This is a genomic window from Mesorhizobium sp. M1312, assembly GCF_040318115.1.
In the GTDB taxonomy this organism is placed as follows: Bacteria; Pseudomonadota; Alphaproteobacteria; order Rhizobiales; family Rhizobiaceae; genus Mesorhizobium.
In genome coordinates, this window is sequence record NZ_JAMYLQ010000003.1 from 1 (window position 1) to 112467 (window position 112467).

The 112467-nt window shown below is 60.3% G+C and carries 114 protein-coding genes and 4 pseudogenes (1 of these 118 only partly in view); 58 read left to right on the top strand and 60 right to left on the bottom strand.

Features of this window, described 5'->3' with window-relative positions; all coding sequences use genetic code 11:
- Positions 1-318: 318 nt before the first annotated feature.
- From NKH36_RS05165 to NKH36_RS05200, 8 genes are all read right to left on the bottom strand, one after another.
- Complete coding sequence (locus tag NKH36_RS05165; RefSeq protein ID WP_352958026.1) at positions 319-1263, bottom strand: lipid kinase; 945 nt, start codon at positions 1261-1263, stop codon at positions 319-321.
- 208 nt (positions 1264-1471) lie between these two features.
- Entirely contained in the window at positions 1472-2455 is a 984-nt protein-coding gene (locus tag NKH36_RS05170) for a branched-chain amino acid ABC transporter permease (protein ID WP_502911969.1), read from the bottom strand.
- Positions 2455-3342: a branched-chain amino acid ABC transporter permease gene (locus NKH36_RS05175; protein ID WP_095490980.1), complete on the bottom strand. Its 888-nt coding sequence runs from the start codon at positions 3340-3342 to the stop codon at positions 2455-2457. Before NKH36_RS05175 ends, NKH36_RS05170 begins: the two co-directional genes overlap by 1 nt.
- Positions 3343-3411: 69 nt before the next feature.
- Positions 3412-4608, bottom strand: a complete 1197-nt coding sequence (locus NKH36_RS05180; RefSeq protein ID WP_352957862.1) for an ABC transporter substrate-binding protein — start codon at positions 4606-4608, stop codon at positions 3412-3414.
- Positions 4609-4653: 45 nt separating this feature from the next.
- Positions 4654-5400 (bottom strand): ABC transporter ATP-binding protein, encoded by a 747-nt coding sequence (locus NKH36_RS05185; protein ID WP_352957864.1) that lies wholly within the window; start codon positions 5398-5400, stop codon positions 4654-4656.
- Entirely contained in the window at positions 5393-6148 is a 756-nt protein-coding gene (locus NKH36_RS05190) for an ABC transporter ATP-binding protein (protein ID WP_352957866.1), read from the bottom strand. The genes NKH36_RS05185 and NKH36_RS05190 overlap by 8 nt, the downstream gene beginning before the upstream one ends.
- A gap of 296 nt (positions 6149-6444) precedes the next feature.
- Positions 6445-6645 (bottom strand): hypothetical protein, encoded by a 201-nt coding sequence (locus NKH36_RS05195; protein ID WP_352957868.1) that lies wholly within the window; start codon positions 6643-6645, stop codon positions 6445-6447.
- Positions 6646-6711: 66 nt separating this feature from the next.
- Positions 6712-6858, bottom strand: a complete 147-nt coding sequence (locus tag NKH36_RS05200) for a hypothetical protein (protein ID WP_352957870.1) — start codon at positions 6856-6858, stop codon at positions 6712-6714.
- Between the two features lie 177 nt (positions 6859-7035).
- On the opposite strand from NKH36_RS05200, the gene NKH36_RS05205 reads away from it, so the two are divergent.
- Positions 7036-8130 carry a glycosyltransferase family 4 protein gene (locus tag NKH36_RS05205; protein ID WP_352957872.1) on the top strand — a complete coding sequence of 365 codons (1095 nt, stop codon included), beginning with the start codon at positions 7036-7038 and terminating at the stop codon, positions 8128-8130.
- 99 nt (positions 8131-8229) lie between these two features.
- Positions 8230-10398 carry an amylo-alpha-1,6-glucosidase gene (locus NKH36_RS05210; protein ID WP_502911980.1) on the top strand — a complete coding sequence of 723 codons (2169 nt, stop codon included), beginning with the start codon at positions 8230-8232 and terminating at the stop codon, positions 10396-10398.
- Between the two features lie 168 nt (positions 10399-10566).
- Here NKH36_RS05210 and hutC read toward each other — a convergent pair whose 3' ends face one another.
- From hutC to NKH36_RS05250, 8 genes are all read right to left on the bottom strand, one after another.
- On the bottom strand, positions 10567-11301 hold the full coding sequence (gene hutC, locus NKH36_RS05215) for a histidine utilization transcriptional repressor HutC (protein WP_352957876.1): 735 nt from the start codon (positions 11299-11301) through the stop codon (positions 10567-10569).
- Positions 11298-12302 (bottom strand): zinc-dependent alcohol dehydrogenase, encoded by a 1005-nt coding sequence (locus NKH36_RS05220; protein ID WP_352960911.1) that lies wholly within the window; start codon positions 12300-12302, stop codon positions 11298-11300. Before NKH36_RS05220 ends, hutC begins: the two co-directional genes overlap by 4 nt.
- Positions 12303-12308: 6 nt before the next feature.
- Complete coding sequence (gene hisD / locus NKH36_RS05225) at positions 12309-13631, bottom strand: histidinol dehydrogenase (RefSeq protein WP_352957878.1); 1323 nt, start codon at positions 13629-13631, stop codon at positions 12309-12311.
- 36 nt (positions 13632-13667) lie between these two features.
- A complete protein-coding gene (locus tag NKH36_RS05230) occupies positions 13668-14468 on the bottom strand; it encodes an ABC transporter permease (RefSeq protein ID WP_352957879.1) in 801 nt (266 codons plus the stop codon).
- Complete coding sequence (locus NKH36_RS05235; RefSeq protein ID WP_352957881.1) at positions 14465-15409, bottom strand: ABC transporter permease; 945 nt, start codon at positions 15407-15409, stop codon at positions 14465-14467. The genes NKH36_RS05230 and NKH36_RS05235 overlap by 4 nt, the downstream gene beginning before the upstream one ends.
- A gap of 63 nt (positions 15410-15472) precedes the next feature.
- On the bottom strand, positions 15473-16579 hold the full coding sequence (locus NKH36_RS05240; RefSeq protein WP_352957883.1) for an ABC transporter substrate-binding protein: 1107 nt from the start codon (positions 16577-16579) through the stop codon (positions 15473-15475).
- 35 nt (positions 16580-16614) lie between these two features.
- Positions 16615-17760: an ABC transporter ATP-binding protein gene (locus tag NKH36_RS05245; protein ID WP_352957885.1), complete on the bottom strand. Its 1146-nt coding sequence runs from the start codon at positions 17758-17760 to the stop codon at positions 16615-16617.
- Positions 17761-17876: 116 nt separating this feature from the next.
- A complete protein-coding gene (locus NKH36_RS05250; protein ID WP_352957887.1) occupies positions 17877-18650 on the bottom strand; it encodes an SDR family NAD(P)-dependent oxidoreductase in 774 nt (257 codons plus the stop codon).
- 74 nt (positions 18651-18724) lie between these two features.
- Here NKH36_RS05250 and NKH36_RS05255 point away from each other — a divergent pair.
- A pseudogene (locus tag NKH36_RS05255) lies at positions 18725-19062 on the top strand (PIN domain-containing protein); the annotation flags it as partial.
- Positions 19063-19165: 103 nt separating this feature from the next.
- Here NKH36_RS05255 and NKH36_RS05260 read toward each other — a convergent pair.
- A complete protein-coding gene (locus NKH36_RS05260) occupies positions 19166-19405 on the bottom strand; it encodes a hypothetical protein (protein ID WP_352957889.1) in 240 nt (79 codons plus the stop codon).
- A 446-nt stretch (positions 19406-19851) separates the two neighbouring features.
- Here NKH36_RS05260 and NKH36_RS05265 point away from each other — a divergent pair, with 446 nt between their 5' ends.
- Both NKH36_RS05265 and NKH36_RS05270 read left to right on the top strand, forming a co-directional pair.
- A complete protein-coding gene (locus NKH36_RS05265) occupies positions 19852-20424 on the top strand; it encodes a transglutaminase-like cysteine peptidase (RefSeq protein WP_352960676.1) in 573 nt (190 codons plus the stop codon).
- 393 nt (positions 20425-20817) lie between these two features.
- A complete protein-coding gene (locus NKH36_RS05270) occupies positions 20818-21564 on the top strand; it encodes a TylF/MycF/NovP-related O-methyltransferase (protein WP_352957893.1) in 747 nt (248 codons plus the stop codon).
- Between the two features lie 6 nt (positions 21565-21570).
- Here NKH36_RS05270 and NKH36_RS05275 read toward each other — a convergent pair whose 3' ends face one another.
- The gene (locus NKH36_RS05275; RefSeq protein ID WP_352957894.1) at positions 21571-22506 is read right to left on the bottom strand and encodes a GSCFA domain-containing protein; all 936 of its coding nucleotides are present in this window, start codon (positions 22504-22506) and stop codon (positions 21571-21573) included.
- A gap of 300 nt (positions 22507-22806) precedes the next feature.
- Between NKH36_RS05275 and NKH36_RS05280 the strand changes: the two genes are divergently transcribed.
- The 8 genes from NKH36_RS05280 to NKH36_RS05315 all read left to right on the top strand — a co-directional run bounded on the left by NKH36_RS05280 (position 22807) and on the right by NKH36_RS05315 (position 31973).
- Positions 22807-24612, top strand: a complete 1806-nt coding sequence (locus NKH36_RS05280; RefSeq protein WP_352957896.1) for an ABC transporter ATP-binding protein — start codon at positions 22807-22809, stop codon at positions 24610-24612.
- Between the two features lie 6 nt (positions 24613-24618).
- Positions 24619-25797: a glycosyltransferase family 9 protein gene (locus tag NKH36_RS05285; RefSeq protein WP_352957898.1), complete on the top strand. Its 1179-nt coding sequence runs from the start codon at positions 24619-24621 to the stop codon at positions 25795-25797.
- Positions 25798-25805: 8 nt separating this feature from the next.
- Positions 25806-26993, top strand: a complete 1188-nt coding sequence (locus NKH36_RS05290; protein ID WP_352960680.1) for a hypothetical protein — start codon at positions 25806-25808, stop codon at positions 26991-26993.
- The gene (locus NKH36_RS05295; RefSeq protein ID WP_352957902.1) at positions 26983-28155 is read left to right on the top strand and encodes a glycosyltransferase family 9 protein; all 1173 of its coding nucleotides are present in this window, start codon (positions 26983-26985) and stop codon (positions 28153-28155) included. The genes NKH36_RS05290 and NKH36_RS05295 overlap by 11 nt, the downstream gene beginning before the upstream one ends.
- Before the next feature lie 189 nt (positions 28156-28344).
- A complete protein-coding gene (locus NKH36_RS05300; RefSeq protein WP_352957904.1) occupies positions 28345-29379 on the top strand; it encodes a hypothetical protein in 1035 nt (344 codons plus the stop codon).
- Positions 29380-29417: 38 nt separating this feature from the next.
- A complete protein-coding gene (locus NKH36_RS05305) occupies positions 29418-30182 on the top strand; it encodes a sulfotransferase domain-containing protein (RefSeq protein WP_352957906.1) in 765 nt (254 codons plus the stop codon).
- A 240-nt stretch (positions 30183-30422) separates the two neighbouring features.
- Complete coding sequence (locus NKH36_RS05310) at positions 30423-30950, top strand: class I SAM-dependent methyltransferase (RefSeq protein WP_352957908.1); 528 nt, start codon at positions 30423-30425, stop codon at positions 30948-30950.
- A gap of 333 nt (positions 30951-31283) precedes the next feature.
- The gene (locus tag NKH36_RS05315) at positions 31284-31973 is read left to right on the top strand and encodes a sulfotransferase family protein (RefSeq protein ID WP_352957910.1); all 690 of its coding nucleotides are present in this window, start codon (positions 31284-31286) and stop codon (positions 31971-31973) included.
- A gap of 18 nt (positions 31974-31991) precedes the next feature.
- Here NKH36_RS05315 and NKH36_RS05320 read toward each other — a convergent pair whose 3' ends face one another.
- Positions 31992-32909, bottom strand: coding sequence for a sulfotransferase family 2 domain-containing protein (locus tag NKH36_RS05320; protein WP_352957912.1), 918 nt, complete (start codon positions 32907-32909; stop codon positions 31992-31994).
- A 175-nt stretch (positions 32910-33084) separates the two neighbouring features.
- On the opposite strand from NKH36_RS05320, the gene NKH36_RS05325 reads away from it, so the two are divergent.
- The 4 genes from NKH36_RS05325 (at position 33085) to NKH36_RS05340 (ending at position 36881) form a co-directional block, all read left to right on the top strand.
- Complete coding sequence (locus tag NKH36_RS05325) at positions 33085-34254, top strand: glycosyltransferase family 4 protein (protein ID WP_352957914.1); 1170 nt, start codon at positions 33085-33087, stop codon at positions 34252-34254.
- 122 nt (positions 34255-34376) lie between these two features.
- Positions 34377-35177 carry a glycosyltransferase family 2 protein gene (locus NKH36_RS05330; RefSeq protein WP_352957916.1) on the top strand — a complete coding sequence of 267 codons (801 nt, stop codon included), beginning with the start codon at positions 34377-34379 and terminating at the stop codon, positions 35175-35177.
- Between the two features lie 43 nt (positions 35178-35220).
- Positions 35221-35991, top strand: a complete 771-nt coding sequence (locus NKH36_RS05335; RefSeq protein ID WP_502911970.1) for a glycosyltransferase — start codon at positions 35221-35223, stop codon at positions 35989-35991.
- Positions 35992-36425: 434 nt separating this feature from the next.
- The gene (locus tag NKH36_RS05340) at positions 36426-36881 is read left to right on the top strand and encodes an NUDIX hydrolase (protein WP_352957918.1); all 456 of its coding nucleotides are present in this window, start codon (positions 36426-36428) and stop codon (positions 36879-36881) included.
- A 65-nt stretch (positions 36882-36946) separates the two neighbouring features.
- On the opposite strand, the gene NKH36_RS05345 is transcribed toward NKH36_RS05340, so the two are convergent.
- Positions 36947-38056 carry a calcium:cation antiporter gene (locus NKH36_RS05345; protein WP_352957920.1) on the bottom strand — a complete coding sequence of 370 codons (1110 nt, stop codon included), beginning with the start codon at positions 38054-38056 and terminating at the stop codon, positions 36947-36949.
- A 395-nt stretch (positions 38057-38451) separates the two neighbouring features.
- Here NKH36_RS05345 and NKH36_RS05350 point away from each other — a divergent pair, with 395 nt between their 5' ends.
- Positions 38452-39108 carry a TerC family protein gene (locus tag NKH36_RS05350; protein ID WP_352957922.1) on the top strand — a complete coding sequence of 219 codons (657 nt, stop codon included), beginning with the start codon at positions 38452-38454 and terminating at the stop codon, positions 39106-39108.
- A 115-nt stretch (positions 39109-39223) separates the two neighbouring features.
- Here NKH36_RS05350 and NKH36_RS05355 read toward each other — a convergent pair whose 3' ends face one another.
- Both NKH36_RS05355 and NKH36_RS05360 read right to left on the bottom strand, forming a co-directional pair.
- The gene (locus tag NKH36_RS05355; protein WP_352957924.1) at positions 39224-40354 is read right to left on the bottom strand and encodes a site-2 protease family protein; all 1131 of its coding nucleotides are present in this window, start codon (positions 40352-40354) and stop codon (positions 39224-39226) included.
- A gap of 417 nt (positions 40355-40771) precedes the next feature.
- Positions 40772-41208 (bottom strand): annotated as a pseudogene (locus NKH36_RS05360) (CBS domain-containing protein).
- Positions 41209-41530: 322 nt separating this feature from the next.
- On the opposite strand from NKH36_RS05360, the gene NKH36_RS05365 reads away from it, so the two are divergent.
- On the top strand, positions 41531-41941 hold the full coding sequence (locus tag NKH36_RS05365; RefSeq protein ID WP_352957926.1) for a DUF427 domain-containing protein: 411 nt from the start codon (positions 41531-41533) through the stop codon (positions 41939-41941).
- A 55-nt stretch (positions 41942-41996) separates the two neighbouring features.
- On the opposite strand, the gene NKH36_RS05370 is transcribed toward NKH36_RS05365, so the two are convergent.
- On the bottom strand, positions 41997-42413 hold the full coding sequence (locus tag NKH36_RS05370; protein ID WP_352957928.1) for an HD domain-containing protein: 417 nt from the start codon (positions 42411-42413) through the stop codon (positions 41997-41999).
- 264 nt (positions 42414-42677) lie between these two features.
- Positions 42678-42911 carry a hypothetical protein gene (locus NKH36_RS05375; protein ID WP_352957930.1) on the bottom strand — a complete coding sequence of 78 codons (234 nt, stop codon included), beginning with the start codon at positions 42909-42911 and terminating at the stop codon, positions 42678-42680.
- Between the two features lie 249 nt (positions 42912-43160).
- On the opposite strand from NKH36_RS05375, the gene NKH36_RS05380 reads away from it, so the two are divergent.
- Positions 43161-43490, top strand: coding sequence for a hypothetical protein (locus tag NKH36_RS05380; protein WP_352957932.1), 330 nt, complete (start codon positions 43161-43163; stop codon positions 43488-43490).
- A gap of 67 nt (positions 43491-43557) precedes the next feature.
- On the opposite strand, the gene NKH36_RS05385 is transcribed toward NKH36_RS05380, so the two are convergent.
- From NKH36_RS05385 to NKH36_RS05400, 4 genes are all read right to left on the bottom strand, one after another.
- Positions 43558-44964: a PAS domain-containing HWE histidine kinase family protein gene (locus tag NKH36_RS05385; RefSeq protein ID WP_352957934.1), complete on the bottom strand. Its 1407-nt coding sequence runs from the start codon at positions 44962-44964 to the stop codon at positions 43558-43560.
- 154 nt (positions 44965-45118) lie between these two features.
- Complete coding sequence (locus NKH36_RS05390; protein WP_352957936.1) at positions 45119-45283, bottom strand: DUF3309 family protein; 165 nt, start codon at positions 45281-45283, stop codon at positions 45119-45121.
- 345 nt (positions 45284-45628) lie between these two features.
- Positions 45629-45832: a hypothetical protein gene (locus NKH36_RS05395; protein ID WP_352957937.1), complete on the bottom strand. Its 204-nt coding sequence runs from the start codon at positions 45830-45832 to the stop codon at positions 45629-45631.
- Positions 45833-45840: 8 nt separating this feature from the next.
- Positions 45841-46023, bottom strand: coding sequence for a hypothetical protein (locus NKH36_RS05400; protein ID WP_192356181.1), 183 nt, complete (start codon positions 46021-46023; stop codon positions 45841-45843).
- A 170-nt stretch (positions 46024-46193) separates the two neighbouring features.
- Between NKH36_RS05400 and NKH36_RS05405 the strand changes: the two genes are divergently transcribed.
- A complete protein-coding gene (locus NKH36_RS05405) occupies positions 46194-46625 on the top strand; it encodes a hypothetical protein (protein ID WP_095491718.1) in 432 nt (143 codons plus the stop codon).
- A 316-nt stretch (positions 46626-46941) separates the two neighbouring features.
- A complete protein-coding gene (locus tag NKH36_RS05410; RefSeq protein WP_352957938.1) occupies positions 46942-47475 on the top strand; it encodes a YbhB/YbcL family Raf kinase inhibitor-like protein in 534 nt (177 codons plus the stop codon).
- Between the two features lie 137 nt (positions 47476-47612).
- Here the strand turns inward: NKH36_RS05410 and NKH36_RS05415 are convergent, their stop codons facing one another.
- A complete protein-coding gene (locus tag NKH36_RS05415; RefSeq protein WP_352957939.1) occupies positions 47613-48539 on the bottom strand; it encodes an NADP-dependent oxidoreductase in 927 nt (308 codons plus the stop codon).
- Positions 48540-48916: 377 nt separating this feature from the next.
- Between NKH36_RS05415 and NKH36_RS05420 the strand changes: the two genes are divergently transcribed.
- From NKH36_RS05420 to NKH36_RS05435, 4 genes are all read left to right on the top strand, one after another.
- Positions 48917-49123, top strand: a complete 207-nt coding sequence (locus tag NKH36_RS05420; protein WP_352957940.1) for a sugar phosphorylase — start codon at positions 48917-48919, stop codon at positions 49121-49123.
- A 116-nt stretch (positions 49124-49239) separates the two neighbouring features.
- On the top strand, positions 49240-50592 hold the full coding sequence (locus NKH36_RS05425; protein WP_352957941.1) for a Do family serine endopeptidase: 1353 nt from the start codon (positions 49240-49242) through the stop codon (positions 50590-50592).
- A gap of 141 nt (positions 50593-50733) precedes the next feature.
- A complete protein-coding gene (locus NKH36_RS05430; RefSeq protein ID WP_352957942.1) occupies positions 50734-51171 on the top strand; it encodes a DUF2267 domain-containing protein in 438 nt (145 codons plus the stop codon).
- A gap of 53 nt (positions 51172-51224) precedes the next feature.
- Positions 51225-51689, top strand: coding sequence for a YbhB/YbcL family Raf kinase inhibitor-like protein (locus NKH36_RS05435; RefSeq protein WP_352957943.1), 465 nt, complete (start codon positions 51225-51227; stop codon positions 51687-51689).
- A 28-nt stretch (positions 51690-51717) separates the two neighbouring features.
- Here the strand turns inward: NKH36_RS05435 and NKH36_RS05440 are convergent, their stop codons facing one another.
- Both NKH36_RS05440 and NKH36_RS05445 read right to left on the bottom strand, forming a co-directional pair.
- The gene (locus NKH36_RS05440) at positions 51718-53193 is read right to left on the bottom strand and encodes an FAD-dependent oxidoreductase (protein ID WP_352957944.1); all 1476 of its coding nucleotides are present in this window, start codon (positions 53191-53193) and stop codon (positions 51718-51720) included.
- Positions 53194-53558: 365 nt separating this feature from the next.
- Positions 53559-53726 (bottom strand): Thivi_2564 family membrane protein, encoded by a 168-nt coding sequence (locus NKH36_RS05445; RefSeq protein ID WP_352957945.1) that lies wholly within the window; start codon positions 53724-53726, stop codon positions 53559-53561.
- A 444-nt stretch (positions 53727-54170) separates the two neighbouring features.
- On the opposite strand from NKH36_RS05445, the gene NKH36_RS05450 reads away from it, so the two are divergent.
- Both NKH36_RS05450 and NKH36_RS05455 read left to right on the top strand, forming a co-directional pair.
- The gene (locus NKH36_RS05450; protein ID WP_352957946.1) at positions 54171-55445 is read left to right on the top strand and encodes a cation:proton antiporter; all 1275 of its coding nucleotides are present in this window, start codon (positions 54171-54173) and stop codon (positions 55443-55445) included.
- A gap of 443 nt (positions 55446-55888) precedes the next feature.
- Positions 55889-56533, top strand: coding sequence for a hypothetical protein (locus NKH36_RS05455; RefSeq protein WP_352957947.1), 645 nt, complete (start codon positions 55889-55891; stop codon positions 56531-56533).
- 115 nt (positions 56534-56648) lie between these two features.
- Here the strand turns inward: NKH36_RS05455 and NKH36_RS05460 are convergent, their stop codons facing one another.
- Positions 56649-57707 carry a LacI family DNA-binding transcriptional regulator gene (locus tag NKH36_RS05460; RefSeq protein WP_352957948.1) on the bottom strand — a complete coding sequence of 353 codons (1059 nt, stop codon included), beginning with the start codon at positions 57705-57707 and terminating at the stop codon, positions 56649-56651.
- A gap of 209 nt (positions 57708-57916) precedes the next feature.
- Here NKH36_RS05460 and NKH36_RS05465 point away from each other — a divergent pair, with 209 nt between their 5' ends.
- From NKH36_RS05465 to NKH36_RS05495, 7 genes are all read left to right on the top strand, one after another.
- Positions 57917-58906, top strand: a complete 990-nt coding sequence (locus NKH36_RS05465) for an autoinducer 2 ABC transporter substrate-binding protein (RefSeq protein WP_352957949.1) — start codon at positions 57917-57919, stop codon at positions 58904-58906.
- An 87-nt stretch (positions 58907-58993) separates the two neighbouring features.
- Positions 58994-60508: a sugar ABC transporter ATP-binding protein gene (locus NKH36_RS05470; RefSeq protein WP_352957950.1), complete on the top strand. Its 1515-nt coding sequence runs from the start codon at positions 58994-58996 to the stop codon at positions 60506-60508.
- A complete protein-coding gene (locus NKH36_RS05475) occupies positions 60501-61502 on the top strand; it encodes an ABC transporter permease (RefSeq protein WP_352957951.1) in 1002 nt (333 codons plus the stop codon). Before NKH36_RS05470 ends, NKH36_RS05475 begins: the two co-directional genes overlap by 8 nt.
- Positions 61499-62494 carry an ABC transporter permease gene (locus NKH36_RS05480; RefSeq protein ID WP_352957952.1) on the top strand — a complete coding sequence of 332 codons (996 nt, stop codon included), beginning with the start codon at positions 61499-61501 and terminating at the stop codon, positions 62492-62494. Before NKH36_RS05475 ends, NKH36_RS05480 begins: the two co-directional genes overlap by 4 nt.
- Before the next feature lie 5 nt (positions 62495-62499).
- Complete coding sequence (locus tag NKH36_RS05485) at positions 62500-63348, top strand: sugar phosphate isomerase/epimerase family protein (protein WP_352957953.1); 849 nt, start codon at positions 62500-62502, stop codon at positions 63346-63348.
- 4 nt (positions 63349-63352) lie between these two features.
- The gene (locus tag NKH36_RS05490; RefSeq protein WP_352957954.1) at positions 63353-64816 is read left to right on the top strand and encodes an FGGY family carbohydrate kinase; all 1464 of its coding nucleotides are present in this window, start codon (positions 63353-63355) and stop codon (positions 64814-64816) included.
- The gene (locus NKH36_RS05495; protein WP_352957955.1) at positions 64809-65501 is read left to right on the top strand and encodes a class II aldolase/adducin family protein; all 693 of its coding nucleotides are present in this window, start codon (positions 64809-64811) and stop codon (positions 65499-65501) included. The genes NKH36_RS05490 and NKH36_RS05495 overlap by 8 nt, the downstream gene beginning before the upstream one ends.
- Positions 65502-65593: 92 nt before the next feature.
- Here NKH36_RS05495 and NKH36_RS05500 read toward each other — a convergent pair whose 3' ends face one another.
- Positions 65594-66067 carry a phosphatidylglycerophosphatase A family protein gene (locus NKH36_RS05500; RefSeq protein WP_352957956.1) on the bottom strand — a complete coding sequence of 158 codons (474 nt, stop codon included), beginning with the start codon at positions 66065-66067 and terminating at the stop codon, positions 65594-65596.
- Positions 66068-66432: 365 nt separating this feature from the next.
- On the opposite strand from NKH36_RS05500, the gene NKH36_RS05505 reads away from it, so the two are divergent.
- Complete coding sequence (locus tag NKH36_RS05505; protein ID WP_352957957.1) at positions 66433-67059, top strand: CDP-alcohol phosphatidyltransferase family protein; 627 nt, start codon at positions 66433-66435, stop codon at positions 67057-67059.
- A gap of 64 nt (positions 67060-67123) precedes the next feature.
- Here the strand turns inward: NKH36_RS05505 and NKH36_RS05510 are convergent, their stop codons facing one another.
- On the bottom strand, positions 67124-67798 hold the full coding sequence (locus NKH36_RS05510) for a protein-L-isoaspartate(D-aspartate) O-methyltransferase (protein WP_352957958.1): 675 nt from the start codon (positions 67796-67798) through the stop codon (positions 67124-67126).
- A gap of 478 nt (positions 67799-68276) precedes the next feature.
- Between NKH36_RS05510 and NKH36_RS05515 the strand changes: the two genes are divergently transcribed.
- The 9 genes and pseudogenes from NKH36_RS05515 (at position 68277) to NKH36_RS05555 (ending at position 78449) form a co-directional block, all read left to right on the top strand.
- On the top strand, positions 68277-68570 hold the full coding sequence (locus NKH36_RS05515; protein WP_352957959.1) for a hypothetical protein: 294 nt from the start codon (positions 68277-68279) through the stop codon (positions 68568-68570).
- A gap of 481 nt (positions 68571-69051) precedes the next feature.
- Positions 69052-69288: pseudogene (locus NKH36_RS05520) on the top strand (hypothetical protein); the annotation flags it as partial.
- Between the two features lie 38 nt (positions 69289-69326).
- The gene (gene eglC / locus NKH36_RS05525) at positions 69327-70718 is read left to right on the top strand and encodes an endo-1,3-1,4-beta-glycanase EglC (protein WP_352957960.1); all 1392 of its coding nucleotides are present in this window, start codon (positions 69327-69329) and stop codon (positions 70716-70718) included.
- Positions 70719-70823: 105 nt separating this feature from the next.
- On the top strand, positions 70824-72566 hold the full coding sequence (locus tag NKH36_RS05530; protein ID WP_352957961.1) for a type I secretion system permease/ATPase: 1743 nt from the start codon (positions 70824-70826) through the stop codon (positions 72564-72566).
- The gene (locus tag NKH36_RS05535; RefSeq protein ID WP_352957962.1) at positions 72566-73876 is read left to right on the top strand and encodes an HlyD family type I secretion periplasmic adaptor subunit; all 1311 of its coding nucleotides are present in this window, start codon (positions 72566-72568) and stop codon (positions 73874-73876) included. The genes NKH36_RS05530 and NKH36_RS05535 overlap by 1 nt, the downstream gene beginning before the upstream one ends.
- An 85-nt stretch (positions 73877-73961) precedes the next feature.
- Entirely contained in the window at positions 73962-74105 is a 144-nt protein-coding gene (locus tag NKH36_RS05540; protein ID WP_352957963.1) for a hypothetical protein, read from the top strand.
- Positions 74106-74557: 452 nt separating this feature from the next.
- Complete coding sequence (locus NKH36_RS05545) at positions 74558-75223, top strand: dienelactone hydrolase family protein (RefSeq protein WP_352957964.1); 666 nt, start codon at positions 74558-74560, stop codon at positions 75221-75223.
- Positions 75224-75305: 82 nt separating this feature from the next.
- The gene (locus tag NKH36_RS05550; protein ID WP_352957965.1) at positions 75306-77837 is read left to right on the top strand and encodes an NAD-dependent epimerase/dehydratase family protein; all 2532 of its coding nucleotides are present in this window, start codon (positions 75306-75308) and stop codon (positions 77835-77837) included.
- Positions 77838-78131: 294 nt separating this feature from the next.
- Positions 78132-78449 (top strand): hypothetical protein, encoded by a 318-nt coding sequence (locus tag NKH36_RS05555; RefSeq protein ID WP_352957966.1) that lies wholly within the window; start codon positions 78132-78134, stop codon positions 78447-78449.
- A 10-nt stretch (positions 78450-78459) separates the two neighbouring features.
- Here the strand turns inward: NKH36_RS05555 and NKH36_RS05560 are convergent, their stop codons facing one another.
- Entirely contained in the window at positions 78460-78756 is a 297-nt protein-coding gene (locus NKH36_RS05560; protein WP_352957967.1) for a DUF982 domain-containing protein, read from the bottom strand.
- On the opposite strand from NKH36_RS05560, the gene NKH36_RS05565 reads away from it, so the two are divergent.
- Positions 78730-79254: a metallophosphoesterase family protein gene (locus tag NKH36_RS05565; RefSeq protein WP_352957968.1), complete on the top strand. Its 525-nt coding sequence runs from the start codon at positions 78730-78732 to the stop codon at positions 79252-79254. The genes NKH36_RS05560 and NKH36_RS05565 overlap by 27 nt on opposite strands.
- 156 nt (positions 79255-79410) lie before the next feature.
- Here the strand turns inward: NKH36_RS05565 and NKH36_RS05570 are convergent, their stop codons facing one another.
- On the bottom strand, positions 79411-80214 hold the full coding sequence (locus tag NKH36_RS05570) for an MBL fold metallo-hydrolase (RefSeq protein ID WP_352957969.1): 804 nt from the start codon (positions 80212-80214) through the stop codon (positions 79411-79413).
- Positions 80215-80565: 351 nt separating this feature from the next.
- On the opposite strand from NKH36_RS05570, the gene NKH36_RS05575 reads away from it, so the two are divergent.
- From NKH36_RS05575 to NKH36_RS05595, 5 genes are all read left to right on the top strand, one after another.
- Positions 80566-81720: a DUF3182 family protein gene (locus NKH36_RS05575; RefSeq protein ID WP_352957970.1), complete on the top strand. Its 1155-nt coding sequence runs from the start codon at positions 80566-80568 to the stop codon at positions 81718-81720.
- A 587-nt stretch (positions 81721-82307) separates the two neighbouring features.
- Positions 82308-82529, top strand: a complete 222-nt coding sequence (locus NKH36_RS05580) for a hypothetical protein (protein WP_352957972.1) — start codon at positions 82308-82310, stop codon at positions 82527-82529.
- 311 nt (positions 82530-82840) lie between these two features.
- Positions 82841-83059, top strand: a complete 219-nt coding sequence (locus tag NKH36_RS05585; protein WP_352957973.1) for a hypothetical protein — start codon at positions 82841-82843, stop codon at positions 83057-83059.
- Positions 83060-83289: 230 nt separating this feature from the next.
- The gene (locus NKH36_RS05590) at positions 83290-83817 is read left to right on the top strand and encodes a YciE/YciF ferroxidase family protein (RefSeq protein ID WP_352957974.1); all 528 of its coding nucleotides are present in this window, start codon (positions 83290-83292) and stop codon (positions 83815-83817) included.
- A gap of 228 nt (positions 83818-84045) precedes the next feature.
- Positions 84046-84681, top strand: coding sequence for a LysE family translocator (locus NKH36_RS05595; protein WP_352957975.1), 636 nt, complete (start codon positions 84046-84048; stop codon positions 84679-84681).
- A gap of 74 nt (positions 84682-84755) precedes the next feature.
- Here NKH36_RS05595 and NKH36_RS05600 read toward each other — a convergent pair whose 3' ends face one another.
- Entirely contained in the window at positions 84756-85070 is a 315-nt protein-coding gene (locus tag NKH36_RS05600; RefSeq protein WP_352957976.1) for a hypothetical protein, read from the bottom strand.
- A gap of 118 nt (positions 85071-85188) precedes the next feature.
- Between NKH36_RS05600 and NKH36_RS05605 the strand changes: the two genes are divergently transcribed.
- Both NKH36_RS05605 and NKH36_RS05610 read left to right on the top strand, forming a co-directional pair.
- On the top strand, positions 85189-85416 hold the full coding sequence (locus tag NKH36_RS05605) for a hypothetical protein (protein WP_352957977.1): 228 nt from the start codon (positions 85189-85191) through the stop codon (positions 85414-85416).
- Positions 85417-85968, top strand: coding sequence for a hypothetical protein (locus tag NKH36_RS05610; protein ID WP_352957978.1), 552 nt, complete (start codon positions 85417-85419; stop codon positions 85966-85968).
- Positions 85969-86052: 84 nt separating this feature from the next.
- Here the strand turns inward: NKH36_RS05610 and katE are convergent.
- A pseudogene (katE, locus tag NKH36_RS05615) lies at positions 86053-88164 on the bottom strand (catalase).
- Between katE and NKH36_RS05620 the strand changes: the two are divergent.
- Together NKH36_RS05620 and NKH36_RS05625 are read left to right on the top strand one after the other, a co-directional pair.
- On the top strand, positions 88163-88330 hold the full coding sequence (locus NKH36_RS05620; protein ID WP_352957979.1) for a hypothetical protein: 168 nt from the start codon (positions 88163-88165) through the stop codon (positions 88328-88330). The pseudogene katE and the gene NKH36_RS05620 sit on opposite strands and share 2 nt — an antisense overlap.
- Before the next feature lie 185 nt (positions 88331-88515).
- Positions 88516-89079: a sigma-70 family RNA polymerase sigma factor gene (locus NKH36_RS05625; RefSeq protein WP_123148978.1), complete on the top strand. Its 564-nt coding sequence runs from the start codon at positions 88516-88518 to the stop codon at positions 89077-89079.
- Here NKH36_RS05625 and NKH36_RS05630 read toward each other — a convergent pair whose 3' ends face one another.
- Positions 89080-89262 (bottom strand): hypothetical protein, encoded by a 183-nt coding sequence (locus NKH36_RS05630; RefSeq protein ID WP_352957980.1) that lies wholly within the window; start codon positions 89260-89262, stop codon positions 89080-89082. It lies immediately after the preceding gene.
- Between the two features lie 434 nt (positions 89263-89696).
- Positions 89697-90470 (bottom strand): class I SAM-dependent methyltransferase, encoded by a 774-nt coding sequence (locus tag NKH36_RS05635; protein WP_352957981.1) that lies wholly within the window; start codon positions 90468-90470, stop codon positions 89697-89699.
- Between the two features lie 21 nt (positions 90471-90491).
- Here NKH36_RS05635 and NKH36_RS05640 point away from each other — a divergent pair, with 21 nt between their 5' ends.
- Positions 90492-90689: a hypothetical protein gene (locus NKH36_RS05640; RefSeq protein ID WP_352957982.1), complete on the top strand. Its 198-nt coding sequence runs from the start codon at positions 90492-90494 to the stop codon at positions 90687-90689.
- Positions 90690-90712: 23 nt separating this feature from the next.
- On the opposite strand, the gene NKH36_RS05645 is transcribed toward NKH36_RS05640, so the two are convergent.
- From NKH36_RS05645 to NKH36_RS05730, 18 genes are all read right to left on the bottom strand, one after another.
- Positions 90713-91702, bottom strand: a complete 990-nt coding sequence (locus NKH36_RS05645) for a GNAT family N-acetyltransferase (RefSeq protein WP_352957983.1) — start codon at positions 91700-91702, stop codon at positions 90713-90715.
- A gap of 9 nt (positions 91703-91711) precedes the next feature.
- Positions 91712-92776 carry a glycosyltransferase family 4 protein gene (locus tag NKH36_RS05650; protein WP_352957984.1) on the bottom strand — a complete coding sequence of 355 codons (1065 nt, stop codon included), beginning with the start codon at positions 92774-92776 and terminating at the stop codon, positions 91712-91714.
- Positions 92773-93624 carry a PIG-L deacetylase family protein gene (locus tag NKH36_RS05655; protein ID WP_352957985.1) on the bottom strand — a complete coding sequence of 284 codons (852 nt, stop codon included), beginning with the start codon at positions 93622-93624 and terminating at the stop codon, positions 92773-92775. Before NKH36_RS05655 ends, NKH36_RS05650 begins: the two co-directional genes overlap by 4 nt.
- A gap of 7 nt (positions 93625-93631) precedes the next feature.
- A complete protein-coding gene (locus tag NKH36_RS05660) occupies positions 93632-94564 on the bottom strand; it encodes a glycoside hydrolase 5 family protein (protein WP_352957986.1) in 933 nt (310 codons plus the stop codon).
- On the bottom strand, positions 94557-95318 hold the full coding sequence (locus tag NKH36_RS05665) for a TIGR04290 family methyltransferase (RefSeq protein WP_352957987.1): 762 nt from the start codon (positions 95316-95318) through the stop codon (positions 94557-94559). The genes NKH36_RS05660 and NKH36_RS05665 overlap by 8 nt, the downstream gene beginning before the upstream one ends.
- Positions 95319-95320: 2 nt before the next feature.
- Positions 95321-96127, bottom strand: a complete 807-nt coding sequence (locus NKH36_RS05670; RefSeq protein WP_352957988.1) for a sugar phosphate nucleotidyltransferase — start codon at positions 96125-96127, stop codon at positions 95321-95323.
- Positions 96127-97230 (bottom strand): CgeB family protein, encoded by a 1104-nt coding sequence (locus NKH36_RS05675; RefSeq protein ID WP_352957989.1) that lies wholly within the window; start codon positions 97228-97230, stop codon positions 96127-96129. Before NKH36_RS05675 ends, NKH36_RS05670 begins: the two co-directional genes overlap by 1 nt.
- A gap of 13 nt (positions 97231-97243) precedes the next feature.
- Positions 97244-97840, bottom strand: a complete 597-nt coding sequence (locus tag NKH36_RS05680) for a histidine phosphatase family protein (RefSeq protein ID WP_352957990.1) — start codon at positions 97838-97840, stop codon at positions 97244-97246.
- On the bottom strand, positions 97837-98940 hold the full coding sequence (locus tag NKH36_RS05685) for an inositol-3-phosphate synthase (RefSeq protein WP_352958030.1): 1104 nt from the start codon (positions 98938-98940) through the stop codon (positions 97837-97839). Before NKH36_RS05685 ends, NKH36_RS05680 begins: the two co-directional genes overlap by 4 nt.
- Before the next feature lie 151 nt (positions 98941-99091).
- On the bottom strand, positions 99092-99241 hold the full coding sequence (locus NKH36_RS05690; protein WP_352957991.1) for a hypothetical protein: 150 nt from the start codon (positions 99239-99241) through the stop codon (positions 99092-99094).
- Between the two features lie 174 nt (positions 99242-99415).
- Complete coding sequence (locus tag NKH36_RS05695; RefSeq protein WP_352958031.1) at positions 99416-100462, bottom strand: UDP-glucuronic acid decarboxylase family protein; 1047 nt, start codon at positions 100460-100462, stop codon at positions 99416-99418.
- 23 nt (positions 100463-100485) lie between these two features.
- Positions 100486-101595 (bottom strand): CgeB family protein, encoded by a 1110-nt coding sequence (locus NKH36_RS05700; RefSeq protein ID WP_352957992.1) that lies wholly within the window; start codon positions 101593-101595, stop codon positions 100486-100488.
- The gene (locus NKH36_RS05705; RefSeq protein ID WP_352957993.1) at positions 101592-102686 is read right to left on the bottom strand and encodes a CgeB family protein; all 1095 of its coding nucleotides are present in this window, start codon (positions 102684-102686) and stop codon (positions 101592-101594) included. Before NKH36_RS05705 ends, NKH36_RS05700 begins: the two co-directional genes overlap by 4 nt.
- Complete coding sequence (locus NKH36_RS05710) at positions 102683-103813, bottom strand: CgeB family protein (protein WP_352958032.1); 1131 nt, start codon at positions 103811-103813, stop codon at positions 102683-102685. Before NKH36_RS05710 ends, NKH36_RS05705 begins: the two co-directional genes overlap by 4 nt.
- A gap of 2 nt (positions 103814-103815) precedes the next feature.
- Positions 103816-104916 (bottom strand): glycosyltransferase family 4 protein, encoded by a 1101-nt coding sequence (locus NKH36_RS05715; protein ID WP_352957994.1) that lies wholly within the window; start codon positions 104914-104916, stop codon positions 103816-103818.
- Positions 104901-106193: a TIGR04295 family B12-binding domain-containing radical SAM protein gene (locus tag NKH36_RS05720; protein WP_352957995.1), complete on the bottom strand. Its 1293-nt coding sequence runs from the start codon at positions 106191-106193 to the stop codon at positions 104901-104903. The genes NKH36_RS05715 and NKH36_RS05720 overlap by 16 nt, the downstream gene beginning before the upstream one ends.
- Positions 106190-107257, bottom strand: coding sequence for an NAD-dependent epimerase/dehydratase family protein (locus NKH36_RS05725; protein ID WP_352957996.1), 1068 nt, complete (start codon positions 107255-107257; stop codon positions 106190-106192). The genes NKH36_RS05720 and NKH36_RS05725 overlap by 4 nt, the downstream gene beginning before the upstream one ends.
- The gene (locus NKH36_RS05730) at positions 107254-108360 is read right to left on the bottom strand and encodes an NAD-dependent epimerase/dehydratase family protein (protein WP_352957997.1); all 1107 of its coding nucleotides are present in this window, start codon (positions 108358-108360) and stop codon (positions 107254-107256) included. Before NKH36_RS05730 ends, NKH36_RS05725 begins: the two co-directional genes overlap by 4 nt.
- A 291-nt stretch (positions 108361-108651) precedes the next feature.
- Between NKH36_RS05730 and NKH36_RS05735 the strand changes: the two genes are divergently transcribed.
- On the top strand, positions 108652-108921 hold the full coding sequence (locus NKH36_RS05735) for a hypothetical protein (RefSeq protein WP_352957998.1): 270 nt from the start codon (positions 108652-108654) through the stop codon (positions 108919-108921).
- Positions 108922-109044: 123 nt separating this feature from the next.
- Here the strand turns inward: NKH36_RS05735 and NKH36_RS05740 are convergent, their stop codons facing one another.
- Positions 109045-109641 (bottom strand): response regulator, encoded by a 597-nt coding sequence (locus NKH36_RS05740; RefSeq protein ID WP_352957999.1) that lies wholly within the window; start codon positions 109639-109641, stop codon positions 109045-109047.
- A 1-nt stretch (position 109642) separates the two neighbouring features.
- A complete protein-coding gene (locus tag NKH36_RS05745) occupies positions 109643-109840 on the bottom strand; it encodes a hypothetical protein (protein ID WP_352958000.1) in 198 nt (65 codons plus the stop codon).
- A gap of 165 nt (positions 109841-110005) precedes the next feature.
- Between NKH36_RS05745 and NKH36_RS05750 the strand changes: the two genes are divergently transcribed.
- Positions 110006-112467, top strand: the 5' portion of a protein-coding gene (locus NKH36_RS05750) for a CheR family methyltransferase (RefSeq protein ID WP_352958001.1). It continues 637 nt past the right edge of the window; the window shows 2462 of its 3099 coding nt (coding positions 1-2462); the start codon lies at positions 110006-110008; its stop codon lies off the right edge, out of view.

Genomic DNA, 112467 nt, shown 5'->3' on the forward strand with positions numbered 1-112467 from the left:
CTGACGTCGCGACAGGCCCTCCTGCTCAACCGACGCTACCACCCGCGTGCGAAGATCCATCGAGTAAGGCTTGCCCATCCATGCCGGCCTCCTGACCCAGCCAGCAGGTTGAATCAGATTTGCTCGCCTTCGGGAATCCCCTTTCGATTCAGACTCAATTCATCCCGCTCTAGGGGCCAGGCGAGCACGGCAGCTATCAGGGTTGTCATGGCGCCGGCTGCCCGAGCAGCCCGCGTCCTTCTTCCAGAGGGCACGGACTCCTGATCGAGAGATGACCGCAGGCGGTGGGGTGTATTCGACGCGCGCTCAGTCGCCAGTCTAGCCGCTGTTTGCGCTGACCGCATCACCAAGCACTTTTGTGCGGGGCTGCATGCGCGCGGCGGCAGGCGCGAAGACCGAAATCGCCTTCGGGTGGACCTTGAAATGCGCCGGGGTCGAGGTGACGATCTCACCGTCAGTGTTTACCGGCATTGGCCTTTTCGTCTCGATGTCGAACTCGACGCATCTGGCCGTGCGAACCTCGCTCCAGGCGCCGTGCGTGCCCGAGCGGAACGAGCGCAGCAAGAGCGCCATCTTCCAGAGATTCGTCATTTCCAGGCTGTACAGGTCGAGATGGCCGTCATCGATCTCCGCCGTCTCCTCAACGACGTTGCCGCCGCCATAGTGCCGGCCGTTGCCGACTGCTATCTGGTAGGTCTCGACTTCGGTCGCTACGCCCTTTTCGGTAATCCTTGCTTCGAAGTGGCGGGCCTTGGTCAACACTTTCATGGCCGCCAAGGCATAGCCAAACCTGCCGAAACGTTTCTTCAGCGCCGGGTCGAGACCCTGGGCAAGGTCGGTGCTGAGGCCGATGCTCGCAACATTGAAGAAGGCGTGACCATTGACGGTCCCGACATCGATCAGACGCCTTGCGCCCTGTACGATCACATCTGCGGCCTTCCGCAGATCCAACGGTATTTCGAGGGTGCGTGCCAGATCGTTCGCCGTCCCCATCGGAATGATGCCCATCGGCAGCCCGCTTTCCATGGCCGCGACTGCCGCTGAGGACACCGATCCATCGCCGCCGCACACGATCACAAGGTCGGCCCTATGGCGAAGGCGCACGATATCGCGTGCTATCTCGGGCAGCGCCTCAAACGTCTCAACGCTGACGCGGAGCCCGCCGGCCTCCAGCCGTTCGACGACCGGGGCGATAGATTCCTGCCCGCGTCGCGCCTTTGGATTGACGAGCAGAAGCGCGCGTCTGATCGTGATGTCATCCATGCGGCGTAGATAGGGTGCGTGCCTGCGGATTACGACGTCCAACAGGCGCGCCTGGAAGACCCAGAGTTGAATTTTCGTAACAGCCCGAATTGCTGGTTGTCATCCGATGAGGAGTCTGCGCAGTTGGGACGCTGTGCGCCAGTATCCGCTGCGGCCAACCTGGCCGAATCTGACGGTAATCAATCCGAAATTTCGGTTCATGACCTGTTCAGAGCGGTTTCCGGATCCATTTTGCCAGGACGCCAACGATACCCTCCCGGAACAACAGCACCGCGACAACGAAGATGATGCCCTGGCCGATCGTGACCCAGTCGCCAAACGTAGCGAGGTAATTCTGCATCGTGACGATGACTGCCGCGCCGACGATCGGTCCGAACACCGTGCCCATGCCGCCCAAGAGCGTCATCAGCACGACTTCGCCGGACATGGTCCAGTAGACGTCGGTAAGCGACGCCAATTGGAACACGATCGCCTTGGTGGCGCCGGCGACGCCGGCGAGCGTGGCCGACAGCACGAATACGGCGAGCTTGTAGCGGTTGACCCGATAACCCAGCGAGATCGCGCGGGGCTCGTTCTCGCGAATCGCCTTCAACACTTGTCCAAACGGCGAATGGATGATCCGATAGATCAGCAATATGCCGGCGAAGAAGATGGCGAGCACGAAGAAATAGAGGACTTCGCTCGATCGCAGGTCGATCAGCCCGAAGAGATGGCCGCGCGGCACGGCCTGGATGCCGTCCTCGCCGCCGGTAAACGCCGCCTGCAGCGAGAAGAAATAGATCATTTGCGCAAAAGCCAGCGTCACCATGGCGAAATAGATGCCGTGGCGGCGAATGGCGAGGGAGCCAATGGCGAGACCGAGCACGGCTGCCACCAGCGTGCCCGCGATGATGGCGAGTTCGGGCGTCAGGCCCCACACCTTTGCCGCATGGGCCGAGACGTAGCTCGCCATGCCGAAATAGGCTGCGTGGCCGAACGACAAGAGCCCGCCATAGCCGAGCAACAGGTTGAAGGCGCAGGCAAACAGCGCGAAGCACAGTACCTTCATGACAAAGATCGGATAGAGCAGAAATGGCGCGGCGATGAGGAAGACGAAGAGCGCGGCGAAGATCGCAAAGTGATGACGTGGCATGCCCGCGGCGCTAACCGAGGTGATGGCCGCAATAGCGATCGGGTTGGTGTCGGTTGTCATCACACACTCCGCCCAAACAGGCCGGCGGGCTTGACGAGCAGCACGAGCGCCATGATGACAAAGATCACCACGGCCGAGCCTTCCGGATAGAACACGCGGGTCAGGCCCTCGATCAGCCCAAGCCCGAAGCCGGTGAGGATCGAGCCCAGGATCGAGCCCATGCCGCCGATGACGACGACGGCGAAGACGACAATGATCAGGTCTGCCCCCATGTTGGGATTGACTGCGTATATCGGCGCGGCGAGCACGCCGGCGAAACCCGCGAGTGCGACGCCGAAACCATATGTGAGCGTGACCAGCAGCGGCACGTTGATGCCGAACGCGCCGACCATGACAGGGTTCTCGGTAGCTGCCCTGAGATAGGCGCCAAGCCGCGTCTTTTCGATGATGAACCAGGTCGCGAGGCACACGATGAGTGAAGCCACGATCACCCAGGCGCGCGAATTGGGCAGGTACATGAAGCCGAGATTATGCCCGCCGGTCAGAAGCGGCGGCGGCGGGTAAGGCAGGCCGGATACGCCGAAAAACTGGCGGAAGAAGCCGACGATGATCAGCGCCAGGCCGAAAGTGAGAAGCAGCCCGTAGAGATGGTCGAGGTGATAGAGCCGTCGGATCAGGACGCGCTCAAGCACGATGCCGGTGACGCCGACGATCGGCGGGACGATGAACACAGCCCACCAGTAACCGACCCCGAGATAGTTGAGCAGCATCCAGGCGCCGAAAGCGCCAAGCATGTACTGCGCCCCATGCGTGAAATTGATGATATTCAAGAGACCGAAGATGACCGCCAGCCCGAGGCTTAGAACTGCATAGAAGGACCCATTGATCAGCCCGAGCAGCAATTGGCCGAACAGGACCTGCGGCGGAATTCCAAGCAGTTCGAACATGGTCGCTCCAGCTGACTTATCGACGAAACGACGCGCCGAGCGGTTCGGCGCATCGTTGGCGAGGCTCGCTTACTTAACGAGCGGACAGCCGCCGTCGGCGAGCGGGCGGAACGCCTTGTCGGCCGGTATGGTAGCCACCGTCTCGAAATAATCCCATGGCCCCTTCGATTGATCCGGCTTCTTGACGCGGAACAGATACATGTCGTGTAGCTTGCGCCCGTCCGCGCGGATCGTTCCTTTGCCGAACAGCGGATCCTCGGTCGGCATTTCCTTCATCTTGGCCATCACCTTGGCTGCATCCTTGTCACCGACGGCCTCGACGGCTTTAAGGTAATGCAGCACCGAAGCGTAGACTCCGGCCTCGATCATCGAAGGCTTTTGTCCGGCATTCCGCTCCTGGAAGCGGGCAGAGAATTCCCGCGTTTGATCGTTCATGTCCCAATAGAACGCGCTGGTGAGCACCAGGCCCTGCGCCACGTCGAGGCCAAGCGCATGCACGTCGTTGATGAACATCAGCAGGGCGGCGAGCGCCTGGCCACCCTGCGTGATGCCAAATTCTGACGCCTGCTTGACCGCGTTGATCGTGTCGCCACCGGCATTGGCGAGGCCGACGACCTTGGCACCCGACCCTTGCGCCTGCAGCAGGAACGATGAAAAATCCTGGCCCGGGAAAGGATGACGGACGGCACCGAGCACCTTGCCGCCCGATGCTTCGACGACCGCCGATGTATCGCGCTCGAGCGCATGGCCGAAAGCGTAGTCCGCTGTGACGAAGAACCATGTATCGCCACCCTGCGCGACCATGGCCGAGCCCGTGCCGTTGGCAAGCGCCCAGGTGTCGTAGGTCCAGTGGACGGTATTGGGCGAACAGGCTTTGCCGGTGAGGTCGGACGAGGCCGGACCCGAAGCGAGGAAGATCTTGTTCTTCTCCTTGGTGATCTCGTTTACGGCGAGCGCCACCGACGAGGTTGGCACGTCGGCGATTACATCGACATTTTCGGTGTCGTACCACTGGCGGGCGATGTTCGAGCCGACGTCCGGCTTGTTCTGGTGGTCGGCGGAGACGATCGACACATTGATGCCCTTGTCCGTCGCCTTGAAGTCTTCGACGGCCATCTGGGCCGCGATGACCGAGCCTTCGCCGGCGATGTCTGCGTAGATGCCGGAACGGTCATTCAGAACGCCGATCTTGACATCCGTGGCAAAGGCCGCGCCGGCCATCATCAGGCTCGCCGTTGAAGCCAGAATAAATCCCATTTTTTTCATCGCTACTTCCCTCCTATTCCGGCGCAACGCGCCGTTGATGATTGTCTAGACACCCAGATACGCGTGCAGCTTGTCGATGTTGGCGTCGAGTTCGCCGTTGGGGATCGTGTCGATCACGCGCCCCTGTTCCACCACGTAGTGACGGTCCGCGACCAACGCGGCGAAATGAAAATTCTGTTCGACGAGCACGATCGTGAAACCCTCGTCCTTGAGCCGGGCAATGGTGCGGCCGATCTGCTGCACGATGACGGGCGCAAGCCCTTCGGTCGGCTCATCGAGCAGCAAGAGCTTCGCGCCCGTCCGCAAGATCCGGGCGATGGCGAGCATCTGCTGTTCGCCGCCCGAAAGCTTGGAGCCTTGACTTGAAAGCCGTTCCTTCAGGTTCGGGAAGAGCTCGAAAATCTGCTCGACGGTGAGCCCGCCGGGGCGCACCTGCGGCGGCAGCATCAAATTCTCCTCGACAGAGAGGCTGGAAAAGATCGCCCGCTCCTCGGGGCAGTAGGCGATGCCCATCTGTGCGATCAACCGCGACGGCAGCTTGATCGTCTCCCGGCCGTCATAGGTGACCGAGCCCGAGCGCTTGGAAAGAATTCCCATGATCGCCTTCAGCGTCGTCGTCTTGCCGGCGCCATTGCGGCCGAGCAGCGTCACCACTTCGCCTTCGCCAACCTCGAAACTCACGCCGTGCAGCACATGGCTCTCGCCGTACCAACCCTGCAGGCCATCGACGCGAAGGAGGGGTCTCGCCGAGGGGCCAACAGCCGGCCGGCTTGCAAGTTCAACGTCAGACATGTCCGGCCCCGATATAGGCTTCGATAACGCGCGGATCTTTGGAAACCGCAGCATAGTCGCCTTGGGCGAGGACTTTGCCGCGCGCGAGCACGGTAATGCGGTTCGACAGCGAGGCCACGACCGACAGATTGTGCTCAACCATCAAAATTGTGCGGTTCTTGGAGATGCGCCGGATCAGCGCCGAGATGCGCTCGATGTCTTCTTGCGCCATGCCGGCCATAGGCTCATCGAGGAGCAGCATTTCGGGGTTCAGCGCCAGCGTCGTCGCGATCTCAAGCGCGCGTTTGCGGCCATAGGACAGATCGCTGGCGCGGATATCTGAAAACTCGCTCAGGCCGACATCGGCGAGAAGAGCCGCACCCTCGCTATTGAGCTTGGAGAGCACTTTTTCGGAGCGCCAGAAATCGAAACTGTCGCCGCGCCGGCGCTGCAGCGCGATGCGGACATTCTCAAGTGCCGTCATGTGCGGAAACACCGCCGATATCTGGAAGGAGCGCACAAGGCCCAGTCGCGCGATGTCGGCCGGCTGCATCCTGGTGATGTCGCGGCCTTGGTAGCGGATTGCGCCACGCGTCGGCTGGAGGAATTTGGTCAGCAAGTTGAAGAGGGTCGTCTTGCCTGCGCCATTGGGGCCGATCAGCGCGTGGATCGATCCTCGCTCCACCGTCAGGTTGACATTATTGACAGCGACAAAACCCCCAAATTCCTTAGTCAATCCCGCTGCTTCGAGGATCGCTCCGGAATTCATGCGCGGGAACCTTCGCCCGTCATCGGCGTGAAAACGTGGAAACGCGCTGCGAGGCTGTCCACCCCCAGGGTGACTTCCATGGTTTCCTCCCGTGGCACTCCCGCCCGCAACAAACGACCTAATGCACATCGCGTCAAGGCTGCAATTGCCGGCGCCGTGGCACGGGGCCTTCGATCATTTTCGAATCGCAATGTTGAAGGGGCGCAAACGACAGACGAGATGTGCCTGCAATGCGACCCCATCTCCGGCCGAGCAGTTCGAAATCCGCGCCGCCTGATTAGATGAATGCGAAAAGCTTAGCTGCGCTGGCTCGAGTTGGGGTTTTCCCGGTCTGCCCGGGTGATCTTCCCTTTCGAAGCTTTCGAGCCGCCGCGCCATTCCTGGGCGTTCCGGGCTTGGGCGCCGTCCTTGGCCGGTTCCTTGGCCTTGTCGCTGCCGCTTGCCCTCTTTCCGGATACAGGCTGGTCGGCTTTCGTAAACGGGTTGGTCTTTGTCATGGTGTCACTCCTATCGATGGTCGGGGGATCGCAGCCATTATGGCCCGCCTGCGGGGCAGGCGTCGGTCAGTCCTTGCCGCGGTTTGGATCCTTGCCGGCAGCCTGGCTGCTTTTTTCCGGCTTGTCCTTCTTGTCCTGATTGCCGCCGCGGTTGCCGCCATGCTCACCGCGCGATCCCTTGACGGCTTTTGTGTCCTGCAGCTTCGTAGCCATCCTGGTTCTCCTTTTGGTCCCTCTATTGGAACCCTCCGACGCGGCGATTGTTCCCGCCGGGAACATATCGGCGCTTCGAGAGTTGGCGCAGGAGAACCGCACCGCTATGGACGCGAGGAAGAGGAGTGCCGTCGGAGCTTTTTGAAGGATGACCTTCGCTTTCGAGAAGTGTTGCAGATGAAAATTGCCCAGATCGCCCCCCTTACGGAAGCCGTGCCGCCGCGGACCTATGGCGGGACTGAGCGAATAGTTTCATATCTGACTGAGGAGCTTGTCCGACAGGGGCATGATGTGACCTTGTTCGCCAGCGGTGATTCACGCACCTCGGCCGAATTGGTACCGTGTTGCGATATTGCATTGCGCCTGAATCCCAGGGTTCGGCACGATATTCCCCACCACGTGGCGATGCTTGAAAAGGTGCGCAGGCGGGCCGATGAATTCGACGTGCTGCATTTTCACATCGATATTCTCCACTTCCCCGTAGTCCGGGACTTTGCCCAGCGGACCGTTACGACACTTCATGGACGGCTCGACCTGCCGGACCTGGCGCAGCTTTATGCGATGTTCGATGACATTCCGCTGGTCTCGATTTCCTACGACCAACGCTGGCCCATGCCGCCGGTCAATTGGGCGGGGACGGTGTATCATGGGCTGCCTCGCGATCTTCTTCCTTTTCGCCCGAAAGCCTCGGGCTATCTCGCATTCCTCGGCCGCATCTCACCGGAAAAGGGACCGGAAACAGCCATTGAAATCGCAGCGCGTACCGGTATGCCGCTGAAGATCGCCGCCAAGATCGACAAGGTAGACCAATCATATTGGAAAGAGAGGGTGGAACCCCAATTGCTTCGACATTCGAACGTGGAATTCGTCGGCGAGATCGACGAACGCCAAAAAGCAGACTTTTTGGGTAATGCGGCAGCGCTCTTATTCCCCATCGACTGGCCGGAACCCTTCGGACTCGTAACCATCGAGGCGATGGCCTGTGGCACGCCTGTGATAGCGTTCAGGCGTGGCGCCGTTTCGGAGGTCATCGACGATGGTGTGTCCGGGTTGATCGTCGACACGCTCGAGGAAGCTGTGGACGCCGTACGGCGGATAAACGGCCTCGATCGGGCACGGGTGCGACGGACTTTTGAAGAGCGGTTCACAGTCGAGCGCATGTGCCGCGACTACGTGGCGATTTATGACTCGCTCTCGCAGGACATAACGAAAGCACTTGGTTCTCAAAACAAGCGCGCAAAAAATGCCGCAATGATGACTATGTCTACCTGATCGGAGCAAGGAGATGGCTCGGCTGCCCGGAGTTGGCCGGCCCGGATCGGGGCCTGAGCTGCCTTGGTCGCTTCTGAACACGAGGGGTTGACCATGACCATGACCACTCAACTCGAAGACCGCAAGATTGATCCAGCCGTGGCGCTCCCGGCAATCGACGAAACGGCACCGCGCGAGCCGCATCGGCAATTTGCGCTCAAACATGAGGATTGCTTCGTCGTCGCAGACAGCTACGGCGACATACGCGGCACCGGCGACGGGCTTTTCCGCGACGACACGCGTGTCCTGTCGCGCTTTCGTCTGTTCATCGGCGGTCGGATGCCGTCGCTGCTCGGCGCCTCGCTGTCGCAGGACAACATCCTGTTCACCGCCAATCTCACCAATCTAGCCACTATCGGGCCGGACGGCAGCGAAGCGTTGCCGAGCGTCGTCCATATCGATCGGACGCGGTTCATCTGGCAGGACCGCATGTTCGAACGCATCACGTTCACCAACTACTCCGCGCGCGAGGTGGTTCTGCCGGTCCGGCTCGACTTCGACGCCGATTTCCGTGACATGTTCGAGGTGCGCGGAACCACGCGTAGCCGCCGCGGTCGCGCGCATGACGCGCTGGTTGGCGAGGCGAGCGTAACGTTCCGTTATGAAGGCCTCGACAATGTGGCTCGTCAATCGGTCATCGCATTCTCGATGAAGCCTGATCAGGTGCACCCCAATCACGCCGATTTCCTCATTCTCGTGGCAAGGCGTGACAGCAGAGCATTGTACCTGGAGGTCGGTCACAGCGAAGAGACCCCCTCCAGCGACCGCTTTCGCGCGGCCGCCGCGCGAGCCCGCTTCGCCATGCGCTCAAAGCGCCGGCAGGGCGCCACCGTCTTCAGCTCTGGCCGCGTGTTCAACGACTGGCTGACACGCACGCGCGCCGATATCGCGCTGCTGACGACCGATCTGGAGACGGGGCCATACCCGTATGCCGGCATCCCCTGGTTTTCGACGGCCTTCGGCCGCGATGGCGTCATTTCTGCCCTGCAGATGCTCTGGCTCAATCCGGACCTTGCCCGTGGGGTCCTGGCCTTCCTTGCTCACTATCAGTCGACCGAGACCTCTGTGTTCGACGATGCCGAACCTGGCAAAATCATGCATGAAACCCGCAAGGGGGAAATGGCCGTGCTGCGCGAGCTGCCGTTCGGTCGCTACTATGGCGGCGTCGACACCACGCCACTCTATGTCTATCTGGCTTCCTCCTACGCCGATCGCACCGGAGACGAGGCGTTCGTCGACCGCATGTGGAACTCGCTGGGCGCTGCCACTGCGTGGATGGAAGAGGTCGGAGCCCGCAACGGGGAAGGCTTTGTAACCTACAACAGGGCGGCCGACACGGGTCTGTTCAACCAAGGCTGGAAGGACAGCTCCGATGCCATCTTCCATGCCGACGGCACGATCCCCAAAGGGCCGATCGCATTGGTCGAGGTGCAAGGTTATGCCTTCGCCGCATATCAGGGTATGGCCGCGCTGGCCGCCAGGCGCGGTGACGACGCAAAGGCGGCGCACTGGAGCGCCCTCGCAGAGAGGATCCGTCAGGCGGTGGAGACGCATTTCTGGATGCCGGACAGCGATTTCTATGCTTTGGCAATCGACGGAGAAGGCAAGCAATGCGCGGTTCGCACGTCCAATGCCGGTCACCTTCTTTACGTCGGGCTGCCGTCGGCGGAACGGGCTCAGGCAGTCGCCACCCAGCTGCTGTCGGGTCATCTCCATAGCGGCTGGGGCGTTCGCACACTGGCCGATGACGAGATCCCATTCAACCCGATGTCATATCATAATGGCTCGATATGGCCGCACGACACCGCGCTCTGCGCCTCCGGGCTCGCCCGCTATCACGAGCGCGACAGCGTCGTGAAGCTGATGAGCGGTATGTTCGAGGCGGCAGTCCGCTTCAACATGCGGCTGCCGGAGCTGTTCTGCGGCTTCACGCGTGCGGCCAGCGATTCACCGGTGGCCTACCCGGTGGCCTGTCTGCCGCAGGCGTGGTCGGCTGGCTCCGCTTTCATGATGCTGCAGGCTTGCCTGGGCATTCGGGTTGACGGCTGGAAACGCGAAATCACCGTCGAACGCCCGCGGCTGCCGATCGGCATCGACAACATCGTTATCCGCCACCTGGCCATCGGCGAGGCGAAAGTCGATCTCATCTTCGAGCGCATTGGCGACCGCGTTGTGTGTTATCTCGACCACCGCCATGAGGGTCTGGTGCCTCTGGTAGTGCGCTCATAACGCAGGCCGGCTAGCGGACACTGGGTTAGCCGCTGTCAGCTGATGGCTAGCAAGGGCGCGCCCAGGCAATTACATGGCCGGCGTCATCAACGAGGCAGAACTGATTTCCCTGTCCAGGCAGCCGTTGGGCCGATAGGGCTGCCCGCCTGCTTGGCGGGCCGTCGCTGCTCACGCAGCGGGCGAGGGCGCGTAGCGGCTGCCCAGCGAATAGCGGCTGCCGACATAGGTGAGCTTGTTGACGGTGGCGACCGCCGCGCCTGACCAGGTCCGCCGATGCAGGAGCAGGCAGGGGTCGCCTGGCTGGATCATCAAACGGCGCGCGGCCACGTCGTCGGCGGCGACGGCCGAGATCACGTGCTCCACTTCCGTCAGCGGCGCCGCCCGCTGCAGATAGTCATAGGTGGTGGTCGCAACGAAATTTTGCCGGTGGTAGTCCGGTGCGAGAGCCGAATTGACGAAGCGCTCCTCGAGCTGGACGGGCACATCGTCCTCGAAATGCACGATGATCGAATGGGCGACCGGTCTGCGGCGCATGAACTCGAAGGCGACGATAAGGTCCAGCGCAGGGTCGCGGATCTTCTCGAGCACGACGACCTCGGCCCTGTGGCGTCCACCGCGCGCGGCGATCTCGCCGGCGATGTTCCTGATTTCGATGAGGGCAGATTGCGGTTTCGGCGGCGCCACGAAGGTGCCTACGCCCTGGATGCGCAGGAGGTGGCCTTCCGAGGTCAGTTCCCTCAGCGCCCGGTGCACGGTCATGCGCGAGACGCCGAGCGTGCTGACCAGTTCGTTTTCGGAAGGCAGCCTGCGGTCCTTCGGCCATTTGCCGCTGCCGATGTTGCCAAGCACGTAGTCCTTAACCTTTTCGTAGAGTGGTCCGGCGGTTTCGGGAAGCTTGATCATCGCCCTCTCTCCATTCGGACGATGGTCTTCAGGCCGCCGCTGGCGCCTTCGATCAGGCGCTGGTAGGCGGCGGGGATTTCATCGATCGCGATCTCTTCGGACACGAAGCGCGACAGCGCGGGGGCGAGATCACCAAGCATCGCGACGGCCGGCGCAAGCTCGTCGGCGAAGGCGTGGCAGCCGACCAGCGCGATCTCGCGTTCGACCAGGAGGTTGGGGTCGAGGTCGAGGCGGCCATGCGAAATGCCGACCAGCGCCAGCGTGCCACCGCCGGCCAAAAGATCGAGCAGCCGCGCCATCACCGTCACGTTTCCCGTCGCGTCGATAGCATGGCGCAGGTTGGGATCACAGGGCACGGCATCCAGGTCGACGACGGTCGCGCCGCTCACCTCGGCCACAAGATCCGCACGCGCTGCATTGCGGTCGGCGACGAGCACGGGTCTCTCGCTGCGCCGCGACAGGAGCAGCGCCGCCAGCCCGCCGATCGGGCCGCAACCGGCGATAAGCACCGGCGCCCCGGCCGGCGCCGACAGTCGCCGCACTGCGTGCAGGGCGACCGCCAGCGGCTCCGCCATGGCGGCGATTGCGGGATCGAGCGCCGGGTCATGGCGCATCAGCAGCCGCGCCGGCAGTTCTGTCTCTTCCGCGAAGCCGCCGTCGCAGACCTCCCCTACAAAGCCCAGTGTGGCACAGACATTATGCAGGCCGGCCCGGCAAGCAGGACATTCGCCGCACCAGAAACGCGAATCGGCAACGACCCGGTCTCCGAGCGCAAACTGGGACACGCCGGCCCCCACGGCGGTGACTTCACCGGCGAACTCATGTCCAACGACGCTCGGCGCGCGGCTGATCCACTGACCAGTACGGAAGTTATGGAGGTCGGAGCCACAGATGCCGGCGGCCGTCACCCTGAGCCGCACCCAGCCAGGCGCTGGTTCGCCGGGAGATGGTACATCCTCAACCCGCAGATCGCCCGCCGCATGGAGCCTGGCCGCCTTCATCATCCGCTACCGCACCAGATATCGGTCGCGCACGTCGGAGACGGCGTGTTCATGCGAGGAGAAGCCTTCATAGCGGGCAAGCGTGCGGGCATGGCGGGCGAATTCCGGATAGGCCGCCGCCGTCACGTAGCCGATCGAAGAGCGCTTGACGAAATCCGTGACCGAGAGCGGTCCACAGGTACGCGCCCAGCGGCTGGTCGGCAGCACGGCGTTGGGACCCAGCCCGAAATTGCCGATCGAAACCGGCGTGTGCGGCCCCATCAGGATCTCGGCAGCTTCGGTGATGTGGCCAAGGTGCGCGAAGGGGTCGGTGGAGAGGATCTCCAGATGCTCGGGTGCATAGTCGTTGATGAAGCGGTAGCTCTCTTCGATCGACGCCGTCAGCACGATTCCGCCGCAGGCGCCGGTCAGCACCGCGGTGGAGAACGCTACCCGCTGATCGGTCATGCGCGCCCAGTGCTCCGGCAGCGCCGCCAGTGCCTCCTCCGCCACGCGGCGGCTGTGGGTCACCAGATAGGCCGACGAGTCCGGTCCGTGCTCCGCCTCGATGAGGAGGTCAAGCGCGGCCAGCCCGCCATGCAGGCTGTCGTCTGCGAGGATGATCGCTTCGGACGGACCGGCGGGAAGGCCGGGATCGATGACTCCGGCAAGCAGCCGCTTGGCCGCAACCACCCAGGGGCTGCCTGGACCGATGATCTTGAGCGCGGCCTTGATCGTCTCCGTGCCGTAGGCGACCGCAGCGACCGCCTGTGCGCCGCCGCACTTGTACACTGTTTCGACGCCGGCGAGGCGCGCCGCAACCAGCGTCGCTGCGTCCACCGAACCATCCGGCGCTGGCGGCGTGACGATAGCAAGCTCCGGGACGCCCGCCACCACGGCGGGCACTGCGGTCATCATTGTCACCGAAGGGAACGCCCCCTTGCCGCGCGGGACATAGAGCGCCACCGAGCGGATCGGCGTGAAGCGGTCCCCGGCATAGGCGCCGGGCCGCATTTCCTTAAGCCACATCGCTTCCGGCTTCTGCTCTTGGTGGAAATGCCGGATGTTGTCGATGCCGAAGCGAATGGCGGCGACCACGTCCTCGTCCACCATGCCGAAGGCGGCGTCGAACTCGGCGGGGCTGACCTTCAGCCGCGCGGCATCGAGATCTGCCTTGTCAAAGTCGCGGGCGAAGCGGACGAGCGCGGCGTCACCTTCTGTTCGGACCGCCTCGATGATCGGTGCGGCCTTCTCCATAAAGCCAGAGAGATCGGTCTCTGAGCGTTGCATTAATGCCGCACGACCAGCGGCGTCGAGTTGGCTCAAGTCATGGAACGAGACGTTTGGCATAGGATTTCCCTTTGCTGCCCGGCAGGCCGGCATTCCTCATTTTGATTTCAGGAAGATGTCGAGCCCGACCAGCCTGTCGAGCAGGAAGATGGCGACAGCCGAGCAGGCGATGAAGACCACGGAGATCGCGGCAAGGTCCGGTGTGATGATCGAGCGGATGGAATTGTAGATTAGCACCGGCAGCGTCACGATGCGCGCATCGACGAGCAGCAGGCTGACTAGGAACTCGTTGAGCGCAAGGATGAACATCAGCAGCGAGCCGGTGATCACCCCCGGCATAACCGCCGGCAAGGTGACGGAGAAGAACACGTGGAGCGGCGGCGCGCCGCAGTTGGCGGCGGCCAGTTCCAGGTCCGGGTCAAGCCCGGTGGCGCTCGCCGTCACCGCCCAGATCATGAAGGGCAGGTTGATGACGCAGCAGGCGATGCCGACCGGCCAGAGCTGGCCGAGAATGCCGGCGTTGCCGAAAATCAGCATGAGGCCGATGCCCGATCCGATCAGCGGGATGGTAAAGGGCAGCAGCAGATAGATCTGGATCGTCTTCTCAAAACGCACCGCATATTTCGCCAGCGCGATGCCAGCCAGCGTGCCCACGGGAATGGCAACGAGCGTACAGACCGTTGCGACTTGAAGCGTGCGCAGGAAAGCGTTGCGCAGGTCGGCAGCCTGCGAGATGCGCGCGTACCACCGCAGCGACAGCCCTTCCGGCGGAAACGTGATGATGTTGCCGCCGGTAAACGATGCGCCGAGCACGACAACCGTCGGCGCCGAAAGCGTTATCAGGGCGATCGTCACCAGGGTCCACAGGACAACGGATTTGCTGCGCGAGCCGCTCACGCCCGGGACCTCCCCATGGCGAGCGTTCCGGCCCCGAACAGCGCGAACACGAGGCCGACAAGGATCGACCCGAGTGCAACCAGCATAAGCGCCAGCGTCGCGCCGAGGCCCTGGTCGGACGTTCGGAAGAACTGGTCGTAGATGGCGTTGGCGATGAAGTCCTGCGAGCCGCCGCCAAGGATCGCGGGGACTGCAAAATCGGTGAGCGAAAGCGTCAGCACCACCACACCGGCGCCGATGAAGCCCGGACGAGCGAGTGGCAACACGACATGGATGAACGTGCGAACCCAGTTCGCGCCGAGCGATCCAGCGGCCGCTTCCAGTTCTTCGGGAATGCCGGTGAGTGCCGGCGCGAGCATCAGTACGGCGAACGGCAGCATGTACTGGACGAGGCCGAACAGCACGGCGGGATAGTTGTAGATGAGCCGCATCGGGGCAACCCCGACAAGGCCAAGCGCCTCGTTTACCATGCCCTGGTTGCCGAGGATGATCAGCCAGCCATAGGCACGCACCACCTGGCCGATGAAGAAGGGCAGGAACAGCGCAATCAGCAGGAACTTGCGCAATCCTGGCGAACGCGTGCGCACCATCAAGTAGGCGTAGGGAAAGGCAAAGACCAGCGTCATCGCGGTGACGATCAGGGCGGCAATGAGGCTGCGCTGCGCGACAACGAGGAATAGCGGCTCCGTCAGTGCGCGGCGGAAATTGGCGAAGGAATAGTCGTCGGAGAACTGGAACGTGGTGGTATCGAGCGTGCGCAGGCTCGCATCCGCGATCTGGATAAGACCAAGCACCAGCAGCCCGACAAGCAGCACTGCCGGAAGCAGCATCAGATAGGGCGTGGCGCGCCTGAACCGCGCCGGCCAGATAGCGGCGGCAACGCCTTCCAGCGCATCCATGACGCGCCATTTCAAGGGATAGGCTGTTCTGGCTGCCCGCATGAAAAATCCGTCTTTGACGTGAAGGAGCCGGTGCCGCGCAAGCGCAGCACCGGCCGACCGGCGTCAGCCCTGCATGATCGCCTTGAACTTGGAAAACCACTCGCTCTCATTTTCGACCTGGATCTTCGACGAGATACGGATGAGGCGCTTAAAATCCGCTTCGGTGGTCGGATAGGAGGGATCGCCCACCAGATCCTCGGGCGGTGTGAGGCCCGGCACCACGCCCGGCAAGCCAAGCCCATCCAGCCAGACCTGCTGGGCTTCCTTGGTCAGCGCATGGTTGATGTACTGCTTGGCCCAGTAGAGTTCGTTTTCCGGCAGGCCCTTGGGAATCCACAGACCGTCCGTGTCAAATTTTGCGCCCTCTTCCGGCACGACCCATTCGATTTTGACGCCGTTCTTGCGGGCCTCTCGGGCGTTGGTCGAGATGGTGCAGGCGGCATCAATCTCGCCGTTCTGGAACCAGGTGGTGAAGTCGGGATCTTCGCCGAGCAGCGGCTGCTGCGCCTTCATCTTGGTGATGAAATCCCAAGCCGGCTGCATATTGCCGGGTATGTCCTCCAGCTTGCCGCCACCGGCGACCTGCGCGGGAAAATGGAAGCCGATGCCGTCATTGTAGAAGGCAAGCCGGCCCTTGAACTTCGGGTCGAGCAGATCCTTCCAGGATTTCGGCGGCCCGTCCGGGAATGCCGCGGGCCGATAGGCAAGCACATAAACGTAGCCGTAGGTATTGACGATCGGGAAACCTTCCAGGCCGGCCGGCTTGGCAAGGTCGGTCACATTGGCCAGGTTCGGCAGGTCGGAAAGGTCTTCCGTCACGCCGCGCAGTGCCGACTTCGTGGCATTGGTGGTGGTGTCCCAGTTGATGTGGATCGGCGGGACGCGGTTCTGCGCCACGGCCGCCCAGACCTTTGGCTGGATCTCGTTGTCCTCGGTCAGGTCGTGACGGACGGCAATCCCCGTCATTTTGGTGAAGCTGTCGGACACGCCGGCCTTCAGGCTGTCCACCCAGCTGCCGCCCCAGGCGCGCACGATGATCTCCGCCGGCTTTTCCGGTTCCTGCGCATAGGCGCCGCGCAGGCCGAGCGCTGAGGCGCCGCCGAGCGCGGCTGTGGCCTGAAGGAAGGTTCTGCGGGAAAGATGGGATAATGTCGGCTTGAAGCGCTTCATCTGCATTCTCCTCTGGGTTTGACCGGTTTCCGGTTCTATCGAAAAACAAGCATGTCTCTGGCATTCCACCCCAGGAACACGCTTTCGCCTATGTCGAACTGCGTGTGCGCGGCGGGATCATGGTCGAAAACGCGAATGACCTCGTCGCCAATCGCGGCGCAGGCTACCTCGTAGACCATGCGCTCGCCTTCGAAGATCGTATCGGTGACAGTCCCGGCCAGCATGCAATCGAGCTTCGACAGCTGCGCAGCATCGCCGGCGAGACGGATCTGTTCTGCGCGGATCGCTCCCGACGCCTTGCCGCCCTCGATGGGTGGATTGACCGGATCGCCGACCTTGCCGGCAAGCATCAGAGCACCGCGAAGGATGGAGATGTCACCCCCTTCCGATACGGACCGTACCGTACCGGCAATGAAGTTGGTGACGCCGATGAAATTGGCGACGAAGGCGTTGCGGGGCTGACGGTAGGTGTGGATCGGCCGCGCCTTCTGCTGGATCTCGCCCTGATCCATGACGACGATGTCGTCGGAAACCACCAGCGCCTCGCGCTGGTCATGGGTGACGTTGATCGTGGTGACGCCGAGCTCGCGCTGGATGCGGCGGAATTCGAGCTGCATTTCCTCGCGCAGCTTGCGGTCGAGTGCAGCCAGCGGCTCGTCGAGAAGCAGCAGGTCGGGCTCGAACACCAGCGCGCGCGCGATCGCGACGCGCTGCTGCTGCCCGCCGGAAAGTTCGTGAATGCGCCTGCCGCCATAGCCCCCGAGGCGGACCAACTCGAGATATCGCTCGACGCGTTCGGGAATGGTGCGTGCGTCGCGCCGACGCATCTTCAGCGGGAAGGCGACATTCTCAGCCGCCGTCATATGTGGAAACAACGCAAGCCTCTGAAAGACCATGCCGATCGACCGCTTGTGCGGTGGCACTGCGCGCACCGCTTCGCCATTGATGAAGATCTCGCCGCTGCTCGGAGTCTGGAACCCGGCGATCATGCGCAGGAGGGTTGTCTTGCCGGATCCCGAGGGCCCGAGAATGGTGAGGAAGCGGCCCTTCGGCAGATCGAAGGACGCATTCTTGACGGCATGAACCCCATCGAAGTCCATCCCGACGTTGCGGACCGTGACCGCGATTTCCCTGTCGCCTTCCGCTTCGCGCGAAGCTGTGGCCCGGAAAGGCTCCTGCATTGTGGTTCCCCTTTTTGTCGCCGGTCGCATGCAAGAACGTCCAGCGTGTCAGGTGGTATATACAACCATATACAAGCTCAGTCTACACGGTCCTCATTGCGCCGCACCTCAGTCGCTCAGATGGATGCGAGATAGCCGCCGTCGACTGGGAGGCAATGCCCGGTGACATAGGCAGATGCCCCGCTCGCCAGGAACACAACGGCGCCGGCCAGATCCTGCATCGTGCCGAAGCGCCGCTGCGGGATCTTGGCCAGCATCGCCGTCTGCCAGTCGGGATCCTGATAAAAGGCATCCGTCATCGCCGTATGGAAATAGCCCGGAGCGATGGCGTTGACGCGGATGCCGAGCGATGCCCATTCTGCGGCGAGCGCGCGCGTCATGCCCAGGAGCCCAGACTTGGACGAACCGTAAGGCACCGCGGTCGGAATGCCGACATAGGAGGTCAACGAGCAAAGATTGATGATCGCGCCACCGCTCTTGTCGGCAGCCATCCGCCGCGCCGCAGCCTGCGCGCAGAAGAAGGCGCCCTTCAGATTGGTAGATACGATGCGATCCCACACGGCCTCGTCGACGTCGAGCGAGGGCCGGACTTGTTCGTAGCCGGCGTTGTTGACCAGGATGTCGAGCCCGCCAAAGGCATCCGCGGCCTCATCGACCACCACGCCGATACGATCGGTGTCGAGCACGTCGAGAGATCGGCAAAACGACCTTCGCCCGTTAGCGCTAATTCGGTCCGCCGTCTCACGAAGCGATGTTTCGTCGCGGGCGGTCACCGCGACGTCGGCACCAGCTGCGGAGAGCGCCTCGGCCATGGCCTGGCCGATGCCGCGGCTGGCGCCGGTCACCAGCGCTTTTTTTCCCGTCAGGTCGAACAAGGGAGCGGCGTCCATGCTGTCACGGCTCCTGTATTTTTCGAAATTGCATGCGGGAAACGAACACCAGTTGCGGCCGGTTGTCTATACATCTTGCTATCTTCGCCGTGACGATCGGCGATATCGCCTTGGGCATCCAGAAAATTCGACCCGATCAGCGTGCCGAGCGTCTGGAGCGGGAACTCTCGTATTGTCGTCGGTTTGCCGATCGGATCTTCGGCTGACCGAGGAAGCCGCGATGGCCTATGGGGAAATCATGGCTACTGCCGCGCGGCAGGGCCGGGGGATGTCGTCGCCCAACGGCATGATTGCTGCAATCTCAAGGCTGAATAGCGGCCGCTTGGCGACGCGGAATTTGGGTGTCTTCGGCACGACTGGTCTCAAGTCGTTCTCTCCGTGGGAGTTCCGACCCTCGGATATGGCTCATTGAGGACTGGAGCATGGCGGCAGGATTTTCTTGCGCCCCAGTCCAACCACCCTCGTTGCATTGCGGGTGATTGGACATTTTTGCATGGGAAGACAAGTTTCGTGTATTAACGGCCCGCCCACGGTGCACGACCCCTAAGAACATTGGCGGGCTGTGGCTGTCCTTCCTTCAGGGCTACCACCAGTGGAGGCAAGGAAGCCGTGTGACTGGTGTCTAAGGTCATTCCGCTGTTGTCGACGCCAGTGGCAAATCCGCGGGTCGGATCGCGATCCGGGTTTTGAATGGCAGCGAGCGAGACTCCCGTCGACATGGCAAGGAGGGCGATAGCCATTACAAGCTTGTTCATCGTATTTTCCTTTCTTCGAATGAGCAGACCGGCCAATCGGCGTCTCGCGCGCTATGGACTCCTGCTTGCGAAATCGCTGTCGGCTTTCTGTCCCGTCACTATGACAAGGCTTCCTGCTCACGATTGAAACTTACGCCGCGCCTGTCGCAGAGGTTTGCCCGGGTGCCATCGAAATGTATCCGAATGTATGCGAAATCTACGCGAGAGCGCCGTAGCTCTTTGGACTTTCGGTCCCTTCGCCAAATTTGGCTACAACTTTTTCTCGGCCGCCTGTCCACGTTTGGCGATGGCGACGTCGCTCTAAATTGTGTGTCGGCTGCGTTGATGTGCCCATGAAAAGATGGTAACGCGATATTAAAGATTGTTTCGGGTCGTTACCTTGGGCGGGGCGAATGGGATTGGTGATACCGCGGGCATGGTTGTCTGCCGGCCTACTGATAGGCTTGATGATGTCCGCGACGCCGATGGAGAAAGCTTCGGCCGATGCGGTGCCTGGTGCCATGGCCACCGGGCAGCGGACCTCCATCCCGGTCGGCCACGTCGAATTCTGCCGAAGGCAGGCCGCAGAATGCAGGATACGGTCGGGCGAGGTTCCTCCGGTCCTTATGACCAGTGGAATGGAAGACAAGCTCGCGTCCGTCACCAAACTCGTGAATAGATCGATCAAGCCCGAGAGCGATTTTGCCGTTCACGGCACGATGGAATTTTGGTCCTATCCTGACAGCGCGGTGGGTGACTGCGAGGATTACGTCCTGCTTAAGCGCCAGATGCTCAATTTGGAGGGCATATCGCTCTCGAACCTCCTAATCACCGTCGTCAGAAAGACGGACGGCGAGGGGCACGCTGTGCTGACGGTCAAGACCGACAAAGGCGACTATGTGCTCGACAACCTCAATGACGATGTGAAGCTTTGGTCCAAAACTGGATATAGATTTCTAAAAAGGCAATCGTCCATAGATACCGGGCGCTGGGTCGCGATACTTGAACACCCCGATGTTCTTGTCGGGGCAGTCGACTGAACCTTTCGTCGCCGCAAGGGCGATGATGAGCCTGACCTTTCGACGTGCATCTCTGCCGCAGGGGCGTTGGCCTTGCTGCATGCAAATGTGTGATAATGAGGCGCGGCGCCATCAACTGCGGCGCGCAGCGCAAGCCGGGGAGTGCGTTAACACCGACATCCGGCGGGATTGACTGTTTTCCGGACCGGCCCAGGCACGTGACCCGTGATCTTGAGTCGCACCCCATGCGAGTCGCAACCTCGACATTGCCTTATTGCGGGCACGGAAAAGTGCTTTCTTGCGGCGCTCGATAAGCCCATGTCCTTCAGCCGGAACTCGACTTCATTCCGCGTCTGATGCCGGCAGAGCTTTCGATTCCGCCCGCTTTATGAACAGATCGAATGACTGGTACCGATGAAATTAAGAGATGTGGCACTCGCTGTTGTTTCGAAAAAACGCAGAGGCGTGGCTTGGTATAAGGTTTCTCAGAAGAAGGCCGACAAATACGGGTTCTATGTTTATTCCAGGCATATGGTCTGGAGGCACCAGCCATTTTTCCGAAAGGCGCTGCAGCGGGTCAAAAACATCCGCGGGATTCCAGATCCCCGGGCTTTCGTCCTGCAAAGCTGCTTGCGATCGATCGAGCGTATCGATGGCGATGTGGCCGAATGCGGCGTAAGGCAAGGCCGGTCGACGATATTCATGCTGATGAGCGATCTTCGGCCACGGCACTATTACCTTTTCGACTCGTTCGCAGGCCTCTCGGAACCAACCGCAGAAGATAGCAAACCAAACGGCCGAACGTCATGGAACTCCGGCGATCTCGGCACCGACGAGAAGGTAGCCAGAGAGAATATTTCCGACTTCAGCAACACCACTTTTCATGTGGGATGGATACCGGAAACTCTTTCCAACGTATCTGACCGGCGTTTCGCCCTGGTTCATATTGACGTCGACCTATACGAGCCGACACGTGACGCGCTTGCCTTCTTCTACGATCGGGTGTGCGCCCATGGCATGATCATATGTGACGACTACGGCTCTGCGCTCTGCCCTGGAGCCCGAAAGGCCTTTGACCAATTCTTCGAAAACCGCCCGGAAGGCATCATCGAACTTCCGACGGGGCAGGCGATTGTTGTAAAGGCAAGTAGCGCTGAATAGCTGAGGCTACGCCGACGACGGAGCAAAGTACGCCTTGAAGAACTGATCAACGATCTCGTCGACGACTGGTTGCTTTACGTGTCGTAAGTCCTCTCTATAGCTGCGAGCAAGGCCTCCATAGGTGACAAACTCGAACGAGGGAAGGTAATGGACATTGTCCCGTTCCCGGCAGACTTGACCAAGCACAGCCCGAAGAACGGATTTGCCTTCAGTGCTCGCGGTGACGACATCCACGTCTTGAAACGTGCGAGCCAATGCAACCGGTGAGACTGTGAGAATTATCGGTGCATCGGGTTTGTGTTGACGGACCATGTCCACGGTAGCCATCACGTTGGCGTAGTTTTCCTGGAAGCTGCTGACGTGAAGCGTGGTTTCCTGCATTCCGCCTCCGCCACGATAAAGCGGTTTCTGTGCTGCCACTCTGCCACTGGCCCTGTTGATGAAGACCTCAGTCATTCCGAAGGTGAATATGAATGCCGTGGCCGCATCAAAGCCAACCCGCATCTCTCGGTTCATGCTCTCGATCACCTCTCTGAGAACTTGCGGAGAGTTGGCGAAGATGCCACGGCGGTACGGGTCCTGAAAGCAGATCGGGCCCCAAGGAGCACGTTTCTTGATTTGCCACCAGTCGTCATGAGCCTGATCCCACAACCCGAGCATTTGCTCGATCTGAAGGCGAACAGTGAAGGTGTTGTAGAAGTTCATATGCTCCTGCCGAGGCAACTCATCTACGATAGCCTGTGCGGGATCGAAGCTGATATTCCTGTAAGACGGAACGCATGCGATATGTCTGCTTGTCAATGCACGTCGAATTTCCTGCGCGAAGCAACTCCCCATCGTGAAAAATATATCGTCAGAAGTGAATATTGAGGTTTTGCGGATTGTAATGGCACCAGAAATGACGAATTCGTCATACTTGGTGTTTGATTTGTCCGATGCCATCAAACGGATAGGTTTCATGTACCCGAGTTGGTGACGGAGCCGAAGGTACTTTCGTCTAACGCGCTCTAGCAATGTCACAATCGCTCCATGATCTTCATAGCCGGCCGCCGACAGCAATGCCCGACACCTAGTTCGCTTCGCCGCTAGCCGCAATCAGGAGGATTCAAGATTGACTATAACTTCGAACGAAGTCAGACGTCAGGTATCAGTTTGGCGCATGTGTGACGGCGTCGAGAGTATTTTCATGGATCGGCAGGAGCGAGGGTCGTCAGAGAACGATACATCGCATCGGGAAACGCAATGAGCGCAAAGAAACGAATTTCAGCGGCCCTGACGTACCCGCTGGTCAAGCGCCTGATCCTCGAGAACCTGCCGCCGCACATAAAGCTGTATCTCACCGGTTTGCTGTGTTCGATCGTCGCTGCGACGGCGACCGGCGCAACGGCTTGGATCATGAGTGTCATGATCAACAGCATTTATGTGGAACGGAACGCTGCCGCCGCATGGGGTATTAGCGCCATGATTGTCGGCATTTTCCTGGTCAAGGGGATCGCTGACTACTGCCAGACCATCACAACGGGGAAGATTCGCCGGGCTATCGTTTCGGACCTTCAAAACCGCCAGTTTTCCCGGATGGTACGTTTCGACATCAACCGGTTCGCCAATCAGCATCCGGCGAAATTCGTCTCCAAGATCATGTTCAACGCGCGCGCCGGGGCCGCCGTTATTCTCACCCTCACGAGCAGCACCGTCTCCGATGTGCTGAAGCTGATTGCCCTGGCAAGCGTCATGGTCAAGCAGGATCCGATGATGTCGCTGATATCCGTGGCGGTTCTACCCCTGCTATTCCTATCGGTGGGCGCCATAACCAGGAAGCTCAAGGCGCTGGCAAGGGGCGAGACGGAATTGGCTGCCCTGGTCCAGTCGATCGGCACGGAAGCCGTCGAAGGTATCCGCACCATCAAGTCCTTCCAACTCGAAGACAAGGCGGCTGCCAGCTTCGCAAAGGCTGTCCGCAAGATGGAAAGGCGCGGCATCCAGATCAACCGGACATCAGCGTTGATGAGTCCCTTGATGGAGACCGGCGGCGGTTTCGTCATCGCCCTTTTCATCATATACGCAAGCTGGCAGACCCTCGGCAACGGCAAGACGCCGGGCGAGTTCATGGCCTTCATAACCGCCTTTATGCTTGCCTATGAACCCGCCAAGCGGCTGGCCCGGGTCAATGTCGACATCCAGAAGCAAATGGTGGCCGTCGGGCAGATGTATGATTTGATCGACACGCCCGAACAGCGACAACTCGCAACCGCAGGCGAGCACCTTACCGATGTTGAGGGCGGCATCCGTTTTGAAGATGTGGCCTTCTCCTATGAAGGCAATAGCCCTGCGCTGCACGGTGTTTCCTTCGAGGTGCGACCTCGTGAGAAGCTGGCGATCGTCGGCCGCTCCGGCGCCGGCAAGACAACCATCGTCAATCTTGTCCTGCGCCTGATGGAGCCGGACAAGGGCAGGATTCTCCTCGACGGAAAGGATATTTCGAAGATCAGCCTCTCCGACGTTCGCGACAATATCGCACTGGTGTCACAGGACGTCTTCCTGTTCGAAGGCTCGATCCGTGACAACATTCGTGACGGACGCCCGAACGCCACCGATCGGGAGATCGAGTCCGCGGCGGACCTCGCCCGGGTCACTAGCTTTGCCTCTAACCTGGAAAACGGGCTCGACACGCTGGTGGGGCCGAGCGGCACCAATCTGTCGGGCGGGCAGAAACAACGCGTTGCCATCGCGCGCGCGCTACTCAAAAATGCTCCCGTGATTGTCTACGATGAAGCAACATCCGCGCTCGACGGCGAAAACGAACGGGCGGTGATGGAGGCAGCCTTCGACGATGCATTTCAGCGCACGGTGATCTGCATTGCCCACAGGCTTTCAACCATCAAGGCGGCCGATCGTATTCTGGTATTTGACGCTGGCATGCTCGCGGACTCCGGGACGCACGACGAGCTTGCCAGGCGCAGCGAAATCTATCGTTCGATCTTCCATCTGGAAGCGTCCGCTCCGGTCGTCGAAGACGGCAAAAAGCTGCGGCAGAGCGTATTGCGCTGAAGGCCGATGACCAGTTTTTACCACGGTTCCTACATCCGGTATGTGATTGGTGGATTGGGCCTGCAGTTGCGCCGATACACAAAGGCCGTGCGGAGGCTGTATACCGGCGCCAAGCCTCGTTCCGTTCTTGAGCAGCAGGCCAAGGTCGACGCGCTGATCGCGCGCAGGGACTGGACAGGACTTGAAGCAAGTACCGATGAAACGGCCATCATGGCCGATCGTGCCCGCGACCCCGAGCTGATGCAGAAGGCAGGCCAGGCGTTCGAACGGCTGGGCAATTTCGCGCGGGCGGCCGAGCTTCGGCTTTCCGCTCGCCGGCTACGAAAAGGAAAAGGTGCCAATGAGTGGAAGGGAGAAGACATCGGTTCGGATACACTGCTGATCGATCTCGTAGAGGATGACCCTCGCAGTCTTGGCCGGGTTATCCGCCATGCGCGACTGGCCGGCGCCGCCGCTGCATGTGCGCAAAGCGCGACAATTCGGTGCGAGCCGCGCCTAGTTCCGCTTGTGCAGCGGACGTTCCCGAATGCGACCGTGGTCCCAGCGCAGCAGAATGTCGTTGCTGACAAATTTGCGACCTTCGAAAATCTCGCCTCGGTTTTCGGCCGCGATGCCGAAAGACTTGCCGCCGATTTCGTGCCGCTGCGAGCAGATCCTGAACTCGTCGAGACATTCCGCAAGCGCTATCGCTCGCTGACGGATCTGCCACTGGTGGGTCTGTCCTGGGGCAGTAAATCCCATACAAAGGACGTGCCTGATTTCCCCGAATGGGCACGTTTCATCGCCCAGACACACGCGACATTCGTTTCCCTCCAGTACGGACAGATCAAGCCGGCGCTGCGGCGCCTGCGCAACGGCAATGACGCGCGGCTTATCTATGATGACAGTGTCGACCAGATGTTTGATATGGACCGTTTCGCCGCGCAGGTCGCCGCGCTCGATGCCGTCGTAACGATCAGCAACACGGCGGCCCATCTGTCCGGAGCACTCGGTGTTCCGACTGTTTTCCTGATCGACGACAAGTTTCAGACAGCGTGGCCAGTGATTGGCGATCGAACGCCCTGGTATCCGAAGGGGCTCGTCATTCGCAAGGAAGGACGTGCCTGGCCGGTGGTACTCGACGACGTCGGCCGGCGGCTCTCGTCGATTTTGACGGCGCCTTCGACGCTGTCTAGCGATAGTTGAGGGTCGCTGTGCCGAACAGACGATCCATCCTTGAAAAGGCAAAAGCCGCCGACCTGCGCCCGCAAGGTGTTGATGGCAAGCGGCTGCAGAAGGTTCTCGATCGGGCAAAGAAGTTTTTCAGGCGTCCCTCGCGCCATGCTGACGAAAACGTCAAACGCCATGTCAGCCTGATGGCGCAGAGTATCGAGCGGCGTGACTGGAAGGTGGCCCGGGAGCATGCGCTGGCACTCGGCCTGCTCGGTGAGCAGCTTGGCGATCGCGGGCTTGTCAAAAAAGCCGGGCGTGGACTGAGACGTCTCGGCGGCGGGAATCGTGCCTGGCAGTTGATTGCGTCGAGCAAGCAAGTGCCCGGCCGGCCGGAATGGGATGGCAGTGATCTTGCGGGTCGCAGGCTTGCGATCGAGCGGCGCGAAGGCGATCTTGCAATCTTCTTCCAGTTCGCATCGCTGCTGGGGCCGGTGGTCGCTGCTGCCGACCGATGCACCGTCTTCGTGGAGCCGCGACTCGCGCCACTTTATCGCCGAACCTATCCTGCGCTCGATGTCAGGCTTGAGGAAGCAGGGGAGGCGGCGGCGGTGGACGCCGATGTCTTCGCCTGTTTCGAGACATTGGCGAGGTACTTCTGGCCGGATGAGCCGACGGCACGCGCGCCATTCCTTCCATTGGAGCCGGACCGCCGACTGGTCGCCGAGTTACGCCGCAGCTATCTCGATCGTGGCCCGGGGCCTCTGATCGGCTTCGCCTGGGGAAGCTTGAACAAGAGCAAGGACCTGCCGGCTCTGGATGATTGGCGGGCGTTGCTCGGCAATCTGCCGGGACGTCTCATCAGTATGCAATATGGCGACGTCGGGCCAGCGCTCTCCGAATTCGAACACTGGGCGCCTGGACGCATTATTCATGACGCTTCCGTCGACCAGTTGTCGGATATGGACCGCTTTGCCGCGCAAATCGCGGCACTCGATTCGGTGGTGACGATCAGCAATACCGGCGCCAATCTGGCGGGAGCGCTTGGCGTTCCGACTGTCGTCATGATCGACGATGGGTTTCGGCTGTCGTGGCCTGCCTTCGGCGACACAGTAACCACTTATCCAAGCGTTCGACTGGTTCGAAAAGGCGACCAGCCATGGGCGTCAGCAATGCAGGAAGCAGGTGAACGGGTTGCGCAAATCATCGGTGGAGTTGGTGATGGCCGCTAGCCAACTCCTTCGCCGGTTCCGCCGCGTTGTCGCGCTTGCCGGCTACAAATACAAGGTCTGGTTCCGTCGTCACCGGCGGCAGCTTTTCCTTCGCTGGCGTGATGGCGACATTGCCGATCAGATGGCGGATTATCGGCGAAGCATCGAGGCGCGCGATTGGTCGGCCGCACTGCCGAAAGCGCTGGCTCTGGGGTCGATTGCGAAGTCGAGGGGCGAGGTTCACCTGCTCGACGAGCTTAGCAAGGCGCTGATGCGTATGGGCGCCTACGGCCCGGCGGCCGAGATCAAGATCGCCCGGCGCCACATCGTTGAAGGCCGCGTCAACGGCGAATGGCTCGGCCAGGATATCTCGGACCAGGTCTTGCTCGTCGATCTGATGGAGACCGAAAAACAGGGTCTGGCCACCGCGATCCATCATGCGAGTTCCGTCGGCCGTGCGCTCGCCCGGGCCGCTCGTTTGATCATCCTGGTCGAGCAGCGGTTGGTGCCGCTCTTTCAGCGGACGTTTCCCGCCGCCGATGTGCGAGCGGTCGGTCGGGGGGGCAAGGCCGCCTACGGAGAGGCCCAGGCCTTTGCGGGCGTTCAGCATCTGACTGCCGTGTTCGAGACGGATGAGACCACGATCCGGGAGCAGTTCGTCCCGCTGAAGCCGGATCAGGCGCGAGTCGCTGAACTTCGCGCCCGCTATCGGAAGGATGACCTTCCGTTGGTCGGCATCGCATGGGGCAGCTCCAATCCTGGCAAGGACCTGCCGCCACTTACGGCGTGGCGAGGGCTTATCAGCCGTCCGGACATCCGGTTCGTTTCGCTGCAATACGGCCAGGTAGAGGCCGACCTGAAGATCCTGACCGATGGCGAACTGGCGCGTATCGTCCATGACGGAACAATCGACCAACTTGTCGATATGGACCTTTTCGCGGCGCAGGTTGCTGCGATGGACGCCGTGGTTACCATCAGCAATACCGGGGCGCATCTGGCGGGCGCGCTCGGCATCCCGTCGGTCTTTATTCTTGGTGATGGTTTCAAGCGCTCCTGGCCGGTCGAGGGCGATCGCACACCCTACTATCCTTCCGCCGTGCTGGTCTCGAAACGGGAACGGCCTTGGGCCGCGGTGATGGAAGACGCACAACGCCACATGTGCTCACTCATCGGCGCTCTTTGAATCTACCATGCAAGCATCGCGAGTGTGCAAGGCGGGTCACAACCGGCGGAGTAGTCAAGCGCCTTTCTTGACGGCGAGAGCATTGTAAACTACCGGCGGGCGGCCGTTCTAAATTTAACGGATAAAAGGCGACGCATATCTTTGGGTAGGTTCCGAAACAAGGCGGCTTCTCCTGTCAGGGAAAGCTCTGTGCAGCGGCTCTTCGCGGCGTACCGGCTTGTGCATCCAGGAAATCTGTTCAAGCGCGGGCGTATCTACGCTCGCGGCAGGGCAGCGACGAGAACCGTCTACTTCGTCCCCCACAACCGCAACAATGTTCGCCTGCTGGCAGACGCGGCAGATATTCTGGTTGACCGCGGCATCCGATGCGTGTTCGCGCATCTTGATGGATTGAAACGCGGCGGCGTAGCGCGGCCTGAACTCAATGCCCGGGGAACATCTCATATCGGCTTTGCCGAGCTCGAGCGGATGATCAGACCCGGCGACATGCTGGTGACTGGAAATGACTATGCGCCGCAATTCTTTAGGCGGTTCATAGACTCCATCAACTTCGGCATGGTCCGTGTGGTCGGCCTCATCGGAGGTGCGCGACTGCTGCAGCCGCATCGATTTGTGAGAGCTGACTACATCCTTTCGATGGGACCAGCGGCGCTGCAGCAAAGGCGACAGCCGACATACGTTGTCGGCTCCCCGGTAATTGAGCGTGCCGTCGGAAGTGCTGGCGCCAGGCACGATGAAGGGCTTTTTGTGCTGGTGAACTTCAAGGGGGATATCGAGGACCCCACAGATCGCCAAGCGATTGAAGCCGTGGCAGCCGCATGTGCGAAACTCGGCCTGCCCTATGTCGTTAGCGTCCACCCCACGATGTTCGCAAAAGTCGATTTGCCGAACAAATCGACCCTGGAGTTCGCACAACTGCTACCGGACGCTCTGGCGCTCGTAACGCGCCCAAGCACTACTGTTTACGAAGCAGTCGCCTGCGGCATTCCGGTGGTGCTGTTTCCGCTGGTTTCGCCCATGGTCGAGTTCGACAGCCCCATGGGTGCTTTCAAACCAACCTTGTCGGAGCATGACCTCGTCGAAGATATCCGCGCTGCGGTCAGGTCAAGGTCGACTTATTTTGAGCAAAGCCGGGACTTCCTCAATGCCAATCTGTCGATCGATCCAAGGGTGCCGGCTTCGCAACGGATCGCCAATGCCTTAATCGATATCTACAGTCGCTGATCTGCTCGATCAAAGTGCCGCAAATCGGAGTCCGCAAGTTGAGTTTGTTGTCCAACTTCTTTGCAAGAAAGCCGCCCCTCCTTGTCGTCTCGTTTCCCAAATCCGGGCGGACCTGGCTGCGCGTGATGCTTGACGATCTGGGCGTCGATGCGGCTTACACGCACGACGGTTCCGACCACAAGGATCTGCGCGACATTACGCAGATCAGCCCCGACAAATCTCGCTACAAACGGCAACGGATTCTGTTCCTGACGCGCGACCCCCGCGACACTGCTGTGTCTGGATATTTTCAGGTCAACAAACGCCATGGGCTGGAAGCAGGTCCGATCGGCGATTGTATTAGAAGCCCCAAACACGGTGTCGAGAAGATTGCTCTTTTCAATCTGCAGTGGTTCGCAGCCGCAAGTCACATGCGAAAGATTGCGCTTCTGCGTTATGAAGATGTGCAGCGGGATACAAACGACGCATTGCGCAGCATCGGGAAATTTTTGGGAAAACCCTTTGACGAGTCGCAGCTTGCCGATGTTGCCGTCAGCAGATCGTTCAAACGAATGCAGCAATCTGAAATGTCAGGAGAACTGGGTGCGCGCTATGGCGGAAGATTGCAGCCACGCGATCCTGACGACCCGGAAAGCTTCAAGGTTCGAAAGGGTAAGGTCGGTGGTTATTTGGACTACCTCAGCGCGGATGATGTAGCCTTTTGCGACAATGTGCTTGCGCGGCTCGATTACTGGAGGCGGCTCGATGAAGCCTTTCAGCAGCATGGCATATCTTATGCCGACAACAGGGCAGGTGTGAATTGATCCGATGCACTAGCGGCACAACCCTGACTGCGACAATTCTCGCCTCCCATCCCGACGTTTACCTGCCTTTCCGCCGTGCCGGTCTCGAAGCGGGAACGAACATCGGCTGCAGTGATGGTTGAGGCCGATGCCATTCTGGCATCATGGGTCATATTGTGAGTGGCTGAGGGCTGCCTCCTTGCTGGCGCAACGCTACAGATTATACAACGGCCGACTTTGCCCGGCCACGAAAGGTGATTCATGCTGTTTTGGAAATTTCACAAGAAATTCGCGGGAACATGGGAGGATCGTCTCGAAGGATTATTTTCGTGCGGGGTAAACTACTCAGACAAGACAATCCTGGATGTTGGGTGCAATATGGGCATTGTCGCTTATGAAATTTCTAAACAGAGACCGGCCTACATCCACGGTATCGACATCCTGAAACCACATATCGGCGTGGCGCGGTCAATCTTTCTCGGGTCGGACGTCGAAAGTCGATTTGACGCCATGAACCTGGGGAGCCGCAAGCTTCCGTCTGTTCTACGCGACCGCTACGACATCGTTCTTCTCCTCGCTGTGTACCAGCATTTCCGCAGGGGGGTGGGCCAGGAAAAGGCCGATCTCATCTTCACCGACATCATCAACCGTGCCCAGACCGTAGTAGCGCGCGTTCCCGACGAGGAAGACACCTGTCTTCAATCTCTAATCGATGGCGCTGGATTCACCATGTCTCATCGCAGCAGGTCGCCCCGCGGGAGTACAGTTCTGGCTTATCATCGCAACTAAGGGACGGCGCGGAACGTTTCCGTTACAGCATGGCGGGTTTTCTCAACCCGCGGCGATCCGGGCGCCAACTCTGATAATCTAAAGGAGGCCGTCTCTCTTGTTCTTTCTAAAATTGTTCCAGGCCAAAGCGCCGCCTCTTCCCTTGTCGTATCCTTTCCAAAATCAGGGCGCACCTGGCTGCGTGTCATGCTGGACGATCGTATTGAGGAGCAACTGGCTAAGTTCGCATATTGGGAGAAGCTGGACAAAAGCTTTAGCAAGAACGGCTTATGCTATGCGCGCCTCAATACAGTACTCGGGTCGCCTCAGGTTGGGAACACTGCCGAGATGGTGATGCGGACCGGATTCGTATGCGGCTGCGGGCATAGCGGCACAACCCTGATTGCGACAATTCTCGCCTCCCATCCCGACGTCTACCTGCCTTTCCAGGAAACCAACGTTTTCTTCAAATGGACCCCACTGGCGGTGTTCCGCTACTGGAAGCTGAAGCGCGCCGCGCTTCGCGCCGGAAAGACCTTTCTGCTCGAAAAGACGCCGCGGCATATCCGTCGCGTCGGCCGGATCCGCCGGCTCGTGCCTGGCGCGCGTTTCGTGATGCCGGTGCGCGACGGGCGCGACGTCGTGGCGTCGCTGGCCAAACGTCTCGGCGATCCGGCGGAGGCGCTCGACCGCTGGATCGACGACAATGCGCTCGTTCTTGCCGAACAGGAAGCACCGGATGTGCTGATTTACCGCTATGAGGATCTGGTCGAGGATCCGGCCAGGATCGTCGAGCGCATCTGCGGCTTTCTCGATCTGTCCTTCAGTTCGGACCTGCTCGACTACCACAGGAACCCGCAGCAATGGTTCAAGCCGGCCGAAGCCGAGGTTGAGACGCGACATACCGCCCTCCGCAACCAGCAGGTCAACAAGCCGATCTATGATGGCCGCGGCCGCTGGAAGACCGAACTGGGTCAGCAGGAATTGATGGAGCTTACCGAGGGGCGTGGGAAACCCCTGATGCAGGCGTTCGGGTACATCTAAGACCGCCGCGCGACCGCTTTACTCTGGAAGTGCGCGCGGATAGCCAAACTGATCGAAGTCGCGCTCATACGCGCGATAGATGGTATCAGCCAGTTCTGGCGTGAAATAGTCGGCAAGCCTGCGGCGCGAGGAGGTGTGCAGAGGTGGCATCGCCGCGCGTCTCATCTCGTCGCTTGCACCGACATGATCCAGAACCCGTTCGAAGTCCTGTGCGAAAGTCTCTGTCTTGCCGACGAGGTCGAACGCCACTCCTGGAAGGTCGATGATGTCGCTTTGCCTCTGCCAATGCTTGTCGATGCGCCAAGTGGAAGTCGCGCAGGCAAAGGCGACGAAATCTGCAAAGGACAGGCTCTTGTCGGGACCTACAGGCAGCGCCGGATTAGCCCTTTCGCGGTAGGCTAGATAGACCTCCACCCTGCCATAACCAGGCACAAGCGGACGGTCGCGATACTGGTCGGCCCAGCACGACAAAAGCCGGGTATAGGGATTGCGAACGAAGGTAAATCGCAAGGCTTCGGGACTTGTGGCCATGCGATAGAACTGCAGGACGCCATGGCGAGGCGCCTGCAAGTTCGACGCCTTTCGGTTGTGCACCCTCCAGTTCTGATCGCTGCGCCACCCCGACACGGTGTCGTTTCCGATCATGGCTGCAAGGTTGCCGCGAATACGGCTGCTCGCCGCCTTTGGCGTGGCGAGGTACAGGATCTTGAGTTGCGGGACTACGTCGATCAGGTCGTCCGGCAGATATGCGGTCTCCATGGCCCTGCGGTAAAAAGCGAGAGCTTCCGGATGCGCCCAGGCAAGAAACGGCTCCTTGACCAGACCGCGAAGATTTCGCAGTCCTGGTCGCAACGAGCGCTCGAGGCGGCGGATCACGCCGATCTTGCGTTTGCCCGATATGACCGTGTCGGCGGGCGAAACATGGCTGGTGGTCATCGGCAAAATCCTCGCCTTGAAAGCAGTCTGCCAGTCGTGGCATAGGCGCAGCCACGCAGAACTATACCGCAATGCCCCTATCCATGACCGTCTTGCTACGCTTAATAGACTGCGAAGAAAGTCCCGCCAAGTTCGAAAGCTTAATCGTGGTGCAAAAGGGGCGTAGCGAGATCGCATGGATTTCTCACAGCATGATCAACGGGTTCAAGCTGAACCGAGGACGCCTATTGTGTTCGTACGCCAGCGCTATGCGCCTTTTGGCGGAGGCGAGATCATGCTGGAAAACATCATGGCCGCGTTTGCCGCGCGTCAACGGCCGGTGGCCGTGCTGTCCGGCGACTGGCCGCGATATGAAGGCGTAGAATTCATCCATTGTGCCGGCCGCCGGTTTCCCCGCTCCCAGCGGGCGACGTCCTTTGCTCGAGCCGCATGCCGTAAGATCGCCGAAATGCCACCGGCCCTGGTGCAGAGCAACGATCGCCTCCCGTGTTGCGACGTCTTCCGGGCCGGGGAAGGCGTTCATGCCGCATATCTTGCCGAGCGGCGGCGTTTCGAGACGCGGCTTGGCAGGGCAGCGATGGCGCTGAGCCCCTTTCATCGCCAGACGCTGCGTCTTGAACGCACAACCTACGCCAGCCCACGGCTTAAAGCTGTGATTGCCATTTCGAAAATGGTGGCTGACGATATTATCCGTCACTACGACTATCCAGCCGAGCGTGTGCACCACATTCCCAACGGGGTTGACCTGGAGCGCTTCAACCTGGAACTGCGCCAACAGCATCGAACCGCGGTCCGCTCACGGCTCAACATCAACGATAACAGGTCGGTCGTCCTCTTCGTAGGCTCGGGTTTTGCGCGAAAAGGGCTTCTTCCATTGCTGAAGGCTGTTGCCACGTTGGATGGTGAGCCGGAGGTATGGGTCATTGGCCACGATTCGCGCGCCAATGCCTTCAAGCAGGCCGGCGACAGACTTGGTCTTGGCGCAAGGCTCAGGATGCTGGGGCCGCAGAAAGACACGTTGCCATGGTACGGCGCTGCCGACATTGCCGTGCTGCCTTCCATCTATGATCCATTCGGCACAGTGGTGATCGAAGCCATGGCCAGCGGCTTGCCCGCCGTGGTAAGCACCGGGTGTGGGGGGCGCGAGCTTGTCGATCGGTTCGACCCGGCGCTTGTTTGCGACGCAGCCAGCGTACACGACCTCGCCGCCGGGCTTGCCCGCGCGTTGCAGCTGTCGTCACGGCCTGAGACTGCGGCTAAGGTCAGAGCGGCGGCCGAACACTACGATTTCAACGTCATGATCAGGAGAATGATAGCGCTCTACGAAAGTCTCGACCTGAATTAATTTTCGACATTTTTTTTGAATCCGTTAGTATCACTCGAAGTGCCAACAGGCCGGGGGCAGTTTCATTTGAACAACATTAGCAATTTTGATGCCGGAACCGTCTGATCGTGCCGGCGCTCTCAGTGATCATAATCAGCCGCAACGAGGAAGCCTGCATTGCACGTTGCCTCCGCTCGGTACATTTTGCCGACGAAATCGTCGTCCTCGACAATAACAGCACCGACCAAACCAGGGACATCGCCAGTGGGCTCGGGGCCAAGGTCCTGATCACCCTCGATTGGCCCGGTTTCGGCGCGCAAAAAAACCGTGCCCTCGCCGCGGCGACAGGCGATTGGGTCCTTTCGCTTGATGCCGACGAATGGGTCGAGCCACCGCTGGCCGCAGAAATCAGAGCCGCTGTCGCCAACCCAAAAGGCTATGACGGCTTCGAAATACCAAGAAGATCCCGCTTTTGTGGGAACATCGTCCGCCATGGCGGCTGGTCGCCCGATCTGGTGCTCAGGCTTTTCCGTCGACAGTCCGGGCGCTTCAGCAACGACACGGTGCATGAGAAAGTGGTGGTGAATGGGATGGTCACGCGATTGTCCCACCCTATGGAGCATGACTCCATCGCCGACCTGGCAGACGCGCATGACAAGATCGGCCGATACGCAGAAGCGTCCGCGGCGCGGCTGCTTGCCGAGGGCAGGAAAAGCTCGATAAGCAAGGCGGTCTTCCGCTCGGTCTGGGCCTACATGAACAGCTATGTTTTCAAGCTGGGATTTCTGGATGGTTCGACCGGTGCGATGATCGCCGCTTATTCGGCCAGCTACACCTATCAGAAATGGGCGCTTGTCGCATTGGGCAGCGAGACGAAATCCGCCGAAAAAAGCCTGACCGAGGTGAAAGGCAAATCCGTGCGATTCAGAAATCGTCCTGGCTAATTTCTGCACCATTGTTGCCGAGCTGTTGCCAGACAGTTAGTGTATGACCGTTTTGAAATCGGGAGCCAAGGTACTGAATATGACTGATGCGTTTAGGGTATTCGTTGGATGGGACAGCCGTGAGCCGATCGCCTACGACGTAGCGCGGCACTCCTTGCTTAAAAACGCTTCGGTGCCTGTCTCGGTCATTCCAATCAAACAGGACGAACTGCGTGCCCGTGAACTGTATTGGAGGGAAAAAGATCCGCTCGCGTCAACAGAGTTCACCTATACGCGGTTTCTCACGCCTTTTCTCGCCGACTACACGGGTTGGGCTTTGTTCTGCGATTGCGACTTCCTGTGGCTCGGTGACGTTGCAGGTTTGCTGGAATACACGAAGTCGAATAAGGCGGTCTATTGCGTCCAGCATGAATATACGCCGAAGGCCACCACCAAGATGGATGGCGTGGTTCAGACATCCTACCCTCGAAAGAACTGGTCCTCGCTGATGCTGTTCAATTGCGCGCATCCTTCGGTTAAATCGCTTACGCCAGAGGTCGTGAACCGCGAAAGTGGCGCCTACCTCCATCGAATGCAGTGGATCGCCGATGAGGACCTGGGCTCGTTGCCAGTAGAGTGGAACTGGCTTGAAGGTTGGAACGAAAAGCCGGCGCATGGCACACCCAAGGCGGTCCACTATACAAGTGGTGGTCCGTGGTTTGCCGAGTGGCAGAATGTCGACTATGCGGATCTGTGGATAGCCGAACGCGACGAATTCTTGAGCAATGCCGACCAGACAGAAGCGTCTCATCGCGCTCGGCGAGCCGGTAGCTAAGCCAACCGATCGGCTCGACTATATCAAACGTTTCGTCGAGGTCGACGGCAACGCGCGGTTCGTGCAGATCGGTGGCGGCGTGGTTTCCAGCGCGCCAATGAATCGCCTTGGGCCAATCGCACCCCGGTTCAATTCCGCAGGGCATTGCGGCATTTGTTCGCGGATTGCTGACCACTGCAGATCGAATGAGTTTGCACTCGCTACTGTGGCGCCCCGATGCCTTTTGGCCCAATCGGCCCGATGAGACGGGACGGGGCCGCCGCCCAGAGGGCGATATGAGGTCGTCGTTGAAAAGCGGGGAGCTGGATCGTTTCGTGTCGTGTTGATGGGGTGTAGCCAGTCGCATCGACACAGGGCAGGGCAGTCTATCGACAAGCCGAACATCCCGTTCAGCCTACCTGCGATGGTAGGCTGGATTCAGGAGGCTTGAGGCGATGGCGAAAAGAAGTGCGGGCATCCTGCCTTACCGCAGATCGAGCAACGAACTGCAGGTGTTGCTTGTTCATCCGGGCGGGCCGTTCTGGCAAAGCCGCGATCTTGGCGCATGGTCGATTGCAAAGGGCGAGTATGGTGATGACGAACAGCCGGAAGCTGCGGCGCGTCGCGAATTCGTGGAAGAAACCGGCTGGGAGCTCAAGGGAGCACTGCTTCCGCTGGGAGAACTGCGCCAGCGCGGCGGCAAGCTCATTACGGCCTTCGGCGCCGAAGGCGATTTCGACGCCGGCAGCCTGAGCAGCAACATGTTCGAGATGGAATGGCCGCCGCGCAGCGGCCGCATGCAATTCTTTCCAGAGATCGATCGCGCAGGGTGGTTCGGCCTCGATATGGCCCGGGAAAAGCTACTTGTCGGCCAGCGGCCTTTTCTCGACCGGCTTGTGGCATCTGTCTAAGGGTCGACCCAATGGCCGACCGACATCTTCGTCGTGTTTATCGATAGACGCTGGTGATCGCTATCTTAGGGCACGAAGATAAGGAACAGATAGGCGACAAACACGATGAGATGAACGAGCCCCGTCAGCATCGTTGTTCGGCCCGTCCCAAAGCTCACGATGCTGATGGCAAGCGCGAGGATGAGTAGCACGGTATCCCCCGGGCCCAGACCAAGAGTCAGGCTTCGTCCGGTGAGCAGGCTCGCCGCACCGATTGCCGGGATCGTCAGGCCGATTGTGGCGCAGACCGAGCCGAGGGCGACATTCAGTCCCCGCTGAAGTTCGTTATTGAGCGCTGCCCGAACTGCCGATACCGCCTCCGGCATAAGCACAAGCGCAGCGACGAAGAAGCCCACGATTGCGTCCGCCTGGGTCACTTGAAGAAACTCGAGCCCATTCTCGATGCTGCCGGCTACCTGCTCGGTCAGAAGAACGATCCCTGCCAGTCCGACAAATAAAAGAAGCACGCTGGTGGTCACGCTCCCACGCTCAGATACATGCGCCTCATGTTCCGCGCTGGACGTCAGATCCTCGATAAAATCGCCCCGTTGGCGCACCATCTGGGCAAAGACGAACGCGCCATAGAGGAGAACTGAAAGGACGCTCACGAATGCGAGTTGCGATGCGGAGAACGCACCGGGGCTTGTTGCAAGAGTGTAGTTTGGAAGGATCAGCGTAAGAACCGTCAGCGCCATAATGACGGCAAGCGAGGCGCTAGTGCCCTGTCGTTTGATGTCCTGATATCGATGCTTCAGCCCACCCAGGGTGAGGCAGACCCCGACCACACCAGTGCACACGATCATGACCGTCGAAAACACGGACTCGCGTGCCAGCGTCGGGTTGTTCTCGCCATGCAGCATCATCGAAACGATGACCGATGCTTCGATGGCCGTCACCGAAAATGTCAACAGCAGCGTGCCATAAGGTTCACCGAGCCGCCGTGCGACGGCTTCGGCATGATGCAAAACCACAAACACGGTCGCGAAGATGAAGATAGCGACCACGATCAACGCAAGAATCTTGATCGAAAGCAGCGAAGGCTCCATCGACGCGCCGCCGAAATTAATTAGCGCGGCCAGGCCCAAGGAGCCGATTGGGAACAGATATTGGCCGATCGGTCGTCGATGAACAGCCAAGACGGATTTCCCCCATCGCCATCGACGGCCGCAGATCGGTGTTACAGAAACGGAACGAGGCCCACGGTATCAGTGTACTTGCGGCTGCCTGTCCGTTCAATGGCCGCGTGCTCAATCGACTTGGCGTAACGAAACTGCCGAGCTCGATGCCGCATGTGCCGAATCCCAATTAAGCCTTGAGTTTTTGCGCTTACCGCAATAGCTAGGTGCTACCAGGCCGGGCCCCTCTGGCAGTCCATCAGGACTGTGATGTCGGACTGGAATTCAATCCGGGTGGCCTGGCTTTGAGATTTCTTCAGCTGTAGCGGCATTTCTCTTGTCATACGCGGTGTCCGCGTTGCTCTACGGTTATGCTCGCAAGCCGCGTCACCCCTAGCTGAACGTAAGGGTGCCGTATGACAGAATTTTTTAGTCCTGAAGCAATGACCGCTCTGTTGCAGGTCATCATGATCGACCTGGTGCTGGCCGGTGACAACGCCATCGTTATCGGCCTTGCCGCGGCCGGACTACCCAAAGAGCAGCGCAGAAATGCAATCGTCGTTGGTATAATCGCAGCGGCCGTTCTGCGCATCGGCTTTGCGGCCGCGACAACCCAGCTGCTGCAGATCGTCGGATTGCTGTTCGCCGGCGGTATATTGCTGTTGTGGGTATGCTGGAAGATGTGGCGCGAACTCCGGCAAAACCATGCGCAGGAGACACAGGCGATCGAAGCGCTTTCGGGAAGTGACGTCGACTACGATGGCATCGTAGCTGGCAAAGCTCCACGCAAGACCCTGGCGCAGGCAACCTGGCAGATCATCATCGCCGACGTCTCGATGTCGCTCGACAATGTTCTGGCGGTAGCGGGTGCTGCGCGCGAACATCCGAACGTATTGATCTTCGGCCTTGTCCTCTCCGTCGCGCTGATGGGCATTGCTGCAAACCTCATCGCCAATCTGCTTCAGAAGCACCGTTGGATTGCCTATGTCGGCCTGGTGGTGATCCTCTACGTAGCTGGCGACATGATCTATCGCGGTGCGCTTGAACTTCTGCCTCACGTCGCAGGCGCTTGAGACACAGAAGGCAGGCCGGCCGGAACGACCTCGTTCCGGCCGATTTCTGCTCCTCGTTCCCTTACGATTTTGAGCGCACTCACCCGATCCGGCGGTAGAAAGAACATCCTCGTGCTCAGATCCGTGTGAGTCGCGGTTTGCCCCGACGCAAACGACCAAATCGGAACGCATCTGAAACCGCCGAGCGGACCATAAGCATCTCGCCTATGGTTTCGTGTGTCATGAGCCCGACCAGCCGGTCGGAATTGTCCACGACGGCGATAGCAGGCACATCTGCCTGCTGCATGAGCCGCAGGCTTTCCTCGAGACTTTTGCGGTAATGTATTTTCGGAATATCGCTCCGCATTGCACTCGCGACCGGTTCAGCGGGCCCCTTTTCCTTCAATGTCCGGATCATGTCGTTGCGTGTCACTAATCCTTCAAGATGGCCGGCGGAGTCGATGACAGGGAAGTCGTGCTGCGTGGTCGCGAGCAGCATCTCGATTGCCTCGTCGAGCGTCGCCGACCGTTCCAGCCGTGCGAACTCGGTGATCATCACGTCTCCGACAAGGACGCTTGTGGCTACCTCCCGGATCTGTGCGTTCTGCGCTTCCGCTGCCGCGGCGAGATAGACGAAGATGCCGATGAAGATCAGCAGCGGGTTGTAGAACAGGCCAAGGAAACCGAAGACGAAGGCCAACCCTTGCCCGATCGTGGCGGCGATCTGGGTCGCGCGCGACCAGGAAAGGCGGGCGGCGAGGGCGGCGCGCAGGATACGGCCGCCATCCATCGGGAAGGCCGGGATCATGTTGAAAAGGACCAGGAAGACATTGACCCCGGCAAGCCTGGCGAGAAAATTCGTACGCGGGTCCTCGATCCCGGCCATCTGTTCGACACCCGCCGACCCGCCGAGCAAGACGAAGATCAGCGCGGCGATCGCGACATTGACCAGCGGCCCCGCGACCGCGATCACGAACTCCTGCCCCGGCTCTTCGGGCATGCGCTCCAGCCTGGCGACGCCGCCGATCGGGAAAAGCGTAATATCCGGCGTGCTGATGTCGAAATACCGTGCGGCAGCGATGTGGCCGAACTCATGCAGGACCACGCAGGCAAAGACGGCAATGATGAAGGCAACGCCTTCCCAGGCCGCTGGCGTGCCGCCGATTTGGTAGTGCGTCAGCCAAATCCAGACGAGCAGAAGCAGGAAGGTAAAGTGAACGCGCACGGTGGTGCCGGCGATCGTCCCGAGGTTCAGCGACCAACCCAAATCTGTCCACTCCGAGAGGCCCTACCTTCACCGCAGGCTTTGGCAGGACGCTTGCAAATCGAGAACATCAGGCGCTCAAGCTCATCGGCTGCGACGAGGGCCACCCGGCTGCGAGATACCCTGCCTAGGTGCCGCGCGGTCCCGTCGCAAAAGAGTTTATCACGACATGACATCCCGGTGAACGTCTTGGCCGCCGTGATCCGATGCATCCGCGGCTGCACGGTCATGTCGCCCTGTCGCGCTTTTTCGGCGCTGGCGGACACGGTGCTTCGGATTCGGATAGTCATCCATGGATTGTTCCTGAACCTGTGCCGAAGAACATCGCAATGCAGAAGGCGCCAAGCGGCGCGTCGACATTGGCCGACGCACCGCGAAGCAAGATATGTTGACCTGGCGCTGACGTGTCGCCGCCTCGACTCAGTGAGCAGACTGCGAATGCTCGCCGCCCGGCTTCGAGATGTCGCTTAAGGCCTCGCCCGCTTCTGCCGCTTCGCCATTCGTCGCGAGATCGCCAAGAGAGATGATGCCGACGAGCCTCTTGTCGCGGTTCAGAACCGGAAGCCGACGTACCTGCAGGTCGCCCATGTTCTCAAGCACATGCTCGACGTCTTCGTCATCGAAGCAATATTTGACCTCCGCGCTCATGACATCACGCACCTTCGTGTCAGGTCCCTTACCCAATGCTACGCCGCGGATCGCGATATCACGATCGGTGATCATCCCGACCAGCCGGTCGTGGTTGCCCACGGGCATCACTCCGGCCTGAGCTTGCCCATGATCTCTGCTACTTCGCGGATGGACTGTTCGGGGTTCGCAATCTGGACATTCCTCGTCATACGGTTGCCGACTTTCATGGCAATCTCCCTTTAACTTGCGAAGCCCCGCCGCCGGTTTTGGTGTTGACCTAGGAAACGAACTCTTCGGCGGTAACGTTCCCTCGAATCTGAATGCCCCGCAGGAGGTTGTTCACCTGCAGCCGGAAGGCTGGGAAAGCCTGCGTTGCGGGAAGCTTGCGGTAGGTCTTTGACGCGAAGTCGAACCACCCTACGGCCGCGCTCCACCGCGCCCGTCGCTAAAACTGCCGCGGCAGCGACAAACGCCAATGACCGGCCAAACTGGAACCCCGATGGGCGATACGACGTTCCAGGAGACAACTCCAGCCAACGGAGAAGTCGAATGCAGCCCCTAGCCGCAAATTCCGCCCGCCACCCCGGCGCGCTTACAATCACCCCGTTCAATGGAACCGTGACGGTCAGGTTCTCCGACGCGATCGTCGCCTCAACCGAGCGGGCAAAAGTGCTTCACGAAGAAGGAGATGATCCCGTTTTCTATATCCCTTTCGAGGATATCTATTTCGACCTGCTGGAGAAGACGAACACCACAAAGCGTTCCCCGTTGAAGGGCACGGCGAGTTACTGGCGGGTTCATGCGGTCGGCGGAGCGGCTGATGACTTCATGTGGGCCTACGAGACGCCAGACACCCCGGCATTGGCCATCGCCCGCCATGGCGCCTTCGATCCCGACAAAGCGCGGATCGATGCCGATCCTGCCGAGGACAAGCGACACACGCCTCACATCCCCGAATAGAGCGGCGCTTGAATTTCCACATCGGCCGGTAACACCGCAGGCGGCAATCTTTTCGTCATTCGGAGAGTTCTTGGTCGATGATCCGCAGGCCGTCTTCATATTTCGATGTCGAGGTGCCAATCTGCTGTGCCTGCCACAGATTGTCAGCGAGATCTGCGCGCTTGACCGGTAGCGCCAATGGGTTGGCTGCCGCTCTGCGCACGAAGGCGAGGTCGTCCTCGTCCGGCCTGCGTGTCATGGCATCGACTGCCGACACGATGGATGTTCCGAAACCGGCCGCCTCGAGCCGATCGCGGTCCCAACCGTCGCTTTTCTCAAGAACGTCGTGAAGGTAGGCAACGGCCTTTTGGTCGAGAGTTTCGACAGCGTCGACGACCCGGCGGCAATGTTCGATATAGGGCCGTCCGGTCTTGTCCGTCTGCCCGGCATGAGCCTGTTCGGCGATTTTTGCCGCGCGGTGAAGCACGCTCACTGCTTCGATCCTTGCTGGCCTGTGTATTGATGCAACCGGCCTTTGCGTGTGGCGGTAGCCCGTGTCACCGAACGCGCGCCGATTGGCTGAAGTTCCAGAGTGGGGCAAGGCTCCGGTACAAGGCGTCCATCCACTCCAGGACTCTTGGCCACGCTCGAATGCTGGCCCAGCCACATCGGCGAGCCAAGGACGATTATATCGGCTGCCGGCTCCTCCGTCGGGCTGCCTTTAGCCGCTTGAGATCGACCATATCTGGCGAGACAGCTAGCGAGACGGCCCATTAACAATCCCGGAATTGGGCAGAATTCCAAAGTCCTGTGACTTGGCACCTTGTGCCGCGGTCAAAAATCCGTCGGCATGGAGACCGCGCCGCAGCAACTCTCTCACGGCCGCCGATCGGCTTGGCATGCGCCTTTCGAAGCGCCAGTTTTCCAATGCAGCCAATTCATCAGCAGTCAGCATGATCTGCAGTCGTTCGGGTCTTTCCAGTTCGGCCATTTTTGCCTCCTGCCGCTCAAAGTTAGTATTTAGCTAAGAGTTAGGGAAAGGCTGAGTGAGCGTCAAGGTCGGTCAAGAAGCCGTTAGCGTGAAAGGCTCAGAGCTAATGTGAGGCGTCTTTTGCGTAGCCTGCGTGATATACTAACTAATTGGTTTTGCTGGTAATTTTATGGATTCACCTTGTTATTCAAGCCGATATGGCACATGCTGATCCCGAGGGACAAACCGCTCCTGACAAGAGAGTTCTCCATGAGAGACGGTTATTCGTTTCGTTTGTGTCACGACGTTGACCGGCAAGTGTGGGCAGCCGCCCGGTGTAAAGGGATAGTCAATGTCACTGCGGTGGCTGAGACCGTGCGGCTGCGAAACCTCGGCGAAAACGTTGCGCTTGAAGACCTCGAATGCCTGGTGTTGCAAGCGGCCCAGTTCTACGGGGCGGCCATGGAATTCGACAGCCTGACCGTCTTCGAACTAGGCAACGTTTATCGGCTCCCAGTTCATTGCGATGCTTTGCCTGGGAAAGGCAACGTCGATGTTCTGGAGGGCAAGGGCAGTTTCGCTCTACCTTCGCCAGCCTGACCGAACGCACTAGGCCGAGCGTCAGCACAGTCGGTCGGAGGGGAAGCGTTCAGCTTCCCGGGCGCTTTCAATCGACCGCGTTATCCGCCACTGACGCCTGGACGAAGTGCAGCGGCGCCTCGAGCGTCCAGGTGACGCCTTGCTCGTGGAACTCCAGCCGCCCGCTGCCGCTGAGAGCCTGGGGTGCCACTCGTTCGAGGACGACCACTCCGAAACCGCGCCCCCTGACAGCGTCCAGGATCGGCCCGTCCAACTCACGCCAGACCAGTCGAAAGGTGTCGGCGCCGTCGCCGGCAGGGATCACATTCCAATCGATTTCGACGCGTCCACCGCTACAGGACAGCGCTCCATGTTTTGCCGAATTGGTGGCGAGTTCGTGGAAGGCGATACCGAGATACTGCACGGCATTCGGCTGCAGCATCAGCATTGGCCCGGCCGTCGACACGCGGGACTGCGCTGCAAAGGCCTTGAGCTGTGCCTGGATGAGCTCGCCGACGGTGGCGCCGCGCCACTCGGCATTGACCAGGAGATCGTGGGATTCCGAAAGCGCCGTGATGCGTTCCCGGACCTGCCCGAGGAAAGCCTCAGGTGTGCTCGTCAGCTTGCTGGTCTCGCGGATCATCGAGATGATGACCGAGAACTGGTTCTTCACCCTGTGGTTGACCTCGCGCATGAGCAGACGGATGCGCCGTTCGCTCTCCTTGTGGGAACTTATGTCGCGCGCGATCTTGGAGGCGCCGACGACCCTCCCGATGGTGTCGCGAATCGGCGAGATGGTGAGCGAGACCGAAACGAGCGTGCCGTCCTTGCGCAGGCGCATCGTCTCATAGGAGGGGACGCGTTCGCCGGCGCGGATGCGGCTGATGATCGAGACCTCCTCGTCGAGACGATCGGGCGGGATGAGCATCGTCACTGGCCGACCGATCGCCTCGGCAGGGGTGTAGCCGAACAGGCGTTCTGCCGCATCGTTCCAGCTGGTGATAATGCCGTTTATGTCCTTCGAGACGATGGCGTCCATTGACGATTCGACAATGGCGGCAAGACGCATGCGGGCTTCATCGCCCAGCGTCTGGGTGCGCAGGTCGAGCAGCGTGTTGATGGCACCGACAACATTGCCCGCTTCGTCGCGAAGCAGGCGTGGGTGAGCCCTGAACGGGACGAGTTCGCCATCGGGCCGCTCCGCAACCGCCTGGTCCCATGATACATCCCGTCCTTCACGCAGCGCCACGGCCATTGGACACTCGCCATGCGCCATATCCCGACCGTCCAGATGACGAAGCTTCCACGAGCCGCACCATAGGTCCCGACCGATAACAGGACGATGGCCCCAGAGATCAGCTGCGGCTTCATTGAAGAAGGTGATGCGTCCCTGCTCGTCGACGGTGTAGACGGCGACCGGCAGTGCCTGCATTAGATCGGCAGAGGAAATGCCCGGAACTCCGAGGCCGACATCGGCTTGTTCAACGAAGTTCACGTATGGCACCATTCTCGTGGATTCTGCAGCGGCTACAATGCACTTGCGCGATTTGGGTTCCGTTGGGACAATCACTGCGCCCCTTTGAAGCCGCAGCGACATTCCGGACGCGACACAGAATCCCGCTGAAGTTGCCAGCCTGATCGTGCGGGCACTAAATGCGCCCGAGAAGGACCAGGATAATGACGACGAGCAGCACGAGACCAAGGCCGCCGCCACCATAATAGCCGGTGCCGTAGAACGGTCCACCACCTAAACCGCTGAACCCGCCAAGCAAGATAAGGATCAAAATGATGATGAGTATCGTTCCGAGGGTCATGGAGGTTCTCCCATTCTTGCGCTGCCGCGCCATGCAAGGGCACGTCCATGCGCCTGTTGATGACGGTATGAACTCCCAGAGGGGGCTTCCTGTTCCACCGGAAGTAGTATCGTGTAGCTCGTTTAGCGGGAAAAGCCGCTAGGCTCACGAGAAAGCCCGCCGGCGGGAAGCCAGCGGGCAACAGGTTCTTTCAGCCTCGGACCGGCTGAAGGAACGGGCGATCACAGCAAAAATGCGCGACAGGCAGTGCTCACAGTCAGACGGCCGATGACGTTTGGCACCCTCGCAATTTTCAGCGGAAATGCGAGGTCCAGGCCGCAGGCTTCGCCGCGACGTGATTACAATTCACCTTCCTTGGCGTGCCGGTCGGGTGCCGCCGCCCTTCTTTTCCGAGTCGTGAGTATGGTGGCTGTCGCGTTCGCCTCCGCCGCCTGAGATGTTGCTGCGGCTGCGCAGATCGGAATCGGCTGGCGGCTCCTTGGCATTTTCGTGCGATGCGCCAGGACCGCCATGGCGGATGCTGGCGCGGGTCTTCTTCGACGTGGACATGAAATCACCTAACGGTCCTGCTGGTAGCCTTGATGGGTCGTATTGACCTTTGTGTTGCCCTGCTGGCCCTGTTTGTCGGGATTTGGGGCGGAATGGCTGTGCTGCGTTTGGTCGACGGGAACCGACTTCTTGTCGCCGGGACCCTTAGGGCTCTGGTTCTCTGCCGGGACGGGTGGTGGTTTTGTGCTCATGACGGTCTCCTTTCATTAGCCAAAACAAGCAGGCCCCCGAGAAGGTTCCTGATAGGAATCGTGCGAGGAGCAAACTCCTAACATTGCCAATTCCGGCCTTGTCGGCGCGCCGCAGCGCAATAATCTTCTGTTAGGGCGTGGGCGCTTCGACCTATTGAAAGGAGCCGACCATGAAACACCAAACACTCGACCAACTGCAGACAATTGCAAAAGTTGAGCCCTCGGCGACATATCCGACCATGTCTCGGACGCAGCGGATCGAGCGTTGGGCAAAGCTTCTCGAACAAAATCCACGGCGTTGCCTCGGAGCACTTTCAGGCACCGAATATCTCAGTCCTGAAGCTCGTGCCGTAGCGCGTGGCGCGGGGTCGCCCATCACCGTTGCCTATGAGGATCCGGTGCTGCGCGCCATGGGTCTGAAAGATGACACCTACGGTGAGGCAAAGCGCTTCTTCGAGCTAAGCGACTGGCAGTTGCACAACATCGTCTGTCACTGCCACGTTGGCGCTACGATGCAAGCGCGATGGGCTGCCGCCAGGGTCCGCCGTACAATTACCGGGAACAGACTTCTGGCTTGGCTGAGGGCAAGGTTTGTGCATTGAGGCCAGCCCAGAACGGTGACGACAAGTCTTGATCGTTCTCGTTAGTGGCTGGCCGCCAAATGCTGATGGCATCGCCGGCAACGCAATGGCTGGTGGAGCCGATGCCGTGCTTTCAGAGCGGCCGGGTGAAGACCTCATGCTCGCCCGGTCGGGTCTCATTGTCGGCGAGCACCAATTCGAGCGGACCGCATCTAGAGGGTGACCAGGATGAAGCTCGACTTGATGTGAACATGGCCCGCGCTCATACGATCCATACCACCACATGTGCATCGCTCTCGGAGGAGCAATAGCCGGTTGTGGTTGTTGGGATCGTCTGATGGAAGAAGGCCGCTACGAGAGCGCCCAGCGCCTCTATTTCGAGGAGTCTAGCCAAGCAAGGAAGAAATTGATGGCGTTCACTTTGACGAGTCCCGCCTTTCAGAACGGCCAGCCGATTCCGGGTCGTCATGCCCGGCGCGGCGATAATCTCTCTCCGTTTCTGGAATGGAGCGATCCGCCGCCGGGCACTCAGAGTTACGTGCTCGTCATGGAAGATACGGATGCACCGTCACAGGCGTCCCGGCATTGGGTGGTCTACGACATTGGCGGCGACCGGCGTCATTTGGCTGAAGGGCCGAGTTCCAAAGCGCGAACCGAGGACCTACCTCACGGCTTCAATGATTTCGGCAATCTTCACTACGATGAACCCGACCAGCATCCCGGCGGTAAGCCACACACCTACCGCTTCAGGCTCGCGGCCCTTGGTATTGCCACTCTTCCCATCGGCCCGGAACCCGATGCCCTGGTCGTGTGGCAGGCTGCCCGTGAAAACATGTTGGGTGAGGCGGAATTAATCGGCACTTACGGATGAATCAGCGCCAAGCAGCTTCGTTCTTCTGTTCGTAATGGCTGAATGCGGTCCGCAGTCAGTTGCCCGTCAGCATGGCTTATCCGCAGAATTGGTTCGCTTTGAACTTGAACATTCCGGGGAACTTCGAGCATCCGGGCTCAGGCGGCCACCTGAAGCACGATCTTGCCGCGCGTATGCTCCCTCTTCAGCCGTTGCTCGGCCTTGGCGACTTCCTCCAGAGGATAAGTCGCCTGCACGAACGGCGTTACCTTGCCGGCGTCGATGAGGCGGCTGATCCTCGCAAGCTGCGCCGCATTTGGCTCAGCCAAATAGGAAACGCCACGCGCCTGATGCAGGCGTGCCTGTTCGGCCGAGGGCTCAGAAACAGTGGAAACAAGTATCCCGCCGGGCTTCAGTACGTTCCAGGAGCGGTCCTGAGTGTCGCCGGCGACCAGATCGAAAACCATATCGATGTCTTCGACCTCATCCTCGAAGCGCTGGCTCTTGTAGTCGAGCGCCTGGTCGGCGCCAAGCTCGCGGACGAAATCGAAATCCTCGGCAGCAACAGTCGTCACGACAAATGCGCCCGCAGCCTTGGCAAACTGAATCGCCAGATGTCCGACGCCGCCGGCGCCGCCATGGATGAGAACCCGCTGCCCGGATTTGAGGTCGCCATGGTCGAAAAGGCCTTGCCATGCTGTAGTCCCCGCAAGCGGCACGGCGGCGGCTTCCACATGGCTTAGACGTTCCGGTTTTGCTGCCGCTTCCGTCGCCTTGACGACGACGTATTCGGCGTTGCCGCCGAGGTCGTTGCCAAGCATGGCAAACATCGGATCGCCCTTCTTCAAAGTATGCGCCCGCGTGCCGCACAGCTCCACCACGCCCGATACGTCGCGGCCGAGCGTAACGGGCAGATCCCCGCCCGCCGAACCCTCGCGGGTCTTGTAGTCGATGGGATTGACGCTTGCTGCGCAGACCTTGAGCGTGACCTCGTCGTCACGGGGCTGAGGCATGGAAACGTCATCCAGCGACAGAACCTCTGGTCCGCCAAAACTATGAACACGGACTGCTTTCATGGTCGCCATGGAGTTCCTCCCTGTTTCGGGGTGCAGCGCAAGGCTCAAAGCAGGACGAGCATCGGGTGAATGGGATACCCGACGATCTTGGCAGGCGAATGCGGATTTCACCAACCACCGGGGACACCATCTTCACTCAATCCGCTTTCAAAGCCTTGTCCACCTAACCGGGTTGCGGGCTGGAAGTTCCGATGAATTTCCGGGGTCGGTCGTGGCATTCAAAGACCGTCCTCTCGGCTCTATGCGAGACCTTGCGCAGAGTTCATCCCGTGACATTCCCGCGATCTCGTCGGGGAACTTTTCTGGAGGCACACGGTTGGAATGCGCGGCCGAAAGAATTCGGGCCTGTGCCAAGAAGGTTCGCCATTGTGCCAAGGAGGTTCGCCATGAAGCTTCGCGAATTGATGGACCAAGTGAAGGATATGCCACCGGATACTCTGGTCTGTGCTGCCGAGATTGACGAGGCCTTTGCGGCCAACATTGCTGGCATAGAAACAGTAGAAAGTGCCCGGATCGAAAGCCGCAAGCCGGACGGCACCGAAGCCGTCGAACTCGCCAATGGGAACGACAAGGTTGTCGTAATCCGCTGGTGAACCGCTGGCTCATGCTGGAGCCGTCGCATGCTTGATCACTGAGGGCTGGAGGAGTCGCAGACCATGTTTCCGGTATTGAACAAAAGACTTTGCGCCGGCCTGATCGCGGAACTCTGATGCTCTCGGCCGGCGGGTTTGCTCCGCTCGCAGCCCAGGAAATCCCAAACGACTTCACGGCGATCGTGCGCGAGAAAATTCCAGCCGTGGTCGCAATAACGACCAAACAGATTATCCAGGACCAGGCGACGCTGGACGACTTTCTTAGTCCTTTCGGTGGCCGAGGCCTGGGACAGGCTCAACCACGGGTGCGAGAGGCTCTCGGTTCCGGCTTTGTGATCAGCCCCGAGGGGTACATCGTCACCAACAACCATGTCGTTGCCGATGCAAGCGAAATCCATGTCGTTTTCTCCGACAAGGAGACTTTGCCTGCGCGGCTCGTCGGCCGGGATCCGGCAACCGACCTGGCAGTGCTGAAGATCGACCCACGGCCCAATATGACAACGACCGCCTGGGGTGACTCCGATGCAGTACAACCCGGCGCATGGACGATCGCCATCGGCAGTCCGTTCGGGCTCGGGGGGACCGTCACCGTCGGCGTGCTTTCGGCCCGTTCGCGCGACATCAATGCCGGTCCTTACGACGACTTTCTCCAGACCGACGCCTCAATCAATCGCGGCAATTCCGGCGGCCCCCTGTTCAATGCGCGCGGCGAAGTGATCGGGGTTAACACGGCCATCGTATCTCCCACAGGTGGCAGCATAGGAATTGGCTTTGCCGTACCATCCCGCACCGCCCGCAACATCGTCGACCAGTTGATCCGCACTGGCAGGATCGAGCGCGGCTTCATCGGGGTGCGTCTCCAGGAGATCACGCCGTCGATTGCCGAGGCGCTTGGAATATCCGGCAGCAAGGGAGCGCTGGTCGCTTCGGTTGAACCCAGCAGTCCGGCAGAGCAGGCAGGCATCCAGGCGGGAGACGTGATTACCCGCTTTAACGGCAAGGACATCCAGAACGTTCACGATTTGACGCTCGCGGCTGCCAGCCAACAGCCGGGCACAAAAACGACGCTGACAAGGAACCGCGGGGGCAGCCAACAGGAACTAGCTCTGACCATCGGACAGCGCAACGATGAGGAGCAACAGACCGGTGCCGTTCCAAAGTCGGAAACGGCCGACAAGCGTCTCGGATTATCGCTCAGCACAATCCCGGATGAGGCGCGCCAGCAGCTCGGACTCCAGCCGGACATTACAGGCGTATTCGTGCAAGAAGTGGCTCCAAACAGCCTCGCCGCCGAGAACGGCTTACAGCCCGGCGATGTGATCGTCTCGGCCAACAACCGGAATGTGACGCAGCCGTCGGATATCCAAGAGGAGTGGACGAAATCGCGCCAGCAGAACAAGCCCATATTGTTCCGCATCAGCAGGCAGGGGCAATCGCTTTTCGTTGCCGTAGCCACGGCCAAATCTTGACGGGCCAAATCTCGGCCGGCCAGATCTTGAACGTGTTGATCACACGCTTTCGCGAAGGCGCTTGGCAACGGGAACAACAGCCGACCAAGGCCGTTTCGTCCAATGAGTCATTCGAACAATTGGCAGAAAAAGGAGGCTTCGATGAGCGCCACCGGACTCGACGTATTCGACAAGACGCTGCAGACCACAAACATCTGGCTCGACGAGATCATGACCGAGGTCGGACCGGATCGGCAGATCGCATGGCATGTTCTTGGAGCGGTGCTCCACGCCCTGCGGGACCGCATGCAACCAGACCTTGCAGCCCACCTCGGCTCGCAGCTGCCGATCCTCGTGCGCGGCGCCTACTACGACCAATATCAGCCTTCCAAGACCCCTGAGAAGTTACGATCGCTCGACGAGTTTCTAGCCAAAATCAAGGCGGAGCTGGAATTCACGCGACCGGTCGATTCCAAGGATGCATTCGGGGTCGTATCCAAGGTGCTCGCTCACCATGTGGGAGAGGGGCAGATGACCAAGGTTTGGGAATCCCTGCCGGCGGAAATCAGGCGCGTCGCAGAAGCTCAGCAAGCGGCGTGAATACCGCCAGATCTCGGTGGTCTCGGCCGTAATGCTTCTTTGAGGAAATAGAAATGCCACTTACCCTTATCAGCCCGGCGTTCCCGGCTGGCGGGAAAATCCCTGAAAGATATACCCGTGACGGCCAGAACGTCTCGCCGCCGCTGAAGTGGTCCGGTGTTCCGGACGGTGCGAAGAGCCTTGTTCTTGTCGTGCAGGATCCCGATGCGCCGAGCGGGATTTTCGGGCATTGGGCGGTGTTCAATATTCCGCCCGATGCCAGCGAACTCGCCGAGGCGCAGGATGGCAAGCCAGGTCCGTTGGCACTTCGCCAAGGCACCAACGATTTCGGCAATGCCTACTACGACGGCCCGCAGCCGCCAGTGGGACATGGCATCCATCATTATCATTTCCGGCTGGCCGCGCTTGACGTGCCGAGCCTCAGTGTGCCGGGACAGGCGGGCGTCCAGCTTGTCTGGAAGGAAGCCCAGAAGCATGCGCTGGAGCAGACCGAGCTGGTCGGAACCTACGCACGGTAACGCTGGGCCGTGTCAGTCGCCGCCTTTTTTACAGCGCGGCCGGGGCAAGCGGTTTTCGAGCCGGGCCATGGACGACCGAACCGTCGGCGGCGAAAATCGAGCCATGGCAAGGACAATCCCAGGTGTTGTCCGCGTTGTTCCAGGTCACGGTGCAGCCCTTGTGGGTGCACGTCGCCGAAACGGGGTGGAGCACCCCTTCGTTGTCTCTCCACGCTGCGATCTTTTCGTCACCCCTGACGATCACACCGCCCAAGCCAGGCCCGATGTCGTCGAGGCTTGAGACAATCGATTGGCTGCGGCCATTCTTGTGAAAGTCCTCGGGATAAGACCGTGCCGGGTCATAGAGCCTTTGCCATGGGCTCGACCGGGCGCTGATCAAATCCGCGATCATCGTGCCTGCGGCCGTTCCATTGGTGATGCCCCAGGCGTTGAATCCCGTGGCAATATGAAAACCGGAGGCTTTGTCCGGATCGGGTTCGCCGGCATACGGAACTCTGTCGGCCGTATCATAATCCTCGTTACACCAGCGCCACGCAACGTCCCCAACTGGAAGACTCATTCTTGCCCATTGTTCCAGCTCGACGAACCGTTTCGCCACGTCGCCGTCCTGGCCCGTGTCGAACTTGGGGCCGAGTGCGACCAGCAGCGGGCCTTCGCCATCGCGGCCCGTGCGGATTGAATGCGTCGGATCGTCGATGCCGATGAACATGCCGTCGACAGCAAGAGGGTCATCGACCCGAAACGCCATGGCTGCGTGGCAGCGCGGCTGGGTCCGGTTCGCCATACCGACGGGGCTCTTCACTGTCATGTTGGTGGCGACGACCACATGCTCGGCGTGAACGGTGCCCCTGTCGGTGACGACGCGCCAGCGGCTTGCCTCGCCAATCGAGATCGCGCGGCTGTTTTCGAAAATCCGTCCGCCACGGGCCGTCACCGCTTGAGCCAGGCCAACCAGATACATCGCCGGATTGAACTGAGCTTGGTCGGAAAAACGCAGAGCGGCGGCCGTTTCGAAAGGCAGCGGCGCGCGCTCCAGAACATCGGCGTCCAGCCCAACTTGGCGCGCGGCCTCTGCCTCGGCCACGATCTCCGCGCGCCGGCTTGCATCGCAGGTGTAGGTATAGGCGTCCTTGTTCTCGAGATCGCAGGGGATTGCATAGTTGCGAACCCATTCCCGGATATGGACAGCGCCTGCGGAATTCGCATCGGCATAGGCTTGCGCCAGGTCCCGGCCGAAGGTGTCGATGAGATGGTGGTAGATCAGCGCGTGCTGCGTCGTGATCTTGGCCGTCGATCGGCCGGTCACCTGGCCGCCGGTCCGCAGGCCTTCGACGACGATCACCGACCGACCGGCCTCGCAAAGGCGAAGCGCCGTCGTGAGTCCGACAATCCCGGCGCCCACGACAACGGTCTCCGCATGGATCGAGCCCTCGAGCGGGGGATAGTTCGTAGCGGTGGCTGCCGCCACCCAACAGCTTCCCGGTTTTCCCGAAAGAATGGCCATTTCACCGGCGTCCCATGCGTTTCGATGCATCTCCATCGACAACCCGCGCCGGCGCGAAAACGTTCCGGATTTGCCGTCTTCAATCGTTGTTTGGCCGTCCGGAAACTACAAACGCCCCCGGGAACATGCGAGGCGCAAGCCATCACCCGATGTATTCGTCGCTGCGCGCCGCAGTGCGTCGGCGCGCAGCGACATGTTGGCCCCGATCGAGTTGGGGATGCGCCCGCAGGCCCAAAAAAATCCAGGAAGGCAATGATGAGCCTGAGGCGTAGCTTGCCCGCTTCGGCGATGAGGAAATCAATTTTCTGCATGACGTTCGCGCCGTGTTCCACGACAGCCCCACGGCCTATCGCGTGCGTGGTGGCTTAAAACACCGCGAGGTACTTCAGCAGCGAAATGATGCCGATAATGATCACGATAATCTGGGCAATCTGACGAGTACGACCATCAAGCGGCAGCCGGTTGATAAGATACAGCACCAGCACGATTACGAGGAAAGTGATCAGAATACTGATCAAAGGAGTGCCGGCCATTGTCCCTCCGTGGCACGAAGAAAACAAGCCAGCAACACCGCGTTGCGTGGTCGAAGATTCCCCCATGCATACTCAAACCCTAGCACTCAGTGCGTGATTCGAACAGCCTGGCTAGTGTGTCGGTAACCGGCTTTGTCGATATCTCTGGGTGGAGACACGATAGGTGACGGCGCGTGATCTTGCTAATCCCCGGCGGTGTCAAACTGCAAACCAGCGTTTGCATTTGCTCACTCGCCAATAATAGGCGAATGATTCAACGACATGATGCGATCTTCTCCAGCAGAAAAGCGAGCTGCCCTTAGGCCGGACAGCAGTTCCATGTCCGTGTTACGATGGCGTCGGTCGAGCGACTCGCTGGGGAAGCACATGGCGGGCGAATATTGGGTGAAGTCGGGTTGGAAGCAGGTTGGCGCTTCGAACATGCGTTCAACGGTCTAAACCCACATGCAGTCCGATGCCCTCCTCTTGGCGGTTTTTGGAGCAATCGTGCTCGTTACGGCCTGGCTACCCATGCTTCTCAGGAAGCTTCCGCTTTCGCTGCCAATGGTTTGCATCGGGATCGGGGTTCTTTTGGTTTGGTCACCATTCTCTCCGCTCGTCGGGGTGAACCCACTTGAGAACCGGGTACTAACCGAACGCCTCACAGAGTTGGTTGTCATCGTCGCCCTTATGGGGGCAGGCCTGAAGCTGGACCGGCCAGTGAGTTGGCGGGGTTGGGAGTCGTCATGGCGCCTCCTCGGCATCGCCATGCCTCTGACGATCGCAGGAATTGCATTTCTCGGCTGGTCGATGCTCGGGCTTGGCCTTGCCGCAGCACTTCTGCTTGGAGCTGCTCTGGCGCCAACTGATCCTGTTCTGGCAAGCGACATACAGGTTGGTCCACCTCAATCCGGCAAGGAGGATGACGTGCGCTTTGCTCTTACCTCCGAGGCCGGCCTCAATGATGGAGCGGCGTTTCCGTTCGTCTATCTCGCCATCGCAATTGCGCTGTCCAGTGAGTCGGGCGAGCCTTACTTCACACGCTGGCTCGCCGTTGATGTTCTATGGAAGATCGCCGCAGGCGTTGGTATCGGATGGCTGGGCGGAAAAGTCATGGGCTACCTTACGTTTCATCTACCAAAACGGTCGGGTTTGTCAGAGACGAGAGACGGCTTTGTTGCGCTCGGTATCACCTGCCTTGCGTACGGCTCGACCGAAATGCTTCACGGCTACGGCTTCCTTGCAGTGTTCATCGCGGCGGTGGCGCTACGGTCCGTCGAGCGGCAGCACGAGTATCATGAGAGCTTGCACGACTTCGCGGAGCAGATTGAGCGATTGCTGATGATGGTCCTGCTGGTCTGCTTTGGGGCGGCCATCGCAGAAGGGTCGATTTTTGGCGCCTTGAGTTGGCAGGTGATCGTCATTACCGCCCTGGTGCTGTTCGTTGTACGACCGATCGCGGCGTGGGTTGGGCTAATCGGATTTCCGGCGTCATCACGCGAAAAGGCTGTGATTGCTTTTTTTGGAATACGCGGCCTTGGGTCGTTCTACTACCTCGCATTTGCACTCGGGCAGGCTGAATTCGACGGTGCGACAATTCTTTGGGTAACGGTCTGCTTCACCGTTTTGAGTTCAATTGTTATGCATGGCGTTATGGTCACCCCGGTCATGCACCAGTTGGACCGCGGCCGACCACGCTCGTGGATGAGGATGCCCCGCGCTCGGCCAAGACAGAACTAACGCGTTTGGCGGCTCCACAGTATCCGCGCCTAGCGAAACAACGATGCGTGATCGACCAATCGCAACGCTGGCAAGCGGATTTTGTTGCCCCAGTTGGCGGAATTACTGTCCGTCCACTGGGCTAATGAGCCGGCCTCTGGAGCAAATTGGTGCGTAAGGGAGAGAGTATCGCGTCGGCGGGCTGCCTTCATTGAGCCTTGCCGGCCTTTCGTTAGTTCGCCTTGTTTCTAAGCGCCGTCCTTAGCAACCCGGCGACAACTATGGCCACGATTACCGGCACCCAACATCGGGCTGACTGAGGCCGTTGTCTTTGCGAGCCGATTGGCAGAAGAGCTCCAGGTATAGGATGACCCGCATCCAGTATTTCGGCGACAAACCAATTCGTACCTTGTTTTCTCCTGTGCAATTGCGAACGATGGCGTGGATTGATTCGGAGCTTGTCTATGCGCGGACTGCAAGCGGCCCTGGCTGCGGTGATCTTGAGCACTTCAGTCAGTTCTGGACTCGCCGATGACAATTCTCCCTTTATCTATTTTGCGACCCAAGATCCTTTCACAGAGGGTCTGCCGACGAAGAATGATGTCTATGTCTTTGGTGGCGTGTTTGCGAGCGGGGCCTTCGGGGATACGATCAACGTTTTTGGTGCCGACTATACCGACAATTATATAGTCGGGGCCGCATACGGTCGCGATCTCGTCGATATAGGCGCTGGTTTCGTTCTTGGTGGCGTCACCGGCGCGGCCATAAGATTTGGCGAAGACGACGATACGTCCGGCGAACTTTGGGCCGGAGCGCGACTTCGCCACCAGGGCCTTGTCATAGGTGATTTGGCGATTGCGCCCGCATTGACGGCTGGATTCAGTGCCGTTACAGGCCCTACCGAGATCGAGCGCGAGCGCGAAATCCGCTACGATGGCGATGCATCATTCCTCGGCTTCGTTGGTGCGGAGCTTTCTTTCAGATTGAGGCAAGCTCCCAATGTCGAACTTGTCTACCAACTCCACCATAGATCCGGCGCCGACGGTACAATTGGCGATATGAAAGAGGGTTCTAATGCGAACACTCTTGGAATCCGTTATCGCTTCTAACGCTCGCTGCTGTTGGTCTTTTGCCTTCGCCCACGTGCCCCGTATTGGGCTCACAGTGAAGACGGCGACATCGTCTTGAGGGTCGGCACGATCGCCCTATAGCACCGATTCACCCTCAGGCTACATCCTTCAGAGTGTCCAGCGGCCCTTTCAGCGCAGACCTGGGCTGGATCAACTCTGGCGTAATCAGGAAGGTCTGCGGCGTCGTCGTCGGTTCATCGATCAGCTCGAACGCCTTCGTAATCATCGCCTCAACATTCTGCCGCACCATGATTACCGGGAAGGGCAGGAATGAGCCGAACGGATCATAGTCGTAGCAACCGACGACAAGCTCACTGAACATCTCCGCCGGCCGGCCCGCCATGAAACGCAGCAGACCTTCCATATTGATCGACGAATTGATGAACAGCGCGCGCGGCAGCTTGCCATCGCGTTGGTAAAGCGCCTCGAAGGCACGCAAAGTTATATCAGGCGAATATCCGGAGGACTGCACACCGTCGTCAGGGTCGGCGCCCACCAGTGCCTTCTTGGTCGCATGGAAAGCGGCAATGCGTTCGCGGCTCGCATGGTCGTTGCGGCCGCCAAACAGAAACAGCTCGTCCGGCCGCAGAGGATCGTCGTTGCCGAAGTGGCGGATGATTGCTTCCGTCAGCATCCGCGCGCCCTCATAATTGTCGCTGATCACCGAGTGCGCCTTCGCTCCCGGCAGGTCGATGTTGATATGCTTCAGCCCCGCCGGTTCGCAGATCTCATGCACGCCGTCCGGATCGGTGGCGCCGACGATGAAGAGCTGGTCGATTGAATAGGAGATCAGCGTCTCCGCGGTCCGCCGTTCCTCTTCCGGGTCGCGACTGGCGCTGACCACGACCGGGCATTGACCGCGGCTGCGCACATGCCCCTCAAACGTCTGCGCCATGGAGGAGAAGTAGCGATTGTCGTGGACGGGTAGCATAAGGCCGACCAGGCCCGATCGCGAGCGTCGCAAACCCCGCGCCTGCAGATTGGTGGTGTACTGGTGGCGTTCGGCGAGGCCGAGAATTGTTTCCGCCGTACTTTCCTTGATGCGGCGCTTGCGCCAAGTGCCGTTCAGCACGGCACTCACGGTCGACGGCGAACTGCCCGATAGCACGGACAAATCATAGATCGTCGCCTTCTTCTTGACCCGCTGATCCATCTGGCGCCTCCGGCGCATCTTTTTAGAGCAACATCCCGCTTGACGAGAGCTTCTCGATGCACAATAGTTTCTGCACCATCGATTGTGCAAGCGAAAACCGGTGGATGATCGATGGGGAGTGTCCCGTCTTTTTCGGGGAGGTCTAACAGCCGCCGTCGTTCGACGGCTCGAGTGTGTTCTCACTACGAACGTTAATGGGAGGAGTACAGATGAAAAAGCTCATGATCGCGGCGCTTGCCGCGACCCTTATGATTGGCGGATCATTCGCTGCGATGGCACAGCAGGCCGGCAAGGTCGGCGTCGTCGTCAAGATCGGCGGCATTCCGTGGTTCAACGCAATGGAGGCGGGTATCAAGGAGCGCGGCCAGAAGCTCGGTGTCGACGCTTTCATGGTTGGCCCGACCAGCGCTGATCCGGCACTGCAAGTTCGCGCCATCGAGGATCTGATCGCGCAGGGCGTCAAGGTCATCGGCGTCGTGCCGAACGATGCGAAAGTGCTTGAACCAGTGCTGCAGAAGGCCAAGGACGCCGGCATCATCGTCATCACGCATGAATCGCCTGGCCAGAAGGGCGCCGACTGGGATTTCGAACTCGCCTCCGCGACGGGCTTCGGCGAAGCTCATGCCAAGCTCCTGGCGGAGAAGATGGGCGGCAAGGGTGAGTATGCAGTGTTCGTCGGCTCGCTGACGGTGCCGCTCCACAATGCCTGGGCCGATGCGGCAATCGAGTATCTGAAGAAGAACCATCCCGACATGAAGCTTGTCGGCGAACGCTATGGCGTCGCCGAGGATGTCGACAAGAGCCGTAGCACCGCACTTGACCTGATTTCCGCCAATCCCGGCCTGAAAGGCTTCCTTGCCTTCGGCAGCCAAGGCCCGATCGGCGCTGGCCGCGCAATCGAAGAGCGCCGGAAGGTGGGCGAAATTTTCGTGCTCGGGCCGTTCTCGCCAGGCCAGGGCCAGAAGCTCATCAAAAGCGACGCGATCTCCGGCGGCTTCATGTGGAATCCGAAGCAGGCGGGCGAGGTTTTCGTCACGCTGGCCGACCATCTCATGAAGGGCAACGAGATCAAGGATGGCGATACCATCGAAGGGCTAGGGACAGTCAAGCCGGACTTCGAGAACCGTAACATCATTGTCGATCAGCTGGTCCCCATCAACAAGGATACCGTCGACGATCTTGCTGCGATGGGCCTGTAAGGCCTCCCAAGGCTATGGCAGCCGGGCTGGCCTCGAGCCGGCCCGGCTGCAGGATTGCAAACCGATTGGATCCAGGGTTTCAACTCGATGGCTAATCAGGCACTCGATGGCGCCGCATCACGGCCGCTGCTGTCGCTCCGAAACGTCAACATGACGTTCGGCGGCGTGAAGGCGCTGAAGAATGTCAGCTTTGAGGTGCTGCCGGGCGAGGTGCATTGCCTGGCCGGCGAGAACGGCTCCGGCAAGAGTACGCTGATCAAGGTCATTACGGGGGTGTACAAGCCCGAGGCGGGCGCCGTGATCGACTATGATGGCCAGAGCTACTCCCATATGTCGCCGGTTACGGCGCAGGCCGGCGGAATTCAGGTCATCTGGCAGGACCTCGCCCTGTTTCCCGAGATGACTGTCGCCGAGAATATCGCGTTCCAGACCGTCATCGGCCGCTGGCCGCGGCTGGTGAACTATGCCGAAATGCGCCGCGTCGCGACCAACGCCTTGCAACGTCTTGGTGTTACCCTCGATGTCGATCTAGCACTCCACCATTTTCCCATCGCGCAGCGGCAGATCGTAGCAATCGCGCGTGCCCTCGTCGGCGAGGCGAAGCTCGTCTTCATGGACGAGCCGACTGCGTCGCTCACCCAATCCGAAACCGACTATCTGCTGGACATTGTGCGCAATCTGTCGGCGTCGGGCGTCGCCGTTGTGTTCGTCAGTCATCGCCTCGCGGAGGTTCTCGAAATCTCCAGCCGCGTCACCGTGCTGCGCGACGGCGCCCTGGTTGGCGTCTATCCAACCAAAGGCCTGACCCAATCGCGCATCACCGAGCTGATGACTGGCAAGACCTTCGACTATTCCGTCCTGCATCGCGATTTGAGCACGAGCCCGGTCATGCTTGAGGTTAAGGGACTGTCGCGGCCCGGCGAATTCGAGGACGTGTCCTTGACGGTCCGGCGCGGTGAGACGCTCGGCATCACCGGGTTGCTCGGGGCAGGGCGCACCGAGCTGGCGCTGACGTTGTTTGGCATGCGCAACCCGAAATCGGGCTCTGTCGTTCTGGGTGGCAAACCCGTTCGCTTCGGTTCCAACCGTGACGCGATCGCCGCCGGCGTCGCCTATCTTTCGGAAGACCGGCTGTCGCTCGGTCTCATTCAGCCCCAGGCAATCGCCGACAACATGGTCATCGCCTCGCTGGACAAGATCCTTTCGGGCGGTTTCATTTCGAGCGATCGCAAGCGATCTCTGGTCGATCGCTGGATAAGGGATCTCGGCGTCAGGATCGGAAAGCAGGACGACGCGATTTCGACCCTGTCAGGGGGAAATCAGCAACGTGTGGCCATTGCCAAATGGCTGGCGACCGATCCGAAGCTGCTTATTCTCGACGCACCGACAGTCGGCGTCGATGTCGGCGCGCGCGCCGGCATTTTCGACATCGTTTCCAAGCTGGCGGACAGCGGTCTGGCCATTATTCTGATCTCGGACGAGGTGCCTGAAGTCTATTTCAACGCGGACCGTGTGCTGCACATGGCTCAAGGACGCATTGTCGGCGAATATGCGCCAGGCGCCACGACCCTCCAGGTGATCGAGGAAGCGGTCTATGCGTAGGTTTGTCCGCTCTCACGCAACGGAACTGGCTTTGCTCGCCGTTATCGCCGTCATCTGCGTCTTCCTCTCGTTTGCCACAGACCGGTTCTTCACCCTCGGCAACGCGTTTGACCTTCTGAACACCAGCTCGGTCAACATCATCTTCGCCGTCGGCCTGCTCGTCGTGCTGATTGCCGGCGGCATTGACATCTCCTTCGCGGTTGCCGCCTCCGTTGTGCAATATCTGACGGCGACCGTCCTCGGCTGGATCGGCGGCGGCAATTGGATTCTCGGCCTCATCATCGCTGGCGCATTGGGTGTCGCGTTGGGCTGCATCAACGCCTTCCTGATCCACGGGTTCAGGATCATCTCGATCGTCGCCACGATTTCGACCTTCAACATTTTCTTCGGCTTGCTGATGTTTTTCACAGGCGGCGTGTCGATCTACAATCTGCCCGACTGGCTCACCACCCGCGTCGTGCTGTTCGAGCGAGAGATGGCTGACGGGACCTGGGCGGAGATCACCCTGCCTGTGCTCATTATGGCCATATGCGTGTTCGCTACCTGGGCGTTGATCACGCGCACCACCACTGGTCGCCAGCTCTACGCATTTGGCGACAATCCGGAAGGCGCGCGCCGCTTCGGCATCAATATCGGTGCCATGCAATTTATCGCCTTCGGCTGGCTTGGCCTGATGGCGGGCATCGCCGGTCTCGTCCAAGCGCATTACGCGCAGGAAGTTGTGCCGAATGCCCTTTATGGGCGTGAACTCGACGTCCTTGCAGCCGTAGTCCTTGGCGGTGCGCGGCTCGGCGGCGGCAAGGGCAGCGTGCTCGGCTGCATTCTGGGCGTTCTGTTGGTCTCGATTACGCAGAACGGACTTAATTTGATGGGTGTGTCGCCTTTCGCGTTCAAGATGATCGTCGGTGCCATCATTCTTGCCGCAATCACACTTTCGAATACCAGCATCGAACGCCTGCTGCCGTTCCTGAAAAGCCGACGGGTGCCTTCATGACGGTTTTGATTGAACGCGTCCGCAACGCGCTCGGCCCCGAACTTGCAGGTCCGTTTGCCGCGTTCGTAGCTGTCATGGTCGTGTTCGGCTTTGCCGCGCCGAACTTTCTTTCCCGCGCTACCTTTGGATCGGTCGCCTTCCAGCTGCCGGAACTCGGCCTTCTCACACTTGCCATGCTGCTGCCGATCCTGACCGGCGGCCTGAACCTGGCCATCACCTTCACGGCCAACATGGCCGGCCTGACGCTAGCTTGGGTGCTGCAAAGCCAAGGAGGCGTCGGCGCGGGCATCGGCGCCTTTGTGCTTGGCTCGGTCCTTGCCATCGCGGTCGGAGCACTGAGTGGGCTGATCATGGGGCTCGTCATCGCCTACACCAAGGCTCACCCGATCCTGGTCTCGCTGTCGATGATGATCTTCCTGCGCGGTCTCGGCGAGTTCCTGACGCGCGGCGGCGACGTGTCCGGCATTCCCGGCTTCCTCGCGGCGATCGGCTACGGTTCGATCTTTGGCATCCCGGTGCCGTTGCTCATCTTCATCGCTTGGGTGCTGATCTGGCATGTCCTGCTGACGCGCGTGAAGCTGGGCTTCAACACCTACATGATCGGCTCCAACATCGAGGCCACGCGTTATTCCGGCATCAACACGCGCAAGGTGCAGGTTCTCGTCTACACATTGTCCGGAGCGATGTGCGCGGTCGCCGGCATCATCATGCTGGCGCGCTTCAATTCGGTGCGTGTCGGCCACGGCGAGTCTTACCTGCTGATCACCGTGCTTGCCTGCTTTCTCGGCGGGGTCAATCCGTTCGGCGGCTTCGGTCGGGTGATCCCGGTCTTCGTTGCGCTGGTCGTTCTTCAGCTTCTGTCCTCGGGACTCAATCTGATGGGCGCAAACCAGCATCTTGCCACGGCGGTGTGGGGCATTTTGATGATCACTGTAATGATCCTGCGCTGGCTTGCCGGGCGCCTCAAATTCTTAAACACAAACAAAGGGTGAGTGAGATGCATGGTTTTGGGGTCCACACCTCGATGTGGACGATGAACTGGGACCGGGCCGGCGCGGAGAAAGCGATCGCGGCTTCGGTCAAATACGGAATGGACTTTATCGAGATCGCGCTTCTGAACGCGCCGGCGGTCGATGCCGCGCATACACGCGCCTTGCTCGAAAAGCACAATCTTCCTGCCGTTTGTTCGCTCGGCCTGCCGGAGCGTGCCTGGGCTTCGGTGCGGCCGGATGCCGCCATCGAACATCTCGAAGTGGCCATCGACAAGACTGCGGAAATGGGCGCGCTGGCGCTTTCCGGCGTGATTTTCGGCGGTATCGGCGAACGCACCGGCCTGCCACCTACCGAAAAGGAATACGATAACATCGCGCATGTGCTGACCGTCGCCGCCAAGCACGCCAAAAAGCGCGGCATCGAGCTCGGAATCGAGGCGGTGAACCGCTACGAGAACCATTTGATCAACACTGGCGCGCAGGCTGTCTGGATGGTCGAGAAAATCGGGGCCGACAACATCTTTGTTCATCTCGACACCTACCACATGAACATCGAGGAGAAGGGGGCCGCCAACGGCATTCTAGCCTCCCGCGACCACCTGAAATATATCCACTTGTCCGAGAGCGATCGCGGCACACCAGGCACAGGCAACTGCCCTTGGGACGAGATCTACGCGACGCTGGCGGCGATCGGCTTCAAGGGCGGACTTGCCATGGAAAGCTTCATCAACATGCCGCCGGAAGTCTCCTACGGTCTCTCAGTCTGGCGGCCAGTCGCCAAGGACGAGGCCGAAGTGATGGGCAATGGCTTGCCGTTCCTGCGCAACAAGGCTCGCCAATACGGTCTGATCTGAGACGATGGGTGACGGGCAGAAGGCGGACGGCGCGAGGATCGCGGTCTTCGATGTCGGCAAGACCAACATAAAGCTCTCCGCGATGACGCTCGACGGCGTGCTCATGGAGAGCCTCTCTGTCCACAACGAAGTGCGGCCCGGTCCACCTTGGCGGCAGCACAATCTCAAGGGCATTAGCGACTGGCTGTTCGGCTCGCTTGCCACCTTGTGCCGTCATCATCCGTTGGAAAAAGTGGTCGGCACCGGACATGGCTCTGCGGGTATTCTGGTGAACGCAGATCCCGACGAGACTTGCGCCCTGCCGATGATTGATTATGAGCAGGACCTGCCGCCTGCAATTCGCGATGGCTACGCGCTGCTTTCGGGCGATTTCTTCGATCGCGGCAGCTCGATCATGCTGAAGGCCGCCCACCAGGCGCGCCAGCTGTACTGGATGCAGCAGGTCGATCCGGAGCGCGTCGCTCAGGCTCGTTGGTATCTGGGCCTGCCCCAATATTGGGCCTGGCGGCTGTCAGGCGTACCATCCGCCGAAACGACGATCCTCTCGGCGCAATCACATTTGTGGAACAACGTGCGCAAGCAGTGGTCGCCCATTGTGGCGGGGCAGGGGTGGAAGCGCCTCATGCCACCATTCCATCCGGCCTGGGAGACATTGGGGCCAATCCGGCAGGATCTGGCGCGCCGGCACGGCATACCGGAAAACCTGTCTGTCCTGACCGGCGGCCACGACAGCAGCCTGAATCTCTACCGCTATCAGGCGGCAGGCATGCGCGACGCCTGTGTGATCTCTACCGGAACCTGGATTGTCGGAATGTGCGCGGCGACACCTCTCGACCAACTCGATGAAAATCGCGGAATGGTGCTGAACAGCGAGGTGACAGGACGCCCGGTCGGCGGTGTTTTGACCATGGGCGGACGAGAGTTCAGTCATGTGGCAGGGCAGGGGCAAGAAGGAAGTGCGGCCGACGCTGCGCTGGTCAGCTTGTTGATTGAGCGGGGCACTTTCGCATTGCCATCGTTCGGCGACGATGACGGCCTGTTTCCCGGCAGCGCTGGGCGCGGTCGGTTTGAAGGGCCGCCCGCAGAAACCCCTGCTGAGCGCAAGGCGCTGGCAGTGCTCTATGCCGCGCTGTTGACGACCGAATGTATCGATGCGCTGAACGAAGACGGGCTGGTTGCATTGGATGGCACCTTCCTGAGGGATCCGCTCTACGCCACGCTGGTTGCCGCGCTGCGGCCAAACGCCGAAACGGTCTACAACCTCGACTCCTATGGCACCGCTTCGGGTGCGGCGTTACTTGGCGAACATGAAACTCGTGACACGCCGGCTCCGATCGCACTCAGCCTGCCGGCCGCCTTTGCCGGCGATCGTGAGGCGCTCGCAGCCTATGCACGGAGGTGGCGCGAAGTGGTGAAGCGAAACAACTGCAACAGGGCAAGACCAGAAAAAGGAACGATCGATGACTGATGACAGCGCTCTGCGCCGCGAGATGGTGGATGTTTGCCGCCGGATGAACTCCAGCGGTATCAACCAGGGCAATGCCGGCAACCTGTCGGTGCGCTCCAGCGACGGTTTCCTGATCACGCCTTCGTCGCTGCCCTACGAAACGATGACGCCCGAAGACATCGTCGAGATGGGCTTTGACGGGACCTACATCGGCCGACGGCCCTCCTCGGAGTGGCGCTTCCACCGTGATATTTTGAGGGAGCGGCAGGAGATCAATGTCGTCCTGCATTGCCACTCGCTCTACGCCACGACCCTGGCCTGCCATCACAAGACGATCCCGAGCTTCCACTACATGACAGGAGTGGCTGGCGGTACAACGATCCGCTGCGCGGAATACGCAACCTTTGGCACGCAGGCCTTGTCCGACAATGCCTTGGTTGCACTCAAGGATCGACTCGCCTGCCTGCTCGGCCAACACGGGCAGATTTCGCTCGGCAAGACCATGGAAGCCGCGTTGTGGCTGGCGAACGAGGTCGAAACCCTCTCGCGCATGTATGTCCAGGCACTTACCCTTGGCGAGCCGCCGGTTCTTTCCGACGAGGAGATGGCGCGGGTGATCGAGCAGATGAAGAAGATGAGCTATGGCCAAGCGCCGGATCCGGAGGGAACGAACGATTTGGCGCGGCCGCGCGACGCTGCGCTCTAGCGTTGCTGCGGCAGATTTTAGTGGAGAGAGGTCTGTTTTCCCGGTGGGCCGCAAGAAGCTCGACAGTGGCAGGTGAAAACTGAGATGTTCCCTTACGGCAAACGTTGCATCAAATCGTTCAGCAAAAGCAGCAACGCGCCGGCGAAGACAGCTGCAGCCGCGTCGTCCAGCATGATGCCGAGTCCACCCCTTACCTTGTCATGCACGACGCCGATGGGCCAGGGCTTGACGACATCGAAAAACCGGAAAGCAAGGAAACCTGCCGCCCACCAGACCGGGTCGAGCGGCAGCATGGAAAGTGTTGCGGCTGTACCGAAGGTCTCGTCAATGACGACGATCTGCGGATCCTCCGTCCCGGTACGGGAGACGACATGCGACGACGCCCATACTCCCACGGCGAATACGGCCATGTACGCAAGTAGGATCAGCCAAGGCGATGCAGGTATCAGGACCGCGGCAAGAACCACTCCGACGCCCGCGCCGGCCGTGCCCGGCCATACCGGAGATAATCCTGCGCCGGCAGAGGTCGCGAGCAGGTAAGCAAACTTAGGCAGAAATTTACGCATGGAGTTTCGGACGGCTTCCCGTGAATTGCGAATACGCGTTATAACCACATCTTTCGAGTTACTGCCGCTAGACCGCCAGTCGATTTGCGACAGCGGACACAACGGGCATTGCAGAACTGCGAAACAATATCGGGCTGCTGTCGCAGCAACCGAAATTTTCCGTTCGCCGCCAGCTTGACAGCCTCTGGCTACTTAATCCATTGGCCGCGTTCGCCAAAGAAACGCTGCTGGGCTTGAGCCGGAAAAGACACTGAGCGGGTTTCGGCCGGCGTTGACCAACTCGAACGGTGCCGACGGACTGGAACGAACCCGCAATTTGCCGGTTAAGCTCCGCGCAACGACATCATCACAGGAGCCAAGTCATCATGATCGCCGGTCTCATGAAACGTCGTATCGACCCGCTATGGGAGCACGCCGCTTCTCCGCTGATCGGGATCGGCATGACTCCGAACCAGGTTACATCAGGCGGGCTGCTGCTCGTCGCCCTGTCGTGCGTCGCCTATGTGTACCACCAGTCAAGCCTTGCCTTTGGCCTTTGCCTCGCGTTGGCGTTTACCTTCGACGCGCTGGACGGCGCGGTTGCCCGTCGCAGACATATGAGCACCAAGGCCGGTGGCTATTTCGACGCGATGGCCGACCGGTATCAGGAACTTGCCGTGTTTGCGGCAATAGGCTGGGTCGCCGATCTGTGGGCGATCGCAATGATCGCGTTCGCCGGCGGAATCCTCACCAGCTACGCCAAGGCGCGGACGGCGATCGAAATCCCCATAGAAAATCAGGCGTGGCCGGATTTCTTCGAACGGATGGAACGCCTGGTGTTCATTTGCGTGCTATTGGTCGCCGACGGAATCGTGATCGCCATGGGCGCCACTTCGCCCTGGATTCTCACGGGCGGGTTCGCGCTTTACGCACTGCTGGCAAACGCCACAGCGCTGCAACGGATCAATCGCGCATTTGCGATGCTCAAACGAGCGGACGCGGAGCAGCCGTGAGACGGTGAAATCCCATGGCCATAGCGAAGTTGCTGACCCTGCGGGCCCGATGTCCGCACCCTCATTAGACCGTTTCGAGCCGACTGAACCGAACTGGGATGAGTTTGCGGGTCTTCAGTTGCCCTACCGAATCCTTGTCGATGACCGTCAGCAACTGCCCTTGTTCGGGCCCCACAGGCATAACCAGGCGGCCCCCCGGCTTGAGCTGCTCAAGCAAAGCCAGCGGCGCCCGCCCAGCCGCCACGGTGACTAGGATCTTGTCGAACGGGGCGTGCTCGGGCCAGCCGCGAGACCCGTCTCCGACACGAATGCTGACATTGGACAGACCGAGGCCCTGCAGGAGAGCCTCGGCATGGCTCGCGAATTCCTCGATGATTTCGACGCTCCAAACGTGCCCGGCGAGTTCCGCGAGGATTGCGGTTTGGTAGCCCAGGCCAGTGCCGATCTCGAGCACCGCCTCGTGCGGTTGAAGAGCAAGGAGATCAGTCATGAGAGCGACGATGAACGGCTGCGAGACGGTTTTGTCGAAGCCGATCGGCAGTGGCATGTCCTGATAGGCGTAAGGCGCGACTGAGCTTGGCACGAAAAGATGGCGCGGCACCCGCTGCATCGCTGCCATCACCCGTTCATCGAGCGCCGCCTTGCCGAGTTCGTCGCTTGCAAGGTCGGCATGGATCGCAATCATCTCGACCATGTGTCGGCGTAAAACTGCGAGATGTTGTTCGTTCATTGGCTTCATGACGGTGGGGCTTTCCTCAACCAGCTTGCTGCCAATAGGCTTATATCCTGTTCGTCACAGCAACGCCCGTCATGGTTTCCAGTTGCGGGTGGCCACGGCGACCGGAGGCAATTTTAGCGTTGCGTCTGGTAGATACCGGCGGCAGCCCTGGAGATCCGGTGCCATGTCACCATAACGGTATGTCCTAGATCGCGGTGACCGAACGATGAACGGCTGAATTGCCTGCATGCGTGGGCGGCCGGCGATTTCGATCGGGGCGTTGTCGTTGTAGTAGTGGACGCCAGTTTCACCGAGCGATGCTGCGACTGCTGCGTGGCTTCGGGCAGCGGAATGCCGCGACGGGCAGTTTTGGGGATTGTACAATGGCACCCAAAAAGAGCACCGCCTTTTTTGCTGTACGCCGCGCGACTTTGCTGTTGGAGAATCCGGGACTGCGTTAACATCGGCGTCGCCCACAATAGGTCACTGCGGTGGAAAAATGGATTTGCAAGCCTTCAGAGATTCGATTGCGAAATCACAGCCGCCCGCTGGCTTGAGCCCAGCCCTGCAGGCGCTGTGGTGGGATGCAAAGGGCGATTGGGATAAGGCGCACGAGCGCGCCCAGGTTCGCGACGATACGGCGGGTATGCGCGTGCATGCCTACCTCCATCGCAAGGAAGGCGATCAATCGAATGCGGAATATTGGTATCATTGCTGCGGCGCCGCGCCGTCGACCTTGACGCTTGATGAGGAATGGCAAGAGTTGGCGCGTGCACTTTTGGGGCAAAGCTGACGCCTTCCGCACGCCAAGGCTGGTTTTGGGGCCTTCACTCGAACGCAGCGATGACCTTTGATATAGTACCGCGGTCACGGTCGAACGGCCTGCCCAGTCCGCCGCTCGCCGAAACAGGCGGGCGGCATCCCTCTGCCACAGTCGGACATCTTGCTCCTGGCGTTGGTCCAGGATCGCAACGGAAGTTCAATTCATTTCCTGTTCAGCCCGTCATAATTAGGCCGGCGGCGGCATTACCAGCATGTCTTGAGGAGGAGATGAAAGTGCAGCTCAATAGGTGTTTTAGTTTTGCAGGTAAGGTTTCATCGGCGCTTTCTCCCGCAGCAGGGAAACGGCGTCTGCGTCAGACTATCCTGATATGTGCAGCTGTGGCGGCCGGCTCCGCGACCGCTGGTTTCGGGGCACAGGGCGCCGAAAAGGGAGCCTGGATCACGACTTGGGCTGCCACACCTGCTCCGCGCTGGTCGGATGATCTTCCTGCGCCTTCAGTGATGGGAATCGCCCAGCGTCATGGTCCATCCATGACCGACCTCAAGGCATTGCTGGTATTCTGGTTCCGAGTTTTGCTCCTGGTGTCGACACGGAGAATTGCAACCTGGTGCTTTGGGACTGGGGTTCCGAATTTCGCCCACAGGTCCCACGACGTGTTAGGCTTTTGGTAACTCTCCTAGGTCGAAAGCGAAAACGTACTGGCTCCTTTGCCCTCGATATATGGTAGGGCTGCCATCGAGGCGAGACAAAGGAGAAAGGACCGGGATGGCCACGGTACTGAACGCCAAGGGCGTTCCACTTCCCTACAGCGGGTCCTCCGTAAAGTGGTATTCGGCGACGAATTCCGGCCCAACACTTTATGGCAGCACATACAACGACTCGATGTATGGCGACGCTAACGTCACCGTCACAATGCGTGGCGGCAAGGGCGATGACATCTACTATCTGTATTCCGCGAAAAACAAAGCGGTCGAGCTGTCCGGCGAAGGGGTGGACACCATCTCGACCTGGATGAACTACAAGCTCCCTGCCAATTTCGAGAACCTGACGGTCACGGGCGACAAACGCTATGCTTTCGGAAACGAGCTGAACAACATCATTACCGGCGGCTCAGGCCAACAGACGCTTGATGGCTTACGGGGCGATGACGTGCTCAAGGGCGGATCCGGGGCGGATATTTTCGTCGTGAACCCCGGCAACGGCAGTGATCTGATCCTGGACTTTGGCGCGACGGATACCGTTCGCGTCGGGAGCTACGGCTTTACCTCCTTCGAGGAGGTGCGCGCCAACATGGTGCAGTCGGGAGCGAACGTCCGGCTCAATCTGTCCGACAGCGAGTTTCTCGTCTTCGCCAACAAGACCGTCGGCGAGTTCACCGCAAGCCAGTTCAAGCTGGCCGTGGACAGGTCGGCTCTGGAACTCACCTTTTCGGACGAGTTCGACACGCTGGACCTGTGGAATGGTTCGAGCGGCACCTGGGACTCGAATTTCTGGTGGGGGGCCGCAAACGGCAGTTCGCTCACGGGCAACAAAGAGCTTCAATGGTATATCGATACCAACTACGCCCCGACGAATTCCGTCAATCCGTTCAGCGTTGAGGACGGTGTTCTCACGATTACCGCCGCCCGGGCTCCTGAGGCGATCCGGCCATACATAAACAATTACCAATACACGTCAGGTTTGCTGACGACTTACGAATCCTTCGCGCAGACCTACGGCTACTTCGAAATTCGGGCCGACATGCCCGAAAAACAAGGTGTATGGCCGGCCTTCTGGCTTCTCCCCGCGGACGGCTCCTGGCCACCGGAACTGGACGTAGTCGAGATGGTCGGGCAGGATCCGAACAAGCTCATTTTGACAGGCCACTCGAACGCGACGGGAACCCACACAACGGTATCCTCGACCGCCTATGTCGCGGATACCAACGGGTTCCACACATACGGGGTGCTGTGGACAGAAGACGAACTCGTCTGGTATTTCGACGACGTCGAAGTTGCTCGCGCCGCAACGCCTGCCGACATGCACGACCCAATGTATATGCTGGTCGATCTGGCTGTTGGCGGCATCGCGGGAACGCCTGCCGACGGGCTTGCGACGCCTGCAGAAATGCAGATCGACTACATCCATGCCTATGCGTTGAACGATTGGATTATCTAGGCGTAAGACCTGACGGTGGGCTCGGCACGGACACGTTCGCCATCATGCCTGATTTAGGGCGCGGTCATTGCCGCCTGAGATTGAACCAGGATTGATGTGAAGGTGATGTCGCATCCCCCTCCATGCGAGCCGCGAACGACCCTCGCGGCGGTTCTGGCTTCCTTCCGTCGAGCGTTGGCCGGAATTGCGTTGATGAGCGGCGTCGTCAATGTCTTGGCGCTGACCGGCTCATTCTTCATGCTGCAGGTCTATGATCGCGTCATACCTGGCCGCAGCGTGCCGACGCTCGTCGGGCTCGCCGTGTTTGCCGGCACACTTTTCGTCTTTCAGGGCGTTCTCGAACTCATCCGGTCGCGTTTGCTGGTCCGCATCGGAATGGCGCTGGACGCGCGCTTGAGCGGACAGGTCTATGCCGCCCTGATGCGTTTGCCGCTGCGCACCAAGCTCGCCGGCGACGGCCTTCAATCCTTGCGTGATCTTGATCAGGTGCGATCGTTTATGTCGAGCGCCGGTCCGACCGCGCTTTTCGACCTGCCATGGATGCCGCTCTATCTCGCAATCTGCTTCCTGTTCCATTTCTGGATCGGCATGACGGCGCTGGCCGGCGTGGTCATTCTCTTCAGCCTGACATTGCTTGCCGAAATTCGCACGAGAGAGCCCGCCAGAAAGGCAAACAGTCAAGCGGCGGCGCGCAATACACTTGCCGAAGCGACACGTCGCAATGTCGAGGTTCTGCAGGCCATGGGCTTTGGATCACGCATCGCCGAGCGCTGGTCAGGGATCAATGCTGACTATCTCGACACCAATGCAACAGCGAGCGACCTCGCCGGGACGCTCGGAACGATCTCGAAGATCCTGCGCATGATGCTGCAATCGGGTATCCTGGCGATCGGCGCGTATCTCGTCATCCATCAGGAAGCGACCGGCGGTATCATGATCGCCAGTTCGATCATGATGAGCAGGGCGCTCGCACCAATCGAACTGGCTATCGCGCACTGGAGGGGTTTCGTCACCGCGCGCCAGGCCTGGGCGCGGCTGACACAGCTTTTGGCCCTGCTGCCCGAAACTGCCACAAGTGTCTCGCTGCCTGCGCCGGGATCTGCTCTTTCGGTCGAAGGTATTGCTGTCTCCCCACCGGGAGAGCGCCGTTTGGTCGTGCAAGACGCCACCTTTGCATTGGAAAAGGGCGTCGGCCTCGGCATTGTCGGGCCGAGCGCTTCTGGCAAGTCATCGCTCGTGCGCGCTATTGCCGGCATCTGGCTCCCAGTTCGTGGAACCGTCCGGCTGGATGGCGCAACGCTCGACCAGTGGTCGCCGGAAGAACTGGGCAACCATGTCGGCTATTTGCCTCAGGATGTCCAACTGTTCGATGGTACCATTGCCGAAAATATCGCGCGCTTCGAACCGCAAGCGCCCTCGGACAAGATACTGGCGGCTGCGCGCGCGGCCGGCGTTCATGATCTCGTCATCCACCTGCCGGAAGGCTACGAGACGCGGATCGGCGAGGCCGGATCGGCGCTTTCGGCCGGCCAGAGGCAGCGGGTTGCGCTTGCCCGGGCTCTCTACGGTGACCCGTTTCTTGTTGTTCTCGACGAGCCTAACTCCAACCTCGATGCGGAAGGCGAGGCCGCGTTGACGGAAGCAATTCAAGGTGTCCGCGCGCGAGGCGGTATTGCCATCGTGGTCGCACACCGGCCGAGCGCGCTGGCCAGCCTGGATCAGGTTCTTGTGATGGCGAACGGCCGGATCCAGGCCTTTGGCCCGAAGAATGAGATCTTGAACAAGATAACTCGCCCAGCAGGCGTTCCCTTGAAGGTCGTTTCCGGACTTGAAGAGACGGCATCCTGATGGCGCAACGCACGACATTCGCGGCCGATCGCACCATTCGACGCTATCTGCTTGGCGGTGTCGCAACCTGCATCCTGCTGGTTGGCGGGGCGGGGAGTTTGGCTGCAGTCACCGAGCTTTCCGGGGCCGTTATCGCTTCGGGAAAATTGGTCGTCGATTCCAATGTCAAGAAAGTACAGCATCCAACCGGTGGCGTGGTCGGTCAAATCTTCGTCCGGGAAGGCGATGCCGTGCAATCGGGCAAGGTTTTGATCCGCCTCGATGAGACGATCACCCGGGCCAATTTGGCGATCGTCACGAAGAGCTTGGACGAATTCGAGGCGCGCCTGGCTCGCCTTGAAGCCGAGCGCGACGGCAAAGGAAGCATCATCTTTCCAGCTTCGCTTGTGTCACGGCAGGATGCCCCCGAAGTTGGTCGGGCGACGGCCGGCGAGCAATCTCTGTTCGAATTTCGCCGACAGGCACGCGCCGGTCAGAAGGCTCAGTTGGAAGAGCGTGTTGCGCAGCTTGCCGAAGAAGTTTCCGGCTTGACTGAGCAAAGAGATGCCAAGAGCCAGGAAATCAAGTTGATCGGGTTTGAGCTCGAAGGCATGCGCTTACTTTGGCGACGCAAGCTGGTTTCAATCGATCGCATTACTGCGCTTGAACGCGATGCCGTGCGGCTTAAAGGTGAGCACGGGCAACTGACTGCATCGATTGCGCAGGCGAAGGGTCGTATCGCGGAAACCCGGTTGCAGATCATTCAGATCGACCAGGATTTGCGCAGCGAGGTGGCGAGCGAGCTGCGAGACGTCCAGGCAAAGATCTCTGAATACGTCGAGCGCAAGGTTTCGGCCGAAGATCAGCTCAAGCGAATCGATATACGCAGTCCGCAGAACGGTGTCGTTCATCAGCTCGGCGTGCACACGGTCGGTGGCGTTATTTCTCCGGGAGAGCTCATCATGCTGATTGTCCCGGTGACAGACGACCTGACCGTCGAGGCGCGCGTGGCTCCGCAAGACATCGACCAATTGACGCCAGGGCAAAGCGCGACCCTGCGGCTGTCGGCATTCAATCAGCAAACAACGCCGGAACTGAACGGTGCCGTCAGCAAGATTTCCGCCGACCTCAATGTCGATGAGAAAACAGGCGCCGGCTTTTATACCGTGCATGTTGTTTTGCCGCGCACAGAGCTTGCCAGGCTAAAGGGCCTGACCTTGGCGCCAGGCATGCCTGTCGAGGTGTTCTTTTCGACCGGCGACCGCACCATGCTTTCCTATCTCGTGAAACCTTTGGCGGACCAAATCCAACGGGCATTCAGGGAGGAGTAGGCTGCGTCTCCGGACGAGCCGACGAGCTGAATTCCGGAACAAGGACGCGATTTTGCCGTTTCGCCTGAAACTGGAAGCGATCCACATGTCCGGGTTGACGAATGAAGAGATCGAGGGGCGGCTGAATGCCCAGCGAGAGACTCTGGCGCTGGTCGTCGCGCTGCTTGCCGGCCTCGACGCGACTTCCGAACGCATATGGGCCGAACTAGAGGCTCGTTTTCAATTCTAGAATAATCAGGAAGACCCCGGCGTCCTGCCAAGCAGTGCCTTCGCCATTGAGAGTGCGATGATGCGGGAGTTCAAGCTGATCGTCGAGGAAGCACGGGCACGCAAGGCGGAATGGAGCCACACAGACAGGCCACCCATAAAAGGCGCTAGCTGAAAATCGCGGGCCCGGCGAGTGCGACGCTGCACCAAGTTCGCTTCGAACGCTGCACCGTGCTTGGCGGCTCCAGATCGTTTGATGCCAAACACGACTTGAGCCTCGGCCGCGGAGAGCGTTGCGCCGAGGGAGATCACAGTTCCGAATAGGCGGGCGGGAACAAATCCGTCGGTCCGGAATGGGATAGCCGTATTTTTCTAGCCTGACTCGGAAACATTTCCGGCATGCCGGTGTTTAACGCACTGAGTGGGCGCGAGGCGCAGTTCCCCTGCCTGTGATCCTCCCTTTGGAGTGTAACGATGCCGGCAACCGCCATGACAGAGGTTGAGGAGGTCAGGATCGAGCCCGAGGGGCTTATTGGGCTGCTGGGCGTGCCGCACGGTGCGCAAGGCATCGTCATCTTCGCTCATGGCAGCGGAAGTGGACGGCTCAGTCCGCGCAACAATCATGTGGCCGCAGCACTTCGGCAGGCCGGACTGGCGACCCTTCTCGTCGACCTTTTGACGTCGATCGAGGAACGCGACAGGCGAAACGTCTTCGACATTGACCTGCTTGCATCGCGGCTCGCGCTGGCGACGCATTGGGCGGCTGCGGAAGCACGGACCAGAAGGCTTGTTCCACTTTATTTCGGGGCAAGCACTGGCGCGGCAGCCGCGCTGGTGGCCGCCCCACGCCCGGATGCACGTATCGCCGCTGTCGTCTCACGCGGCGGCCGGCCCGATCTGGCGATGGACGCGTTGGCGGCCGTGCGTGCCCCGACACTGCTTCTGGTCGGCAGCCTGGACGGGCCGGTGATCGGCATGAACGAGCGTGCTCTTGCCGCGCTGAAAGGCGAGAAACAGTTGATCATTGTCGACGGTGCCGGCCACCTCTTCGAGGAGCCGGGCACAATGGACGAAGTGGTCAGACACGCCACGCGATGGTTCCTCGAGCATCTCGCGCCTGCGGAAAGGCCGAGGCAATGATCCTGGGCGGACCAGGGCCAAGCATAGCGCCATCGGGTCTCTCTTCCAACGCGAACGGGCCTGACTTATGGCAGATAACGGCATGACCCTTCCGACGGTTCTTATCACCGGCAGCAGCGGCTTCCTGGGGCAGGCGATTGCGCGAGGCTTGATTGACCGCTACCGTGTGATCGGCCTGGATGTTGCAAAACCGAAGCATCCCGCCGCCGGCGTGGAGACGATCGAGATCGATCTCACCTCCGACGAGAGCGTGAGTAGGGCGGTGGAGGCGGCACACGAGCGCAGCGGCGGTCGCATCGCCTCGGTCATCCATCTTGCGGCCTATTATGACACGACCGGCCAGGACAATCCGAAATATGACGCCGTCACCGTGCAGGGCACGCGCCGGCTCCTGAAGGCGCTGACGGCGATCGAGACCGAGCAGTTCGTGTTTTCCAGCACGCTTCTCGTCCATGCGCCAAGCCCGGAGAGGGGCACCAAAATCAATGAGGGCTCGCCGCTCGACCCGGCCTGGGCCTACCCAAAATCGAAAGCCGAAACCGAGGCGCTGATTTCGAGGGAGCGCGGGCAAATCAAGACGGTGATCCTACGGCTCGCCGGCGTCTATGACGAAGACTGCCGGGCGGCCTTCATTGCCCAGCAGATTGCTCGCATCTTCGAGCGCTTACCGACCGCGTATTTGTTCGCCGGCGATATCACCGCCGGCCAGCCCTATCTGCACAAGGACGATCTCGTCGATGCGGTGGTGCGCACCGTCGACCGGCGCGCCGAACTTCCAGCCGAGGCGGTGCTTCTGATCGGCGAGGAAGTCACACCGTCATACGAGGAGATGCAGAAGCGCATCGGCCGGCTCATCCATGGCGAGGACTGGCGCACCTTGGCGCTGCCGAAGCAGCTGACGAAGCTGGGCGCGTGGGTCCAGACCGAGGTGCTCGACCAGGACACCGACATCAAGCCGTGGATGATCGAGAACTCGGACGATCACTACGAGATCGATATATCGCGGGCCAAGGCGCTGCTAGGCTGGGCGCCCAGACATAGCCTGCTGGACACATTGCCGGAGATGATCCGCCGGCTGAAACAGGACCCCACAGACTGGTACGCGGCCAACAAGCTCGATCCGCCCGTTGTCGCGGCTTCGGGTCCTGAGATCGAGCAGGCCGAAAGGCGCCTCAAGGGACCGCTCGAGCGAAGCAAGGAGGAGGTAGATGCAGCGATAAAACGGCATCGGTCGAGGACGCGCTGGGCGCCGATGACCAACGCTGCGCTCGGACTGTGGCTGGTCACATCACCGATGACAATTGGCCTGTTCGATCCTGTCGCAGCCGCGATACCTCCCGCTCTGGGCCACGCTATTGCGGAGCCGCAATTGCGCAACGCCGGTCTCGGTGTCAGCGAGATCGTTTCCGGCCTGCTCGTCACGGTCTTTGCGTTGATGGGCATGCTCCGGCGCTGGCGCTGGGTGCAGTGGATCACGGCGTCGCTCGGTCTTTGGGTGATGCTTGCGCCGTTGCTGTTCTGGACGACCAGCGCCGCGGCCTATGCCATCGACATGCTCGTCGGCATGCTGATCGTCGCCTTTGCGGTGATGATCCCGCCGACCCCTGGCATCAGCCGCCGCGCGCTGGCGGCCGACGACGACATTCCGCTGGGCTGGACCTATTCGCCATCGACCTTCACGCAGCGGATACCCATCGTGGCGCTGGCCTTCGTCGGCCTATTCGTTTCGCGCTATCTCGCCGCCTACCAGATGGGCCACATAGACGGGCTGTGGGATCCGTTCTTCGACCCCGGCGGCGCGCCGGTGCGCAACGGCAGCGAGGCGGTGGTGACGTCATGGGTCTCGAAGGGTTTTCCAATCGCCGATGCCGGGCTCGGCGCCTTTGCCTATTGCCTCGATATCCTCGCCGGCGCGATCGGCGACCGCCGGCGCTGGCGCACCATGCCGTGGATGGTGCTCCTCTTCGGCTTGCTGATCGTTCCGCTCGGCGTGGTCAGCGTCTCCTTCATCATCATCCAGCCACCGCTGATTGGCGCGCTGTGCACACTCTGCATCCTCCAGGCCGCCGTCACGGTGGTGCTGATCCCTTACTCGGTCGATGAGGTGCTGGCGACCATCCAATATCTCTGGGGCGCCACGAGGGCGGGCGAGCCGTTCTGGCGTACCTTCTGGATGAGCGGACCGGCACTGTCGGAGAACCAGACACCTGCGACCGACCTCGACCGTCCGGCTTCCGCGTTGCTGAAAGAATTTGTCACCGGCGGCGTGAATTTCCCATGGACGCTGGTAGCGAGCACGCTGCTCGGCGCCTCGCTGATGATGACGCCATTGATCTTTGGCACGGAACCACCGCTCTACTTCAGCGATCACGTCGTCGGCTGTCTCATTGTCATGGTCGCAGTCACGGCCATGGCCGAGGTTGTCCGGCCGGTGCGCTTCCTCAATGTGGTGCTCGGTGCGTGGATCGCGGCCTCACCTTTCGTGCTCGCCGGCGGTGGGACCACCGCGATCGCGGCGGACGTTACGATCGGTCTGGCGCTGATCGTGCTCAGCCTGCCGCGCGGCACGCGCAGCGACCAGCATTATGGCGGTTGGGATCGAGCGATTGTCTGAGCAACTCGACTTCGGCATCTGGCGATCTAGGCCGATATCGTCACGGATCCAGTGACCAGGTCATTCACAACGAGGCTTTGACCCCGAGTTTGCGGGCTATGTTAATCGCGGACTTGGACGTGCTTGCTTCAGCCGATACCGGCGCCGCTACCGAGTTTTTCCGGTGGCGGCCAGTCTGCCGCAGGTTGGATGGAACTAAGCTGCAAATCTGCCGTTGGCCTCATCAACGAACATGTGCCAAAGGCGAGACGCATTTCGCAAGCTTTCGCGCAGCGAAGATCGGGGAACCGGAGTATGACCAACATGCCAGACGAAGTGATTGGCGGAGATCGGGCCTTCTCAAGCCGAGACAATACCGACCACGCCGACGAGCGCAGTCCCGATAGTCATCAGAGCAGAAAGGACAAGCGACAGGACCAAGCCGCCGAGCCGGACAAGAACCGTCCGCAAGAGGATCCGGCAGAAGGTTCGCGCGATACGGTCGAACACGAACTGGATAGACAGAAACAGTCGGGTTCGGAGGCGCCTCGCGACGAGGCGAAGCGCGCGCGTGACGATCTGCAAGAGCAGGTCAAGGAAGAGATCGAGTTCCCTGAACGAGGCTCTGCCTGACGGCGCCGGTCTAGATTTGTTCGCCGAGCAGGATCCTCGCGTCCTTGGCCGCGACGATGAACGCTTGGCGCGCCACCCTTGGCGGTTTTTCGCCGCGGACAACAGCAAGGCAGGCTTCGATTGTAGCGAGTCGCGTCCTAAGCAGCACCTCAGCCGCGTCGGAGACAGACAAAACAAGCAAGGTGGCCAGCGCGTGATGGCGCGCTAGCTCATCCCGCTCCAGGCTCGACGCTGCATGCCGAGGATCGGGCTCGTCGCCCGCAAAGGCTGTGAACGACCAATGATCTATTTCACGGCCGACACACATTTCAGCGATCCCCGCATCCTGCGGATCGATCGTCGCCCGTTCGGCTCGCTGGCAGAACACGATCGAACGCTGATTTCGCTGTGGAACGAAACCGTCAACCCAGATGACGAGATCTGGCACCTCGGCGATTTTGCGAAGGGGTCGGCCGAATTCGTTTCATCGCTCCTGTCCTCGCTTCATGGCCGGAAGCATTTGATTATCGGCAACAATGACGGCGCAGCAACTATCGGCGCCGCTGGTTGGGCCAGCACACAGCATTATAACGAGCTGACGATAGACGGCAGGTTGCTGATCCTTTGCCACTATCCTTTTCGCACCTGGAACCAGATCGGCAAGAAATCGATCAATCTGCATGGCCATTCCCACGGCAGACTAAGCCCGGTCACGCGCCAGTACGACACAGGCGTCGACAGCTGGGAATTTCGTCCGGTCACCCTTTCCGCCATCCTTGCAGGCCGACGTCGACGGTCCGCCCGCCGGGATCCTCAACGCAAGTGATCGAAAAGCGCGGGTGATCCCGGCTATTGCCTAGATGTTGGTGTTCATCGTCCCGGTTGAGAAGGGCTTCCGACGCCTAGATTTGCCGCGAACTCTGCATGCAGTTTGTCCTCGTGCCCGAGACAGCGGGGCGAAAAGTGCATCGGCACGGCATGATCAACATCGGCAAGCCTGGGCGATCGTGCCGGCTTCGGCTGCCGTGAGATGGCGCTTCGCGGCGGCCAGCTCGCGATCTTCCTGCAGGAAACCCGCTTCGATAAACAGCTGGTTAGCGCCGTGCGCAAGCGCAACGACACGCGCAAGATTTGCCTCGTTGAATGCGAGATCGGTCGCATAGACGATCCTCTGTCCGGGGCCGGTTCTCAGGGCTCCGGCACCGAGCAGCTCGCCGACCGAGATATGCCGATCCGCGGTTGGGGCGAGCATTGTGCCCGGATCAGCGCCGCGCCGGACCGCACGCTTGGCTTCGCTCAACCAAGGTCCGACGCGCAAACCCAATGCTTCCAGTTGCGGTTTTTGTACATTGACCCGGATCTTTTCCTGAAACGCAAATGCAAGGCATGGAACGCCGTGGTCGAGCATTGCTGCTTCGACACGGAAATCGGGCATATTTCCCTCGGCTGGGTTTGATGCCGTGTCTTGCCGAGCAAAGCCCGACCGCGCCCGAAAGAGGCGGGAATGACGAAATCCGGCCGGCGTCCAGTCACAGGCCGCTATCATGAAGTCGTGGGAATGTTCGTCGAGGAGGTTCCGCGTGTATGCGTTGAGTTTGGCCTGAACGGCCTCGGTCAACCCAGGCGGGCCGAAGAAATGCACCGTTCTATTCCTGTATAGAAATAGCCGCAGGAGCCGATCAAACCCGGCGAAATGGTCCATGTGCATGTGTGAAACGAATACGTGGCTGACGCGCAGGATTTCGCGCGGCCAAAGTGGCGACAGATCACCAATGTCGAAGAGCATCGCCCGGTTGCCGAATCGGAAATCCAGAAGAAGCCCGCATCCGAGAAGGGGTCGTTGACCAGGCGCGGCTGAACCAGCAACGTCACCGAATCCACCCGATACTGTTTCCGAATCTCGCCACTAGGCGCTCACCTTCAGACACGATCTGAACCTGACGTCTATCCCCTAATCGCGCGCTCTGGGTAGCGGTTCCCGACGGATATCGTTCGAAAAGGGCGCAAAAGACGGCGAGCCGGCCAAGCCAGGCTGAACGTTTCTGCCATCTTGCGCGTTCTCTTGAGTCGGAGCGAATAGCGGGCGCGCAACATCGGTAACCCGCGGCCATAACGAGCTAGAACCAGAACGAGCAACATGACCGAGCACAGAGCCAGTAAGCCGAGCGAGGCAAAAGGGACCGTGATCGCATTCTCCGCGCCGGGCTGCGAGCCCCTCTACGCTCACGAACGGGAAGCCATGGCTGCCGTTGCCCGCACGATTGCGGGCCTCAAGGGATTTGCCTTCCGGCAGGGCCTAGGCAACAGCGGCGGCAATGGCGGGTGCTTGTATTTCGTGCCGGACGACAGCTTGCTTGCCACTGATGCGGCACGGCTGGGTATCAACGGGCCGCAGGATCTCTTCGGCGGCGTGGTGCCCTGGCGCTTCGCAATGACCAAGGCGATAACCCATGAACTGGTCGACGACTTGGCCAAGCGACCGAAAGAATGGTCAACCGACTTCGGCAGAACTGTCAGCGCAGCAGTATTGCCTGGCTACACCGTGTTTTCGCGGCACGATGCGCTGCGAGCAGCAGAACGTCTGCTGAGCCTCGGGCCGGCCCGAATTAAACCACCGCTTTCTTCGCGAGGCCAGGACCAGCACATCGTTCGCACGGTTGCTGACGTCGAGAGACTGCTCGAGCGATACCGCTCCCCCGACCTGGACGAGTGCGGTCTGGTGTTAGAAGCGGACCTTCGTGACATCGTCACGGTAAGTGTTGGCAGAACTGAGATCGATGAACTCATGGTCGCCTACTACGGCACGCAAAGGACGGCGACCGATAATGCGGGACAATCCGTTTATGGCGGATCCGATCTCATTGTAGTGCGCGGCGGATGGGAAGCTCTCGACGATCTTCAGCTTCCTCGCGCACTAGCTTTGGCAACGGCGCAGGCGAGGGCCTATGACGCGGCGATGGCTGAATACCCTGGTTTTTTCGCCTCGCGGCGCAATTACGATATCGGCCAGGGCGTCGATTCGTCGGGTACCTGGCGATCCGGTGTGCTCGAAGCCAGCTGGCGCATTGGCGGCAGCAGTACTGCCGAGCTTGCGGCAATAAAAATTATGAAGCAGGACCCGGCCATCCAACTCGTCCGTGCGTCCGCAGTCAAGGAATTCGGCAAGACCAGCCGGCTACCAGTGAACGCGGACGTTCACTTTCAAGGAGAAGACCCCGATGAGGGGCCGGTTACGCGCTATACGGTCGTCACACATGCGACCCGGGAGCCGCCAAGGAAAGCGGCCGATTAAGGTCTTATGCTCGGTGCGATCGTCTTGCACTGTTGGATCTGCCCTGCGCCGTCGATGGTCGCTGCACAACTCTGTGCCATTTGCGCCCGCTTATGAGCGTCAAATTAGGATCGCAAAACGCTTAGGACCAGGGAACATCCGTGGGCGGCTTGAGTTGTTCGGCATAACCCTGAACCCAATTCGAAGGAGGAAAAAGTGATCGAGATTATTTTCTGCTCCTGAGAATGTCGCCGCATTTCGCGTTGCCGGAACCGTGACGGCGGAGGACTACGATAAAGTCATCCCGGCCGTCGAAGAGAAACTGAGCGAATATCAATAGATCGGCATCCTGGCCGACCTTACTGAGTTGGAGGACATGACGGGCGGCGCCTTGCGCCGCGATCTGCAGTACGGCTCGAGCAAACTTGGCGAATTCCACCGCTTCCAGCGTGCCGCAGTAGTGTCCGAAAACAGTGGATCAAGGCAGCTACGGAGATGAGGGGCGCGCTTTTCCCGCAAATCGAAACACGGGTGCTCCAGGCGGACGAAAAGACGGAGGCTCTGGAGTGGGTAACACGTATTCAATAGCGGTATCTAGGAGAGCGGCCATGCCAACCATCTACAACAAACGACAGGATTCGGAGGGCCTGTGGGAAGTCTATGACGAGGAGAGCGAGGAAGCCGTCATCGTTGACGGTTTGCCGCTTTCCGGCCTGGATGAAATCGAAGCCAACGAAGCCATTAGAAAACTCAGGCGGGGTGAGTTGACATCCGACAACATTCCCCCGACGGCCCAGTCTGGCTGGCCTCCGACCAAAAACGACGTATAATGAGTTTGAGGTGTCTCGATCCTCCGTCGTCTTCGAACAGAGAGCCGACCGATTCAGTGTTGCAAAACCGCGAACCGCGTGAGCTGTTGTCCAGAACCGCACTGGCAGCAATTGCAATTATTTGCGCGCTAATTCTTGCTGCGTTTTTCATCGGCTTTGAATACTCGGCCCCTAACGAAGGCGCGCTCGTTATTCCCGGATCGCAACAATCGCCGTGATGCCCTATCGTTGTACATTTCTGACCGAACTCGCCAGACCAGCGCGAGCGAGGTTGCAGGGGCCGCATTTCCAGTGCATTCTCGCTGTCGTCCATGACTAAAGAATATCTCAACCACCAGTTGGAGTGCCCTTATTGCCTGACAATAAGGCTGAGGATTCCGGGCGACGCCGGTCCTGACGACCGGATCTTTTGCGACGACTGCGGCGAGTTCCTGGGTACATGGGACGATCTGCTTACCGATTTTGAGAGGCAGGGCGGACAGGATGGAGTATTCCGTCTCGACAAGGGCCGTATCAGGCGGATCGATTGAGCCGATTGCGCCGCCCGGGCCAACCGGGGGCGCGGGAGCGGCCACCCCGTGAGGCATCGCCTTGCGCATCCGCTCATCAGCTAACCCTTTGCAGCACCTGACCATTCGACCCCGAAGCGTCGGAAAATTTCCAGCGGCTCGAATCGTCAGGGAACTTGTTGCCGGCCGGCGGGGTTATCGGACGCCTTCCTAGTTTGGGAGGCTAGCTCCAACCCCAGCGGGAGACAACCATGCCAACTGCGAAGAAAGCTGCGAAAGCGACAACCAAGGGTCTTGAGGACCTGTTCCTCGACGGGCTCAAAGATCTTTACTACGCCGAAAAGAAAATACTGCGGGCCCTGCCGAAAATGGCGAAAGGTGCGGAGTCGGAAAAAGTGACTGCCGCCTTCGAAAAGCACCGTATGGAAACGGAAGCTCACGTCGATCGTCTTGAGGAAGTGTTCGAGAAATTTGGCAAGGCAGCGCGCGGCAAGACCTGTCCGGCGATCGACGGCATCATTGAAGAAGGCTCGGAGATCCTCGAAGAATATGAAGGTGCCCCTGCGCTCGATGCCGGACTGGTCGCAGCGGCGCAAGCCGTCGAGCATTACGAGATCGCCCGGTACGGTACTCTTATCGCCTGGGCAGAGCAGATGGGAAAGGCCGATGTCGTCGCTCTTCTCAAAGAGACGCTCAAGGAAGAGGTCGCGACAGACGAAGCGCTGACAGGTCTAGGCGAGGGTGGTGTGAACGAACGTGCCCTTCAAGCGGCCGCGTAATTCCTTATGCCGACTTGCGGAGCCCGGCAAGCGATAGCCAGGAGCTCTGCCCCGAAGATGCAAGGGATCGGGCATTGTGTCCGAAATTCTTGAACCGGCCTAACTGACTGGCAGTTGCAGGAATTCACCTGCAACTGCCAATTCAGAGCGCAACGGCAACGGGCCTCTGGGTAAGAATTGGAATCCCTCAAAGACACTGCGCAGGTGTCAGGCGAAGAGAGCAGGATCATGGATCCCGTCTTGTGGATGGCTTTCCTGGGGACAGTTATCTTCATGCAGGCACCGCCCGGTCCCGACAGCCTGCTTGTGACGGCACGCGGGATCTCTCACGGGCGCAGCACGGCTTTTTTCACAGTGCTGGGCATGACTGTGGGGGCGGGGCTTGTTCAATTGCCTCTCCTCGCATTCGGCGTGCCTTCATTGGTCGCGGCCTCGCCGCTGGCATTCAATCTGCTCCGATGGTCTGGCGCCGCTTATCTGTGTTGGCTCGGATTAAGCCTGTTGCGCTCGCCAGCCACGGAAGTTGCCGTCGAAGAGCATCGAAATCTTCGTCCGCTGGCTGCCGCACGAGAAGGAATGATCGCCAATCTCATAAATCCCTGGCCCATCACATTCATGGTTGCGTTCCTTCCGCAATTCGTTGACCCGGCTCGAGGATCGGTGACCCTGCAATTGCTGTTGCTGGGTGGCACGCAAAAGATCACCGGTGTATTGGTGCTAGGCGCATATGCGCTCACGTCTGGTACGCTTGGCGAGTGGATCCTGAAGCAACCAAAGATACGGCTCTGGCAGCAGCGCATCGCCGGCTGTTTCATCATTGGCCTTGGTATTCGCGTGGCCGTGAGTGGCGGAGCGGCCCGTTGAGCCGACCTCACGCGGCTGCCTCTCTTCCTCACAGTCGCTAACCAAAAGGCGGGCCGCTGCCGCCTTCCCATGGTTCAGTTCTGTGTCTCGCCGCCGAGCTTTTTGACATTGCTGCAGAATTCAGGGTGGCTATTGGCGGCGTTGGCGTTTGCCATTTCCTCATCGCAGACTTTTGTCATTGCCATGCGGTCCTCGTCCGTTAGCGCTTTCCAAGCTGCCGTGAACTCGTCGTCGGACCGCAGAGTCGTCATGTTGGAATCCGTGTAGAACGGCTCCATCTTTGCGGGGTCATCCAAGGCAGAGGTGCCCGTTTCGGTGCCTGCCGCAAGAGAAACGCCGCTTACCATAGAAAGCGCCATCGCGCCTAGACAGATCATCTTGTAGCTCATGACAAGACCCTTCCGTTGTTAACTGGTCGCTAATGCAACGACCTACTGGCAAACGGCGTGTTTCAGAAAAGGTTCCTTTCTCACTTGCTGGCAGGGCGCTTGATCGGTGCTTTCTACAATGCTTTCTACAATCGCGATGTCGAGTTCACCTACCTTCGGCCGCCGCCATTATCTCGGCATGGCCTGCCGACGGAACAATGCTGTTCAATTTCGACGCGAAATGACCGCGCCGCCGTTAGAGGACGCGAAGCACGAGAATTCCGGTCATGACGCGATTTTGCCGTTACGCCTGAAATTGGAAGCGAGGCGGCTGACTAAACAAGAGCTAGGCATCAGTGCCGGGTGAATGGAACATCTGCCGACCATTGCCGTTGATATGCTCGTCAGGCGAAAAGGGCTGCATATGTCAAAACTTCAGGCGGTAACTCCAGAGCATTTGCAGCGGCTCAAGCTCGAAGCGGCTGGATATTTTGGTCCGAAACTGCTCCACGAAGCATTATTGCGTCTTTGCCAGGCCTGCGGAAGCGATAGCCTTGACCGGTTCGAGAAGGCCATGGTCGATCAGATCGAGGCAATGCATGATGAGAGGGCGGATTTCGAGACCATGAAGGAATTTGCCATCGAACAGCTTTACGCCTGCGTTCGCGAAGTCAGTTGTTCGCCCAAAATGAAACAGCCGCTGGAGGAAGCGCAAACCCGAAGGACGCCTGGTCGGTCGGAAGAGCCGAAAACCTTGGAAGACCAGTTGCAGGCCGGGCTTGAGGATTCCTTTCCCGCGAGCGACCCGCCTGCCGTGGTGTCCACAGCGATCACCGGCGGGGCGAAAAAGCTGGTCGGGACTGACGAAGTCCTGAAAAAGCAGCGACAGGAAGCGGCTAAGAACAACGACCGGTCATAGACGGCCTGGCCCGAGCGACGCGGCTGCTTCCGGTTCGCAAGGTTGCGGTCAACCATGCGAACCGGTGCTCAGCATGCGCCGGCGTCAGAGCTTGACGGCCGCCTCTCGCGCCCACAGCCGCAATTTCCGGCATGCCTGGACAAATTCCTCAGCCGCCTCTTGTGAATCCAGCCTTTTCAGTCCTTCATCGGCATCCGCATCGACACCTGCCCTGGTCAGGAGTGGCTCGGCTTGCGACGTGAACCCGATGAATTTGCAATGCGCGAAGGCGTCGGAAACGAAATCCTTCGCGGCGGCTTCCTTGGCAAGGAGTTCGGCGCCCGGTTCTGACAGCATAAGCACGACCGCGTCGAACAGGACCGATGGTCCGCCGTCAATCATGTGCTTCGCTTCGATGTGCCTGCCATCGGCCGCACTGGCGCCGCCGATCTTTGCGGCGACAACCTCCATCACCGCGCCTTCCGTTTCGATCGACGATCTGAGATGCTCGAACAGTGCAGTATCCACGCCGTCGCTGACCAGTACGCCGACCTTGCGGCCTCTGAAGCTCTCCGGTCCGTTTTCGATGATGCTGAGCGCCGGCGAGGGCTCCAGGTCGTCTCGCGGCGGCACGGCAGCGGCCGCCGGACTTGGCATCTTTCGAATGCCAAGCTTGTCAGCGACGGTGGCCGCCAGCGCCTCATCGATGTTGAGCAGATGGGAGACCATTCGTTCGCGGATTGCCGGCGTCTGGACCTTGCTCAGCTCGAATGTCAACGCCATGGCGATGTGACGTTGTTCCGGAGGCGTCTGGCTGTTGAAAAACAGCCGCGCCTGACTGTAGTGGTCGGCAAAGCTTTCCGCCCGCAGCCGCACTTTCTGGCCCTGTTCTGCATCGGCAAAGGAACGGAAGCCGTGCTGGGGATCTTCGCGCGGACCCATGCCCTACGAATTCGGCTCATAATTGGCACGGCCTGCCGGGTTGCGCATGGCCATGTGCCCGTCCTGCTGAAAATGTGCAAACGGGCATTTCGGTGCATTGATCGGAAGGTGGGTAAAGTTCGGGCTGCCGAGCCGCTTCAGTTGGGTATCGAGATAGGAAAAGTTGCGCCCCTGCAACAGCGGGTCATTGGAAAAATCAATACCGGGCGGCACGTTTTGCGTCATGAACGCAACCTGTTCGGTCTCGGCGAAGAAGTTGTCCGGCATGCGATCCAGCACCAGTCGTCCCACGGGGATCGGCTCGAGGATCTCTTCGGGAATGATCTTGGTGGCGTCGAGGACGTCGAAATCGAAGCTGTCCGCGAAGTCCTGATCGAAGAGCTGTACGGTAAGTTCCCATTCCGGGAAATTTCCGGACTGGATCGCCTCCCACAGGTCGCGGCGATGGAAATCCGGATCGGCGCCATTGATCTTGACGGCTTCGTTCCAGACCACCGACTGCATGCCAAGCTTTGGTTTCCAGATGAATTTGACAAAGGTGGATTCGTCGTTCGCGTTGACGAAGCGAAAGGTGTGGACGCCGAAGCCCTGCATGAAGCGGAAGGAGCGCGGGATCGCACGATCCGACATGATCCACATGATCATGTGCATCGATTCCGGCATCAGGCTGATGAAGTCCCAGAAGTTGTCATGCGCTGTCTGGGCCTGCGGGAAATCGCTGTCGGGTTCCTGCTTGGCGGCATGGATTAGGTCGGGGAACTTGATAGCGTCCTGGATGAAGAAAACCGGGATGTTGTTGCCGACTAGATCCCAATTGCCTTCCTTGGTGTAAAGCTTGACGGCGAAACCGCGCACATCGCGGGCCAGGTCGAACGAGCCTTTGTTGCCGGCGACTGTCGAGAAGCGCACGAAAACCGGCGTCTTTTCGCCAGCACGCTGGAAAATGTCGGCGCGCGTGTATTTGGCGAGCGATTCATAGGTTTCGAAATAGCCGTGTGCGCCGTAGCCGCGAGCATGAACGACCCGCTCAGGAATCCGCTCGTGATCGAAATGGAAGATCTTGTCACGAAAGTGGAAATCCTCGATCAGCGACGGCCCACGCTGGCCGATCTTGAGAGTGTTCTGATCGTCCGAGACAGGCGTTCCGAGCGCAGTGGTCAGGCCAGGCGTCTCACCTCCCGCCCTTTGGTGAAGCTCACCGCCGTTTCCGCGCTCGACATTTTGGTCGAGACTGCTTGCGGTTCGAGTTTCTGAACGCTGCCGGGACTGGGCCATGATGTATCGCTCCTCGATGGATGAAAGCCGGGGATACCGGCTCAAGCCCGTCGAACTGCCGGTGCGCAGCTTTGTTCCAGCAAAAGGACTGGCGCCTTTTGCTTGCGGACAATGGCGAATTGCCATCGCTGCCTGCCCAATGAGGCGGACACTGGCCGTGTTCTAAGCGTGCGGGACGCGCCGCAAAAGGAACTCAGCCGCACGTACGGGGTACGCGTTCGCCCATTCGAGATTTTCTAGCAACTTATTTCGATCTCCGGAACGATCCAAACCTTCATGCATTTAGCTAGGTCTGCGTTTATCAACTCATTCTTGCTGGGAGCTGGACCATTGTCCTCGAGGGGCTACCCCTTGGCCAACCAGGAAACGGATGAAGTTTCCATCGTTGACCTGATACCTGCCTTGCGAGCCTTCGCCCGCACCTTCTGCCGTGTTCCTGACGACGCCGATGACCTGGTCCAGGAGACGTTGACCAAAGGACTCGCCAACATCGATAAGTTCGAGCCGGGAACGCGTATGAAGTCGTGGCTCTTCACCATCATGCGCAACACCTACTATACCCACATCAAGGCGGCCGACAGGGAAAAACCCGGCCTGCTTGACTGTGCCTCTCTGATCCCGATTTCGGAAGCGACGCAAGAGTGGTCCGTTCAGAGCAAGGAAGTCCATAGCGCGGTCCAGAAGCTGCCGGAACATCAGCGCGAGGTCCTGATGCTGATCGGGGTTCTTGGTGTCAGCTACGAAGAAACCGCCGAAATATGCGGTTGCGCGGTGGGAACGGTAAAAAGCCGCCTTAACCGAGCGCGCGCCAGCGTGCTGGAATACCTCGGCGAAAGTTCGTTGCAGACATTGGTGGAAAGACGCAATCATCTGTCCGAAGCACAGGGAAACTTCGCAGTCGACAGGCGTCGATAGCTAGTCTTCTTTCTTTGCGTTGCACCGACGCTTCTCGACAAGCGCGTTCTGCAATTGAACCGCGAGGTTGGTCAACCGGTCGGGGACCTTTTCCTGCTCGATGGCGGTCAGCAGAGATGCAATCTTCCGGTCTATTGCCAGCCGGAGTTGCGGGCTGATTGTATCGTCGCTCGAGCGAGACATAGTGTTCTCTTAATGAATTGATCCCTTCACCAGTGTGGTGACACCAATCAGAGTTTGCAACGATTGCCGCGCCGTCCTCACAGCCAGCGCCGTCCCTTGCACAGCATTGTTTCGAAGCCGCTGGTCTCGTCGGGAAAGCCTATGCGTTCCCCTCGGTTCCTTCGGGCAATATTAACGGGTGCGCTCGACAACTCGACTCCGGCGACCTCAGCTGGCCACTGGTCATGATTGGCGTCTGCGGTTGCAGCAGCAGTCTTAAGAGAGCCGATCTGCGGCGTGATACTGATCGGAATTGATCCGATTGCCATCGAGCCGGCGTCGCTCGGTACTTTTGGCCTCTGTTGGACAAAGCCGCGTTTCCTCGACCTTGTGCTTTTGGCCAACCGGTCATCGCGCCGGCGCCAGAGCCTTTACCCTGGCGGCAGAGATGATGTCTATCTCGCCGCCGAATGCCATCTAGTCCTCCTTCGGATTGTGGGCACCCACAGGTGCCTTTTCTCTTTGAGGCCCGAACAATTATTGGGCCGTAATGTTCCGTCGGATGCCATAAGAAGAAAGGCATTGCCATCCCACAGGCGGAACGGATTCTCGCCGTCAACCACGACTTGCATGCCGTGGGCTTCGGCGAGGCGGTGAACATCAGCACGATCCAACGCCGGCGATCCGCGATAGGAGTAGTTCAGAAGTGCTGCCATGCCTGACGTTTTCAGAACACGCGCAATTTCCTTGAAATGCCGCTCCGCCAGGCCAGCCAGCACCAGATAGGGGAAACTGTCGACAGCCAGCACGCAATCGAAGCTTGCGTTGCTGAAATCGGCAAGATCGAGACCAGAGGTCAGTCGCAGCTCCACATTGCGCAGCCCGGCACATCGCCGGCGAGCGACCGAAATCATCTCTAGGGATATGTCGATGCCGACGATCCGGTGCGCTGCATCGGAGAGCGCGCTTTCGAAACGCCCGATGCCGCAACCAATGTCCAGTATGTCCCGGCCGGCGCCGATGAAGCCTTGCCTTCCCAACCATACGACGATCTCGTCGGTGGCGGCGGTGAGTCTCTCCTCGTCTCCTAACGAAGACAGCTGAACGCTCGCCGCCAAGGAAATCATCGCCGCGGCATCGAAGCCGGAGGCCAGCCGCCGGACGACCGCGGCATCCGTTTCCTCCTCATTACGCTCATGGCGAACGGCCGCACCTGTTTCGCGCAGCATGGCAAAGATATCAGGCCTGTGATGAAGCAGCTCGGCAATCCGCTCCAGCCTGTCTCGGTTGCGAAGGGCGGCTGCGCACATATCCAGCGCCACTTCGGCCAGTTCTGCGGCATCGATCCCCGTCTCGAAGCGAAGCGCCAGCCTAGCAATGATAGCTTCGACGCAGGCATTGTCGGCCATGCACTCCTCGATCACCATTCTTGCGGTCGACGCCTGTGACGATGGTTTTCGTCCAGTCGTGCTCATCGAGCCATGCTCCGCGTCCAGACCTTTCGCATTGTCCATTGGTCGACCGCGCCCCAGCCATATTTGTAGGTCTCCTGGCCGCGCAGGAAGTCGAACTCCCGCGCCCCTTCACGAGCCGCCTCGGCAATCGCGTGACCGATCAGGATTGCGCCGGGGCTTTCCTCGGCATAGGCCGGATCAAAACCGCCAAGGTAGGCGTAGGCGCGGTGGCGATGATGAAATCCGTAGTAGGCGCCGACGATTGCATCATCGATAGCAACAAGCCAGCATCGGACAAGACCCTGTGCGGCAAGCAGGGGAAGCGCCTGCCGATGGAATTCTTCCGCAGCCGGATCGGCCAGAACTCCGTCGCCACGCCCGGCCCAACGCGCGCCGTGAAGGCGGATCAGGTGATCGAGGAATGTTTTGGGATCGGCTTGCGCCGGTATGATGGAGACGCAGCCGCGCCTGCATGCGGCTTTGTGTGCGCGGCGCAACTGGCGTCTTCGCCGCGCTGGAATACAGACCGCAAGCGCATTGTCACCAGCGATCGGGAGCACGGGACAAGCGGCGTGGTCGGCTAGTTGACCCGCCTCCAGCGCAGGGTGCGTAATAGTGAGACCCGCACCACCCGCCGGTAGGTCCGATAAGATCCATTGCGACCACGCGATCGCAAGAACCCGGTCGGCGATGGCGGCCCCGACAGCCGCTTCGATCCCGGGGAAACACAGGACCTCGAGATAGTCGCTCAACGAAATCCCGACCGGAAGCAGTTTCGAACCGGAAGTTGTGTGTTCCAGGTAAAGTGGCGCCAATCCCACCAGATCGTCGCCGCGCCAGACAGCGATCGTCGCCAGTTCTCCGGGCGCGAATGTGCGCCACCAGGGCACGAGCCAAGCGGGGGATTGAAACGGCGTCGCCGTCCGGCTGTGCGCCCAGAGCTCCCGCCAGCGCGGCGCCAGGGCCTCAAGAGCGGCCGGATCGTCGATGATCTCTGAGCGGAGCATGAAAACCGCTCACTGCACTGCCGCGAGGCGCCTGCGGCCGGCACCAAGCCCTGCCAGCGCTTGGTAGGCATCCATGTAAGACGAAATCATTTGGTCGAGCGAAAAGCGGCGCCGCGCCTCGGCCCGGCATATCTCGGCATCCAGGCTGGATGCTGCGACGATGGCCTGCGCCATCTCGTGGACGTCATTGACCAGAAAGCCGGTCTTGCCGTGTTCGACCACGTCCGGCAGCGCGCCGTTGGGAAAGGCCACGACCGGCGTGCCGCAGGCCAGCGCCTCCATCGCGACAAGCGAGCTGGTTTCCGCGGCAAGGCTGGGGATGACCAGGCAGCGGGCGGCGTTGAGAAAGCGCCGTTTTGCCGTGAAGCCGAGCGGACCGAGGAAGCGGCGCCGCTTGTCGAGGCGCGGCTGGACTTCGTCACGAAAGTACACAGTGTGCGTTTCATAGGGGTAGACCATGCCGCCGATGACCAGCGGCACACCAGCCTTTTTGGCCGCGTCCAGTGCCAGGTGGATGCCCTTTTCCGGGCAAATGCGGCTGAGCACCAGCGCGAAGTTGCGCTTGGACTGCCGGGCGCTCAGCGCGTCGATATCGACGCCGTTTGGAATGGGCGCAACCAGTCTGGCGCCCGGCGGCGCGGTCCTCTGTTGGGCCACCGAGACGGCGTGAAGCCATAGATCGTCACGGACCGTGCGCAAGGCTTCGGCAGGATACCAATCGAGCGGCAGGTGCAGGCTTACAAGCGTCGGGCCATCATCAGGCAGATAGGCATCAAAATCGATGCCGTGAAGATGAACCACGTCGATCGGCCAACGGGCGCGTGCGGATTCTATCGCTTCGCGGTGGGAGCGCTGTGCCCGTTTTTTCGCCGCATCGTCGAGCACGCCTGGTTCAGCAGGTGTCTCGATGAGGACGCCCGCTGCTTTGGAGCCCTGGCAACCGATCACGATGGAGCCGTGTCCCGCGCGCACGAGTGCCTGGTCGAGCATCGACAGCACCTGCTCGGCACCGCCGACCGCATCCGGGCCGACTGGCGCGAGAGGGTAGGCGACGTTCAGGACGGTGAGGGTCATGGCCGGTCGAGCCCAAGCTCCTCATGTGCAGCGGCCGCGGCGTGAAGCCAAACCGCCGGCCCGAAGCCGAGCGGCAACGCCTCGTAATAAAGCTTGCCGTTGTTCGGCAGCGCCAGGAAATCATAGTCGGGCGCCACCCGGAAGCGTTCGACGCGCGCCGTAAACGGCTCCAAGGTCCGTTGCTGTGTCCGGTGGCAGGCCAGCATGCACCGCTTCCGTTGGAAAGCCGCTTCCGTAAGATGCAGTTCGATGCACTCACTGCCGGAATCGGTGCTGAAATCCTGAAGGATCGCACCCTCAGGTCCGGCCGAATAGAATGCCATTTCAACGATGGCCGGCGCATGGCGTCCGTCGCGGCGGAGCAATTGGCAGGCAGCATGGACGGCAAAGGCGGTCGCGTCATGATCAGGGTGACCACCTTCATAAGGATGCGTACAGACGAAGCTGACATCACGATCGGCCAAGAGGCCGGTCAGCTCCCGTACGAGCGATCTAAGATCTCCGGCGGCTTGCTTGTCGGGATAGCCGAGGCTGATCAGGGCCGTCGACGGCAAACCCGCTGCCGCCACCGCCGCCTCCAACTCGCTATGGCGGGCGTTGGCGTAGCCCTGCCACGTCTCGAAGCCGTATGCTCGCGCGTCGTCAAGGTCTCGCGGCGCACCATCAGTGACATGAACGATGCGAGATCCGCGCAATCCGGCAAGATGCCCGCCGATGCCGATGGTCTCGTCGTCTGGATGCGCGACAACGATCATGATTTCAGCACCGTCAGAGCCGTGCGGGGCAGCGCCTGTCAACAGGGCCGCGAATTCGGCAAGCGTTCCGGATCTGTCAGGTGCGTGTTGCATGGCTCACTCATGCTGCCGAAGCCCGCACGGCTCTGACCGGCGAGGCAGCCATGGCGGGAGCGTAGCGGCGGGTCATCATCGCGCAAAACTCGGCAAATTCCTCCGGCACTAGCGGCGGACTGGTGTGATGCGGCATCACTCCGCGGTGCTCTGGAGTGAAGCAGAAGGTGATGGTCACGTCGAAATCGGCAAGTGCTTCCATCTGCCGGTCGTACCAGTCCAGCGCATTGGGCCTGAAGCTGTCGGCCCAGGAAAGCCCGGTGCGCAGATTGGTGACGCCCAGCCGTTTCATCCAGGCGACGGCGTCGTCCAGCCGGGGATCTTCAAAGTGGAACCATTGCACCAGTCCCATTTCGGGCGTGTAACGCAGGAATTCCTCGAGCGCGGGTTTGGGCGTTCCGTCTTCGCGTAGCAGGCCCATGTAGAAGTGGCGATAGTAGGAGGAGCCTTCCGCCTCGCGATGACGCGTCGTTGCCCCCCATTCGCGCGGAAGATCATAGAGGCTGTACCATTGTACACGCGAGGCATTGCCGAGCAGCAGTTCGGCGCTCCTGCGCAAACCCCACAGCTGTACCTCCTCGGCCCCGAAACTCGACACACCAACTTCGCTGACCCATACGGGAAGCTCGGTGACGCTCGAAATCTCGCCGATCTTCTGGGGCCATTCCTGAAGCTGCCAGAGATTCCAGTCAAGCGGGAAGCCATGCACGGCGACGGCATCGACATGATCGAGCACCCCGTACCCCTTCATGAGCGCCATGAAATCGGCATCGATCGGCGAAATGCCGCCCAGGATCTTGGTCACGGCGGGGTTTTCCGATGCGATCGCATCGGCTGCCAGTATTGCCATATTGGCGAAGCGGCTCCAGTCGGGGTCGAGTTCGGGATCCCAGTGGGACTTGTTGTTCGGCTCGTTCCAGATCATCGCGGCTTCAATCATGAAGTTGTCCTTTCGACGGGTAGACGGCGCCGCCGCCGGCCGGCTCATCGGCGGCGCGGCAGAAATAAACCTCTTGTTCCGGGTGCAGCACGATCTCGAAGCCGGCGCTGCGCAGCATCGCTTCGGTGCAGGCGCGATTGGGAATCCACCAGTTGGTCGGGTCATCGGCATAGCGATGTTCGACGAAATGCAGCTTCGGAAACTCCGGCCGATCGAACAGATCGTGTGTCCAGAAAGGATAATTCTCATCGAGTGCAGGCAGTTCGGTGCTGCCGCGCTGCATGGACTGGAAGATCATCAGGTCGCCGGCGACGTGCTCCCGGATCAGATCGAGAGCGAGCAGAGGGTGGCGCAGGTGATACAGCACACCCATGAACAGGACGATGTCGAATTTCTCCTGCAGCGCGCCGACGTCGTAGACCGACAGCTGCTGGAATTCGATGTCGCAGTCCGCGATTTCGGCGGCGAAGCGCGCCTGCGCCAGATACGCTTCATCGAAATCGATGCCGAGGACGCGGCCGGCGCCGCGTCGCTTCATCTCGATCGAGTAGAAGCCGGCGTTGCAGCCTATGTCGAGCACGGCCTTGCCGGACAGATCGGCAGGAATCGCCTCGGCGAACTTGCGCCATTTGATCAGCGGGTAGTTGCCGAGGAAATGGTCGGGGGCGGTTTCGACGCCTGCCAGCTCCATATTGTGGAACCACGGGCCAAGGGCATCGATGCGGCGACGGATTTCGGCGTTCGAATGCAGCATGGCTAGCCTCCTTCACCTGGATGGCTTGGTATCTGCGACTGGCCTCGCAGCACGAACATGAGGTTTTTCGGGTCCTCCAACACAGTTTCGTTGTTCTCAAGCAGCCGAAGTGCCGTGCGGTAGCCGTTGAAAGTGCCGACGTCGACATAGGCGGCGCCTGCCTTGACGCCGTAAGCCTCACCGCCGGCCGCCAAATAGGCGTTGATGAGCGTACCGACGTACTCGTCGCTTTGATCCCGCTCGCGCCAAAGTGCGGCAAGCTGGTGAAGTATCCGGCCCGGCATCTTGAACGCGCCCCAAATCCAGTTCGATGCGGCGTCTTGTTGCTTGACCTGGATTTCCGTCACGCGGTCGCCCTGGTCGAGAACGACGGCATCGAAGAGTTCGGGGTGATCCACCGGGAAGAGTAGAAACGACAGCCGGTCGTCCGGCAGGCGGCAAAATCCATCTTCCGGAAACCAGATCGTATCGGGCAGGCCGATCAGAACCGTCTCGTCCGGTGCGACGAGCGGTGCGGCGCGGAAGATCGCATCGCAAAGGCCGACGGGGGTCGGCTGTACGACGAACAGTGCGGCGGCGTTGCCGTAGCCGGCGGCGTAGTATTCGAGGATGTCCGATTTGCCCGATCCGATGACGAAGCAGATTTTGTCGACACCGTTGCGCACCATGCGACGCACCAGATATTCGCTCACCGCGCACGGGCGCTCGGTCTGGCCGTCGATGCGGCTACCGACCGGCAGGAGCTCCTTCGAGAAGCCGAGCGGTTGAATGCGGCTGCCGCGGCCAGCGGCGGGCACGATGCCCAACATCAGATTGCTTCCTTCAACGGCTCGCTCGCCGTCGAGCCTTGCAATGCATCGGACAGGAGGCGGTCCAGTTCCCTGGCGCGCTGCGCAGAGGTGTGTTCGTCCAACACCCGCTCGCGCGCACGGCGCCGGATTGCGTCAACTTCGCTGTCGGACAAGCAGACTGCCGCAACGACGTCGTCGGTGGTATCCGCAAGGATGATCTCGCTGCCGGGTTGGAAAAAACTGCTCAGCCCGGGCCAGGTGTCGCTCACGATAGCCGCACCGCAGGCTGCCGCCTCGAACAGCCTGCCCGAAGGACACCAGCCCCTCTTGGCCATCGCCTCGCGGGTCACGTTCAGCGTCAGACGCGATGAGCAGAAGAAGGCCGGATGATCCGCAGGCGGAAGGTGCCTGACAAAAAAGATGTTTTCGCCCCACGGAAATTCGTGCGGATATTGGGCGCCGCCGATGACGAAGCGGTGGTCCGGCAGGCGCGCTGCCGTGCGGACCAGCAGCTTTTCGACTCCGGCCTGGCGATCCGCGGCATAGGTTCCGAGATAGGATAGATCCCCGGCAAATTCGGGCCGGGGCTCTGCCGGCCGGTGTCGCTCGGGATCGACATGGCCGTAGAGAGGCAAGACAAGACGGGCACCCAGCAGTGTTTTAAGCGCGTCGATTGCAGTTCCGCCCGTATAACTTAGGACGAGGTCGAAATTGCGAAGGCCTTCAGGCCCGTAATACGCCGGTCGAAGACCTTGTTCGATCCGGGCGAGCGTGACCGGGGTGTCCAGATCGTAGAAAGCTTTCAGCCCGCGACAGGCCTGCTGCGCCAGGCGCGATGCCTCCACGGCGTCGGGGCAATAGGACGTGACGATGACGACGTCCGATTCCCCGATAGCCTGTTCCGCGACATGGCGAATGTCCTCCCAGTCCGGATAGAGAACGACATTGCCGCCATCGAGATGGTCAAGGTCGCGCGCGCCGGCATAGTATGGCGTGTTGCGTTCAAAGAAGGTGACGGACCAGCCCAGCCCGCCCAGCGCCCGGATCAGGCCGCGCCACAGCGTCGCGTGTCCGTTTCCCCACGAGGAGGTGACGGTGAGACCGAAAATGACCATTCGCATCCGGCAATCCTCGTCAGGCGGCTTCGTTCAATCGGATCAGCTTGGAGCCCCAATCACCCGAGACGACCGTGGTGATCGAAGCGGGATCGATATCGAAGCGAAAACAGTCTCCCAGCGGCAAGCCGAGCACCTTGCAGACGGCGGCTTTGATCACGTCGGCATGGCTGACCAGTGCCACTGACTGGTTCTGGTAGCGTTTGCGAAGCTGCTGCATCAGCGAGGTGACACGTTGCTGCACGTCCAGCATGGTCTCGCCGCCCGGCGTCCTCGCCTGCTGACGCCTGCTGTTCCACACCCGCCAGTCGGCGTCCTGGTTCAACTCTTCGAAGGTCTTTCCCGACCACGCGCCGAAGTCGATCTCATCGAGCTCTTGGCAGATCGTAACCTTATCGGGACTGCAGGCGACTGCGATCGGTTTCGCGGTTTCCAGTGTTCGTTCGCGCGGGCTGCAACAGATGACTGCTAGCGGCTTCGGTGCCATGTGGCCGGCCAGGCGCAAGGCTTGTGCCCTGCCGGTGTCGCCAAGGCAAACTCCGGCCATGCGTCCGGCAAGATAGTCGCCGACATTGTCGTGCGCCGCATGGCGGATCAAAAAGAATGTCGTCGTCATTCCGCCGCATCGAGCATCGGCTCGTCCTTCCCGGCGATGAAAGACAGCGTGCGCAGGCGCGCCTCGGCATCGGTGAATTGCTCGGGCGGCGACTTCATGAAATAGCTGCAAGGGCCGGTCAGCGCCCCCGCGATGCCGCGGTCGAGCGCCAGCTTGGCGCAGCGGACAGCATCGATAACGACCCCGGCCGAGTTGGGCGAATCCCACACTTCCAGTTTGAGCTCTGCATTCAGCGGTACGCCGCCGAACGTCGTGCCTTCGACCCGGATGTAGGCCCATTTTCGATCGGTAAGCCAAGGCACATGGTCGCTGGGGCCGACGTGGATGTTACCGGCCTCCAGGGGAACGTCGAGCTGGCTGGTTACGGATTGTGTTTTAGAAATTTTCTTTGATTCCAGCCGCTCGCGTTCCAGCATGTTGAGGAAATCGGTGTTGCCGCCGAAATTCAGCTGGTAGGTGCGGTCGATGCGGACGCCGCGCTCGCGGAACAGATTGGCGAGCAGCCGGTGCACGATCGTCGCGCCGACCTGGCTTTTGATATCGTCGCCGACCAGCGGCAGACCGCGCTGTTCGAAGCGCCGGCGCCATTCCGGCCGCGACGCGATAAAAACCGGTATGCAGTTGACGAAGGCGCAGCCGGCCTCGAGCGCGCACTCGGCGTAAAAACGCGTAGCCTCTTCCGAGCCGACCGGCAGATATGAGACCAATACGTCAGCGCCGCTTTCCCGCAGCAGCGCGCTGACATTCGCGACCGGCTCTTCTGCCTCTTCGATTTCATCGCGCAGATATTTGCCGATACCGTCGAGCGTTGGTCCGCGCTCGACGCGAACGCCGGCTGCTGCGACATCGGCAAAGCGGAAGGTGTTGTTGGGTGCATTGTATATAGCTTCCGCCACATCACGCCCAACTTTGCCCTTGGCGACGTCGAAAGCACAGACGACCTCGATGTCATCGACATGATAACCGCCGAGATCGGCATGCATCAGGCCCGGTATCGGCTCATTACCTCTGGCGTCCTGATAATATGAGAGGCCCTGGACAAGGGAAGACGCGCAATTGCCGACGCCGGCTATTCCAATCCGTACCTTTTTTGATCCCACGAAACTGCCGCCATCGCTGTTGAAGGTAAGTTCCTCGCGCCGAACTGCCAGCTGCCGGGAATGTTCCTTGCGACCTGGAAAAATCACGAATTCCATGGCGGATCAAAGCTGCGCGCTGTTTCAGGCTGCCTGGGCCTGAGCGCCGCAAGCCTCAGTCGAGGCTTCGCAGCATATCCGCTTCTTTTTCTAGGATAGTGGCCACTTCCTCGCGCTCAAGATGCGTCATCATCAGGCTCACGCAGCATTCAAGGTAGGTGATCGAGGCACGTCTCAGAAAGGCAGCCGTTTCCCTTGCGGCCATTTGCTCGATGTCCTTGGCGGCTCGCTTTCGATGCACGGGCTCCGTCCTCCATGCGGTATCATGGCCCAACGGCGAGCTCGGCTGGATGTTCCCACAATGAGAAAAAATGAAAGCCCGTGTTGGGATGGTCGCGGTCTCACCACGACCATCCCGGGCGCATAGCTCTCCCTGACTTCAAGCCGGCAGGTTTTGCAGTCGGCCTGAAGCGGACTTCACGCTTGTCGCAATTGGGGAAATTCGATCCTCGTTACGGCCGGCTTCGAGTTCCATAAAATAGCTGATCGTCTGCATCAGACCTTGCCTGAGTGGCACCTTTGGCGACCAATCGAGAAGGGTTTTTGCTCGGGAAATGTCCGGTTGCCGCCGGCGAGGGTCGTCTTGCGGCAGTGGCAGGAATTTGAAGACCGAGTTGCTGTGGGTCATGTCTCTCACCAATCCGGCCAGTTGAAGAACGGTGAATTCCCCGGGATTGCCCAAATTGACCGGTTGGCGCGGATTGGGATCGACATCCATAAGGCGAATCAGACCGTCAACCAGATCGGAAACGTAGCAGAACGACCTGGTCTGCAGCCCGTCGCCGAATATCGTCAGTGGTCTCTTCTCGAGGGCCTGCATCACCAGGTTCGAGACAATCCGGCCGTCGGCAGGATCCATCCTCGGACCATAGGTGTTGAAGATGCGTGCGACCCGGATGTCGCCCATCTCGGTTCTCAAATAATCGAAGCACAAGGTCTCTGCGGTCCGCTTGCCTTCGTCGTAGCAGGCACGAGGACCGGTGCAGTTCACGTGACCGACATAGTCTTCCCTTTGCGGGTGCTGTTCGGGATCGCCATACACTTCGCTTGTCGATGCCTGCAGGAAGCGCGCATTGTTTCGGGCGGCGAGCTCAAGCAGATTGAGCGTTCCGATCACGCAGGTTCGCGTGGTGTGAACCGGATCGGCTTGGTAGCGCGGCGGCGATGCGGCGCACGCCAGGTTGAAAATTCGGTCCACCGGCTCAGCAAGGTCCAATGGTCGGCAAATATCCTGCTCGATCAACCGGAAACGAGGACGGTCCATCATCGAGACGATGTTTTCCATCCGGCCGGTAAGAAAATTGTCGACACAGATCACACGGTACCCAGCCTGAAGCAGTGTTTCGCAAAGATGCGAACCGAGGAAACCCGCGCCGCCGGCGACAAGCGCCGTTTTGGTCCGTTGCGTCCTTCTTGATTGCCGCATCTCTACTTTCTCCTGTCTGCCGGTCATGCTGCACTTTCGATGTCCAGATCGAGAGCTGGACGTGCCGATCTTGGCCGCGCCAGCAGCGAAACGAATTCGCGGGCTCTCGCGGCGCCCGTATGTGCTGCCAGTATCGTTTCGCGTGCTCGCTTGGCCATAGCCAGCCTGACGCGGTCGGATTGCCTGGACAGGATATCGATCACGTCTTCGGCTTGGCCGGCCGTATTGATCGTGGCTGTCGGAAAGAAGCTATCCAGACCGGTCCAGCGATCGCTGATGATCGCCGTGCCACAGGCAGCCGCCTCGAAGAGGCGTACGCTGGGAGACCATCCAGCCGCTATCATGGAACTGCGTGTGACGTTCAATGTGTAGCGCTGGCGGCTGTAAAAAGCGGCGTGATCCGCCGGCGGCAAATGCTCGATGCGATCGACGTTGCTCGGCCAGACGGTCTCGGACGGGAATTGCGAGCCGGCCACGACGAAGCGACGGTCCGGCATGCGTCTTGCCGGCTCGAGCAGGAGAGCATCCAGCGTCGCCTGCCGGTCCGAGCTGTAGGTACCGAGATAGCCAAGGTCCCAGCAGATCGGATCGGTCGTTTGGCGGTGCCGCTCAGGGTCGACGGAGCAGTAGAGCGGCTCGGCGCGCCGTGCACCGAAGTCCGCCGCCAAACGGGCGAGCGTCGGCCCGCCGGTGAATGAGAAATAGACATCGAAATACGGAATCTGCCGTTGGCATATGTAGTCGCAATCATTCGCGGCGAGCTTTGCCAGCGTGACCGGCGTGTCGATGTCGTAGAAGCAGAACTGGCCCGTGCACAGGGACGCGACAATGTCGATGACGGCTCGCCCCTCCGGGACGAAGGACCCAACCACCACGACATCGGCCCGCTGCAGGCAGCGGGCATACGTCCGACGAAGATCGTTCGTCGTTTCATAGTAGCGCAATGTGCAGAAATCCGGGTCGCGCAGATCGCGATGGTTTGCATACCATGGCACGTCGCGCTCGAGGAAGGTGACGCGATGGCCGAGTTCGTGAAGGCCCTTCAGCAACCCGCGAAAGGTCGTGGCGTGGCCGTTTCCCCATGAAGAGGACAAAGACAGGCCAAGAAAGACGATATCGAGCCGCTTGGTCATTCCGCTGCCTCCACGGTGGGGCGCTCGAAATGACGCCTGAAGACAGCGTCGGCCACAGCTGCTCTTAACGCATAGGTATGCTCCGCGAGAACACGTCGAAGCGCAGATGCGCCGATCGCCTTTGCCCGCTGGGGTGTGAGGGTCCGCATGATTTCGGCGACATCGTCGCCGTCGCGCGCCACCAGGATCTCTTCCCCGGGGACCAGGAACAATTCGACGCCGAGCCAGGCGTCGGTGATGAGGCATGCGCCGGCACCCGCAGCCTCGAAGACGCGCGTGGCAGGTGAAAAGCCGTTGGCGGCCATGCTGTCGCGGCTGATGTTGAGCACCGCCTTGGGTGTGACATTGAACGCATTATGATCGCGCGTCCCGACGTGGCCGAGCCATGCGACATTCGCCGGAAGCTGCTTGTCACCCCAACCCGATCCGCCGAGTAGGAAGCGCTGATCGCCCGAACGGCTGGCCGGATCCAGGAAGAAGGCTTCGACGCGTGCTTCACGGTCCGGCAGGCGGTTGCCGAGAAAGGCGAGATCGCAAGCGAAACGCTTATCCTTCGCGACCGGATGATGCGTTTCGGGATCGAGCGCATTATAGATCGGCACGCACTCGGCCGCCCCCAGCGCACGGTAGGCCCAGACGACCGGATCGCCGCCGCCATAGGTGAGGACAAGGTCGATCTCCCGCAACGCGCGGTGCATGGGGTGGTCCGGCTCGTCGCGCAACTGGCCCAGAGTTGCCGGTGCATCGACATCCCAGAACACTGTCAGCGCATCGGTGCGGGCGTGATCGAGCACCGCACGCAGCAACGCCTCGTCCTCGAAGCCTACTCCGCTCGCCTTGACGACGATGTCGGCTTCAACAGCGCTTGCTGCCACCTGCATCAGCGCATGTGGGGTCGCCTCGTAGACGACGACGTTGCACCAGTCCGGTGCCTCGATATCGCGGTTCTTCTGCCTATCGTAGACGTCCGGTTCATAGAAAGTGATCTCGTAGCCGAGCTGAGAAAGAGCCTTCAGCAAGCCGCGGTAATAGGTCGCCGCGCCGTTCCAATAGGACGACAGCAGGCTCGATCCATAAAATGCAATCTTCATGCGACTGTCTCCTCTGTGGCGGTGGTATGGATGGCTGGGCGATTGTCGCATTCGGCGAGCACGCCGAACAACTCGTCCGCCCGGTGCCGGCAAGTGTGCCGCCTCCCGATGGTTTCGAGGCCGGATTTCACCAGAGAAGCGGCCAGGTCAGTATCGTCCAGGACGTTGCGAAGATGACGACCCATCTCGGATCCGTCGCGCGCGAAAAGGAAGTCGATGCCTGGCCTGAAGAGTTGCTCGACATCGGCCCAAGGCGCCGAAATGAGCGGGATGCCACAGGCGAGCGCCTCGAACATGCGGATCGTCGGGATTCCGGGTAGGCTCTCCCGATAGGGGCGCCGCGGGATGTGGACGGTAACGCGGTGGACCGCGAAGGCCTTGGGCACGTCGGCATTGGCAATCCAGCCTTCGTGATCGAGGCCGGCGGCGGCAAGATCGGCGAGCGCTTCGCGTGGATAGCGCACGCCATGAACAGTGCCGCTCAGGCCAAGTTCTTCCACCGGATCGATCAGGAATTCCTTGATTTCGGCACTGCGCTCGTCGTCGCCCCAGTTGCCGATCCAGATCACGTCGGATGTAGGGTCGATCTCTGGGTGCGGCTTGAACATGCGCTCATCCGCCGCCTCGTGCCAAGTGAAAGCACGTTTGCCCCAGCCAGCGCGCAGATAACTTTCCCGCAACGCTTCGCCGAAGGCGAGCACCCCGTCATAATGCTCCAACCGCAGAGCCGAGATCGCCTGCGTCGCCGAGACGGCGCGATGATGGGTGTCATGGAACAGAAGCGTGAAACCGCCTCTGTTCGCCTTTGCCCTGCCGATGCGCGCGACAAGGTCGGGGTCAGTCCATTCGTGAACGATCACCACATCGGCGTCGGCAACCCAGCCTTCGTGATCGAAGGAGGCGTCGTAGGTCACCGGCATCAGCTCCGGAAAGTCCTTTCTGAAGCGCTCGACCGCGAAGGGTCCTTTCTCGGCCAGCAGGTTCGAACGGCTCCAGCCGTCTGCGGGCTCCAGCGCGATCGCCTGGTGCCCACGTGCAACGAGCTCCCGCATGATGCCGCGCAGGAAATGTGCGTTGCCGTGATTCCAGTCGGAAACGACCGAATGGGTATAGAACAGGAACCGCATCATCAGCGTTCCGCAACGGCCAGGGCGGCCCGATCATAGATGTCGTGCATGGCCGCCGCTTGCCTTGCCGGTGAAAACTTGCGCGCTCGGCGTGCGGCGGCATCGCCGAGACGGCGCCTATATTGGGCGTCGCCGGAGAGACAATCGACACATCTGGCGAGATCGCGTGGATCATGGACGTCGTAGAACATAGCCGCGCCGTTCCACAATTCGCGATAGGTCGTGATGTCGGCAAGCACCAATGGTGTTGCGGATGTGGCTGCCTCCAGCACGGCAAGGCCGAAGGGCTCGTAGACGGACGGCGATACGAAGATGCCGGCCCGCGCCATCAACAGACGCACCTCATCGTGGCAGACAGAACCCAGAGGGACGACGTTGCTGAAATTGGCGCGTTGCCCATCGGCACCCTGCAGCGGCCCGGCAGCGAAGACCGGCCATTTCGTCAGCGATGCTGCCTGGTCCAGCGTAGCTGCATTCTTTCCTTCATCCCACCAGCGCGCGGCGGCGAGAACCACTGCTTCCCGTCTGTCGGCCTTTGGACCCGGTTGGGTGCCGTTGCTGACAACGCTCAGGCGAGCGATCGGCCCGTAGCAGGCCTCGAGCATGTCGGCATGGCTGCGGCTGGGCGCGATTACCGCATTTGCCCAATCGAAACCGCGTCTGTTGCGGTCCTTCTGCCAGCCCCATTCGCCGTCCACAGCCTGTCCTCTGACGGCGTGGAGCCACGTCACAACGCATGAATGCGAAACCGCCACGACCGGGCACGGCACATCAAGTCCCACGGCCTGAGTCGGTGCATTGAGATGGACGAGGTCGATCGCGTAGTCGCGAACAAGTGCGCGCAGTTCCTGCGGCAATCTTTCCAGATCGCCCTCATTGCGGGTCATCCAGTCCGGCGGTGTCTTGAGCCACGCCAAGGCCGCGAAAGGCTCCGCCTCCTTCACCTGTTCCTCAGACGGTTCCGGCCCTAACCCGGCGAGGACGATGCTGTTGCCGCCGCGAGCCAGTTCCCGCGCCAGATCAAGCGCGTAGCGCCAGACCCCGCCGACGGCATCGACGGTCATCAGGATTCGCCGCGAGCGCCGGATCAGTGACTGCAACATGTCGCCTCCAATTCGGCCAGCGCACGCGGACGCTTCTCCTGGATGTCGCTGAATGTCCGGAACGAGGCCAAATAATGCTCGTGGGCGCGCTCCCAGGCGAGATCGTCGGGCTCGCCCCAAAGCTCGCGATAGCTGGGCGAACTGGGGTAGGGATAGAGCGGCACCGGTTCGTTGGCCCACACACCGCGGTCGATGAGGTGCTTGCGCCAATGATCCACCAGAGCGGGATCGTCCTCGACCACGCCGATCAAATTGGCCTGGACGAACGGAACGTGACGTCGTGCATCGACCAGCAAAGCGGCCAGTTCCTCGGTGCCCAGCCGGCAACGCTTTGCCAGCATGGCCCGGCCTTCCACGGTCAGGCTTTCAAGGCCGGCTTCAATGGAAACGCAGCCGGCCGCACCGAGCAATTCGAGGAGATCCGGTTTCCAAAGATCGATCCGGGTCTGCACGCCGAACTTGACGTCACGAACGACCAGTGCCTCCAGCAGCGCCTTCTGCGGCAGGAAGATCTCGTCGATAAAGTAGACATAGCCGACGCCTTGCCCGATCAGCCGATCGATTTCGGCGATGATCGCATCATGGTTCCTGCGGCGGTAGGCGTCGCGGAAATCGATTTTGGCGCAGAAGCTGCAATTGTAGGGGCAGCCGCGGGACGCCTCGACTTCCGCTCCGAAACCCACCTGATCGTCGTCGAACCGGTGGTGATGGTGCGAATGCGCGGCAATCCAATCGGACGGCCAGCTGAGAGGCGGATGATCGACAAACGAACTGGCGTGGACGCCGCCATTGCCGACAAGTTTTCCCTCGTAGAGATGAGCCGTGTGGGGCACGGCTCTCCAATCGTCACGGCGGGCGAGTTCGGCGACGACCTCTTCGCATTCGCCGCGCACGACGACATCGACGCCCAGTTTGCGCAGCGTCGGCGCCGGCGTCGCCGAGCCATGCGGTCCGACAGCCACTGTGCGGCCGCCGCGCCCGGCGAGGCGGTTGAGGAAGTCGGCAGGCACGCGCAGCTCGGGTGGCGCGCAGCGCCAGAACAAATAGGTCGGCGCCGTGCTGACGACGGTCATGGCTGGTGAGAAAGCGGCGACGCGATCGGCAAGTGCTGCGTTGTCCAGCTTCTGGATTTGCCCGTCCAGCATCAGCACCTGATGGCCGTCGGCCTCCAGCAGGGCTTTCGAGTAGCCCAGTTCCAGCGGCAGATGCGGCTGGCGGCAGCCGAAATAGATACTGTCCTCATAGGTCCAGAACGGGTTGACCAGGGCGACTTTCATGCCACGTACCTCGCTGGTTCAGGCTCGAGGCGATGACGCTGGAGCCAGTCGGCGAGATCGCGGACGCCGTCGCGCCAGGAGACATGCGCGTTCCAGCCGAGCGTCACTTCTATCTTACGGGTGTCGGCGACAAAGAAAGGTTGGTCGCCGGTGCGTTCCCGGTCGTAGCGGATCGAGAGCTTCCGCTCAGCGAGCTCGCCGATCTCCTCGAGCAGCATGCGCAGGCTGATGGCGTTGCCCGGTCCGCCGCCGAGATTGAATGCCTGCCCCTTGATGTCGTCGATCCTGGCAAGTACCTCGCGATAGGCCGCAACGGCGTCGGAGACATGAAGGATATCGCGCACCTGCTTGCCGTTGCCGTAGATCGTGATCGGCCGGCCGGAAAGCGCGCTAAGCAGAAAATGGGCGACCCAGCCCTGGTCCTCCGTGCCGAACTGGCGCGGCCCATAGATGCAGCTCATGCGCAGGACCGCGGTCGGCAGATCGTACGACTTGGCATAATCGAGCACGTATTGATCCGCCGCGCCTTTGGAGCAGCCATAGGGCGTGCAGAAATCCAGACCGCAGGTCTCGTCTATGCCGTTGGCGCGGATGCCGGCGTCGCAGGGTACGCACCGATCGTCCTCTTCGCGGACTGTGACATGGGGCAGGCCGCCATAGACCTTGTTCGTGCTGGCGAAGATCACGGGAATGCGTCTGCCGCTCCGGCGAGCCGCTTCCAGGACGTTGAAGGTTCCGCGAAGATTGATGTCGAAATCTTCGCTTGGCTGGACGAGGCTCGTGGTGACGGCGGTCTGCGCGGCGAGATGGAATATCGCCTTGGAATGCGCCAAAAGCGGCGCCAGCACGTCTCCGTCCCGAACATCCGCGGTTTCCACGGCAAGTTGATTGCCGTGCTTCTGCGCCAGCCAGGCCAGGTTCTGATCGACGCCCGGACGGCTGAGATTGTCGATGACCAGCACCGGCACTCCATCCGACAACAGGCTGTCGGCGAGGTTCGAGCCGATGAAGCCACTGCCGCCGACGATGGTAACCGGCGCTTCAGAAAAACCGTCCGGCCTCATGATACCAGTCCTCGCTCTTCGAGCTCCCGTTTCATGTCAGCGCCGCGGTCGATGGCGACCGTGTTGCGAACCCATGCGACGAACTCGCCGAGTGAATCCTCCAGCCGGTGCTGAGGCTCGAAACCGAGCAGTTCGCGCGCCTTCGAGATGTCGGCGAAGCAATTGCGGATATCGCCGGCACGCGCCTTGCCGAGGATTTCAGGCAGGCGTTCCGGCACACCCATAGCATCGGCGAGCAGCCGAGCGACCTCGCTGATCGCATAGGCCCGTCCACTGCCTATGTTGATAACGTGGCCGCGCGCCTGGCGTTGTTCCAGCGCCAGGCGGAAGGCACGGGCGACGTCGCGCACATGCACGAAGTCGCGCTTCTGCTCGCCATCTTCGAAAATCATCGGCCGCTGGCCGTTGGCGAGGCGTGAAGCGAAATTCGCCAGAACGCCGGTGTACGGGTTTGACAGCGCCTGTCCGGCGCCGATGACGTTGAACAGGCGCAGCGCCACTGCGTCGACGCCATAGGCTTCCCCAAAGATCAGAACGGCGCGTTCCTGGGCGTATTTCGTCAGTGCGTAGATAGAGGCGAGATCAACCGGCTTTTCCTCGTCCGTCGGCAGCGGCGACAGGGTTTCATCGGCCGCCGACAGCGGATTCCATTGCCCGCTCTTGATGTCGTTCGCCTGCCGGCGTGCATTATCGACACGCCGACCGCCTGGCGTGGCATAGAGACCCTCGCCGTAGACGCTCATCGATGAAGCGACCACGATCCGCTCGACGTGACGTTTGATCAACGCTTCAAGCAAAGTGGCGGTGCCGAGGTCGTTCGCGCCGACATAGCGGGCGATCTCGTACATGGACTGGCCGACGCCGACCTCGGCGGCCAGATGGATGACGGCGTCGACGCCTTGGAGCGCCTCGGCGACAGCGTCGCGATCGCGAACGTCGCCTTTGATCAGTTCGGCTCCTGCCGGCAGGCTGATCGCCTCGCCGCTGTGCACCTGTTCCAGCAGCGCATCGAGAATGCAGACAGTATAACCATTTTCAACGAGTTCCTGGACGACGTGGCGGCCGATGAAACCGCACCCTCCTGTAACCAGTATGCGTTTCACGACAACTCCTTACGCAGATGGCCTTGGCGCCCCGAACTGTTTGACAAAAGGTTTGTTCCCTCTGCTTCAACAAAGATGGTTTTAGGGAGGCTGCAACCTGAGGTGAACGAATAGCGAACGAGCTTTGGGCCATGCGCTGGAACATTGCAGCTTCTTTGGGGTTAGGGGCGCTCATCCGGCCGTGGGCCGGAAGGAGTGGCTGGCAGCTATCATCGAAGCTGTATCGCGTAGCAAGCCAGCCTGATCATGAGGCTCACACGCCTGCAAAGCCTGGATCAATAGGAGATTTCAATGTCTGAATCGAAGACAACCACCAATCATGACGAGATCCGCCAATGGGCCGAAGATCGTGATGGCCGACCTGCGGTTGTACGAACCAAGGGCGAGGGCGGCATCTTGCGGATCGATTTTGGCGAGCCCGAGGAGAAGCTCGAACCCATTGAATGGGATGAGTTCTTCCGGATTTTCGACGAGAACGGTTTGGCCTTCCTCTACCAGGACGAAACCGGTGGCGGGAAAACCAGCCGATTCAACAAATTCGTCGACCGCAAGAACGGGTAAGGAGGCTGCTTTTGTCACGACGTTGGGGTAGCTCTTAAGGCGCGCCTCGCATTACGATAGAGGTCTTTCCAGTCTTTCCAGCCTCAACCATAGGTTTAGCGGTGGTGCCGAACGGTTGCAGCGTTAATGCAACAGGCTCGTTCCGCCCGATTTGGCAATGTTTCGCATGATGCCGTTCAGCCAATCTTCGGTCGACAGACCGGCCCGCCTCCTGTCGATCTCGCCGATGGCGCGCTCCAGCGTTCGTTCGACCAGCCGGTCGGAAGCACCAACGTCGCCGAGAAGCAGACGCGCCGCAAGCCTGAGCTTCGGCAGCAGTGAAAAGACATTGTCGGACAAGTTCACGCGAGGGTCACCAGCCAAGCCCGATCTTTCCGGAGGAAACAAGGCATCAAAGACGGCGTAGCTATCCGACGATTTTCGAAGATTGCTGGCGTGGCGGAGACGTTCGGGAATGATGATGTCCTCGTCACCGCTGAAAAAGACGAAGGGAACGTCGCGGCGCATCAGTTCGTCTGCGATCGGAAACACAGGCCGGCCATTGAGATTGATGTCGAGGATCGCTGCCTCAGCTACCTCGGTATGCATAGACGCGTGTTCGACTGTCGCCGCAGGGCCGAGGACCACGGCGCCCATATTTCGGAAGTATCTTGCAAGATCGCCGGCCAATCCCCAGTCGTCTTCGACGATCAGGATGTGCACCCCTCGGAGATCGCGCACCTCATCGTCCTTTCTTGGAGCGAGATTTCCAATTGTCCGCGCGGACTTGTTCAGAATGTTCCTGCAAGGCTGCCTGCAATCGTTTCGCCAAAACCAGCATCCGGGGCGGAATGGGTTCGTTTCCCGGCAAGCCCAGCAAATCCGAAGCCGGCAAAAACGCTTTTTTTGTCAGCTTTAGGTCAGGTGCGCGTTTTGACATTGGGGTTTCCACAAAGGTCCCAACCTTAACGCCGTCTGCACGGACTTGTTCCGGCCCCCTTGCGCGTTATATGATGGCGTTGCGTTCAGCCCGGTCGTGGGTTTGGGTCGATTTGGCGGCCTTGTCGTCTAGGCTGTTAACCGAGGGCTTGCGGTGACATCCCAGATGAAGAAATTTCCCATTGTGGGAGTTGGCGCGTCAGCCGGCGGCATCCCTGCAATGGAAGGGCTGTTCAAAGGCATGAGCGGGCAGCCCGGCATGGCGTTCGTCATCGTCACCCATCTCAGTCCCGAGCGCGAAAGCCTGCTTCACGAGGTCGTCGGACGTTACACGCAAATGCCGGTTGCCGTCGTCGAGGACGGCACCACTGTTCTCTCCGACCACGTCTATGTGATGCCGCAAAACGTCGTTCTCACGATTGAGAAGGGAGTGCTGCACCTGCGGCAATCCAACGTGCTCAGCCGTGAGCGCAAGCCTATCGATATTTTCTTTAGCGCGCTGGCCGAGGATCAGGGCGAATATGCGGTCGGGATCATTTTATCAGGCGGCGATTCCGACGGCACGCTTGGCGCGAAGGCAATCAAGGAGCGTGGCGGCCTGACGGTCGCCCAGGCCCCGGACGGCTACGGTCCGCGCAATCCGGACATGCCGAAAAGTGCGATCTCCAGCGGGCTGGTCGACATTGCGGCGCCGGCCGAAGAGATTGGTGCGAAGCTCGAGGGGTTCGCCCGTAGCTTCGATCTGCTGAACGGAGTCGCCGAGGACGGCCGCCAAGAGACATCGGAAATGGCTCGGCTCCGCGATGAGATCTACGGCATTCTGCAGGGCCAGTCCGGCCATGATTTCTCCGGCTACAAGACCAAGACATTCCTGCGTCGCATAAAGCGGCGCATGCAGATTGCACAGCTTGATTCGATTGCAGCCTATGTCGAATGGCTGAAGAAAGACCCTCGCGAGGTGATGAACCTCTTCCGCGATCTTTTGATCAATGTCACCGATTTTTTCCGTGATCCGGACGCGTTCAAGCTGCTCGAGGAGAAGGTCATACCGCAGCTGTTCGAGGGCAAGACCGCCAGCGACTCCGTCAGGATCTGGGGGCCTGGCTGCGCCACCGGCGAGGAGGTTTTCTCCATCGGCATGCTGTTGCGCGAACACCTTGAGACGCTTCCGGTTGTGCCGCGCGTCCAGATATTTGCGACTGATATCGATGAGCCGGCGCTTGCGGTGGCGCGCGCGGCGCGCTACCCGGCGGCATTGCTGCAGGGGCTCTCGCCCGAACGCAAGCAGCGTTTTTTCAGCAGCGACGGCGAGAGTTACGTGCTCACCAACGAGGTACGGGAGCTGTGCGTCTTTTCCCCCCACAGCGTCGTCCGCGACCCACCTTTTTCACGCATGGACATGGTTTCATGCCGCAACCTGCTGATCTATTTCGGCTCGGACATCCAGAACCGGGTCATTCCGATCTTCCATTACGCGCTGAAGCCGGGCGGGTATCTTTTCCTCGGCACGTCCGAAAGTGTCGGCCAGCACGACAACCTCTTCGCCACCGTCGACAAGAAGCAGCGGATTTTTCAGGCGCGGGAACATGCCTCGCCACATATAAGGCTGCCGATGCTGATCGGCGATAGCCGTTCGGGGGCCTTCATGGCCGAAGGCACGGGGTCGAAGAAAGGGACTTCCAGCTATCCGCTTCGGCAGGCGGTCGAGGCGCAGGTGCTGGAGCGTTTCGCGCCTCCGCATGTTGTGGTGAATGGTGATGGTGACGTAGTCTACTATTCGGCCCGGACCGGCAGATATCTCGAAGCGCCGCAAGGCATTCCGAGCCGGCAAGTGCTGACTTTGGCCCGTCACGGGCTAAGGCTCGACCTGCGTGCGGCGTTGCGGGAAGCCGCCACGACGCGCCGCACCATCGTGCGGGAAAACGTCGTCGTCGATGAGGAAGAAGAACGGGTCCAGTTGATCAAACTCACTGTCGAGCCCTTGGCGGAACGCGGCAAGGGCGAGCGGCTTTATCTTGTCCTGTTCGAACCGTCGGGGCCGGTGCAGGCGCGGACCGATGTGGAACGCGAGAATCGTGACGGCGAAGGCACTGCCGATCTCGAGCGGGAGCTGCGCGAAACCCGGGAGCGACTGCAATCGACGATCGAGGAGTACGAAACCGCACTGGAAGAAGTGAAATCGGCGAACGAGGAACTCGTCTCGGTAAATGAGGAGGCGCAGTCGAGCAATGAGGAGCTTGAGGCCTCGAAGGAGGAGATGCAGTCGCTCAACGAGGAGCTCAACACCATCAATTCGGAACTGACCAACAAGATAGAGGAGCTCGACCGCGCCAACAGCGATTTGCGGAATCTGTTCGAGAGCACCCAGATCGCAACCATTTTCCTCGACCGCAATCTGGTGGTGCGGACCTTTACCCCGGCGGCCTCGTCTTTCTTCAGCCTGCGTCCCTCCGACGTCGGCCGGCCGCTGACCGAGCTTTCAGGCCAGCTCGACTATCCCGAGCTGAAACAGCATATCGATGCCGTCTTCGAAACCGGAGAGACCCTGAACCATCATCTGGCGCGCGACGACCAGGGCCGGTTCTATATGGTTCGTATCAATCCGTATCGCGATAAGGACAACGGGAT

Coding starts and splice junctions, on each gene's coding strand:
- NKH36_RS05165 (WP_352958026.1), bottom strand. CDS start 1,263: ATGGATGACATCACGATCAGACGCGCGCTTCTGCTCGTCAATCCAAAG.
- NKH36_RS05170 (WP_502911969.1), bottom strand. CDS start 2,455: ATGACAACCGACACCAACCCGATCGCTATTGCGGCCATCACCTCGGTT.
- NKH36_RS05175 (WP_095490980.1), bottom strand. CDS start 3,342: ATGTTCGAACTGCTTGGAATTCCGCCGCAGGTCCTGTTCGGCCAATTG.
- NKH36_RS05180 (WP_352957862.1), bottom strand. CDS start 4,608: ATGAAAAAAATGGGATTTATTCTGGCTTCAACGGCGAGCCTGATGATG.
- NKH36_RS05185 (WP_352957864.1), bottom strand. CDS start 5,400: ATGTCTGACGTTGAACTTGCAAGCCGGCCGGCTGTTGGCCCCTCGGCG.
- NKH36_RS05190 (WP_352957866.1), bottom strand. CDS start 6,148: ATGAATTCCGGAGCGATCCTCGAAGCAGCGGGATTGACTAAGGAATTT.
- NKH36_RS05195 (WP_352957868.1), bottom strand. CDS start 6,645: ATGACAAAGACCAACCCGTTTACGAAAGCCGACCAGCCTGTATCCGGA.
- NKH36_RS05200 (WP_352957870.1), bottom strand. CDS start 6,858: ATGGCTACGAAGCTGCAGGACACAAAAGCCGTCAAGGGATCGCGCGGT.
- NKH36_RS05205 (WP_352957872.1), top strand. CDS start 7,036: ATGAAAATTGCCCAGATCGCCCCCCTTACGGAAGCCGTGCCGCCGCGG.
- NKH36_RS05210 (WP_502911980.1), top strand. CDS start 8,230: ATGACCACTCAACTCGAAGACCGCAAGATTGATCCAGCCGTGGCGCTC.
- hutC (WP_352957876.1), bottom strand. CDS start 11,301: ATGATCAAGCTTCCCGAAACCGCCGGACCACTCTACGAAAAGGTTAAG.
- NKH36_RS05220 (WP_352960911.1), bottom strand. CDS start 12,302: ATGAAGGCGGCCAGGCTCCATGCGGCGGGCGATCTGCGGGTTGAGGAT.
- hisD (WP_352957878.1), bottom strand. CDS start 13,631: ATGCCAAACGTCTCGTTCCATGACTTGAGCCAACTCGACGCCGCTGGT.
- NKH36_RS05235 (WP_352957881.1), bottom strand. CDS start 15,409: ATGCGGGCAGCCAGAACAGCCTATCCCTTGAAATGGCGCGTCATGGAT.
- NKH36_RS05240 (WP_352957883.1), bottom strand. CDS start 16,579: ATGAAGCGCTTCAAGCCGACATTATCCCATCTTTCCCGCAGAACCTTC.
- NKH36_RS05245 (WP_352957885.1), bottom strand. CDS start 17,760: ATGCAGGAGCCTTTCCGGGCCACAGCTTCGCGCGAAGCGGAAGGCGAC.
- NKH36_RS05250 (WP_352957887.1), bottom strand. CDS start 18,650: ATGGACGCCGCTCCCTTGTTCGACCTGACGGGAAAAAAAGCGCTGGTG.
- NKH36_RS05260 (WP_352957889.1), bottom strand. CDS start 19,405: ATGAACAAGCTTGTAATGGCTATCGCCCTCCTTGCCATGTCGACGGGA.
- NKH36_RS05265 (WP_352960676.1), top strand. CDS start 19,852: ATGATGTCCGCGACGCCGATGGAGAAAGCTTCGGCCGATGCGGTGCCT.
- NKH36_RS05270 (WP_352957893.1), top strand. CDS start 20,818: ATGAAATTAAGAGATGTGGCACTCGCTGTTGTTTCGAAAAAACGCAGA.
- NKH36_RS05275 (WP_352957894.1), bottom strand. CDS start 22,506: ATGGCATCGGACAAATCAAACACCAAGTATGACGAATTCGTCATTTCT.
- NKH36_RS05280 (WP_352957896.1), top strand. CDS start 22,807: ATGAGCGCAAAGAAACGAATTTCAGCGGCCCTGACGTACCCGCTGGTC.
- NKH36_RS05285 (WP_352957898.1), top strand. CDS start 24,619: ATGACCAGTTTTTACCACGGTTCCTACATCCGGTATGTGATTGGTGGA.
- NKH36_RS05295 (WP_352957902.1), top strand. CDS start 26,983: ATGGCCGCTAGCCAACTCCTTCGCCGGTTCCGCCGCGTTGTCGCGCTT.
- NKH36_RS05310 (WP_352957908.1), top strand. CDS start 30,423: ATGCTGTTTTGGAAATTTCACAAGAAATTCGCGGGAACATGGGAGGAT.
- NKH36_RS05315 (WP_352957910.1), top strand. CDS start 31,284: ATGCGGACCGGATTCGTATGCGGCTGCGGGCATAGCGGCACAACCCTG.
- NKH36_RS05320 (WP_352957912.1), bottom strand. CDS start 32,909: ATGACCACCAGCCATGTTTCGCCCGCCGACACGGTCATATCGGGCAAA.
- NKH36_RS05325 (WP_352957914.1), top strand. CDS start 33,085: ATGGATTTCTCACAGCATGATCAACGGGTTCAAGCTGAACCGAGGACG.
- NKH36_RS05335 (WP_502911970.1), top strand. CDS start 35,221: ATGACCGTTTTGAAATCGGGAGCCAAGGTACTGAATATGACTGATGCG.
- NKH36_RS05340 (WP_352957918.1), top strand. CDS start 36,426: ATGGCGAAAAGAAGTGCGGGCATCCTGCCTTACCGCAGATCGAGCAAC.
- NKH36_RS05350 (WP_352957922.1), top strand. CDS start 38,452: ATGACAGAATTTTTTAGTCCTGAAGCAATGACCGCTCTGTTGCAGGTC.
- NKH36_RS05365 (WP_352957926.1), top strand. CDS start 41,531: ATGCAGCCCCTAGCCGCAAATTCCGCCCGCCACCCCGGCGCGCTTACA.
- NKH36_RS05375 (WP_352957930.1), bottom strand. CDS start 42,911: ATGGCCGAACTGGAAAGACCCGAACGACTGCAGATCATGCTGACTGCT.
- NKH36_RS05380 (WP_352957932.1), top strand. CDS start 43,161: ATGAGAGACGGTTATTCGTTTCGTTTGTGTCACGACGTTGACCGGCAA.
- NKH36_RS05390 (WP_352957936.1), bottom strand. CDS start 45,283: ATGACCCTCGGAACGATACTCATCATCATTTTGATCCTTATCTTGCTT.
- NKH36_RS05395 (WP_352957937.1), bottom strand. CDS start 45,832: ATGTCCACGTCGAAGAAGACCCGCGCCAGCATCCGCCATGGCGGTCCT.
- NKH36_RS05400 (WP_192356181.1), bottom strand. CDS start 46,023: ATGAGCACAAAACCACCACCCGTCCCGGCAGAGAACCAGAGCCCTAAG.
- NKH36_RS05405 (WP_095491718.1), top strand. CDS start 46,194: ATGAAACACCAAACACTCGACCAACTGCAGACAATTGCAAAAGTTGAG.
- NKH36_RS05410 (WP_352957938.1), top strand. CDS start 46,942: ATGGAAGAAGGCCGCTACGAGAGCGCCCAGCGCCTCTATTTCGAGGAG.
- NKH36_RS05415 (WP_352957939.1), bottom strand. CDS start 48,539: ATGGCGACCATGAAAGCAGTCCGTGTTCATAGTTTTGGCGGACCAGAG.
- NKH36_RS05420 (WP_352957940.1), top strand. CDS start 48,917: ATGAAGCTTCGCGAATTGATGGACCAAGTGAAGGATATGCCACCGGAT.
- NKH36_RS05425 (WP_352957941.1), top strand. CDS start 49,240: ATGCTCTCGGCCGGCGGGTTTGCTCCGCTCGCAGCCCAGGAAATCCCA.
- NKH36_RS05430 (WP_352957942.1), top strand. CDS start 50,734: ATGAGCGCCACCGGACTCGACGTATTCGACAAGACGCTGCAGACCACA.
- NKH36_RS05435 (WP_352957943.1), top strand. CDS start 51,225: ATGCCACTTACCCTTATCAGCCCGGCGTTCCCGGCTGGCGGGAAAATC.
- NKH36_RS05440 (WP_352957944.1), bottom strand. CDS start 53,193: ATGGCCATTCTTTCGGGAAAACCGGGAAGCTGTTGGGTGGCGGCAGCC.
- NKH36_RS05445 (WP_352957945.1), bottom strand. CDS start 53,726: ATGGCCGGCACTCCTTTGATCAGTATTCTGATCACTTTCCTCGTAATC.
- NKH36_RS05450 (WP_352957946.1), top strand. CDS start 54,171: ATGCAGTCCGATGCCCTCCTCTTGGCGGTTTTTGGAGCAATCGTGCTC.
- NKH36_RS05455 (WP_352957947.1), top strand. CDS start 55,889: ATGCGCGGACTGCAAGCGGCCCTGGCTGCGGTGATCTTGAGCACTTCA.
- NKH36_RS05460 (WP_352957948.1), bottom strand. CDS start 57,707: ATGGATCAGCGGGTCAAGAAGAAGGCGACGATCTATGATTTGTCCGTG.
- NKH36_RS05465 (WP_352957949.1), top strand. CDS start 57,917: ATGAAAAAGCTCATGATCGCGGCGCTTGCCGCGACCCTTATGATTGGC.
- NKH36_RS05470 (WP_352957950.1), top strand. CDS start 58,994: ATGGCTAATCAGGCACTCGATGGCGCCGCATCACGGCCGCTGCTGTCG.
- NKH36_RS05475 (WP_352957951.1), top strand. CDS start 60,501: ATGCGTAGGTTTGTCCGCTCTCACGCAACGGAACTGGCTTTGCTCGCC.
- NKH36_RS05480 (WP_352957952.1), top strand. CDS start 61,499: ATGACGGTTTTGATTGAACGCGTCCGCAACGCGCTCGGCCCCGAACTT.
- NKH36_RS05485 (WP_352957953.1), top strand. CDS start 62,500: ATGCATGGTTTTGGGGTCCACACCTCGATGTGGACGATGAACTGGGAC.
- NKH36_RS05490 (WP_352957954.1), top strand. CDS start 63,353: ATGGGTGACGGGCAGAAGGCGGACGGCGCGAGGATCGCGGTCTTCGAT.
- NKH36_RS05495 (WP_352957955.1), top strand. CDS start 64,809: ATGACTGATGACAGCGCTCTGCGCCGCGAGATGGTGGATGTTTGCCGC.
- NKH36_RS05500 (WP_352957956.1), bottom strand. CDS start 66,067: ATGCGTAAATTTCTGCCTAAGTTTGCTTACCTGCTCGCGACCTCTGCC.
- NKH36_RS05505 (WP_352957957.1), top strand. CDS start 66,433: ATGATCGCCGGTCTCATGAAACGTCGTATCGACCCGCTATGGGAGCAC.
- NKH36_RS05510 (WP_352957958.1), bottom strand. CDS start 67,798: ATGAAGCCAATGAACGAACAACATCTCGCAGTTTTACGCCGACACATG.
- NKH36_RS05515 (WP_352957959.1), top strand. CDS start 68,277: ATGGATTTGCAAGCCTTCAGAGATTCGATTGCGAAATCACAGCCGCCC.
- eglC (WP_352957960.1), top strand. CDS start 69,327: ATGGCCACGGTACTGAACGCCAAGGGCGTTCCACTTCCCTACAGCGGG.
- NKH36_RS05530 (WP_352957961.1), top strand. CDS start 70,824: ATGTCGCATCCCCCTCCATGCGAGCCGCGAACGACCCTCGCGGCGGTT.
- NKH36_RS05535 (WP_352957962.1), top strand. CDS start 72,566: ATGGCGCAACGCACGACATTCGCGGCCGATCGCACCATTCGACGCTAT.
- NKH36_RS05540 (WP_352957963.1), top strand. CDS start 73,962: ATGTCCGGGTTGACGAATGAAGAGATCGAGGGGCGGCTGAATGCCCAG.
- NKH36_RS05545 (WP_352957964.1), top strand. CDS start 74,558: ATGCCGGCAACCGCCATGACAGAGGTTGAGGAGGTCAGGATCGAGCCC.
- NKH36_RS05550 (WP_352957965.1), top strand. CDS start 75,306: ATGACCCTTCCGACGGTTCTTATCACCGGCAGCAGCGGCTTCCTGGGG.
- NKH36_RS05555 (WP_352957966.1), top strand. CDS start 78,132: ATGACCAACATGCCAGACGAAGTGATTGGCGGAGATCGGGCCTTCTCA.
- NKH36_RS05565 (WP_352957968.1), top strand. CDS start 78,730: ATGATCTATTTCACGGCCGACACACATTTCAGCGATCCCCGCATCCTG.
- NKH36_RS05560 (WP_352957967.1), bottom strand. CDS start 78,756: ATGTGTGTCGGCCGTGAAATAGATCATTGGTCGTTCACAGCCTTTGCG.
- NKH36_RS05570 (WP_352957969.1), bottom strand. CDS start 80,214: ATGCTCTTCGACATTGGTGATCTGTCGCCACTTTGGCCGCGCGAAATC.
- NKH36_RS05575 (WP_352957970.1), top strand. CDS start 80,566: ATGACCGAGCACAGAGCCAGTAAGCCGAGCGAGGCAAAAGGGACCGTG.
- NKH36_RS05580 (WP_352957972.1), top strand. CDS start 82,308: ATGCCAACCATCTACAACAAACGACAGGATTCGGAGGGCCTGTGGGAA.
- NKH36_RS05585 (WP_352957973.1), top strand. CDS start 82,841: ATGACTAAAGAATATCTCAACCACCAGTTGGAGTGCCCTTATTGCCTG.
- NKH36_RS05590 (WP_352957974.1), top strand. CDS start 83,290: ATGCCAACTGCGAAGAAAGCTGCGAAAGCGACAACCAAGGGTCTTGAG.
- NKH36_RS05595 (WP_352957975.1), top strand. CDS start 84,046: ATGGATCCCGTCTTGTGGATGGCTTTCCTGGGGACAGTTATCTTCATG.
- NKH36_RS05600 (WP_352957976.1), bottom strand. CDS start 85,070: ATGAGCTACAAGATGATCTGTCTAGGCGCGATGGCGCTTTCTATGGTA.
- NKH36_RS05605 (WP_352957977.1), top strand. CDS start 85,189: ATGCTTTCTACAATCGCGATGTCGAGTTCACCTACCTTCGGCCGCCGC.
- NKH36_RS05610 (WP_352957978.1), top strand. CDS start 85,417: ATGGAACATCTGCCGACCATTGCCGTTGATATGCTCGTCAGGCGAAAA.
- NKH36_RS05620 (WP_352957979.1), top strand. CDS start 88,163: ATGATGTATCGCTCCTCGATGGATGAAAGCCGGGGATACCGGCTCAAG.
- NKH36_RS05630 (WP_352957980.1), bottom strand. CDS start 89,262: ATGTCTCGCTCGAGCGACGATACAATCAGCCCGCAACTCCGGCTGGCA.
- NKH36_RS05635 (WP_352957981.1), bottom strand. CDS start 90,470: ATGCTGCGCGAAACAGGTGCGGCCGTTCGCCATGAGCGTAATGAGGAG.
- NKH36_RS05640 (WP_352957982.1), top strand. CDS start 90,492: ATGAAGCAGCTCGGCAATCCGCTCCAGCCTGTCTCGGTTGCGAAGGGC.
- NKH36_RS05645 (WP_352957983.1), bottom strand. CDS start 91,702: ATGCTCCGCTCAGAGATCATCGACGATCCGGCCGCTCTTGAGGCCCTG.
- NKH36_RS05650 (WP_352957984.1), bottom strand. CDS start 92,776: ATGACCCTCACCGTCCTGAACGTCGCCTACCCTCTCGCGCCAGTCGGC.
- NKH36_RS05655 (WP_352957985.1), bottom strand. CDS start 93,624: ATGCAACACGCACCTGACAGATCCGGAACGCTTGCCGAATTCGCGGCC.
- NKH36_RS05660 (WP_352957986.1), bottom strand. CDS start 94,564: ATGATTGAAGCCGCGATGATCTGGAACGAGCCGAACAACAAGTCCCAC.
- NKH36_RS05665 (WP_352957987.1), bottom strand. CDS start 95,318: ATGCTGCATTCGAACGCCGAAATCCGTCGCCGCATCGATGCCCTTGGC.
- NKH36_RS05670 (WP_352957988.1), bottom strand. CDS start 96,127: ATGTTGGGCATCGTGCCCGCCGCTGGCCGCGGCAGCCGCATTCAACCG.
- NKH36_RS05675 (WP_352957989.1), bottom strand. CDS start 97,230: ATGCGAATGGTCATTTTCGGTCTCACCGTCACCTCCTCGTGGGGAAAC.
- NKH36_RS05680 (WP_352957990.1), bottom strand. CDS start 97,840: ATGACGACGACATTCTTTTTGATCCGCCATGCGGCGCACGACAATGTC.
- NKH36_RS05690 (WP_352957991.1), bottom strand. CDS start 99,241: ATGGCCGCAAGGGAAACGGCTGCCTTTCTGAGACGTGCCTCGATCACC.
- NKH36_RS05695 (WP_352958031.1), bottom strand. CDS start 100,462: ATGCGGCAATCAAGAAGGACGCAACGGACCAAAACGGCGCTTGTCGCC.
- NKH36_RS05700 (WP_352957992.1), bottom strand. CDS start 101,595: ATGACCAAGCGGCTCGATATCGTCTTTCTTGGCCTGTCTTTGTCCTCT.
- NKH36_RS05705 (WP_352957993.1), bottom strand. CDS start 102,686: ATGAAGATTGCATTTTATGGATCGAGCCTGCTGTCGTCCTATTGGAAC.
- NKH36_RS05710 (WP_352958032.1), bottom strand. CDS start 103,813: ATGCGGTTCCTGTTCTATACCCATTCGGTCGTTTCCGACTGGAATCAC.
- NKH36_RS05715 (WP_352957994.1), bottom strand. CDS start 104,916: ATGTTGCAGTCACTGATCCGGCGCTCGCGGCGAATCCTGATGACCGTC.
- NKH36_RS05720 (WP_352957995.1), bottom strand. CDS start 106,193: ATGAAAGTCGCCCTGGTCAACCCGTTCTGGACCTATGAGGACAGTATC.
- NKH36_RS05725 (WP_352957996.1), bottom strand. CDS start 107,257: ATGAGGCCGGACGGTTTTTCTGAAGCGCCGGTTACCATCGTCGGCGGC.
- NKH36_RS05735 (WP_352957998.1), top strand. CDS start 108,652: ATGTCTGAATCGAAGACAACCACCAATCATGACGAGATCCGCCAATGG.
- NKH36_RS05745 (WP_352958000.1), bottom strand. CDS start 109,840: ATGTCAAAACGCGCACCTGACCTAAAGCTGACAAAAAAAGCGTTTTTG.